105 protein-coding genes, 1 pseudogene and 1 riboswitch (1 of these 107 cut by a window edge) are annotated in these 113259 nt (G+C 65.9%); of the genes and pseudogenes, 47 read left to right on the top strand and 59 right to left on the bottom strand.

From position 1 onward, the window contains the following. Positions 1–264: the 5' portion of a flagellar basal body-associated protein FliL gene (gene fliL / locus AB7F10_RS02980; RefSeq protein WP_428557760.1), read on the bottom strand. It extends 261 nt beyond the left edge of the window; 264 of the gene's 525 nt are visible here — the first part of the coding sequence; it begins with the start codon at positions 262–264; its stop codon lies off the left edge, out of view. Between the two features lie 361 nt (positions 265–625). Between fliL and flgF the strand changes: the two genes are divergently transcribed. The 4 genes and pseudogenes from flgF to flgH form a co-directional block, all read left to right on the top strand. Continuing rightward, positions 626–1402, top strand: coding sequence for a flagellar basal-body rod protein FlgF (gene flgF, locus AB7F10_RS02975; RefSeq protein ID WP_428557761.1), 777 nt, complete (start codon positions 626–628; stop codon positions 1400–1402). Positions 1403–1428: 26 nt separating this feature from the next. Then, entirely contained in the window at positions 1429–2217 is a 789-nt protein-coding gene (gene flgG, locus AB7F10_RS02970) for a flagellar basal-body rod protein FlgG (RefSeq protein WP_428557762.1), read from the top strand. 9 nt (positions 2218–2226) lie between these two features. Next, positions 2227–3267 carry a flagellar basal body P-ring formation chaperone FlgA gene (gene flgA, locus AB7F10_RS02965; RefSeq protein WP_428557763.1) on the top strand — a complete coding sequence of 347 codons (1041 nt, stop codon included), beginning with the start codon at positions 2227–2229 and terminating at the stop codon, positions 3265–3267. 65 nt (positions 3268–3332) lie between these two features. Beyond that, positions 3333–4025: pseudogene (flgH, locus tag AB7F10_RS02960) on the top strand (flagellar basal body L-ring protein FlgH); the annotation flags it as partial. 346 nt (positions 4026–4371) lie between these two features. On the opposite strand, the gene dksA reads toward flgH, so the two are convergent. After that, positions 4372–4824 carry an RNA polymerase-binding protein DksA gene (gene dksA, locus AB7F10_RS02955; protein ID WP_428557764.1) on the bottom strand — a complete coding sequence of 151 codons (453 nt, stop codon included), beginning with the start codon at positions 4822–4824 and terminating at the stop codon, positions 4372–4374. A 185-nt stretch (positions 4825–5009) separates the two neighbouring features. Continuing rightward, positions 5010–5420 (bottom strand): flagellar assembly protein FliX, encoded by a 411-nt coding sequence (locus AB7F10_RS02950; protein ID WP_428557765.1) that lies wholly within the window; start codon positions 5418–5420, stop codon positions 5010–5012. Between the two features lie 298 nt (positions 5421–5718). On the opposite strand from AB7F10_RS02950, the gene AB7F10_RS02945 reads away from it, so the two are divergent. The 7 genes from AB7F10_RS02945 to flaF all read left to right on the top strand — a co-directional run bounded on the left by AB7F10_RS02945 (position 5719) and on the right by flaF (position 12295). After that, on the top strand, positions 5719–6792 hold the full coding sequence (locus AB7F10_RS02945; RefSeq protein WP_428558394.1) for a flagellar basal body P-ring protein FlgI: 1074 nt from the start codon (positions 5719–5721) through the stop codon (positions 6790–6792). Between the two features lie 47 nt (positions 6793–6839). Then, on the top strand, positions 6840–7130 hold the full coding sequence (gene flgJ, locus AB7F10_RS02940; RefSeq protein ID WP_428558395.1) for a flagellar assembly peptidoglycan hydrolase FlgJ: 291 nt from the start codon (positions 6840–6842) through the stop codon (positions 7128–7130). Next, a complete protein-coding gene (locus AB7F10_RS02935; protein ID WP_428557766.1) occupies positions 7127–7609 on the top strand; it encodes a hypothetical protein in 483 nt (160 codons plus the stop codon). The genes flgJ and AB7F10_RS02935 overlap by 4 nt, the downstream gene beginning before the upstream one ends. A gap of 531 nt (positions 7610–8140) precedes the next feature. Continuing rightward, positions 8141–9658 (top strand): flagellin, encoded by a 1518-nt coding sequence (locus AB7F10_RS02930; protein ID WP_428557767.1) that lies wholly within the window; start codon positions 8141–8143, stop codon positions 9656–9658. A 256-nt stretch (positions 9659–9914) separates the two neighbouring features. Continuing rightward, positions 9915–11441: a flagellin gene (locus AB7F10_RS02925; protein ID WP_428557768.1), complete on the top strand. Its 1527-nt coding sequence runs from the start codon at positions 9915–9917 to the stop codon at positions 11439–11441. A gap of 109 nt (positions 11442–11550) precedes the next feature. Further along, complete coding sequence (gene flbT, locus AB7F10_RS02920; RefSeq protein ID WP_428557769.1) at positions 11551–11985, top strand: flagellar biosynthesis repressor FlbT; 435 nt, start codon at positions 11551–11553, stop codon at positions 11983–11985. Then, the gene (flaF, locus tag AB7F10_RS02915) at positions 11927–12295 is read left to right on the top strand and encodes a flagellar biosynthesis regulator FlaF (protein ID WP_428557770.1); all 369 of its coding nucleotides are present in this window, start codon (positions 11927–11929) and stop codon (positions 12293–12295) included. Before flbT ends, flaF begins: the two co-directional genes overlap by 59 nt. Positions 12296–12366: 71 nt before the next feature. Here flaF and AB7F10_RS02910 read toward each other — a convergent pair whose 3' ends face one another. From AB7F10_RS02910 to AB7F10_RS02900, 3 genes are read right to left on the bottom strand one after another with little or no spacing between them, the layout of a single operon-like run. Next, complete coding sequence (locus AB7F10_RS02910; RefSeq protein WP_428557771.1) at positions 12367–13869, bottom strand: flagellar biosynthesis protein FlgL; 1503 nt, start codon at positions 13867–13869, stop codon at positions 12367–12369. Positions 13870–13878: 9 nt separating this feature from the next. Then, positions 13879–15741 carry a flagellar hook-associated protein FlgK gene (gene flgK / locus AB7F10_RS02905; protein WP_428557772.1) on the bottom strand — a complete coding sequence of 621 codons (1863 nt, stop codon included), beginning with the start codon at positions 15739–15741 and terminating at the stop codon, positions 13879–13881. Between the two features lie 36 nt (positions 15742–15777). Continuing rightward, positions 15778–17820 carry a flagellar hook-basal body complex protein gene (locus tag AB7F10_RS02900; protein WP_428557773.1) on the bottom strand — a complete coding sequence of 681 codons (2043 nt, stop codon included), beginning with the start codon at positions 17818–17820 and terminating at the stop codon, positions 15778–15780. 306 nt (positions 17821–18126) lie between these two features. Here AB7F10_RS02900 and AB7F10_RS02895 point away from each other — a divergent pair, with 306 nt between their 5' ends. Further along, positions 18127–18342: a tautomerase family protein gene (locus tag AB7F10_RS02895; RefSeq protein ID WP_428557774.1), complete on the top strand. Its 216-nt coding sequence runs from the start codon at positions 18127–18129 to the stop codon at positions 18340–18342. A gap of 16 nt (positions 18343–18358) precedes the next feature. Here the strand turns inward: AB7F10_RS02895 and msrB are convergent, their stop codons facing one another. After that, a complete protein-coding gene (msrB, locus tag AB7F10_RS02890) occupies positions 18359–18781 on the bottom strand; it encodes a peptide-methionine (R)-S-oxide reductase MsrB (protein ID WP_428558396.1) in 423 nt (140 codons plus the stop codon). A gap of 97 nt (positions 18782–18878) precedes the next feature. After that, complete coding sequence (gene msrA, locus AB7F10_RS02885) at positions 18879–19478, bottom strand: peptide-methionine (S)-S-oxide reductase MsrA (protein WP_428557775.1); 600 nt, start codon at positions 19476–19478, stop codon at positions 18879–18881. Positions 19479–19659: 181 nt separating this feature from the next. On the opposite strand from msrA, the gene AB7F10_RS02880 reads away from it, so the two are divergent. Beyond that, entirely contained in the window at positions 19660–20505 is an 846-nt protein-coding gene (locus tag AB7F10_RS02880; protein WP_428557776.1) for an AAA family ATPase, read from the top strand. On the opposite strand, the gene AB7F10_RS02875 is transcribed toward AB7F10_RS02880, so the two are convergent. Further along, entirely contained in the window at positions 20506–21237 is a 732-nt protein-coding gene (locus tag AB7F10_RS02875) for a DUF4410 domain-containing protein (RefSeq protein ID WP_428557777.1), read from the bottom strand. A 109-nt stretch (positions 21238–21346) separates the two neighbouring features. Next, positions 21347–22729: an NAD(P)/FAD-dependent oxidoreductase gene (locus AB7F10_RS02870; protein WP_428557778.1), complete on the bottom strand. Its 1383-nt coding sequence runs from the start codon at positions 22727–22729 to the stop codon at positions 21347–21349. A 149-nt stretch (positions 22730–22878) separates the two neighbouring features. On the opposite strand from AB7F10_RS02870, the gene AB7F10_RS02865 reads away from it, so the two are divergent. Continuing rightward, positions 22879–23403 carry a SixA phosphatase family protein gene (locus AB7F10_RS02865; RefSeq protein WP_428557779.1) on the top strand — a complete coding sequence of 175 codons (525 nt, stop codon included), beginning with the start codon at positions 22879–22881 and terminating at the stop codon, positions 23401–23403. 80 nt (positions 23404–23483) lie between these two features. Beyond that, the gene (locus AB7F10_RS02860) at positions 23484–23921 is read left to right on the top strand and encodes a universal stress protein (protein WP_428557780.1); all 438 of its coding nucleotides are present in this window, start codon (positions 23484–23486) and stop codon (positions 23919–23921) included. A 79-nt stretch (positions 23922–24000) separates the two neighbouring features. Here AB7F10_RS02860 and AB7F10_RS02855 read toward each other — a convergent pair whose 3' ends face one another. The 3 genes from AB7F10_RS02855 to AB7F10_RS02845 form a co-directional block, all read right to left on the bottom strand. Then, positions 24001–24264, bottom strand: coding sequence for a hypothetical protein (locus AB7F10_RS02855; protein ID WP_428557781.1), 264 nt, complete (start codon positions 24262–24264; stop codon positions 24001–24003). 283 nt (positions 24265–24547) lie between these two features. Beyond that, positions 24548–26323: a glucan ABC transporter ATP-binding protein/ permease gene (locus tag AB7F10_RS02850; protein WP_428557782.1), complete on the bottom strand. Its 1776-nt coding sequence runs from the start codon at positions 26321–26323 to the stop codon at positions 24548–24550. A 36-nt stretch (positions 26324–26359) separates the two neighbouring features. Continuing rightward, entirely contained in the window at positions 26360–26944 is a 585-nt protein-coding gene (locus tag AB7F10_RS02845) for a hypothetical protein (RefSeq protein WP_428557783.1), read from the bottom strand. A 131-nt stretch (positions 26945–27075) separates the two neighbouring features. Here AB7F10_RS02845 and AB7F10_RS02840 point away from each other — a divergent pair, with 131 nt between their 5' ends. From AB7F10_RS02840 to AB7F10_RS02830, 3 genes are all read left to right on the top strand, one after another. Beyond that, a complete protein-coding gene (locus AB7F10_RS02840; protein WP_428557784.1) occupies positions 27076–28560 on the top strand; it encodes a hypothetical protein in 1485 nt (494 codons plus the stop codon). Positions 28561–28632: 72 nt separating this feature from the next. Beyond that, positions 28633–28878 carry a hypothetical protein gene (locus AB7F10_RS02835; RefSeq protein ID WP_428557785.1) on the top strand — a complete coding sequence of 82 codons (246 nt, stop codon included), beginning with the start codon at positions 28633–28635 and terminating at the stop codon, positions 28876–28878. A gap of 64 nt (positions 28879–28942) precedes the next feature. Then, positions 28943–29695: a methyltransferase domain-containing protein gene (locus AB7F10_RS02830; protein WP_428557786.1), complete on the top strand. Its 753-nt coding sequence runs from the start codon at positions 28943–28945 to the stop codon at positions 29693–29695. Between the two features lie 103 nt (positions 29696–29798). Here AB7F10_RS02830 and AB7F10_RS02825 read toward each other — a convergent pair whose 3' ends face one another. Beyond that, entirely contained in the window at positions 29799–30227 is a 429-nt protein-coding gene (locus AB7F10_RS02825; protein WP_428557787.1) for a hypothetical protein, read from the bottom strand. Between the two features lie 313 nt (positions 30228–30540). On the opposite strand from AB7F10_RS02825, the gene AB7F10_RS02820 reads away from it, so the two are divergent. Next, entirely contained in the window at positions 30541–31953 is a 1413-nt protein-coding gene (locus AB7F10_RS02820) for a hypothetical protein (protein WP_428557788.1), read from the top strand. 498 nt (positions 31954–32451) lie between these two features. Continuing rightward, a complete protein-coding gene (locus AB7F10_RS02815) occupies positions 32452–32712 on the top strand; it encodes a hypothetical protein (RefSeq protein WP_428557789.1) in 261 nt (86 codons plus the stop codon). Positions 32713–33002: 290 nt separating this feature from the next. Here the strand turns inward: AB7F10_RS02815 and AB7F10_RS02810 are convergent, their stop codons facing one another. Continuing rightward, positions 33003–33683 carry a hypothetical protein gene (locus tag AB7F10_RS02810; protein WP_428557790.1) on the bottom strand — a complete coding sequence of 227 codons (681 nt, stop codon included), beginning with the start codon at positions 33681–33683 and terminating at the stop codon, positions 33003–33005. Beyond that, positions 33680–34852 (bottom strand): vWA domain-containing protein, encoded by a 1173-nt coding sequence (locus AB7F10_RS02805; RefSeq protein ID WP_428557791.1) that lies wholly within the window; start codon positions 34850–34852, stop codon positions 33680–33682. The genes AB7F10_RS02810 and AB7F10_RS02805 overlap by 4 nt, the downstream gene beginning before the upstream one ends. 149 nt (positions 34853–35001) lie before the next feature. Between AB7F10_RS02805 and AB7F10_RS02800 the strand changes: the two genes are divergently transcribed. Then, a complete protein-coding gene (locus tag AB7F10_RS02800) occupies positions 35002–37347 on the top strand; it encodes an acyl-CoA dehydrogenase (protein WP_428557792.1) in 2346 nt (781 codons plus the stop codon). A gap of 67 nt (positions 37348–37414) precedes the next feature. Here the strand turns inward: AB7F10_RS02800 and AB7F10_RS02795 are convergent, their stop codons facing one another. Continuing rightward, entirely contained in the window at positions 37415–39586 is a 2172-nt protein-coding gene (locus AB7F10_RS02795; protein WP_428557793.1) for a TonB-dependent siderophore receptor, read from the bottom strand. Positions 39587–40105: 519 nt separating this feature from the next. Here AB7F10_RS02795 and AB7F10_RS02790 point away from each other — a divergent pair. The 4 genes from AB7F10_RS02790 (at position 40106) to AB7F10_RS02775 (ending at position 44990) form a co-directional block, all read left to right on the top strand. Continuing rightward, a complete protein-coding gene (locus AB7F10_RS02790) occupies positions 40106–41311 on the top strand; it encodes a GNAT family N-acetyltransferase (RefSeq protein ID WP_428557794.1) in 1206 nt (401 codons plus the stop codon). A gap of 91 nt (positions 41312–41402) precedes the next feature. After that, entirely contained in the window at positions 41403–42731 is a 1329-nt protein-coding gene (locus AB7F10_RS02785) for a hypothetical protein (protein ID WP_428557795.1), read from the top strand. An 85-nt stretch (positions 42732–42816) separates the two neighbouring features. Next, positions 42817–44220 (top strand): hypothetical protein, encoded by a 1404-nt coding sequence (locus AB7F10_RS02780; protein ID WP_428557796.1) that lies wholly within the window; start codon positions 42817–42819, stop codon positions 44218–44220. A gap of 44 nt (positions 44221–44264) precedes the next feature. Beyond that, a complete protein-coding gene (locus AB7F10_RS02775; protein WP_428557797.1) occupies positions 44265–44990 on the top strand; it encodes an ABC transporter substrate-binding protein in 726 nt (241 codons plus the stop codon). Between the two features lie 53 nt (positions 44991–45043). Here the strand turns inward: AB7F10_RS02775 and AB7F10_RS02770 are convergent, their stop codons facing one another. From AB7F10_RS02770 to AB7F10_RS02755, 4 genes are all read right to left on the bottom strand, one after another. Beyond that, on the bottom strand, positions 45044–46279 hold the full coding sequence (locus AB7F10_RS02770) for an FAD-dependent oxidoreductase (RefSeq protein ID WP_428557798.1): 1236 nt from the start codon (positions 46277–46279) through the stop codon (positions 45044–45046). 35 nt (positions 46280–46314) lie between these two features. Further along, positions 46315–47343 (bottom strand): NAD(P)/FAD-dependent oxidoreductase, encoded by a 1029-nt coding sequence (locus tag AB7F10_RS02765; RefSeq protein ID WP_428557799.1) that lies wholly within the window; start codon positions 47341–47343, stop codon positions 46315–46317. 131 nt (positions 47344–47474) lie between these two features. Beyond that, positions 47475–47795 carry a 2Fe-2S iron-sulfur cluster-binding protein gene (locus AB7F10_RS02760; RefSeq protein WP_428557800.1) on the bottom strand — a complete coding sequence of 107 codons (321 nt, stop codon included), beginning with the start codon at positions 47793–47795 and terminating at the stop codon, positions 47475–47477. A gap of 170 nt (positions 47796–47965) precedes the next feature. Continuing rightward, a complete protein-coding gene (locus AB7F10_RS02755; protein ID WP_428557801.1) occupies positions 47966–48346 on the bottom strand; it encodes an Hpt domain-containing protein in 381 nt (126 codons plus the stop codon). 409 nt (positions 48347–48755) lie between these two features. On the opposite strand from AB7F10_RS02755, the gene AB7F10_RS02750 reads away from it, so the two are divergent. Next, positions 48756–52907 carry a hypothetical protein gene (locus AB7F10_RS02750; RefSeq protein WP_428557802.1) on the top strand — a complete coding sequence of 1384 codons (4152 nt, stop codon included), beginning with the start codon at positions 48756–48758 and terminating at the stop codon, positions 52905–52907. A 129-nt stretch (positions 52908–53036) separates the two neighbouring features. Here the strand turns inward: AB7F10_RS02750 and AB7F10_RS02745 are convergent, their stop codons facing one another. From AB7F10_RS02745 to AB7F10_RS02735, 3 genes are read right to left on the bottom strand one after another with little or no spacing between them, the layout of a single operon-like run. Continuing rightward, positions 53037–53942: an MlaD family protein gene (locus AB7F10_RS02745; protein ID WP_428557803.1), complete on the bottom strand. Its 906-nt coding sequence runs from the start codon at positions 53940–53942 to the stop codon at positions 53037–53039. Positions 53943–53955: 13 nt separating this feature from the next. Next, entirely contained in the window at positions 53956–54786 is an 831-nt protein-coding gene (locus AB7F10_RS02740; protein ID WP_428557804.1) for an ABC transporter ATP-binding protein, read from the bottom strand. 3 nt (positions 54787–54789) lie between these two features. Further along, complete coding sequence (locus AB7F10_RS02735) at positions 54790–55926, bottom strand: ABC transporter permease (protein WP_428557805.1); 1137 nt, start codon at positions 55924–55926, stop codon at positions 54790–54792. An 89-nt stretch (positions 55927–56015) separates the two neighbouring features. On the opposite strand from AB7F10_RS02735, the gene dgcA reads away from it, so the two are divergent. Together dgcA and AB7F10_RS02725 are read left to right on the top strand one after the other, a co-directional pair. Then, positions 56016–57023 (top strand): N-acetyl-D-Glu racemase DgcA, encoded by a 1008-nt coding sequence (gene dgcA, locus AB7F10_RS02730; protein WP_428557806.1) that lies wholly within the window; start codon positions 56016–56018, stop codon positions 57021–57023. Between the two features lie 212 nt (positions 57024–57235). After that, a complete protein-coding gene (locus AB7F10_RS02725; RefSeq protein WP_428557807.1) occupies positions 57236–57712 on the top strand; it encodes a hypothetical protein in 477 nt (158 codons plus the stop codon). On the opposite strand, the gene AB7F10_RS02720 is transcribed toward AB7F10_RS02725, so the two are convergent. Continuing rightward, entirely contained in the window at positions 57644–58822 is a 1179-nt protein-coding gene (locus AB7F10_RS02720) for an MFS transporter (protein ID WP_428557808.1), read from the bottom strand. The two genes, AB7F10_RS02725 and AB7F10_RS02720, sit on opposite strands and share 69 nt — an antisense overlap. A 67-nt stretch (positions 58823–58889) precedes the next feature. Between AB7F10_RS02720 and AB7F10_RS02715 the strand changes: the two genes are divergently transcribed. Then, complete coding sequence (locus AB7F10_RS02715) at positions 58890–59888, top strand: hypothetical protein (RefSeq protein ID WP_428557809.1); 999 nt, start codon at positions 58890–58892, stop codon at positions 59886–59888. Positions 59889–59995: 107 nt separating this feature from the next. Here AB7F10_RS02715 and AB7F10_RS02710 read toward each other — a convergent pair whose 3' ends face one another. The 4 genes from AB7F10_RS02710 to AB7F10_RS02695 form a co-directional block, all read right to left on the bottom strand. Further along, complete coding sequence (locus AB7F10_RS02710; RefSeq protein ID WP_428557810.1) at positions 59996–60979, bottom strand: threonine ammonia-lyase; 984 nt, start codon at positions 60977–60979, stop codon at positions 59996–59998. A gap of 147 nt (positions 60980–61126) precedes the next feature. Then, positions 61127–62200, bottom strand: coding sequence for a glycosyltransferase family 4 protein (locus AB7F10_RS02705; protein ID WP_428557811.1), 1074 nt, complete (start codon positions 62198–62200; stop codon positions 61127–61129). Beyond that, positions 62197–62991, bottom strand: a complete 795-nt coding sequence (locus AB7F10_RS02700; protein WP_428557812.1) for a UDP-2,3-diacylglucosamine diphosphatase — start codon at positions 62989–62991, stop codon at positions 62197–62199. The genes AB7F10_RS02705 and AB7F10_RS02700 overlap by 4 nt, the downstream gene beginning before the upstream one ends. A gap of 72 nt (positions 62992–63063) precedes the next feature. Continuing rightward, on the bottom strand, positions 63064–63684 hold the full coding sequence (locus AB7F10_RS02695) for a class I SAM-dependent methyltransferase (RefSeq protein ID WP_428558397.1): 621 nt from the start codon (positions 63682–63684) through the stop codon (positions 63064–63066). A 248-nt stretch (positions 63685–63932) separates the two neighbouring features. On the opposite strand from AB7F10_RS02695, the gene AB7F10_RS02690 reads away from it, so the two are divergent. Continuing rightward, positions 63933–64712, top strand: coding sequence for an SDR family oxidoreductase (locus AB7F10_RS02690; RefSeq protein ID WP_428557813.1), 780 nt, complete (start codon positions 63933–63935; stop codon positions 64710–64712). 195 nt (positions 64713–64907) lie between these two features. Here AB7F10_RS02690 and AB7F10_RS02685 read toward each other — a convergent pair whose 3' ends face one another. The 3 genes from AB7F10_RS02685 to AB7F10_RS02675 form a co-directional block, all read right to left on the bottom strand. After that, complete coding sequence (locus AB7F10_RS02685; RefSeq protein WP_428557814.1) at positions 64908–66137, bottom strand: OmpP1/FadL family transporter; 1230 nt, start codon at positions 66135–66137, stop codon at positions 64908–64910. Positions 66138–66425: 288 nt separating this feature from the next. Further along, a complete protein-coding gene (locus tag AB7F10_RS02680) occupies positions 66426–66710 on the bottom strand; it encodes a PilZ domain-containing protein (protein WP_428557815.1) in 285 nt (94 codons plus the stop codon). A 153-nt stretch (positions 66711–66863) separates the two neighbouring features. Next, positions 66864–67052 (bottom strand): hypothetical protein, encoded by a 189-nt coding sequence (locus AB7F10_RS02675; protein ID WP_428557816.1) that lies wholly within the window; start codon positions 67050–67052, stop codon positions 66864–66866. 278 nt (positions 67053–67330) lie between these two features. Here AB7F10_RS02675 and AB7F10_RS02670 point away from each other — a divergent pair, with 278 nt between their 5' ends. Together AB7F10_RS02670 and AB7F10_RS02665 are read left to right on the top strand one after the other, a co-directional pair. Beyond that, positions 67331–68266 carry an IS1595 family transposase gene (locus tag AB7F10_RS02670; RefSeq protein ID WP_428557817.1) on the top strand — a complete coding sequence of 312 codons (936 nt, stop codon included), beginning with the start codon at positions 67331–67333 and terminating at the stop codon, positions 68264–68266. 320 nt (positions 68267–68586) lie between these two features. Beyond that, positions 68587–68910, top strand: a complete 324-nt coding sequence (locus AB7F10_RS02665) for a hypothetical protein (RefSeq protein WP_428557818.1) — start codon at positions 68587–68589, stop codon at positions 68908–68910. Between the two features lie 103 nt (positions 68911–69013). Here AB7F10_RS02665 and AB7F10_RS02660 read toward each other — a convergent pair whose 3' ends face one another. Beyond that, the gene (locus AB7F10_RS02660) at positions 69014–69187 is read right to left on the bottom strand and encodes a hypothetical protein (RefSeq protein WP_428557819.1); all 174 of its coding nucleotides are present in this window, start codon (positions 69185–69187) and stop codon (positions 69014–69016) included. 12 nt (positions 69188–69199) lie between these two features. Here AB7F10_RS02660 and AB7F10_RS02655 point away from each other — a divergent pair, with 12 nt between their 5' ends. Then, positions 69200–69499 carry a hypothetical protein gene (locus tag AB7F10_RS02655; RefSeq protein WP_428557820.1) on the top strand — a complete coding sequence of 100 codons (300 nt, stop codon included), beginning with the start codon at positions 69200–69202 and terminating at the stop codon, positions 69497–69499. A gap of 1304 nt (positions 69500–70803) precedes the next feature. Continuing rightward, the gene (locus tag AB7F10_RS02650; protein WP_428557821.1) at positions 70804–71655 is read left to right on the top strand and encodes a fumarylacetoacetate hydrolase family protein; all 852 of its coding nucleotides are present in this window, start codon (positions 70804–70806) and stop codon (positions 71653–71655) included. Between the two features lie 81 nt (positions 71656–71736). Here AB7F10_RS02650 and AB7F10_RS02645 read toward each other — a convergent pair whose 3' ends face one another. The 5 genes from AB7F10_RS02645 to thiM all read right to left on the bottom strand — a co-directional run bounded on the left by AB7F10_RS02645 (position 71737) and on the right by thiM (position 75993). Next, positions 71737–72405 (bottom strand): outer membrane protein, encoded by a 669-nt coding sequence (locus AB7F10_RS02645; protein WP_428557822.1) that lies wholly within the window; start codon positions 72403–72405, stop codon positions 71737–71739. Positions 72406–72661: 256 nt separating this feature from the next. Then, the gene (locus AB7F10_RS02640; RefSeq protein ID WP_428557823.1) at positions 72662–73738 is read right to left on the bottom strand and encodes a TRAP transporter substrate-binding protein; all 1077 of its coding nucleotides are present in this window, start codon (positions 73736–73738) and stop codon (positions 72662–72664) included. 7 nt (positions 73739–73745) lie between these two features. Beyond that, entirely contained in the window at positions 73746–74543 is a 798-nt protein-coding gene (gene thiD, locus AB7F10_RS02635; RefSeq protein ID WP_428557824.1) for a bifunctional hydroxymethylpyrimidine kinase/phosphomethylpyrimidine kinase, read from the bottom strand. Next, entirely contained in the window at positions 74540–75202 is a 663-nt protein-coding gene (thiE, locus tag AB7F10_RS02630; RefSeq protein WP_428557825.1) for a thiamine phosphate synthase, read from the bottom strand. The genes thiD and thiE overlap by 4 nt, the downstream gene beginning before the upstream one ends. Next, complete coding sequence (gene thiM / locus AB7F10_RS02625) at positions 75199–75993, bottom strand: hydroxyethylthiazole kinase (RefSeq protein ID WP_428557826.1); 795 nt, start codon at positions 75991–75993, stop codon at positions 75199–75201. Before thiM ends, thiE begins: the two co-directional genes overlap by 4 nt. After that, positions 75983–76090: riboswitch (TPP riboswitch) on the bottom strand. It overlaps the preceding gene by 11 nt. 157 nt (positions 76091–76247) lie before the next feature. On the opposite strand from thiM, the gene AB7F10_RS02620 reads away from it, so the two are divergent. Then, positions 76248–76490, top strand: coding sequence for an Lrp/AsnC ligand binding domain-containing protein (locus tag AB7F10_RS02620; protein ID WP_428557827.1), 243 nt, complete (start codon positions 76248–76250; stop codon positions 76488–76490). A gap of 55 nt (positions 76491–76545) precedes the next feature. On the opposite strand, the gene AB7F10_RS02615 is transcribed toward AB7F10_RS02620, so the two are convergent. The 12 genes from AB7F10_RS02615 to rfaD all read right to left on the bottom strand — a co-directional run bounded on the left by AB7F10_RS02615 (position 76546) and on the right by rfaD (position 92878). After that, complete coding sequence (locus tag AB7F10_RS02615; protein ID WP_428557828.1) at positions 76546–77481, bottom strand: DMT family transporter; 936 nt, start codon at positions 77479–77481, stop codon at positions 76546–76548. Positions 77482–77560: 79 nt separating this feature from the next. Further along, positions 77561–78481, bottom strand: a complete 921-nt coding sequence (locus tag AB7F10_RS02610) for a c-type cytochrome (RefSeq protein WP_428557829.1) — start codon at positions 78479–78481, stop codon at positions 77561–77563. Positions 78482–78614: 133 nt separating this feature from the next. Then, positions 78615–79058, bottom strand: coding sequence for a c-type cytochrome (locus tag AB7F10_RS02605; RefSeq protein WP_428557830.1), 444 nt, complete (start codon positions 79056–79058; stop codon positions 78615–78617). A gap of 142 nt (positions 79059–79200) precedes the next feature. Beyond that, complete coding sequence (locus AB7F10_RS02600) at positions 79201–81501, bottom strand: xanthine dehydrogenase family protein molybdopterin-binding subunit (RefSeq protein WP_428557831.1); 2301 nt, start codon at positions 81499–81501, stop codon at positions 79201–79203. A gap of 26 nt (positions 81502–81527) precedes the next feature. After that, the gene (locus tag AB7F10_RS02595; RefSeq protein WP_428557832.1) at positions 81528–84686 is read right to left on the bottom strand and encodes an efflux RND transporter permease subunit; all 3159 of its coding nucleotides are present in this window, start codon (positions 84684–84686) and stop codon (positions 81528–81530) included. Positions 84687–84697: 11 nt separating this feature from the next. Then, positions 84698–85918 (bottom strand): efflux RND transporter periplasmic adaptor subunit, encoded by a 1221-nt coding sequence (locus AB7F10_RS02590; protein WP_428587092.1) that lies wholly within the window; start codon positions 85916–85918, stop codon positions 84698–84700. Positions 85919–86032: 114 nt separating this feature from the next. After that, on the bottom strand, positions 86033–87586 hold the full coding sequence (gene murJ, locus AB7F10_RS02585; RefSeq protein ID WP_428557834.1) for a murein biosynthesis integral membrane protein MurJ: 1554 nt from the start codon (positions 87584–87586) through the stop codon (positions 86033–86035). A 100-nt stretch (positions 87587–87686) separates the two neighbouring features. Continuing rightward, on the bottom strand, positions 87687–88676 hold the full coding sequence (locus AB7F10_RS02580; protein WP_428557835.1) for a Gfo/Idh/MocA family oxidoreductase: 990 nt from the start codon (positions 88674–88676) through the stop codon (positions 87687–87689). Positions 88677–88816: 140 nt separating this feature from the next. After that, the gene (locus AB7F10_RS02575) at positions 88817–89641 is read right to left on the bottom strand and encodes a glycosyltransferase family 2 protein (RefSeq protein ID WP_428557836.1); all 825 of its coding nucleotides are present in this window, start codon (positions 89639–89641) and stop codon (positions 88817–88819) included. Then, positions 89634–90395 (bottom strand): glycosyltransferase family 2 protein, encoded by a 762-nt coding sequence (locus AB7F10_RS02570; RefSeq protein ID WP_428557837.1) that lies wholly within the window; start codon positions 90393–90395, stop codon positions 89634–89636. The genes AB7F10_RS02575 and AB7F10_RS02570 overlap by 8 nt, the downstream gene beginning before the upstream one ends. Before the next feature lie 14 nt (positions 90396–90409). Beyond that, on the bottom strand, positions 90410–91879 hold the full coding sequence (gene rfaE1, locus AB7F10_RS02565) for a D-glycero-beta-D-manno-heptose-7-phosphate kinase (protein WP_428557838.1): 1470 nt from the start codon (positions 91877–91879) through the stop codon (positions 90410–90412). 3 nt (positions 91880–91882) lie between these two features. Further along, positions 91883–92878, bottom strand: a complete 996-nt coding sequence (gene rfaD / locus AB7F10_RS02560; RefSeq protein ID WP_428557839.1) for an ADP-glyceromanno-heptose 6-epimerase — start codon at positions 92876–92878, stop codon at positions 91883–91885. 202 nt (positions 92879–93080) lie between these two features. Here rfaD and waaF point away from each other — a divergent pair, with 202 nt between their 5' ends. Then, positions 93081–94103 carry a lipopolysaccharide heptosyltransferase II gene (waaF, locus tag AB7F10_RS02555; protein ID WP_428557840.1) on the top strand — a complete coding sequence of 341 codons (1023 nt, stop codon included), beginning with the start codon at positions 93081–93083 and terminating at the stop codon, positions 94101–94103. On the opposite strand, the gene waaC is transcribed toward waaF, so the two are convergent. Further along, positions 94100–95068, bottom strand: a complete 969-nt coding sequence (gene waaC / locus AB7F10_RS02550; protein ID WP_428557841.1) for a lipopolysaccharide heptosyltransferase I — start codon at positions 95066–95068, stop codon at positions 94100–94102. The two genes, waaF and waaC, sit on opposite strands and share 4 nt — an antisense overlap. A gap of 126 nt (positions 95069–95194) precedes the next feature. Here waaC and galE point away from each other — a divergent pair, with 126 nt between their 5' ends. The 4 genes from galE to AB7F10_RS02530 all read left to right on the top strand — a co-directional run bounded on the left by galE (position 95195) and on the right by AB7F10_RS02530 (position 99407). Continuing rightward, the gene (gene galE / locus AB7F10_RS02545) at positions 95195–96187 is read left to right on the top strand and encodes a UDP-glucose 4-epimerase GalE (RefSeq protein ID WP_428557842.1); all 993 of its coding nucleotides are present in this window, start codon (positions 95195–95197) and stop codon (positions 96185–96187) included. A gap of 204 nt (positions 96188–96391) precedes the next feature. Next, entirely contained in the window at positions 96392–98200 is a 1809-nt protein-coding gene (locus AB7F10_RS02540; protein WP_428557843.1) for an ABC transporter ATP-binding protein, read from the top strand. Positions 98201–98315: 115 nt separating this feature from the next. After that, on the top strand, positions 98316–99014 hold the full coding sequence (locus AB7F10_RS02535) for a fumarylacetoacetate hydrolase family protein (RefSeq protein WP_428557844.1): 699 nt from the start codon (positions 98316–98318) through the stop codon (positions 99012–99014). Positions 99015–99188: 174 nt separating this feature from the next. After that, positions 99189–99407, top strand: a complete 219-nt coding sequence (locus tag AB7F10_RS02530; RefSeq protein ID WP_428557845.1) for a hypothetical protein — start codon at positions 99189–99191, stop codon at positions 99405–99407. Between the two features lie 109 nt (positions 99408–99516). Here AB7F10_RS02530 and AB7F10_RS02525 read toward each other — a convergent pair whose 3' ends face one another. The 5 genes from AB7F10_RS02525 to AB7F10_RS02505 all read right to left on the bottom strand — a co-directional run bounded on the left by AB7F10_RS02525 (position 99517) and on the right by AB7F10_RS02505 (position 104138). Continuing rightward, entirely contained in the window at positions 99517–100221 is a 705-nt protein-coding gene (locus tag AB7F10_RS02525; protein ID WP_428557846.1) for an ABC transporter ATP-binding protein, read from the bottom strand. Next, positions 100221–100961: an ABC transporter ATP-binding protein gene (locus AB7F10_RS02520; protein WP_428558399.1), complete on the bottom strand. Its 741-nt coding sequence runs from the start codon at positions 100959–100961 to the stop codon at positions 100221–100223. The genes AB7F10_RS02525 and AB7F10_RS02520 overlap by 1 nt, the downstream gene beginning before the upstream one ends. Beyond that, on the bottom strand, positions 100961–101962 hold the full coding sequence (locus tag AB7F10_RS02515) for a branched-chain amino acid ABC transporter permease (protein WP_428557847.1): 1002 nt from the start codon (positions 101960–101962) through the stop codon (positions 100961–100963). The genes AB7F10_RS02520 and AB7F10_RS02515 overlap by 1 nt, the downstream gene beginning before the upstream one ends. After that, positions 101959–102831 carry a branched-chain amino acid ABC transporter permease gene (locus AB7F10_RS02510; RefSeq protein WP_428557848.1) on the bottom strand — a complete coding sequence of 291 codons (873 nt, stop codon included), beginning with the start codon at positions 102829–102831 and terminating at the stop codon, positions 101959–101961. Before AB7F10_RS02510 ends, AB7F10_RS02515 begins: the two co-directional genes overlap by 4 nt. A gap of 77 nt (positions 102832–102908) precedes the next feature. Continuing rightward, positions 102909–104138: an ABC transporter substrate-binding protein gene (locus AB7F10_RS02505; RefSeq protein ID WP_428557849.1), complete on the bottom strand. Its 1230-nt coding sequence runs from the start codon at positions 104136–104138 to the stop codon at positions 102909–102911. Between the two features lie 263 nt (positions 104139–104401). Between AB7F10_RS02505 and AB7F10_RS02500 the strand changes: the two genes are divergently transcribed. Next, complete coding sequence (locus AB7F10_RS02500; RefSeq protein WP_428557850.1) at positions 104402–104920, top strand: MarR family winged helix-turn-helix transcriptional regulator; 519 nt, start codon at positions 104402–104404, stop codon at positions 104918–104920. Here the strand turns inward: AB7F10_RS02500 and AB7F10_RS02495 are convergent. Both AB7F10_RS02495 and AB7F10_RS02490 read right to left on the bottom strand, forming a co-directional pair. Next, positions 104917–106212, bottom strand: a complete 1296-nt coding sequence (locus AB7F10_RS02495) for an amidase (protein ID WP_428557851.1) — start codon at positions 106210–106212, stop codon at positions 104917–104919. The two genes, AB7F10_RS02500 and AB7F10_RS02495, sit on opposite strands and share 4 nt — an antisense overlap. A gap of 102 nt (positions 106213–106314) precedes the next feature. Next, positions 106315–106605 (bottom strand): GIY-YIG nuclease family protein, encoded by a 291-nt coding sequence (locus AB7F10_RS02490; RefSeq protein ID WP_428557852.1) that lies wholly within the window; start codon positions 106603–106605, stop codon positions 106315–106317. 436 nt (positions 106606–107041) lie between these two features. On the opposite strand from AB7F10_RS02490, the gene AB7F10_RS02485 reads away from it, so the two are divergent. From AB7F10_RS02485 to AB7F10_RS02460, 6 genes are all read left to right on the top strand, one after another. Next, positions 107042–107764 carry a PIG-L deacetylase family protein gene (locus AB7F10_RS02485; RefSeq protein ID WP_428557853.1) on the top strand — a complete coding sequence of 241 codons (723 nt, stop codon included), beginning with the start codon at positions 107042–107044 and terminating at the stop codon, positions 107762–107764. Then, positions 107761–108384 carry a glutathione S-transferase family protein gene (locus tag AB7F10_RS02480; RefSeq protein ID WP_428557854.1) on the top strand — a complete coding sequence of 208 codons (624 nt, stop codon included), beginning with the start codon at positions 107761–107763 and terminating at the stop codon, positions 108382–108384. The genes AB7F10_RS02485 and AB7F10_RS02480 overlap by 4 nt, the downstream gene beginning before the upstream one ends. Before the next feature lie 33 nt (positions 108385–108417). Continuing rightward, positions 108418–109110, top strand: a complete 693-nt coding sequence (locus AB7F10_RS02475) for a 4-carboxy-4-hydroxy-2-oxoadipate aldolase/oxaloacetate decarboxylase (RefSeq protein WP_428557855.1) — start codon at positions 108418–108420, stop codon at positions 109108–109110. Continuing rightward, positions 109107–109766, top strand: coding sequence for a DUF938 domain-containing protein (locus AB7F10_RS02470; RefSeq protein ID WP_428557856.1), 660 nt, complete (start codon positions 109107–109109; stop codon positions 109764–109766). The genes AB7F10_RS02475 and AB7F10_RS02470 overlap by 4 nt, the downstream gene beginning before the upstream one ends. A gap of 31 nt (positions 109767–109797) precedes the next feature. Continuing rightward, complete coding sequence (locus tag AB7F10_RS02465) at positions 109798–110679, top strand: phosphate ABC transporter substrate-binding protein (RefSeq protein ID WP_428557857.1); 882 nt, start codon at positions 109798–109800, stop codon at positions 110677–110679. A gap of 104 nt (positions 110680–110783) precedes the next feature. Further along, positions 110784–111749, top strand: a complete 966-nt coding sequence (locus tag AB7F10_RS02460; protein ID WP_428557858.1) for a catechol 2,3-dioxygenase — start codon at positions 110784–110786, stop codon at positions 111747–111749. A gap of 5 nt (positions 111750–111754) precedes the next feature. Here AB7F10_RS02460 and AB7F10_RS02455 read toward each other — a convergent pair whose 3' ends face one another. Next, positions 111755–113230, bottom strand: coding sequence for a glycosyltransferase family 39 protein (locus AB7F10_RS02455; protein ID WP_428557859.1), 1476 nt, complete (start codon positions 113228–113230; stop codon positions 111755–111757). Between the last annotated feature and the right edge of the window lie 29 nt (positions 113231–113259).

Raw genomic sequence — 113259 nt, 5'->3', positions numbered from 1 at the left:
GTTGGAGAGATTGACCAGCACGTCGGGCATGTCGACGAACACCGCCGGCTTCTTCTTCTCCGCCGCGGCTTGCTCCTGCTTCTTGTGCGCGGCGAAATGCTTGTAGGCGCCGAAACCGCCGCCGCCGACCACCAGCAGTGCGCCAGCCGCCATGATGATGAGTTTCTTTGAGAACCGGCCTGCCGGCTTCGCGGCCCCCGCCTCGCCGTCCTCGGCGTCCTTGGTTGCGGCGGCAGCGTCAGCCTTCTTCGGTTTTGAAGCCATGTCGATCCAGTCCCAGTCAGCGCGATCACCCCGCCCGCAGCGCAGAAAATTGCGCCGGATGCGTGCCCGCGTCCCCGGAACCAAAGGTAGGTCCGTATGGTTAACGGAACCTTGCCAGCGGGCGTTCACCGGGAAAGTTTTGCCGGGTGACCTGCCACAAAGGCGTATTTTGCCGATCCGAAACCGCTCCGGCTTTAATCTAAGTATCTGATAATTCTATAGTTTACAGTTTGGCACGCCCCCTGCACTTCCTGTCGTGAGCCAAGGCTTGGGAGAGCCAAAGCTCGCGAAGACCAAGACGACTGCGGCCACGATCCGCGCCTCGGGAGGGCAAGGATCGCAAGCCGGATTGGGGAGCAGGATGGAGAACGCCTATCTCGTTGGGCTGTCACGTCAGGTCGCGCTCGCGCGCGAACTCGATGTCGTCGCCAACAACATCGCGAACCTCAACACCTCGGGCTACAAGGCCAACGGGGCGATCTTCGAGGAATTCATTAGCCAGACCGCGCGCGGCGACGGTGCCTCGCGCGGCGACACCCGCGTCAGTTTCGTGCGCGACCGCGCCACCTGGATCGATCTGAGCCAGGGGCCGATGGAACGCACCGGCAACCCGCTCGACGTCGCGCTCGACAAGCGCGGCTTCCTCGCGGTGCAGACGCCGCGCGGCGAGCGCTTCACGCGCAACGGCGGCTTCCAGATCAACGCCCAGGGCCAGCTCGTCACCACCGAAGGCTTCCAGGTGCTCGGCGAAGCCGGACCGATCACGTTCCAGCCCGGCGACAAGGACATCTCGATCAGCCGCGAAGGCCTCATCACGGTTCGCGAAGGCAACGAGGCGCGCACCGAGTCCCAGCGCGGCAAGCTGCGGGTCGTCGACTTCGACAATCCCGGCCGTCTGCAGAAGGACGGCAACGGCACCTTCCTTGCGCCGCAGGGCGTCACGCCGATCACGCCGGAGCCCGACAAGCGCGCCGCGGTGCTGCAGGGCGTCATCGAGAAATCCAACGTGCGCGGCGTCGTCGAGATGACGCGCATGATCGAAGTCACGCGCACCTACACGCAGGTCGCGACCATCCTTCAGCAGCAGGCCGACATGCGCCGCTCGGCGATCGAGAAGCTCGCCGAAGTGCCGGCGTAACGACAGAGTGATCGGGAGACAGGTTCATGCGAGCGTTACACACCGCAGCGACCGGGATGATGGCCCAGGAACTCAATGTTCAGGTCATCTCCAACAACATCGCGAACATGCGCACGACCGGCTACAAGCGCCAACGCGCGGAGTTCCAGGATCTCCTGTACGAGCACGTCAGCCGCGTCGGCACGCAGACCTCCGAACAGGGTAACCAGCTTCCGGCCGGCATCGAGCTTGGCTCCGGCGTCAAGACCGTCGGCACCCCGCGCATCATGACGCAGGGCACGCTGCTGCAGACCGGCAAGGATTACGACGTCGCGATCCGCGGAGAAGGCTTCTTCAAGGTGCTGCTGCCGGACGGCCGTACCGCCTATACGCGCGACGGTTCGTTCGAGCTCGACTCGCAGGGCCGCCTCGTGACCGCGCAGGGCAATGTCGTGCAGCCCGGCATCACCATCCCGCAGGGCTCGACCGGCGTGACGATCAACGCGCAGGGCCAGGTCTCGGCAACGCCGGTCGGCACCACGACGCCGACGACGCTCGGGCAGATTCAGCTCTCGCAGTTCATCAACAAGGCCGGCCTGCAGGGTATCGGCGACAACCTCTATCTGGAAACGCCGGCCTCCGGCGCGCCGACCGACGGCACGCCCAACACCGACGGCTTCGGCAATCTCCAGCAGGGCAATCTCGAACAGGCCAATGTCGAAGCGGTCAGCGAAATCTCCGATCTGATCGCAGCGCAGCGCGCCTATGAAATGAACGCCAAGGTGATCGGCGCCGCCGATCAGATGCTGCAAGCCACTTCCAACCTGATGCGCTGAGGACGAACCATGATCCGCACCCTCGCCCGCGTCCTTGCGTTGCTTGCCACGATGACGGCACCCGCCGCCGCGCAGACGCTCGCCGCGCTGTCGGCGGACCAGCAGCAGCCGCGCCCCGCGCTGCGCAGCGCAGCGATCGTCACCGACGATGTGGTGCGCATCGGCGACCTCATCGACAACGCCGGCATCGTCGCCGACGTGCCGATCTTCCGCGCGCCCGATCCCGGCACCACCGGCCGCGTCTCGGCCGCGCGCGTGATCGAAGCCGTCGAGGCGCACGCCCTGGTCGGCCTCAGCGCCAACGGCATCCGCGAAATCAGCGTGACGCGGCCGGGCCGCCAGATCGCCGTGAACGACATCGAGGCCGGCATCGCCGCGGCGCTCGCCGCGCGTTACGGCCTCGGCAGCGCAAGCGACATCGAGATTCGTTTCGATACCGCGCCGGCCCCTGTCAGCATCGACACCGGCGCGTCCGGCGCCGTCAACGTCGATCAGCTCGCCTATCTCGCCCGCTCCGGCCGCTTCGAAGCCATCGTCGAGGTCTCCGGCAACGACAGCCGCCGGATGCGGCTCTCCGGCACCGCGCTCGCGACGGTCGAGGTCGTCACCGTCAGCCGCTCGCTATCGCGCGGCGCCGTGGTGCGCGCATCCGACATCGCCATCGAGCGCCGCCCGCGTGCGCAGGTGACGCCCGACATGGTCACCGATGCCGCCCAGGCGATCGGACGCGCCGCGCGCAACACCGTGAGCGCCGGCGGGCCGCTGCGCAGCGGCGATCTCACCAAGCCGCACCTCGTCGATCGCAACGCATTCGTCACGCTGGTCTATGAAGTGCCGGGCATCACGCTGACGATGCGCGGCAAGGCCAACGAAGCGGGCAGCGAAGGCGATGTCGTCGAAGTGCTCAATATCCAGTCGAAACGCGTCGTGCACGGCGTCGTCACCGGCCAGGGCCGCGTCGTGGTGTCCGCGATCAACGCCCCGGCGGTCGTCGCCAGCAACGCCGGACAGTCGTCCAAATCCAACAGCGCGGCCGTCCGCGCGCAGTGAAAGCAAAGTCCATGCTCGTGAGCAAAGTGGTGAGTCGCGCTGTCACGTTGTCGGTTGCGGCGGTTCTGTTGAGCAACTGCTCGGCGCTCGATCGGTTGAAGGGCATCGGCGAACAGCCGAAACTGTCGGCGGTCGACAACCCGGTGGCGCGCCCCGGCTACAAGCCGGTGCAACTGCCGATGCCGGCGGCGCAGCCCGCCTCCTACAATCCGAACTCGCTGTGGCGGAACGGCTCGCGCGCCTTCTTCAAGGATCAGCGCGCCCATCAGGTCGGCGACATTCTGACGGTGAAGGTCAACATCACCGACAAGGCGATCATCGCCAACGAAACCCAGCGCAGCCGGACCAACAAGGAAGATTCGGGCGTCGACAACTTCTTCGGAAAGAGCAAGCTGCCGATCACCAATTCGGCGCTGCCGACGCGGCTGTTCACGGCGGACTCGACCGCCTCGAGCGACGGCAAGGGCTCGGTGAACCGCCAGGAAGCGCTGCTCACCAACGTCGCCGCCGTCGTCACGCAGGTGCTGCCGAACGGCAACCTCGTCGTGGAGGGCAAGCAGGAAATCCGCGTCAACTTCGAGGTGCGCGAACTGATCGTCGCCGGCGTGGTGCGGCCGGAAGACATCGAGAGCGACAACACCATCGAGTCGACCAAGATCGCGCAGGCCCGCATCGCCTACGGCGGCCGCGGCCAGATCACCGACGTCCAGCAGCCGCGCTACGGCCAGCAGGTGATGGACATTCTGTTGCCCTTCTGACCACGGACCGAACGGGCATGATCCCGAAAAGTGGATACCGGTTTTCGGACAAGATCATGCCCCACGAAATAATTGACATAAGCATGCGCCAGATCTTCCCCGCGTAGCTTATCGGGCTCCCACGCCGTCCAGCGTAGCGCGCACGCGACGACGGCGACACGACGCGGCCTCCGGTGTGCTCCCCCACACGGAGGCCGCGCTTCGTTTTTACCAAAGCGTTTCCAAGCGAAGTGGGAACCGGTTCGCGTGAAGAAAACGCGTCAAAACAAAAACGAGAACCTCTAGAACGCAAACGGCCTCCGGCGGGACACCGGAGGCCGTTTTCAGTTTCAGAATTCGCTGTCGCTCAATCGTCGCGATAGACGCGCTCGCGCCGCTCATGACGCTCCTGGGCCTCGACCGACAGCGTCGCGATCGGACGCGCCTCGAGACGCTTGAGCGAGATCGGCTCGCCGGTCTCCTCGCAATAACCGTAGGAGCCGTCTTCGATCCGGGTCAGCGCCTCGTCGATCTTGGCGATCAGCTTGCGCTGGCGGTCGCGGGCGCGCAGTTCGATCGCCCGGTCGGTTTCCGAAGAGGCCCGGTCGGCGAGATCCGGGTGATTTTGGTTTTCCTCTTGCAGGTGGGCCAGGGTCTCCTTGGCCTCCTTGAGGATTTCTTCCTTCCAGGCGAGCAGCTTGACGCGGAAATACTCCCGCTGCCGCTCGTTCATAAAGGGCTCTTTGTCCGTCGGCCGGTACGGCTTGGTCTTTTCGACCTTGATTGTATTAGCCTTCCCCGGCTTGGTCTTTGCCAGCATCTACCTACCACTCCCGTCTGGAATACGCAGAACGCGAATAGCCCTCCCACAGGCCGCAGGCTTATATACGTGCGGCGGGCCGCCGACAATAGGTCAGTGGCCGCTGTAATTCGCAATTTATGACGGTTTTGTAAGCAGTTACCGGTATCCCGGCGCTCCGGGCCTATTGCCGCGAAGCGGCCGCGCTAGCGGACGCCCGCCTTGGCGAGTTCCACCGCGACTCTCAGGTCGATTTCGGCCAGCACCCCGTCCAGCCCGGCATCGCCCGAGTCGGCCTTGAGCCCTTCCGAGGCCGCCTTGAGCCGGCCGATCACCGAGGCGTCGAGGCTGCCGTCCAGCACCCCGACCTTGAGCGCGTCGAGCACGTCGAGCGCGTGGCGTCCACGGCCGACCGCCCGTTTCTTGCGTTCGGTCGGATCCTCGACCCCTTGCAGCGCGATCAGCGCATCGAGGCTGGTCACGGCGCGCAGGCTGCTCGCCGCCGCGGCGCTGCGCGGCGTTTCCTGTTCGGCGACGGAGAACGTTCCCGACGATGCGCGGCGTGGCGCAGCCGTCGACGAGGCACGCGCCGTCGCGTTCGTTCCGTTGATGCGCATCGCTTCAGCTCCCCACCGGGTTCGGTCGCCCCCGGCTCCCGTAGGCAGCCTGCGCCGGTATGGTTAATGGCGGGTAAAAAAGGCGCCGGCAGGCCGGCAATAATTGCCGCGGGCAGCCAAAGCTGCCGGGCCGCGCAGCGCCTTCCGCACGCGGTCGTTTCCGAAAACGCACGCGGTCGCAACGGCTTGGCGCATCCGCTGCGACTGGCACGACATTCGCAAGACACGCGCTGTAGTCCGCTAGTCATTGGGGAGAATGATGACGAGGACATTGAAGGCCGTGTATCTCGCGGCGGTCATGATCCTGCTTGCCGCGACGCCGTCGGGAGCGACGTCGCGCATCAAGGATTTGGCCAATGTCGAAGGCGTGCGCCAGAACCAGTTGATCGGCTACGGTCTCGTGGTCGGCCTCAACGGCACCGGCGATACGCTCAACAATATTCCCTTCACCAAGCAGTCTCTGCAGGCGATGCTGGAACGCCTCGGCGTCAACATCCGCGGCCAGACGCTGCGCACCGGCAACGTCGCCGCCGTGATGGTGACGGCCAACCTGCCGGCCTTCGGCACGCAGGGCACCCGCATCGACATCACCGTCTCCGCCCTCGGCGACGCCAAGAGCCTGCAGGGCGGCACGCTGCTGGTCACGCCGCTGTTGGGCGCCGACGGCAACGTCTACGCGGTCGGCCAGGGCTCGATCGCGATCGGCGGCTTCCAGGCCGAGGGCGACGCCGCCAAGATCACCCGCGGCGTGCCGACGGTCGGGCGCATCGCCAACGGCGCGCTGATCGAGCGCGAGATCGACTTCGCGCTCAACCGGCAGAGCCAGCTCCGCATGGCGCTGCGCAATCCGGACTTCACCACCGCCAAGCGCGTCGCGGCGGCGATCAACGACTTCATCGGCGCGCCGACCGCCGAGCCGCTCGATCCCTCGACCGTGCAGATCAGGATCCCGCAGCAGTACCAGGGCAACGTGGTGGCGCTGCTGACCGAGATCGAGCAGTTGCAGGTCGAGCCCGACCAGCCAGCCAAGATCGTGATCGACGAACGCTCCGGCATCATCGTGCTCGGCCGCGACGTCCGCGTGTCGATGGTCGCGGTCGCGCAGGGCAACCTCACCGTCACCATTTCGGAAACGCCGCAGGTCAGCCAGCCGCTGCCGTTCTCGCGCGGCGGGCAAACCACCGTCGTGCCACGCACCCGCATCGGCGTGCAGGAGGACGGCAAGAAGCTCGCCGTCGTCAAGGACGGCGTGTCGCTGCAGCAGCTGGTCGATGGGCTCAACGCACTCGGCATCGGCCCGCGCGACATGATCGCGATCCTGCAGGCGATCAAGGCCTCGGGCGCGATCCAGGCCGACATCGAGGTGATGTGATGGCCGCCGACATGATGCTCCCCGCCGCCGGCCGCAACGCCGCCGACATGCTGCAGGCCAACCGCATCGCCGGCGCGACCAAGAAAGTCTCGTCCGGCATACACGCCAAGGCGAAGGCCGCGTCGGAGGATTTCGAGGCGGTGTTCCTCAACACCATGTTCCAGCAGATGTTCGCCGGTCTCGAGGGCGAAGGCCCGTTCGGCGGCAAGGGCGCGACCGGCGTGTGGCGCTCGTTCCTGACCGACCAGTATTCGCGGACTTTCGCCAAGGCCGGCGGCGTCGGCATCGGCAACGAGGTCTACCGCGCGCTCCTCGAACAGCAGGGTCTTCGCTCATGACAGCAGCCTCGAACACGCAGGCCGCCGGCGACGGCTTCAAGACCCCGCAGGAGGCGGCCAATCTCATCGAGCAGTTCGGCCGCATCATGGATTCGCTGGTCGAGACGGTCGAACGCGAAACCGCGCTGGTCCGCGAGGGCAAACTGAGCGAGGCCGGCACGCTCGAGGCGGTCAAGGCCGAGCTGTCGCGCGAGTACCAGGCCGGCACTGCCTGGTTCAAGCGCAATAACGGCTATCTCAAATCCAACCTGCCGGCCCTGCTCAAGGCGCTGCACAGGCGCCACGACGAATTCCGCGCGGTGCTCCAGATCAACCTCACGGTGCTCGCCACCGCGCAGGCGGTGTCGGAAAGCATCATCCGCGGCGTGTCCGGCGAGATGGCGCGCAAGCAGTCGCCGCAGACCTACGGCGCGTCCGGCAAGGCCAACACGCCGGGGCCGCGCGCAAGCCAGCCGATCTCGGTCAGCCGCTCGCTTTAAGCATCGTCGCAGCCGCGGCGCCCGCGCCACCGCGTCTCGCGGCGGACGCACCGCCGCGCGGCAAACATCGCCGCGACAATTTTCACAAAATCGGCGGAAGCCCGCCAAGGCGCCGCCAACCGCGTTCTTTTACGCGCCGTTACGAGACGGCTCGCTAGGCTTGCCGCGCTCGAACGGCATCACGAAACCAGAAAGGTCTCGTATCATGACGTGGAAACCGACGACGACCGCCGCGACGCGGCACGCTGCGCGGTTCTTTGCATGCGGCGCCGGCAGCGCGCCCGCCCCGCTCTTCACGCAACGACAATGTCGCTCGCAAGCGGTCCGCGCTTCGTTAACGCGCGATGAATTTTCACGGCTAACAGACCGTTAACGGCATGCCGAAAAGTCGCCGACAACTTTCCGCTAATCATCATGTCGCGGGAAAGCCGGTAGTAACCCATTAACCATGATTTTTTACCGGCCATTACGTGCTGCTCGGTTACTTGTCGCGCGCCAGTACGGCACTAAACCAGAAAGGTTAGATCTAACATGTCTTCCAATATCACTCTCTCGGCCGGCGTTCGGCAGAACCTCCTCTCGCTCCAGGACGCTGCCAGCCTGATCGGCGAGACTCAGAACCGCCTCGCCACCGGCAAGAAGGTGAACTCGGCGCTCGACAATCCGGGCAACTTCTTCACCTCCCAGTCCCTGCAGAACCGCGCCAGCGACCTCAACGGCCTGCTCGACGCGATCGGCCAGGCTCAGCAGACGCTGAAGGCTGCCGACCAGGGCATCACCTCGATCACCAAGCTGGTCGAATCCGCCAAGTCCATCGCCAAGCAGGCCCAGCAGGCTCCCGCCGCCGGCTCGACGACGTACAGCGCGATCACCGCCTCGGGCGATCCCACCAACGAAACGCTCGGCACCGTGACCGGTGCGGGCCTCGGCGCCACGCTCGGCGTGGGTAACGGTGGCAACCTCGTCATCAGCAGCGGCGGCACCGACTACACCGTCGCGCTCGCTGACGGCGATGACATCTCGACCATCGTCACCAAGATCAACGCCGTGACCGGCGCCGGTGGCGCCAACGTTGTGACGGCTTCCGATGACGGTTCGGGTCAGCTGAAGCTCGATGCGGTCACTGCCGACGTCGACTTCACTGTCAACGCTTCGTCGGATGACGTGACGACCACCGCCCTCGGCCTGACCGAAGGTGCTGCGCACAACTCGACCAGCCTGCTCGACAGCATCGGCTCTTCCGGCCAGACGCTGACGATCCAGGTGAACGGTGGCGCCAACCAGGTGATCACGTTCGGCACCGGCGCGGGTGAAGTCTCCACGCTCGCCGAATTGAACACCAAGCTCGGCACCATCTCGGGCCTGTCCTCGGCGTCGGCCTCGAACTCGGCGATCTCGCTCGCCGTTGCGTCGACCTCGTCGCAGAACAGCATCAAGCTGACGACCTCGAACGCGGGCCTGCAGACGGCCCTCGGCCTCGGCTCCTATTCCAGCACCTCGGGTGTCACCACCCAGGGCACGGCGACTGTCGGCACGCCCGACGCGACCCGTACTTCGCTGGAAGCGGACTACAACAACATCATCTCGCAGATCGACACCCTGGCTGGCGATGCCTCCTATAACGGCAAGAACCTGCTCAGCGGCGACGACCTGAAGGTGGTGTTCAACGAGACCGGCACCAGCTCGCTGACCATCTCGGGCGTCAGCTTCAACTCCGCTGGTCTCGGCCTCTCCGCCGTCAGCTCGGGCACGTTCCAGAACAACACCAACGTCGATGGTGTCATCGGCCAGCTCGACACCGCGCTGACCAGCCTGCGTACCCAGGCTTCGAAGTTCGGTTCGAGCCTGACCACGGTGCAGACCCGTCAGGACTTCACCAAGAACCTGATCACCACGCTGCAGACCGGTGCGGACAGCCTCGTGCTCGCCGACACCAACCTGGAAGGTGCGAACCTTCTGGCCCTGCAGACCCGCCAGAGCCTGTCCTCGACGGCTCTGTCGCTGTCGGCCCAGGCCGACCGTGCGGTGCTCCGTCTGTTCGGCGGCTAATCCTAAGCCACAGATCGAAAACGGAAACGGCGGGGGAAACCCCGCCGTTTTCTTTTTGGCCGCCGCCTTTGAGCGGCCGCAGCGCCATCGCGCGCTGCATTCCGAATCCAGCCCGCACGTTTACGCTTCCTTAAGCCATTTTTAACCGTCCATTAGGGTTAACCAATCATGATCGCGGCACGGTTTGCGTGCGCGTCGCGTCGTGTCGATCCGTGCCGCTTGGCCGTCAGCCAAAAAAATCAAAGGATGAATTGTCATGAGCGATATCGTGCTCTCCGCCGGCGTTCGCCAGAATCTCCTGGCGCTGCAGCAGACCGCCGACTTGATGAGCCTCACCCAGAACCGGCTGGCGACCGGCAAGCGGGTGAACTCGGCGCTCGACAATCCCACCAACTTCTTCACGTCGCAGGGCCTGCACGCCCGCTCGAACGACCTGAACGGCCTGCTCGACTCGATCGTCCAGGCCCAGCAGACGCTGAACCTCACCGACCAGGGCATCACCTCGCTGACCAAGCTGGTCGACTCGGCAAAGTCGATCGCCAAGCAGGCCATGCAGGCCCCGCCCCCCGGCTCGACGACCTACAACGCCTTTACCGTCGCCGGCGCGGCGCCGACCGCCGAGACGCTCGGCACCGTCACCGGCGCCGGTCTCGGCGCCACGCTCGGCGTCGGTAACGGCGGCAACCTCGTTATCACCGCCAACGGCACCAACTACACGGTTGCGCTCGCCGACGGCGACGACATCTCGACCATCGTCAGCAAGATCAACGCCGTGACCGGCGCCGCCGGCGCCAATGTGGTCACCGCCTCCGACAACGGCTCGGGCCAGCTCAAGCTCGACGCCATCACCGCGGACGTCGACTTCTCGGTTAATGCCCTGACCGACGACGTCACCAGCACCGCGCTCGGCCTAGCCGAAGGCGTCGCGCATAACTCGACCAGCCTGCTCGACAACCTCATCGCCAACGGCGGCGCGTCGGGCGACACGCTCACCGTCAAGATCAACGGCGGCGCGAACCAGGTCATCACCTTCGGCACCGGCCCTGGCCAGATCTCGACGCTCGCCGAACTCAACACGACAATCAGCAACTTCACCGGCCTCGGCGCCGGCTCCGGCGCCAACGGCTCGGCGCTGACCTTCAACGTCTCCTCCGCGGCGTCGCAGAACAGCCTGCTGCTGACCTCCTCGACCGCGGGCCTCACCACCACGCTCGGCCTCGGCGGCCTGACCGGCATCACCACGCAGGGCACCGCCACCATCGGCGCGCCGGACTTCACCCGCACCTCGCTCGAAAAGGACTTCAACAACGTGTTGAGCCAGATCGACGCGCTGGCCGGCGACTCGTCCTACAACGGCATCAACCTGCTGATGGGCGACCAGTTGAAGATCGTCTTCAACGAGACCGGCACCAGCTCGCTGACCGTGCAGGGCGTGACCTTTGACTCCACCGGCCTCGGCCTCTCGACCGTCACGACCGGCACCTTCCAGAACAACGCCAATATCGACGCGGTGCTCGCCGGCGTCGACAACGCGCTGAAGACGCTGCGCACCCAGGCCTCGGCCTTCGGCGCGAACCTGAACACCGTGCAGACCCGTCAGGACTTCACCAAGGGCCTGATCCAGACGCTCGAGACCGGCGCCGACGCGCTGGTGCTCGCCGACACCAACGAAGAGGGCGCGAACCTCCTGGCCCTGCAAACCCGCCAGAGCCTGTCCTCGACGGCGCTGTCGCTGTCGGCGCAGAACGACCAGGCTGTGCTGCGCCTGTTCGGCGGCGGCTGATCCCGCCCGACAATCCGGAAACGGCAAGACGGCGGGGCAAAACCCCGCCGTTTAACGTTTCATTAAGCACGCGGTGAACACCATGCCGCACGAGTCGCAGGAGGCACCGATGGCACTCAAGGTCGAACTGAAGCCCGGCGAAAAGGTCGTGATCGGCGAATGCGTCATCACCAACGGCGATCAGCGCGCGCGGTTCCTGATCGAAGGCAGCTCACCGATCCTGCGCGAAAAAGACATCATGACGGCGAACCTCGCCGATACGCCGGCCAAGCGCATCTATCTCGCGGTGCAATACATGTACACCTCGCGCGATCCGGCGGCCTTCCACGACGACTACTTCGCGCTGATCAAGGATCTGGTGCAGGCCGCGCCCAGCGCCTGGCCGCTGGTTGAAAGCATCAACAACCTTATCTTAACAGGCGAAATGTATAAGGCGCTCAAGCAGGCCGCGAAGCTGATGGCCTACGAAAAGGATCTTCTCGATAATGCAAAGCGCGACGCAGGCGTACGGCAAAGTCGCCAGCCAGACCTTAAATCCGCGTGATCTCGAAGCTCACCTGCTGTTGAAGGCGGCTTCCCGTCTGCAAGCCATTCGCGAATCCTGGGACGCCAAAAAGGGCGACCTGGACGACGCGCTGCACTATAACCGCAAGCTCTGGTCGATCTTCATGTCGTCGGTGAGCGACCCGCAGAACCCGCTGCCGAAGCCGGTTCGCGAGAACGTCGCCAATCTCGGCCTGTTCGTCTTCAAGCAGACCTTCTCGGCGATGTTCGAGCGCAATCCGGACCAGCTCCGTCCGCTCATCAACATCAACCGCGAACTGGCCGCCGGCCTGCGCGGACAAGCCGCTTAAGACCGGCCGTCAATCCGAAACGGCAACGCCGCGACCGCCGTCGCGGCGTTTCTCATTGCCGGAAACGGTTCTTACCGCAGGTAATTGATCAGGCTGGTCTGGTAGAGCATCGCCGTCGTCTGCAACGATGCGCTGAGCCGCGTCTGCAAGGCGAGGATCTGCGCGCCGACTTCCTCGTTCGACACGCCTTTGACCTGATCGAGGAAGTCCGACAGCGTCGCGCTGAGTTGCTGATGCCGGTCCTTGGCGCCCTTGATCGAGTTCTGCGCCGCGGCCAGCTCCGCCTGAATGTTCTCGACCTTCTGCGTGCCGGCCGGCACGTCGAGATTGGGCTGCAGGCGCGCATTGAGCGCTTGGCTGCGTTCCTGGCCGTCCGGATCGATCGGCGAGAAGGTCGTGGCGGCAAGCGTCGCGACGTTTTGAATGAGCCAGGAAATGCCTTGTTCGTTGGCGCGGGTGCCGTAGCTCACCACCAGCGCGCTGTCGACGCGCGCGACCGCCGAGGATCGCGCCGGATCGGCCGACACTTCGCCGGTGTACCAGACGACCGTATTCGCCGAGGTGCCGGCAATCTGCCCCGTCGCCGTATTGAACGGCGGGCCGTCCACCCGCAGCGGCGGGTTGTTGACGTCGGCGGCGAAGAATTCGCTCGAGGCCTTGATGGCGGAGGCCGCCATCAGCGAGGTGTTGGCGAGCTTGGCCGTTGCCGTGCTCAGCTTGGCCTGCATGTTCGCCGCGGTCAGGTCGGAGGTCGCGCCGATGGTGAATTCGTTCGGTCCCGGCGTCGCCGAGTCGGTCGCGGTCAGCGTGACGCTCTCGTTGCTGCCGTCCGGCAGCGTGTAGCTGAACGTCACGGTGTCGCCGACATTCGGATTGGTGGCGCCGAGATCGACCGACATCGACGGCGGCGCGCCGGCGGGCGGCGACGTCGTCGCGGTGGCGATCGTGGTCGAAACCGAGCTGAGCTTGAAGCCGAACGGCGAGGCATCCTGCTGGACCTGAACGCCGGTCGTGCCGAGCGGGGTGATCGCCAGCCGGCCGAGACCGCCGACGCCGAGATCGGCCTGGCCGCGCTCGGAAATGAGCTGTTTCAGGCCGGCACGGGGGCCGTCGCCATTGAGCACATGGTCGAGCGTTTCGACCGACGGCTTTTCGCTGTCGCGGCCGGAAAAGACGTACTGGTCGCCGACCTGCGTATTCAGCAGCCCGAGCAGCTCGCCGAGGTTGGAGGCGGCCGTCTTCTGCAGCGTGGTCTGTCCGCCGGTATCGGGATCGAACGGCGCGCCGGTGGTCGCTGTCTTGATCTCGTGGCCGATATCGGACACGCGGCCGAGCGTGGTCTGGACGATGTTGAGGCGGGTCGAGATCTGCTTGATCGCCTCGTCGAAACCGCCGATCGACTGCAGCTGGGCGTTGAGCGACACCGCAAGGCCGCGATCGACGCCGAGGCCCGAATAGGTGGTCGATTTCTGGCCGGTCGCCAGTTGGCGCTGCAGGTCGTCGAGCCGCGACCGCGTATCGAGCAGCGTCTGAATGCCGGGCAGAACGTATGAACCGACGGTGCTAATGGCCACGATTGATCCTCACAACACCTGCATCAGTTCCTGATACATCTCGCGAACCGTCGTCATGATCCGCGCATTGGCGCCATAGGCGTTCTGCAAATTGAGCAGGTTCGCCATTTCCTGATCGACGCTGACGCCCGAGACGTCCTTGAAGCGCTGGGCCAGCGAGTTGTAGACGACCTGCTGGCCCTGATTGATGCTGTCCGCGTTCTGCGCGGCCTGACCCTGCTGACTCAGGACCTGGCGCAGATAGGATGTGATCTTGCCATCGAACGGCGCCGCCGCGGTTCCGATGCCGGTATCCGGCGAGAACGCATGCGAGGCCGTCATCAACTGCTCGTAGATGAAGTTCGGCCGCGTCGGGTCGCCGGAGGACGTCGTGGCGCTCATCGCGACGAGCTTCGAGGGATCGGCAAGCAGCGACAGGTTGACCGAGATGCGTCCGGCAAAGCCGACGATCTGCGAGCCGCTTTCGGTGATCTCGCCGGTATAGGGCTTCGAGGCGTCGTCGAAGAACGGCAGTTCCGGGCCGCCGCCCGACAGCGAGCCGGCCGTGCGGGTCGCCGTCGCGCCGTTGACCGCGATGGTGCCGATCGTGCCGTTGTCGAGGATGCGCAGCGCCGTGCCGGTGTCGGAGAAGCTGAGCTTGCCGGAGTAGATGGCGTTGAGCTGGTTGGCGATGCCGGCGGTGCCGCCGGAGAAATCGAGGCCGATCACCTCGTCATTGGGATCGACCGTGGCGCTGGCGGGAAGCGGCAGCGCCTTGGGGTCGTCGACGCGCACCACCGAGACGTTATGGACCTTGCCGGTCAGCACGTCGGTATAGCTGAACTGGAAACTGTTGCCGTCCTGCAGGTTCGAAATATCGAGGTCGACGCCGGCCTGCGGCGGCGACGAGACGGTGCTGCCGGTCGTGGTCACGCTCGATAGGCTGTCCGCCAGCGCCGCGGCGAAAGCGTCGAGCTGGGTCTGTGCCTCGACCAGCACGTTGTCGCGCATGTCGAGATAGGCGGCCATCTGGCCGGACCGGATGCCCTTGTTGGCGATCAGGTCGTAGGAGGCGCCCGTCGGCAGGATCAGCTTGAGCGCGCCGACATTGCTTTTCGTCGGGTCGGAATTGTACAGCGCGTTCGGCGTGACCGTGCCCTGCTCGTTGAACGAGAATTGCGCGGCCTGGGTGCCGACGATCTGCACGCCGGAGCCGGTGAACACCGACACCTGGTTGCGGTCGCCCTCGATGACGCGAATGTCGAGAATCTGCGACAGCTGGGTGATGTAATAGTCGCGCTGGTCGGCGAGCGTCGCCGCGGTCGCATCGGCCGACCCGCCGGTCGCAAGCTGCCGGTTGATCGAAGCGATCTGCGTCAATGCGTTGTTCGCGGTCGCCGTCACGTCCGCCAGGCCCCGCTCGGCGTCGCTGCGCAGCGCCTGGATCTGGTCGGTCATGCCGTTGAGCTGGCTGGTCAGGATCTGCGCCGCGCTCAGCACCGCGGTGCGGCTGGAGAAGTCCGACGGATTGGCGCTCAACGCCTGCAACGAGTTGGTGAAGCTGTTGAAGACCGACTCAAGCGAGGTGTCGGAGCTTGGATCGCCGTAGATCTGCTGGAGCTGCGTGTAGAACCGCGCGCGCAGCTCCGAAAAGGATGCGCCGGAGGTTTCGGTCTGCAACTGCCGCTGGATGTACTGGTCCAGTTCGCGGGTCACCGCGTCGACCCGCACGCTGACGCCGGTGCCGCCGGCCGCGGTCGTCACCTGCGACAGCGTCTTGCGGACGTAACCCGGCGTCTGCGCGTTCGCGACGTTCGCCGCGACGAGCGACATCCCGGCCTGCGTGGTGCGCAGTCCCGAGATGGCCGTGGCGAGCGCTTGCGAGAGACCCATAAGCCGACTTCACTTTCGCCGGCGGCGTTGCCGCCGCTACCGGATGACGTTCAGAAGGTCCTGGACCATCTGGTTGCTGGTGGTGATGACGCGGGTGTTCGAGGAATAGGCCTGCTGCGTCACGATCAGCTTGGTGAACTCGTCCGCAATGTCGGTGTTCGACCCTTCGAGCGAACTCGCCACGATATTGCCGGCGCCGCCGAGGATCGCCGGGCCGGACTCGTCCGTCACCTCGAAGGCGCCGCCGTCGACGCGCTTCAGGTTGTTCGCGCCGTTGAAGTTGGCGATGGTGATCTCGGCGAGGTCGAGCGAGCGGCCATTCGAATAGGAACCGACGAGGCGGCCCTTGTCGCTCACCGACACGCTCTGCAGCGAGCCGGCCGGGAAGCCGTTTTGCTGGATCTGGTTGACCTTGGCGTTGCCGTTCGGATCGGCGAACTGGGTCAGGCCGCCGGCGCCGAACACCATGTTCAGCGAGCCGAGCGAAATGCCGTCGATGTTCACGTTCGACAGCGACAGACTGGTAATGACCGGATTGAGCTGCTTGTCGGGGCCGAAGGTGAAGTCGGTGCCGACGTTGCGCCAGGCCGGATCGCTGCCGGTGGCGAGCGAGTCCACCTGATAGAACAGGTTCCAGGTGTCCTTGTGGGTGCCGCCGAGCGAGGCGCTGTCGGTCTTGGCCCAGCGCAGCTGGATGTCGACCGGCGAGCCGGACACGTCATAGGCCGTCACCGCGCCGCCGCCGATCGACTCGGCCAGGAAGGCCGTCAGGTCGTCGGCGATCACCGCCTGGTTCGACGGCAGGCCCGACAGCGTATGCACGCCGAAATTGGCGATCTGATTGGTGGTCGTCGCCGTGCCGCCGAGCACGATCTCGTCGGAGGCGCTCGAAGCCTTGATGGTGATGTTGCCCTGCGCGTCGACGGTGTTGCCGGTGGTGTTGGCAAGGCCGGACAGCGCGACCTGCAGGTCGGCGAGCGTCGCCACCTCGCCCGGCATGCCGCCGGTGCCGAAGGTGATGGTCTGCACCGGATTGGCGCCGACCGTCACTTCGAGGGTCTGGCCCTGCGCGATCGCGCCCTGCGTCAGCAGGTTCACCGGCAGGAAGGTGTTGTTGCCGACGCCGAAGCCGATCAGGTCGGGCGACGTGCCGCTGACGGTGACGGTGTCGAGATAGTTCGTCGAAACGAATTTCAGCTTGCCGGTCGGATCGAGCGAACCGGTGACGGCGGCCGTGCCGCCCGCGATGGTGGTCAGAAGATCGCTGATGTCTTCACCGGCGGCCACCGTGTGCGTGGTGGTGTTGGTGCCGTCGCCGACCGTGATGGTGTCGCCGATATTGTAGCCGAGCGAGGCGAGCGTCGTGCCGGCGGTCAGGCCGGTGACGGTGCCGAGCGCGGTGGCATGCGCGTCGGTCTGCAGGCTCGCGCCGTAGCCGGCGATCTGCGCCGCGGTCGGCGGCACCGCCAGCGGGTTGGAAATGAAGTCCGCCGCCTTGATCAGTTCGCTGCCGGGAATGTCGGTGTCGTGCGAGGGCGTCAGCGGATAGAGCGCGAGGTTGGCGCGGTAGCTCACCTGCGTGGTCGCCTGCGCCGGCAGGAAGTCGTTCTGGAATTTGAGCAGCTCGGGCACGCTGCCGGTCAGGTTGCCGGTGGTCGCATCGATCGGGATGCCCATCAGGTAGTAGCCGGCGCCGTTGACGAGATAGCCGTCCTTGTTCGGCTGGAAGTCGCCGCGGCGGGTGTAGAGGTTGATGCCGTCGAACACCGGGCGGCCGTCGGTGAAGCTCGAAGGCTTCTGGATGACGAAGAAGCCGTCGCCGTTGATCGCCATGAAGGTGCTGATCGAGGACGCCTGGATGTCGCCCTGCACCGTGTTGGTGGCGCGCGAGTTGGCGACCACGTTGCCGCCGAGCTGCTTGGAGGGCACCTGATCCGGGATCAGATCCTGGAAGCTGGTGTCGACGCGCTTGTAACCGGTCGTCTGCGAATTCGCGATGTTGCCGGATACGTTCTCGAGAGCGAAAGACTGCGCACGCAGGCCGCCGACGGCGGTATTCAGTGCACCGAAAATACCCATAACCTGATCTCCACTGCGCAACGCGCGAGCCCTGGGACGGGCGGCGCGCGGACAATCCCGCGACAGCGGATTGGCAATCCCCATGCCAGTTAAAAACTATAATAAAATCAATATCTTATGGATACGCCTCGGCGGTCCGCCCCGGCCGTTTCTGCCGCGGCCGGAAATTCTTGCCGGGTGCCCGGCATGATCCCGAAAAGTGGAAACCGGTTTTCGGACAAGATCATGCCGTTCGGAAAATCGTCGTCTTGTGGCCTGCCCCGGCGGCTGGCACATCGTCGTCACGCGCAACGAAAGGAAGAGGCAATGCCCTACGTCAACATCAAGATCACCCGCGAAGGCGCGACGCCGGCGCAGAAGGCCGAGCTGATCCGCGGCGTCACCGATCTCCTGGTGAAGGTGCTGAACAAGAATCCCGCCACCACCGTCGTCGTCATCGACGAGGTCGCGATGGAGGACTGGGGCATCGGCGGCATGCCGGTGACCGAATATCGCAAGCAGGCCGCCGCGCGGAAAACCTGAGCTGCCCGCGCCGCGCTCAGGCGGCGGGCGCCACCTTGAACGTCAGCGCCAGCCCGTTCATGCAATAGCGCAGGCCGGTCGGCTTCGGGCCGTCCTCGAACACATGGCCCAGATGGCCGATGCAGCGCGAACAGTGCACCTCGGTGCGCGTCATGAAGAACGAGCGGTCGGTCTGGGTGCCGACCGCGCCCTCGCGCGGCTTGTAGAAGCTCGGCCAGCCGGTGCCGCTCTCGAATTTCGTCTCGGATGAGAACAGCGGCTGCGCGCAGCCGGCGCAGGCGAAGGTGCCCTTGCGCTTTTCTCCGTTGAGCGGACTGGAGCCGGCGCGTTCGGTGCCGTGCTTTCGCAGCACGTAATACTGGTCCGCCGTCAGCCGCTTCTTCCACTCGGCGTCGCTCAGTCTGGTGAATTCATTGTCCACGGCCGTTGCGGTCGTCATGGCTGTCTCCGATGAGCCGGCGGTTGCCTTGCGGTATCCGATGGCGATCGCGGCGAGCGCCGCGCCTCCTATCAGCACATCACGGCGTGCGATCATCTCAGCTGTCTCCCTTGTGCGCGCCCCAGATGCTCTGCACCCGCTGATCGCGGCCGCAGCTCCAGCGATAGAATTTATATTTGGCCGGATTCTTCTTGTAGAAATCCTGGTGATACTCCTCCGCCGGATAGAACGCGGCGGCCTTGTCGATCTCGGTATAGATCGTCGTCTTCAATTCCTTTGCGGCGCGCGCCTTCCACGTCTCGGCGATCTTGCGCTCGTTGTCGTTCGCCACAAAGATCGCGCTGCGATACTGGCTGCCGTGGTCGCAGAACTGCTGGTCCTTCACCGTCGGATCGATGTGATGGAACAGGTAGCCGACCAGCGTGTCGTAGGAGACCTTCGCGGGATCGTAGACGATCTTGACCGCTTCGGTGTGGCCCGTGCCGCCGGCCGAGACCTGGTTGTAGGTCGGATTGGCGACCGTGCCGCCGGTATAGCCGGAGGTCGTCGAGATCACGCCCGGCAGCTTGTCGAAGTCGGCTTCGACGCACCAGAAACAGCCGCCGGCGAAAATGGCGGTGGCGCGCTCGGCGGCGTTCGCGGGCGAGGCGACGCCAATGGCAAGCGCGAGACAAAGTCCGGCAAAAAGGGTCCGCATGCGCTCCTCCCAAAGCCTCCGCGTCATGCGCGAAAAATGCCTCTGAAACGGGCGTTTCTCAAGGCAGCGGACATCACATTCGCCTCACGCCGCTATCACATCGGTGCGAGGGATCACAGCATCGGACAGCCTTGCTCCCTCCTCCAGCGCCCCCTAGTGTCCGGCCAAACACGAGGTTTTCATGCGTTTTGAAGGCACCAAGGCCTACGTCGCGACCGAGGATCTGACGGTCGCCGTCAATGCCGCGATCACGCTGGAGCGTCCCCTGCTGGTGAAGGGCGAGCCGGGCACCGGCAAGACCGTGCTCGCGGTCGAGATCGCCAAGGCGATCGGCGCGCCGCTGCTCGAATGGCACGTCAAATCGACCACCAAGGCGCAACAGGGCCTCTACGAATACGACGCGGTGTCACGCCTGCGCGACAGCCAGCTCGGCGACGAGCGGGTGAAGGACATCCGCAACTACATCCGGCGCGGCAAGCTGTGGGATGCTTTCGTCGCCAACGAGCGCCCTGTCCTCCTGATCGACGAGATCGACAAGGCCGACATCGAGTTCCCCAACGACCTGTTGCAGGAACTCGATCGCATGGAGTTCTTCGTTTACGAGACCGGCGAGACGGTCACCGCCAAGCGCCGCCCCATCGTCGTCATCACCTCGAACAACGAGAAGGAGCTGCCGGACGCCTTCCTGCGCCGCTGCTTCTTCCACTACATTCGCTTCCCCGACCAGGAGACGATGCGCGCGATCATCGACGTGCACTTCCCCGGCATCAAACAGCGCCTCGTCGGCGAGGCGTTGCGGCTGTTCTACGAGATCCGCGACGTGCCCGGCCTCAAGAAGAAGCCCTCGACCTCCGAGCTGCTCGACTGGCTGAAACTGTTGATGGTCGAGGACATCGGCGAGGAGCTGTTGCGCGAGCGCGATCCCAAGAAGCTGATCCCGCCGCTGCACGGCGCGCTCCTGAAGAACGAGCAGGACGTGCATCTGTTCGAGCGTCTCGCCTTCATGGCGCGAAGAGACGGGCGCTGATTACGCCGGCTTCGTAATCCAGCCCTGTTGCTGCGCGTACTCGATCACCTTGTCGGCGATGGCGTCGCCGAGGTTCTTTGCCAGCGCCTCGACATCGGCGCGCAATTTTTCCGAGACCGCGCCGCCCGCGGCGCTCCCCACCGCTACAGCCGCACCGCGACCCGCTGTCAGCGGAGCGGTGGCCACTGCGCCCGGCCGGCGGCCGCTGTCCGCCTCGGCGCGGAAGGTCAGCAGCTTGTGGCGGCCGGCGCTGTCGGCCATCGACACCAGGACGTCGGCGGACACCTCGCTCTTGCCGGCGCCGAAACCGATCACCTTGCGTTTCATGCGATTGCCTTCGTTGATCTCGGCCACCGTGCCGTCGATCAGCAGGATCCGACCGTCGGCCCGCTGCATCGTGCTGATGCCGCTGGTCGCCGGCAGGCCGGCGCGCGTCAGCCGCTCGATCACGCGCTGCGTCAGCACCGCGCTGACCTCGGAGGTCAGCCGCTGGCGCGCCATCGCGGCGTCCTCGTCCTTCATGCGCCGGCGCAGCTTGGCCGCGACACTGGCGTCGAGCGCGACCGCGCCCGGCGGCACCACGATGGCGCCGACCACCACGCTGTCGGGCTTGCCGCCGCCGCTGTCGAAGACGTTCATCGAGCTGACTTTGGCCGAGCTGCACGCCGCCAGCGCCAGCGTGGCGAGCACCGCCACCGTCAAACGAAATTGTGTGATCGCGATTTTGCGCATCGCCCCTACCCGCCAAGCCTCAGCCACCCGCGGCGACCATAAAGCGTCGTCGCGCGAAATGAAACCGCGCGTTGCAGCGGCAAAATGACGGATCGTTTTCGCCGATATGTCAGCTCGGCGGATTGGCCGTCTCGGCGCGCGGCGCGGCGGCCTCCGCCTTGCGCGCCTTGCGCCGCCGCGAGCGCTCGCGGGCACGCGCCAGCGCTTCCTGCGCCAGCGCCTTCTGCTTGCGCCCGAGATAGAGCGCCTTGGCGACATAGCGCCCGGCCTTGCCGCCGGCCCACACCAGTTCGTAGGGCGCGAACAGCCGCCAGGTGTCGTCGCTCTCGACGATGCCCCGCGCGAGCAGTTCGCCCGCCATCGCCGTGTTGTTGATGCCGTGCCCCGAAAATCCGCTCGCCACCCACAGGCCCGGCTGGATTTCGCCGATCTGCGGCATGCGATGCAGCGTGCGGCCGAACGTGCCGGACCACAGATGCGCGGCCTTGACCGGCGGAAGCTGCGGAAAGACGCGCCGCACGCTCGCCTCGAGCGACTTTGCGAATGTGCGCGGCTCGCGTTCGGTGAGCGTGACATGGCCCGACCACATCAGACGCTGGCCGTCCGGCGTGTCGCCATCGACGATGCGATAGTGATTGTCGGCGCGGTCGGTGTCGCTCACCGCGCCGCGATAGCGCACCGTCTCCGACAGGCCGGGGATCGGCTCCGTCACCATCACATAAGTATTGAGCGGAATGAGCGTCGCGCCGAGCCGCGGCATCAGCGTGTCGAGATGCACGTTGCCGGCGAGCACAACATGGGCGGCGCGCACCGTCGCCGCCGGCGTCTGCACCCGCTTGCGCACGCCGGCCGGGTCGATGGCGACCGCCGGCGTGTCCTCGAAGATGCGTGCGCCCGCTTTTTCCGCCGAGGCCGCGAGCCCCAGCGCATAATTCAGCGGGTGGATATGGAACGCGCGCGGGAAATGCGCGGCGCTGAAATAGTAATCGCTCGGCAGCGTTTCGCGCACCCGCTCGACCGGCCAGAACTCGACCTCGGCGCCGAGCCAACGCAGCCGCTCGACTTCCGCCGCGGTCTGCCGGCCGGGGTCGGATTTCGACACGTGCAGCCAGCCGTCGACCGGATCGACGCCGGGCATCGCTTCCTCGGCGATGGCCGCGCGCACATAGTCGACGCCGCCTTTCGACAATTGCCAGAGCTGCTTGGCATGATCGAGGCCGATGCGCTCGATGATGTCGTCGATGCCTTCGGAAAATCCCGGCAGGACGAAACCGGTGTTGCGCCCCGAGGCCGCCCAGCCGACCTGCGCGCCTTCGAGCACCACCACCGACCAGCCGCGCCGCGCCACCTCGCGCGCCAGCGTCAGCCCGGCGAAGCCCGCCCCCACCACGCAAACATCGGCGTCGAGTTCGAAGGTCAGCCGCGGCCGTTCCGGCGCCGCAACCTGCGTCGTCTGGTACCAGGACAAAGAGCCGTCACCTTGGTCGGCCATAAGGGTCGAAACCTGTGCAACACCTGCGACCGTGCAGCGCCTCTGCGCGCTCGATCTTCATGCTAGACTGATGGCCCGGCCGGCGCGACGCCGCAACCGGAATTGTGACTGGAAAAGCCGCCGGCAGGACAGACGGATCGACCGGAACCATGCGCCGCCTCATCCTGTTCCGCCACGCCAAGACCGAACGGGCCGCGCCCGGCCAGGCCGATCTCGACCGCGAACTGACCGACCGCGGCCGCGGCGACGCCGCCACGATGGGCGCCTATATCGCGAGCCACGGACTGGCGCCGAGCCATGTCCTCGTCTCGCCGGCGCGGCGGACGCGGCAGACCTGGGACATCATGGCGCCGCGCATCGCGCCGCCGCCGCGCACCGCGATCGACGAGCGCATCTACGATGCAAGCCCCGAGCGCCTGTTCCGGCTGGTCGAAACCGCCGATCCCGACGCCGCGAGCCTGCTGATCGTCGGGCATAACCCCGGCCTGCACGAACTCGCGGTCGCCCTCACAGCGACCGGCGACATCGACGCGCGAGAACAGCTGCAGGAGAAATTCCCGACCTCGGCGTTGGCCGTGCTCGATTTCGCCTTCAAGGACTGGCGCGATCTGCATCCGCAGAGCGCGCGGCTCGACCGTTTCATCAGTCCGCGCTTGCTCGCCGGCACCGTCTGACCGACAATCGCAGGCACGTCCGCTCGCGGGCGTGTGTCGCGCCACGACACCGTTGAGATTGAAAGCCACAGGGGGCAATCATGTATCAGCGCATTCTGGTTCCGGTCGACCTGTCCGACACCAACCTGGCGAAACCCGCGATCGATACTGCGCTGGCGCTGGTGCGCATTTCGGGCGGGTCGATCCGCATCGTCAACGTGCTGGCGCTGACGCCGGTGATGCTCGCCGAATATGTCCCGCCGGATTTCGACGTCCAGCAGCGCAAGGCCGCTGAAGACGCGGTCGCGACCATCGTGCGTGAGAGCGGGCTCGACGCCTCCCGTGTGTCCGGCATCGTCCGCCAGGGCGGCATCTATCACGAAGTGCTGGAGGAAGCCGACGGCTTCAACGCCGACCTCATCGTCATGAGTTCGCACCGCCCCGCGATGCGCACCTATTTCCTCGGCTCGAATGCCGGCCATGTGGTGCGTTACGCCAAATGCTCGGTGCTGGTGGTGCGCGGCACGGATTCGCAATAACGGCGTCCACCTCGCTTCCCGATAAAAAAGAGGCCGCCGGGGAGGAACGGCGGCCTCTTTCGTCAGGCGTTCCGGAAAATCAGAACGCACGCTCGACGCTGTTGCGGTCGTAGCCTTCGTTCACGGGGGCCAGCGCGAAAGCGTCGGCCGCGCGATGAGCGCGAACCTGCGCATGCTGCGCGCCGTGCGCGACGGGGCGCGCATCCGGCGTGAACAGGTAGGTGTTGCGCTCCAGCTGCGTCAGGGCCTCCGGCGCGGTGTTGTCGATGGCCGAAGCGGCGAAGGCCGGGGCGGCCGACAGCGCGAGCACCGAGGCGACGGCGAGCTTGGTGAGGATCTTCATTGTCGTAACTCCGTTCTTGTTCGCAAGGATCAATTGCCTTGCGTGAGGCAAGACATGGCGCTGCCCTCGCCCGATCTCAATCCACGATCCGGTGAGCGAAGCTCGCGCCGGAGTCACGGATTCGTCATTGCACGTCGGTGATCCACCGAACCATGCCGCGCGTCGCGGATTCGAGGATGGAATTGTTTCGTCGCACGCGGCGAACGGAAAATATTTTCGCCGGCACGACTCGTCGCCTACGACTTTAGTTTTGGCATGCAAAGTGCGTAACGCAGCACTCACATTATCGCACGGCGGTATCCGCCTGCTCCGGCGCGAGATATTGCGCACGCGCCAGCGCCGCAAAGCTGCCGTTGCGCGCGACCAGCGCGTCGAAACTTCCGCTCTCGACGATTCGCCCGCCGTCGAACATCACGATGAGGTCGGCCTTGCGCACCGTCGCCAGCCGGTGCGCGATGACGAAGGTGGTGCGGTCCTTCATCACCTCGTCGAGCGCGACGAGCAGCTTCTGCTCGGTCGCGGCGTCGAGCGCGCTGGTCGCCTCGTCGAGAATGAGGATCGGCGGGTTCTTCAACAGCGCCCGCGCGATGGACAGCCGTTGCCGCTCGCCGCCGGACAGCATGCGGCCGCGCTCGCCGACGCGCGCCGCAAAGCCGCCGGGCGTTCGCTCGATGAAATCGAGCGCCTGCGCACGGCGCGCGGCGACACGCATCTCCTCCTCGGTCGCGTCCGGCTTGCCGACCCGCAGATTGTCGGCAATCGAGCGGTTGAACAGCAGCCCTTCCTGGAACACCACCCCGATATTCCGCCGCAGCGAGGTCAGCGTCAGGTCGCGAATATCGCGGCCGTCGATGGTCACCGCGCCGTCATGGGGATCGAAGGCGCGGTAGAGAAGCGCGAGCGCCGTCGACTTCCCCGCCCCGGTCGCCCCGACCAGCGCCACCGTCTGCCCCGGCTGCGCGGCAAAGCTCACCTCCGTCAGCGCCGGCCGCTTGCCGTCATAGGAGAACGACACGTCGCGGAACGCGACCTCGCCGCGCACGTCACGCGCTACCACCGCGTCCGGCCGGTCGCGCACCGCCGGCACGGTGTCGAGCACGGCAAAGAATTCCTGCAGCCGCGGCGCCTCGGAGAACACGCGATTGACGAAGCCCACCATGTCCTGCAGCCGCTGGATCAGCATGCTGGCGAAGCCCATGAAGGTAATGATCTCGCCGATCGTCGCCTGCCCGCGGAAGTTCAGCCACGCGCCGAGCATGATGATCGCCAGCAGCGTGATCGTGGTCGCCGAGCGCGTCAGCACCGATACCACCGCCCACCACGACAGCACCGGGATCTGCGCCGACAACAGGCTGTCGATCACGCGCTTGAGCCCCGCCACCTCCTGCTCGATGCGCGCGAAGGAATGCACCAGCGCGATGTTGCCGAGCGTGTCGGAGGCGCGCTCGGCGAGCGCGGAATAATGCTCCTCGACCTGCTGCTGCAGGTGTTCGGTCTTGCGCAACACGAAAGCGGTGAGCCCCGCGAACACCACGCACAGCGCGATCAGCAGGAGCGCGAGCCGCCAGTTCATCACGAGCGACAACGGCAGCAGCACGAAGAAGGACACGAAGGCGGCGAGGTGATCGCGGAAGAAGCCGACCCACAATCCCCACAGCGAGTCCGTTCCCTGCAGCATGATCTTCATCAGCCGCCCGGAATGCACGTCGCCGTGATAGGCGAGCGGCAATTCCAGCAGATGCTCGAAATAGCCGGACAGCACCCGATGGCGTTCGAGATGCGCGAGACGGTCCGCGTAGAGCGCGACCACGGTGCCGCACAGGATGTTGAACAAGCCGAAGCCCGCCCAATAGACGAGCAGCGGCGCGAACCTCGCGAATCCTTCCGCCTCACCCGCGCCCTGCGTTGCGGTCAATGCGTCGACGACGCGGCCGAACAGCACCGGCTCGGCGAATTGCGAGGCCGCGAGCGCGAGATTGGCGAGCGCGAGGCACCACGCCATGCGCGCTTGGGGGCCGAGCGTCGCCAGCACGCGCAAATAAAGCCGGACGAGAGACATCGGTTGCACCGGAGCGGTGTTGAGGGCGCGCCGATCTTATCGGGGAAGCAGATCGTCCGGCAGGGCGTCGGGCCGGTAGGTTTTCGGACGATTCCGGCGCAGGTAATTGCCGCCGTGCCACAGGAACAGCGCGAGGAACGCGCCGATGAAGGCCGCGCCGCCCCAGGCCGCGAGTTGCAGCGCGCGCACCGTCAGCACCGCAAGACCCAGCGCCATTCCCGCGAACACGACAAAGCCGGGCCAGTAGCGCAGCGGATGCATGCCGGTCTCGAACGACACCGACGCTCCGCTTGCCGCGATCCGCCGGTGCAGTTCGCGGATGAAATCCACATAGGGTTTGCTGAGCCGCTCCTGCTCGACCATGCTCTTCCAGGAGGTCGAGGCGACGGTGAGCCGCGTGCCGTCGCCCAGCCAGGCCTCGGTGACGAAGCGGTAGTTCTGCATCGTCACCGGCCGGTATGACATCCGTACCCGCCTGATGTCATGAAACGCCGCGCGCCCGGACCGGCGGCCGATGTCCCAAAATAGAGCATCGCCGGTCAGCCGGAATTGCCAGGGCGCGCCAAGTAACGAGGGCCGGTAGGTATAGGTCAGGTCGCCGGTGGTTTGGGTGTCGCTCATAAAGCGGAATTAACCATATTGAAGAGCCGTCAGCGCCCCGCGCGCGGCCGGCGTTGTTCCAATTCACAATCATTTATAATATCTTAACGAACCGATCCCGGTGCATGTGGCGTGGTGCAGGAGTAAGCCGAATGAGCAAGTTTTCCGACCTTTTCGGCCGCAAAGGCGGCGAGGCCGGGCCGTCCGGGCACGCCAACGGCAATCACACCAACGGAAACCGCGATCACCTGACGCTGGATAACTTCTCCGACGTCGGCTCACGGATCGGCGAAGCCAACGAGTCGCTGCGCAACCTGCTCTCCGACACCGGCCGCAAGATCAGCGAGCTGGACGATCTGAAGTTCGCCTTCGACAAGATCGTCGAGCCGTTCAATCAGGCGCTGCGCGCGCTCGAGCAGGAAAAGTCGCAGAACCTCTCGCTGTCGGAAATGCTGGGCGAGAGCCGCTCCGCCTACGACTCGCTGCGCACCGAATTCTACCAGATCGAACGCAAGGCGACGCAGTTCGAGTCCGAGACCGAGCGCCTGCGCGAAGATCTCGAACTGTCGCGCGAAAACGTGCGCGGCCTCGAAAGCAACCGCACCGAACTGTCCAACGAAATCTCGACGCAGCATGCGCAGATCGCCGAGCTTGAGCGTCAGCTCGCGCAGGAGACCTCGCAGCGCCGCACGCTCTCCGAAAACAAGCGCACGCTGACCGACCAGCTCGACGCCGCCGAGAAGCGCATCATCGAACTCGAGGGCGAGCTTGCCGCCTCGCGCGAGCGCGTCACGCTGCTCGAGGACGAGAAGCGTTCGCTGCAGAGCGCGGTCGACCAGGCGCTCAACGAAACCGCCCGCCTCACCCGCCGCCTCACCGAGTCCGAGAACACGCTGACCGCGACCCGCGCCCAGCTCGGCAAGGTCGAGTCGAGCTTCGCGGAAGCCTATGCCGAACGCGGCCGGCTCGCCGCCGCGCTCGACGAGGCCAAGGACCAGCACCAGAGCGAGCGCAACAGCCTGAACATGCGGCTCGATGCGCTGTCGTCGCGCGCCTCCACCGCCGAGAAGCTGCTCGCCGAGGCGCGGCAGAACCTGATCGCCCGCACCGAGGAAGTGCGCGCCTTCGACCGCAAGTCTGTCGAGTCGACCATCGCCCGCAACAACGCCGAGAAGCGTCTCGCCCAGATCGAGGCGAGCCACGAGGCCCGCGAGCGCCAGATCAAGGAGCACGAGCAGGCGCGCGCGGCGCTGACCGAACGCGCCAACTCGCAGACCAAGACGCTGAAGGCGCGCGAAACCGCGCTCGCCCGCGCCGAGGAAAAGATCCAGCAGTTGACTGAGCGCGTCGGTCATCTCGAGGCCGACATCCAGGTCAGCCGCACCAACATCGAAAAGCGCGTCGAGGACCTGAACGCCTCGCTGCAGCGCGAGCGCATGGAACGCGCGGTGGTCGAAGGCGCGCTCGAAGCCGCCCGCAAGGACAATTCGCGGCTGCAGAGCGAGGTCGCTTCGCTGCGCTCGACGCTCCGCCGCGGCATCCCGCTCGACGATCCGCCGGCCTCGACCGACGCCGCGCCGGAGCCGCGCGCGGCCCGCCGCGGCAAGGCGGCCGAAAGCGAGACGGCGAAGCCGTAGGCTTGTGAGTTAAGCGCGCGCCACGCGCGCGCGTTCGGACAAGAGCGCGCCGGCCACGACGCGCGTGTGGGAATGCGCATCGCGATCCTCATCGCCGCCCTGTTCGGCCTGCTCATCGCAGCCGGCTGGTTTGTCGTCAGCACCTGGGTCCATCTCGGCGAAGGCCCGATGCCGACCTTCCTCCTCGTCGCGCTCGGCGCCGGCGTCGGCTTTTCGCTGCTGATCGGCTGCGGCCTGATGGCGCTGACCTTCTATTCGAGCCGGCACGGCTATGACGACGAGGCCGGCAAGCAGCGCGAGACACGCGACGACAACTGAGCCTCGGCTCTGGCCCTGAGCGCTGTTCTGTGATCGATTGCGCCGCAATCAGGGACAGCACGTCATGACCAAAACCCTCGTCCAGCAGGAATTCGGCCGGACCGCCGCGACCTATCTCACCTCGAAGCCGCATGCGCAGGGCAAGAGTCTCGAGAGGCTCGTTGAACTGACGAAGCCGCAGCCCGGCTGGAGCGTGCTCGACGTCGCCACCGGCGGCGGCCACGTCGCCTATACGTTTGCGCCGCATGTCGCGCGCGTCTGGGCGACCGACATCACCGACGAAATGCTGTCGCTGGTGCGCGAGGAAGCGGCGAAACGCGGCCTCGCCAATGTCCGCACCGCCTACGCCAAGGCGGAGGCCCTGCCCTTCGAGGACGCGAGCTTCGATCTCGTCACCTGCCGCATCGCGCCGCACCACTTCGACTCGATCGCGCAGTTTCTCGACGAGGTACGCCGCGTGCTGAAACCCGGCGGCACTTTTGCGCTGGTCGATAACGTGGTGCCGGCAGGCTCCGTCGGCGACTACATCAACGCCTTCGAACGCTTCCGCGATCCGAGCCACCTGCGCGCCTGGGATATGCAGGAATGGCGCGACGCGCTCAAGGCGCACGGGCTTGCCGTGGCGCATGAGGAAACGCTCGACAAGAAGATGGATTTCAAGTCATGGGCGGCGCGCCACGACAGCACCATGCAGGCGCTGCTCCGCGCGATGCTCGTGCAGGTGACGCCCGCCGTCGCCGCCGCGCTGAAGCCCGAAGTCACCGACACGAACGGGGTGTTCTGGCTGGTCGAGGGCCTGTTCGTCGCGAGGGCATGATCCCCGAAGGCGCACGCTGCGCGGCGCCTGCGAGACGCGACCGTTAAAACGAAAAACGGCGCCGGATGTCTCCGGCGCCGTTCTCGCAAGCGATGACTTGCGCTTATTTCTTCTTGTGACGGCGATGTTTCCGATGGGTCGCCTTCTCGTCCGGCAACCATTGCGGGTTGGCGTCGTAGGCGGCATTGACCAGCCAGCCGCCGACGATCGGCACGATGCACGAGCCGACCAGCACATGCGCTTCGCGATAGGTCAGCGGCGCCTTCTTCAGCGCGGTCGCGACGATCGGCGACAGCGCGACGCAGCCCGCGGTGGTCGCGCCCCAGGCGCCCCACTTGTACGAATTGGTGTGCTTGTGCCAGCTCCAGTCGAGGATCGACCAGTACGTCACCGTCGACACGACGCCCGCGCCGATCGCGGTCGCGACGACGGGCTTGCTCACTCTCTTGTGACGCCAATGCGCGTCGGCGGACTGCGACGTCAACACGAACACCGCAACGGCGGCAGCCAGCATCGCAACAAAACGTTTCATCGAGAAAACCTCCCGGTGGAATCAAAATCGAAGAGCGTCATGGTTGTGCGGCGGCGGCCTTGCGAAGTCGAGAAACCGGCGGATGAGCCGCGCGGTTATTCACAGCCGCGATGAGACGCGAAAAGCGCGCCGCGGGCGCCGTCCGTTAAGGAAAAAGTAAACAGATAAGATATTGATAATATTGAAAAAAACATGCGACGCCTGCCGCCGTTAACCCTTCATTAACCATCCGGAATCAGGTTGGGGATAAGGTGATTTTGTAGGTGATTCGGCGTCGCTACGGCCGGGCGGATCGGCGCACAGAGGACCTGCGATGAGCAAATTTGGGGGGCTTCTCGCCCGCACGCCGGCGGCGAACAAGCCGGGCAAAGCGGCCGAGACCGACACACCGCTCGACATCGATGAAGAACTGTTCGCTTCGCTCGGCGCCCAGATCGGCGGCGAGAACGAGGCGCTGCGCAATCTGCTGCTGAACGCCAGCACCAAACTATCCGAACTCGATCTCATCAAGGACGCGGTCGGCAAGCTGGTCGACCCGGTCAACAAGGCGCTGCGCGACTTCGAGAGCGAGAAGAGCGAGAAGGCCGGTCTGCAGACCATTCTCGCCAACACCCGCGCCGCCTACGCCAAGCTCAAGAGCGAAACCTCCGAGATCGAGCGCAAGGCCGCGGGCTTCGAGCGCGACTGCTCCGAGCTTCGCCAGGAGCTGATCGCCGCGCAGCATCAGGCGAGCATGCTCGAAACCGCGAAGGCGGAACTCGTCACCGAGATCGCCGCGCAGCAGGCCAAGATTGCCGAACTCGGCGCCGATCTGCAGCAGGAAACCGCGCAGGCCAAGACCGCGCGCGAGGAAGCGCACCGGCTCGACCAGCGACTGACCGGCGCCGACAAGCGCATCATCGCGCTCGAAACCGACGTCAACAACACCCGCCAGCGCCTCGTGCTGTCGGAAGACGAGCGACACAATCTGCAGACCTCGCTCGACAAGTCGGTGGCGGAAGCCGCCCGGCTGTCGCGCCGGCTCGCGGAAGCCGAGAACACCGTCAACGCGCTGCAGGGCCGCCTGCGCCACACCGAAGGCAGCCTCGCGGAAGCCAACACCGAGCGCGCGCGGCTCGCCACGATGGTCGACGAGCTGAAGGAGCGCCACGCCGCGGAACTGACGACGCAGCAGCTGCGCTTCGACGCCATGCAGTCCCGCGCGGCCTCCGCCGACAAGCTGCTCGGCGAGGCGCGCGACCAGCTTGCCCAGCGCTCCGAGGAGATCCGCCAGTACGACCGCCGCTACGGCGAGCTGACGCAGGCCTACGAGCAGATGTCGGCGCGGCTCACCGAGACGGAAGCCGAGCGCCAGCAGCGCGACGCCGACGTCGATGATCTCGAGCGCACCCGCACCACGCTGATCGAGCGCTCGAGCGCGCTCGCCAAGGCTTTCACCGCCAAGGAAACCGCGCTCGGCCGCGCCGAGGAGACGATCGGCAACCTCAACGAACGGGTCGCCTATCTCGAAGCGCAGGCGCAGGCGCGCAGCACCGACATCGAGCAGCAGCTCGAGGAAATGGCCGCGGCCCTGCGCCGCGAGAAGCTGGAGCGTTCCGTGGTCGAAGGCGCGCTGGAGACCGCGCGCAAGGACTTCGCCCGGCTGATGCGCGAGGTGCTGTCGCTGCAGCGCCAGCGCGGCGCCGAGGAGCCCGCTCCTGCCCTGCGCTCCGCCAACGCCGCCTGATTGCCCTCGGACGGAAGACGACCAAACCGCCGGGCCAAAAGCCCGGCGGTTTTCTTTTTGTCCGCTCGATCGCTCGATTATTCGGCGGCGTCGCTCTCTTGCCGGTCGGCGAGCTGCGTCGACACCTCTTCGCACGTCCCGCAGCTATAGGTGCAGATATCGATCGCCGGATCCGTCGGGTGCGGTTCGATACCCACCAAACGACTGCGACCGCTGCAGGAAGGGCATGTCGCGGACATCAATGAACTGAGGGATAGTTGCTGCATCAATACAGTCTAGGACTCCAGAATACAGGCGCAAATAAATAAGCTGAACTCTGCAATCTATTTTGCCGCAGCGATTTTTATTCATTTTTACTCTTCGAATTACTTTGAATAACTTGCGCCTCAGGTGTTAAGATCACTCATTGAGTTTTTTGAGTAAGTGACCTAGATTAAGGAACCGACTGAATGTTGGGGCGTTCTCTGCGCTATCCGGGCGAGTTCGGGGTGGCTTCGCATGCAGGACAGAATCGAGCGGTTGCAGATCATGCTGTCAGGCGAAGAACTGGCGGCGTTGGATGATTTTCGCTTCAAGCAGCGCATGCCAAGCCGGGCTGCCGCAGTTCGCGAGCTGCTCAAGCGCGGCCTCGCGGCGGAAGGTTACACCGACTTCGCGCCGCAGGGGTCCAAGTCATCGGACTACGGCGTGACCGGCGACGGTCCGATGGCGCGCGACGATGGCGACGGCTCGACCCCCGACGGCGCGGCCAATCCCTGATCGCGCGTCGCCTCACCACCGCATCCGAAAAGCAAGAAGGGCCGTCCTCGCGGACAGCCCTTCCATTGTCAGGCCGTGGCCCGGTGACGCGGGCGTTGCCCGCGTGGCGTGCGCTAGAGGCAACCCTCTTGAGAGGCGAGGATCCAGCTCACGGATGCCGGCGACCGCGGCGATAGACAATGAGACACTGGATCACCTCCTTTCTGTTGTTACGGACAAGACTGAGCATATAGGCAGGCGCAGGAGATTCGGAAGGGCGGCTTTGGGATTTCGTTTAGTAACTTCGCCTGTCAGGCAAGCGTTTTGTCCGCGCGCCGACACGCGCTAGGAGCGGTCAAAACGTGCAAAAACAAGTTCCATTTTCCCAAAACGTGGACATCGCACCCATTGACTAAGTTTAGCAATGCCGCGCGCCTCTCATGCAGCTTTGCGAGAAGAATTTTGAAAGCGGCATCCTCATCCGCTGCATTAGATAGGAAAAACGACGCATTTGAATTTGGATAGATAACTAAATGTCGGATTTCTTTGTTAGGGGCGAATATGCTCTTTTCTGATTTCCGCTCAATTGCCTCGATTACGTCATTGGCCCAAGGATGACCCGGATTCCCGAGGCCACCAGAAAATCTCCCGCCCAGACCGCCTATAAGAATCGAGTTTTGATCACTTCTCTCAAACTCAGTCATCTCCCTTTGATCGTCAGGATGCGTTGCTTCCGTGATCTCAATTAGAGTTGACGAGCCGTCATAGGACAAAACGAAATCGGGAAGCGGCTCTAGCCCTTTTTCAATAGAGAAAGGAGGCTCAACTATCTTCTCTCTAATTGCCTCCTTCAAAAAGCGGCGGACGACATACCATTCTTTTTGCTCTTTAGTTCTTTTGTTTGAACCAGTTCGTGGACCAACCTTCAGCCCTAAATCACCAAACACATCATCAAAACTCTCAAAATCTGAAATCTTTAGCCGCACCTTCACCTCACCAGCTCCCGCATCGCCCTGTCCAGCCCGTCCAGCGTCAGCGGATACATCCGCCCGCCCATCAGCTGCCGCATCATGCCGATCGACTGGGTGTAGGCCCACTCCTTCTCCGGCACCGGGTTGAGCCAGACGCAGGCCGGATAGGTGCGCGTCACGCGGTCGATCCACACCTGCCCCGCTTCCTCGTTGTAGTGCTCGACCGAGCCGCCGTTCACCGCGATCTCGTAGGGCGACATCGACGCATCGCCGACGAACACCACCTTGTAGTCGTGCGGATACTTGTGCAGCACGTCCCAGGTCGGCGTCGTCTGCTGGAAGCGGCGGCTGTTCTCCTTCCACACCCGCTCATAGAGGCAGTTGTGGAAGTAGAAATGCTCCATGTGCTTGAACTCGGAGCGCGCGGCGGAGAACAGTTCCTCGGTCGCCTTGATGTGCCAGTCCATCGAGCCGCCGATGTCGAAGAACAACAGCACCTTCACCGCATTATGCCGCTCGGGCCGCATCAGGATGTCGAGATAGCCCTTGTGCGCGGTGCCCTTGATTGTGCCGTCGAGATCGAGTTCGTCCGGCGCGCCGGTGCGCGCGAACTTGCGCAGGCGGCGCAACGCCACCTTGATGTTGCGCGTGCCCAGTTCGACCTCGTCGTCGAGATCCTTGAACTCGCGCTTGTCCCAGACCTTCACCGCGCGGCGATGCGTGCTCTCGCCGCCAATGCGGACGCCTTCCGGATTGTAGCCGGCGTTACCAAAGGGAGATGTGCCGCCGGTGCCGATCCATTTCGAACCGCCCTGATGGCGGCCCTTCTGCTCGGCGAGCCGCTGCTTCAGCGTTTCCATCAGCTTGTCGAGACCGCCGAGCGCCTGGATCTGCTGCTTTTCTTCCTCGGTCAGATATTTCTCGGCGAGCTTCTTCAGCCACTCGGCCGGGATTTCCGCCTCGATGCCTTCGGAGACAAGCTCCAGCCCCTTGAAGACGTGGCCGAACACCCGGTCGAACTTGTCGAGGTTGCGCTCGTCCTTCACCAGCGCGGCGCGCGACAGGTAATAGAAGTCCTCCACCCGCCGCGAGGCGAGGTCCTTGTCCATCGCCTCCATGAGGGTGAGATATTCGCGCAGCGTCACGGGAACGCCGGCGGCCTTCAACTCATGGAAAAACGTGACGAACATGACAGCCGGAACGTCTCAGCGGCGTTTTGCCCGCTGGCCTTGCATGAATGTGATAGCCGCCAACTTGGCAGGTTCACGGCAAACTTGCCATAGTCAGCCGTCGATTCACGGCGGCGCTTCTTTGACGCCCGTTCCGGGAGGACATCGAGATGGCGCAATCCTGGCGCCGCGACACGCTGACCCGCCCGATCTTCCGCTGGGCGCGCACCGTGTTGCCGGACATCTCCGAAACCGAACGCGAGGCGCTGGAAGCCGGCGACGTCTGGTGGGACGCCGAATTGTTCGCCGGCAACCCGGACTGGTACCGCCTGCGCGCGACGCCGCAGGCGAAGCTCTCCGCCGAGGAACAGGCCTTCCTCGCCGGCCCGGTCGAAGAGCTGTGCGCCATGCTCGACGACTGGCGCATCAACTGGGAACTGGGCGACCTGCCGAGCGAAGCCTGGGCCTTCATCAAGCGCCACAAGTTCTTCGGCATGATCATCCCGAAGGAGCACGGCGGCCTCGGCTTTTCCGCCACCGCGCATTCGGAGGTCGTGCGCAAGGTCTCGACCCGCTCGATCGCCGGCGCGGTCACCATCATGGTGCCGAACTCGCTGGGCCCCGGCGAACTGCTGATGCAGTTCGGCACCGACGCGCAGCGCGCCACCTGGCTGCCGCGGCTGGCCGACGGCCGCGAGGTGCCCTGCTTCAGCCTCACCTCGCCGGAAGCCGGCTCCGACGCCGCCTCGATGATCGACAACGGCGTGGTGATCCGCCAGAGCGATGGTCAACTCGGCATCCGCCTCAACTGGCGCAAGCGCTACATCACGCTCGGACCCGTCGCGACCGTGATGGGCCTTGCCTTCAAGCTGCGCGACCCCGATCGCCTGCTCGGCGGCGAAGAAGACCTCGGCATCACCGTCGCGCTGGTGCCGACCGACTTGCCCGGCATCAAAATCGGCCGGCGTCACCTGCCGTCCCATCAGGTATTCCAGAACGGCCCCAACGAGGGCCACGACGTCGTGATCCCGGTCGACAACATCATTGGCGGCGCGGCGCAGGCCGGCAAAGGCTGGCGCATGCTGATGAGCGCGCTCGCCGCGGGCCGCGGCATCTCGCTGCCCTCGCTCTCGGCGGCCGGCGCTGCCTTCGCGCTGCGCACCACCAGCGCCTATGCGCGGGTGCGTTACCAGTTCAACGTGCCGATCGGAAAATTCGAGGGCGTGCAGCGCCGCCTCGCCCGTCAGGCCGGCACCGCCTACATCCTCGATGCCGGGCGGCGGCTGACCTGCGCCGGCCTCGACGAAGGCCGCAAGCTCGCCGTCATCTCCGCCATCATGAAGGCGCACGCCACCGACCGCATGCGCGAGGTCGTCACCGACGCGATGGACGTCCACGCCGGCAAGGGCGTGATCGACGGCCCGCACAACTATCTCGGCAATCTCTACCGCGCCATTCCGGTCGGCATCACCGTCGAAGGCGCGAACATCCTGACGCAGAACCTCATCATCTTCGGTCAGGGCGCGATCCGCTGCCATCCCTTCCTGCTGCGCGAGATGATGGCGCTGCAGGACGAGGACACCGAGCGCGGCCTCACCGCCTTCGACGAAGCGTTCTGGGGCCATGTCTGGCACAGCGTGAAGACGCTCGGCCGCGCGCTGCTGCGGAGCTGGAGCTTCGGCTGGCTGTCGCCGGCGCCCGCCGGCGCGGGCCGCGCCACCAAATATTATCGCCAGCTCGGCCGCTACGCGGCGGGCTTCGCGCTCACCGCCGATCTCGCGCTGCTCACCCTCGGCGGCGCGCTGAAACGCAAGGAACTGTTGTCGGCGCGGCTCGGCGGCATCCTCTCGGAGCTTTTTCTGTTGTCGGCGGCGCTCAAGCGTTACGAGGACGAAGGGCGTCAGGAGAGCGATCGCGCCGTACTGTCGTGGTGCATGGCCGACGGCTTCGCCACCATCGAGCGCCGCTTCATGGAGGTGTTCTCCAATCTGCCGAACCGTCCGGTCGCCTGGCTGCTGAACGTCATCGTGCAACCGCTCGGGCCGCAGCGCCGCGGCCCGTCCGACCGGCTGACGATCGCCTTGGCCGAACAGATGATGGCGCCGTCGCCGTTGCGCGACCGGCTGACCGCCGACATCGACCTCGGCGCGGAGGGCGTCGCCCTGCTCGAACGCGCCTTCACGCTGACGGTCGAGGCCGAACCGCTGCGGCAGAAGCTCCGCCGCGACGGCATCCGCGACTGGCGCGAGGCGGCCAAATCCGGCGCGCTGTCGGAGGCCGAGGTGGCGCAACTCACGGCGCTCGAGCACGCCGTTGCGAAAGTGATCGCGGTCGACGACTTCGCCGCCGACGCCTTTGCCCGCCCGGCTGGCTCGCCGTCCGAAACGCCGGCGAAGCCGAAAACGCCGGCGAAACCGCGCGCGACAGCCGAGGCGGCCTCCGTGCGGCCCGCCGGCACAAAACGCAGCAAGCCGGATGGCGCCGTCAAACGCGCGCCGAAGCCGCCCGCCTCCTGATCTGAAAACATCGACCCCGGCCGCGAGGCGGCCGGGGCCTTTTCCGTCGTCGTCGCTCGCGCGACCGCTACGGCTTCGCCGCTTCCGTTTTGCCCGCCCCGAACTTGTAGGTGAGCTGCGCAAGAACCGTGCGGCCGGTGCCGTAGAAGCAGTCGCCGCGGGCGAGACAGGCGGTGAAATACTGCTTGTCGCCAAGATTGGTGCCGTTGACCTGAAAGCGCCACTCGGCGTTTTCCCAGGCGAACATCGCATCGTACAGCGTGTAGCCCGGCGTCTGGATGGTGTCGGTGCCGTCCCACACCGCGCCGATGTAACGCACGCCCGCGCCGGCCGAGAAACCGCGCAAGCCCGCTACCGCGAAGCGATATTTCGCCCACAGCGAGGCCTGGTTCTGCGGCACGGTCTCGATACGGCTTCCGGCGTTGTCGCCCTCGAGCACCTTGGCATCGAGATAGGTATAGGCGGCGATGACGTCGAGATTGTCGAACAGCGTCGCCAGCACCTCGAGTTCGGCGCCACGGATGCGCGCCTTGCCGGTCTGCACCGAGCCGACGCCGTTCGGATTGGTCGCCAGCCGGTTTTCCTGCGTGATGTCGAACACCGCCCCGTTGATGACGAGATTCTTCGACTGGCTGAACTTGAAGCCGGCCTCGTACTGCTCGCCGCGCACCGGCTTGCAGAGCCCATTGGCGCTGTCGACGCAGGCGCTGTTGCCGTACACCGCCGTGCCGAACTGCGGCGTGAACGACTGCGCGTAGGAGACGTAAGGCGACAGGCCAAACGGCAGTTCGTACATCAGCCCGGCGCGCCAGGTCAGCGCCTTGTCGGTTTGTATCGGCTGCCCCTCGATCGCGCTCGAGGCGCGGTCGTAGCGCAGGCCGTAAGTGCCGATCAGCGCGCCCCAGCGCACCTGGTCCTGCGCATAGACGCCGGCCTGCTTCTGGACGAGATCGGGCGTCACGAACATCGGCGGCGGCACGATCGGATTATAGACCGGCGCGTAGAGGTCGAACGGCGTCGCATCGACGTAACCGCCCGCCGCGCCGGTTTCCGACATGCGGCGGTAGTCGAAACCGACGAGGATCTTGTGCGCCAGCGGCCCGGTGTTGAACTTCAGTTCCGCATTGCTGTCCGAGGTGAGGGTCTTGCGATGCGTATCCCACCAGTCGACGTAACGCGAGACGGTGCGCTGCGCCGGGTCAAGATAGGGATTGGCCATGAAGCTGTTCGAGTAGACGCTGTGATAGATGCCGTCCACGCTCTGGTAGCGCATGTTGTGCGACACCTTGAGCACCTCGTTGAAGCGATGCTCGAACAGGCTGGTGATCGATCGCGTCTCGGTCTGGTAGAGGTCGGTCGCCGGGTCGCCGGCGAAACGGTTGATCGGAATGCGCCCGTTCGGATTGGCGAAAATCGTCCCGGAATGCGGCAGGAAGCCCGTCGACGAGCCGGTCTTGTCCTTCTGGTAGGTCGCCATGACCGTCCAGTTGGTCATGTTGGTCGGCCGCCAGCTGATCGACGGCATCACCAGCACCCGGTCGTCCTTCACATAGTCGGTCTGGTAATCGCTGTCGCGGAACACGCCGATCACACGATAGAGCCAATCGCCGTCCGCGGTGATCTTGCCGGTGTGGTCGGTCTGGATCTGCTTGCGGTTGAAGCTGCCGTACTGGACGCCGACCTCGTGGAGATCCTGCGCCTGCGGCCGCTTGCTGACGAGGTTGATCATGCCGCCCGTCGTGGTCGCGCCGTAGAGCACCGAAGCCGGTCCGCGCAGCACCTCGGCGCGCTCCAGCGTGTAGGGCTCGATACGCTGGTAGTTGAACCACGAATTGGTGGTACGCATGCCGTCGAGATAGGTATCGACATCGACGCCGCGGATGGTCGGCCCGTCGACGCGGCTGTCGGGACCGTAGGGATCGGCGAACACGCCCGGCACGTAGCGGAACGCCTGCTGGATCGTCTCGACGCCCTGGTCCTTCATGCGGTCGGCGGTGACGACCGTGATCGACTGCGGAATTTCCTTCAGCGGCGTGTCGGTTTTGGCTCCGGTCGCCGAGCGCGTGGCGACATAGCCGTCGACCGGCCCGGTCGCGCTCTCCGTGTTCGACTGGACTTCGATGGTCCCCAGCTCCACCGGGGTCGACTGCGCAAAGGCGCCTCCGAGCGCAATCACCGGCAGGCAGGCACCGATCAGGATACGGATCACCAACGAAACGCGCAGACCTTCACTCACCATGACAACGCCCCCAGGACCTTCTCGGTCAGAAATTTTTCTTCACCGGACGGACGAATGATCCGCTTGCGGTGTTGGTTCGCTTGTCATCGCCAACGCGCGGAAAAAACCAAAACGGATTTTTGCGCGGTACATTCGCGCGATTCCAAATTCGAATTTTTCAAATGCGATGCGCGCGCGTTTCGGCAATCGGTTGCGCCGCTTGCGATCTGAATTCGGTTTGGAAAAATTCCGCTCTGCGTAAAGCCCCGACAATTTGCCGCACCTCCGTACCGGAGGCGCATGCGCTTACGCACAGCCCGCCGGCCGCCGCGCGCCGAATGCCGATGTCAGGAAGCGCCGGTCTGCCGGGCACGAACGCGGCCGTGCATCGCCATGCCGCGCTCGCCGGGCTGCCGCCGTCACGACCAAAGGTAACGAAAACCTTTAGGCACGGTCCCGGATTGCCGCGTAATTAAGCCGCTTTGTCGCAGCCCCCTGCCTCATAAGATAATGCGTTGTCGAATCAGATGGCGGCGGCCGGTGCCAGCGAGCTTTCCCTTTCCCGACCAGATTCTCGCTGCGCTCGAGGCTGCGCCCGACGCGCTTGCCGGCCTTGCGCGTCTGCTGCGAAAGCCGCAGCCCGGCGCGGCGGATGGCGTCACCGTCTATGCCGGCGACGACGCGGTCGAGCGCACCCGTAGCATCTGGCGCACGCTCGAATTTTCCGGCGCGCGCAGCACCGCGTTCCAGTCGCTCGCGATGGCGGAGGCGACCTGCGAGGCGCATCGCCGCAAGGGCGAGATTCCCCTGATCGTCGTCGTGTCACGGCGCAGCCGGCCGGTGCTGTTGTTTCCCGCCGTGGTCGGCCGCGCGCGCGGCTTGCGCGGCGTGCGCTTTCTGGGCGACCCGCTCATTCAATACGGCGACGTGCTGGCCGCGCCCGACGCGACGCCGGACGACTTCGCCACCGCCTGGCGGGAAATTTCCAGCCCGCGTCACGGCCACTACGTTCACCTGCGCAAGGTGCGCGCCGACGCGGCGCTCGCGCCCTTTCTCGATCGCGCCGCTCATGTCGTCGCGACGCATCGCGCGCCCTATCGCTGCCTTGAAAGCGAAGCCGAGCGGTGCAGCCGCAAGGCCAAGGATCTGCGCCGCCGCCGGCGGCGGCTTGCCGAATACGGCGACGTCGCCTTCCGCATCCTGCGCGGCAACCACGTCGCCGATGCGCTGCACGCCGCACTGTCGCGCAAGCGCGCGTGGCTCGCCGGCCGCGGCCTGTCGAGCGCGGTGGTCGGCGACCCCGACTGGGAGCACAGTCTCTACCGCCTGTCGGCCGAGCCGCGCGGTCCCATTCGTCTCGCCGCCGCCCAGCTCGTGATCGACGGCAAGCCGGCCGCGACCGAGATCGCCATCGAGGACGGCCGCCGCTGGTGCGCCTTCCTCGGCACCACCGATCCCGCCTTCGCGCGCGGCGGCCCCGGCCATGTGCAGATCGACGAGACCGTCGCCTGGTGCGCCGCGCAGGGCTATGCCGAATACGACCTGCTGGCGCCCGCCGACGACTATAAGCGCAGGATCGCCAACAGCGGCGTCGAGGTCCGCGACTATGCGCTGGCGACCTCGCTGCGCGGCAACGCCGCCGTCTCGGCGCTGCGCGCCGCCCCCGCCGTGAAGGAAGGGCTTGCCCGGCTGCCGGTCGGCCCGCGCGCCGCGCTCGGCCGCTGGCTGCGCGCGCTCGCGCATTAGTTCCCCGCGACGGCGGGCTTGACCTCGCCCGCACTCCGGCGTCACTGACGGCGTGATCCGTCCGGCAGCGCCGGACTGCCGGGACGTTCCGATGATCAGCCCCGCTCGCTGGGCGCTCGCCAGCCTGTTTTGCTTTGTCGTTCTCGCGGCGCCTGCGCTGTGGAACGGCTTTCCGCTGCTCCAATGGGACACCGGCGGCTACCTCGCGCGCTGGTACGAAGGCATCCTGGTGCCGAGCCGCGCCGTCGCCTACGGCCTCATTCTCAATGCCGGATCGTGGAGCAATTTCTGGCCGGTCGTCGTTCTGCAATCGGCGCTGACCGTCTGGGTCATCGCGATCGTGCTGCGCGTACACGGCCTCGCCCGGCCGGCGATCCTCGCCGGCGTCATCGCCGTGCTGTCCGTCGTCACCACCCTGCCCTGGCTGACGGCGATCCTGCTGACCGACATCTTCTGCGGCCTCGGCGTGCTCGCACTCTATCTCATCATGATGCGCCGCGACCGTCTGATCCGCGCCGAGCGCACTGCGCTCGGCCTGCTGGTCGCCGTCGCCGCGGCGACCCACAGCGCGACGCTCGCGGTGCTCGGCGGCCTCGTCATCGTCGCCGCATGTGTGTGGCTCGTGCGCCGCGCCGCGATGCCGGCCAACCGCCTGCGCGCCGGTATCTTCGCGGTTCTCCTCGGCGCGGCTTTGGTGCCGCTCACCAACTACGTCGTCGCCGGACGGCTCGCCTGGACGCCGGGCGGCTTCGCGCTGTCGTTCGGCCGCATGTTGCAGGACGGCATCGTCGCGAAATATCTCGACGCGCATTGCCCCGACCCACACCTCACGCTGTGCGCCTACAAGGACGAACTGCCGCGCGACGCCGACCAGTGGTTCTGGGGCTCCGACCTGTTCGACCGGCTCGGCCGCTTCAACGGGCTGGGTCCCAAGATGGCGGCCATCGCGCTCGGCAGCGTGAAGGAGTATCCGCTGCTGCAAGCCAAGGCGGCGCTCACGGCCGCCGGCCGGCAGCTCGTCGACATGCGCAGCGGCGAAGGCGTGCTGGATACAATCTGGCACACTTACGCGATCATCGAGAGATATGTGCCCGCCGCCGTGCCGGCGATGAAGGCCGCGCGCCAGCAGAACGGCGCGACGTTCGGCTTCGAGACGCTGAACCTGCTGCACTGGCCGGTCGGGCTGTTGTCGATGGCGCTGTTGCCGCTGATCGTGTTCGGACTGCGCGGCGAGCGCTTCCGCGAGGCGCGTGAACTCGCCGCCGTGATCGCGCTCACCGTGCTCGGCAACGCCGTCGTTTGCGGCGTGTTCTCCAACCCGCACGACCGCTACGGCGCGCGGGTCGTCTGGCTCGCCGTCTTCGCCATCATCGTCGCCGGCCTTGCGCGGCGCCAGCGGCGCGACATCGCGCCGCGTTAATCGTCAGCGAAACCAAAGTCCCTCTCGCGCGTTATTGCCTGGCGGGCGCCGGCGCGCGAATGCGTTTTTTGGGACGTGGACAGCGATGTCGGACCTGCTGGTTGCAAAGCCTGCCGCGCTTGCGGATCGCGCGTGGCGCATTGAAGGCAAGCGCCTCGCCTGGATTCCGGCGACACTGGGCATCATGCTGGCGCTGATGGGGGCCGCGCTCTGGAACGGCTTCCCGCTCATTTTTCCCGACACCGGCGGTTACTTCACGCGGCCGATCGAAGGCACGCTCGACATGGGGCGCTCGGCGCTCTACGGCCTTTTCCTCTATATCGGCATTCCCTTCGCCTTCTGGCCCGCGGTGCTGGTGCAGTGCGCGCTGACCGCCTGGCTGATCGTTCTCACGCTGCGCGCACACGGTCTCGGCGACCGGCCGGGATTAGCTTTCGGCATCGTGCTGGCGCTGTGCGCGACCACCGGCCTGCCGTGGTTCGCCGGGCAATTGATGCCGGACATCTTCTTTCCCCTCGCGGTGCTGGCGCTTCATCTTCTCGTGTTCCGGCATGAGGCCCTGAACCGGGCGGAACGCACCGGGCTTGTCGCCGTCATCGCCTTCGCGATGGCGTCGCACATGGCCGCGCTCGGCGTCTGCGCCGGCGCGCTGATGGCCCTCGCCTTGCTGCGCCGGATCTGGCCGCGGGCGCTGCCGCCGCTGCGCGCCGGACTTGCCGCGGTGGCGGTTGCGAGCGGCATTGCGCTCGCGCTCCTCTCCAACGCCGCGATCACCGGCAATCTCGCCTTCACGCCCGGCGGCGCGAACTTCCTGTTCGGCCGGCTGATCGAGGACGGCATCGTCGCCCGCTATGTCGAGGACGAATGCCCGGACCCCGCGCTGCGCCTCTGCGCCTACCGCCACGAGCTGCCCGGCAACGCCGACGACTGGCTGTGGGGGCCCGGCACCGCCTTCTATAAACTCGGCGGCGACGAAGGCTTCCGCGACGAGGCGCGCGAGATCATCGCCGACACTTTGACGCTCTATCCGGCGGAACACCTGCTGACCGCGATCGAAGGGACGTTGAAGCAACTCGTGACGTTCAAGACCGAGGTTGCCCCGCCCGCGCACAATGCGCCGGCGATTGCTGCCTTCAAAGAACACACGCCGCAATGGTTCGGCGCGCTGATGGCCGCGCGCCAGCAGAGCAACCCGCCCGACGCCGCCCTGCTCAACCTGATCCACTGGCCGGTCGCGGCCACCTCGCTGCTCGGACTTGTGGCGCTGCTCGCGTTCCGCCGCCGGCTCGGCGTCACGCCTCAGGCCACCGCGCTGATCGCGACGGTGCTGCTGGCGCTTGCCGCCAACGCCGCCGTCTGCGGAATTTTCTCGCACCCGGTCGACCGCTATCAGAGCCGGATGATCATGCTCGCGCCGTTCGCCGTCGCGGTGGTCTGGTGGTCGCGGCGGCGCACCGTTCCGCCTGACAGAACACTTCCCATCGACTGATTTTGGCTTAAGTTGCTCCGCCAATCCTGACGGAGCGAGTCCTCATGTCCCCCGATGACGCCACACTGAAAGACCTCATCCCGACCGGCCGGCTGCGCGCCGCGATCAATCTCGGCAATTCGGTGCTGGCGCAGCAGGACGCCGCGGGCACGCTCGGCGGCGTCACCGTCGATCTGTCGCGCGAGTTGGCGAAGCGCCTCGGTGTCGACGTCGAGTTCAAGACCTATCCCGGCGCCGGCAAGGTGTTCGAGGACGTCAAAAGCAATGTCTGGGACATCGCCTTCGTCGCCATCGAGCCGGTGCGCGCCGCGGAGATCGAGTTCACCGCGGCTTACGTCATCATCGAGGGCACCTACATGGTGCAGCAGGACTCCCCGCTCCGCGAGGTGGCCGATGTCGACAAGCCCGGCATCCGCATCGCGGCCGGTGGCGGCTCGGCCTATGAGCTTTACCTCACCCGCACCATCAAGAACGCGACCATCGTGCGCGCGTCGCAGGGCGGCGGCCGCGCCATGATCGAGCTGTTCCTGAAAGAAAAGCTCGAAGTGGTCGCCGGCGTGCGCCAGCAGCTCGAGGCCTATGCCAAGGATCATCCCGAGATGCGGATCATGGACGGCGCCTTCATGGAGATCCGCCAGGCGATGGGCGTGCCGAAGGGCCGCACCGCCGCCGCGCGCTATCTCGCCGGATTCATCGACGAGATGAAAACTTCCGGCTTCGTCGCCGACGCGCTCACGCGCAGCAAACAGTCGGCGAAGGTGCCCACGTGATCCCGAAAAGTGGGAACCGGTTTTCGGGCAAGATCACGCGGAAAGAATAGAGGCTAACGCGCTTCCGGCGTCCGGATGTGCTCGGTGCGGATGCCGACGCCGACGAGATAGGCCGGCAGGCGGCGCAGCACCGGAAACCAGTTCAAAAGTTTCAGCGGCCACGGCGGCGTCGGCCGTTTGCGGCTCTTCAGGATGCCGCTGATGATCCGGTTCTGGATCACGATCTGTATCCGCTGGATGACGCGCACCGGCAGCAGCCGCCGCTGCTCGATGGCGTGCAGATGCTCCGTCGCCAGCGTGCCGGCGGCAAGCGGACCGGCCAGCTCATTGGCCGCCGCCACCGCGTCCTGAATGGCGAGATTGATGCCGACGCCGCCGATCGGCGACATCGCATGTGCGGCATCGCCGATGCACAAGAGGCCCGGCTTCCACCAGCGCGTCAGCCTGTCGACGCTGACGCTCAGCAGCTTCACCTCGTCCCAGTCGGTGATCTCGCCGATCCGCGCCGACAGGAACGGCGACAGCGCCGCGACCGCGTCGCGGAACGCCGGGAGACCTGCCTCCTTCACCGCGCCGATGCCGCCCTTGCGGATGATGTAGGCGCATTGCCAGTAGTCACCGCGGTTGAGCATCACCATCATGCAGCCGGCCTCGACATGGCCGAAAGTCATGTCGGGATCGCTGTCGCGCCGCGACACGCGGAACCACAACACGTCGATCGGCACGCCGAAATCCTCGACCTGCAACCCCGCCGCCTTGCGCAGCGTCGAATGGCGGCCGTCGGCGCCGATCACCAGTTGCGCGCGAATGGCGAGATCGCCGTCGGGTGTTTTGACACGCACGCCGGCGACGCGGCCGCCATGTTCGATCAGTCCCACCGCTTCAGCGCGCATGCGCAGCTCGAAGCCGCGAAACGTCTTGCCGTAGTCGGCGAGGAAATCGAGAAAGTCCCATTGCGGCATCAGCGCGATGAATTTGCAGCGCGTCGGCACGTGGCCGAAATCGGCGATGGTGACCGAGCTGCCGCCGATCTGCCCGACCAGCTCGCGCACCTTCTGGTGCGGCAGCTTGAGAAAGTCCTCGAGCAAACCAAGCTCGTGCATCAGCTCAAGCGTCGAGGGATGGATAGTGTCGCCGCGGAAGTCGCGCAGAAAGTCCTTGTGCTTTTCCAGCACCACGACGTCGATGCCGGCGCGCGCCAGCAGCACGCCGAGCATCATGCCGGCCGGCCCGCCGCCGGCGATGCAGCAGGTGGTGGTGATCTCTCCGGCGTCCGCTTGCGCGATCATCGCAAGGACAGGTCTAGCGCAATGCGCCGGACTTGTCAGGCCACGCCGAGCTTCTTCTGCAGGTTGGTCGAAGACGTCGTGTACTGGAACACGAATTTCTTTTCGGGGAAGACGTAGGACATCGCCTTGCGCGACATCAGCGCCGCCTCATGGAAGCCGGACAGAATAAGCTTCAGCTTGCCCGGATAGGAATTGATGTCGCCGATGGCGAAGATGCCGGGCACCGAGGTCTCGTAGGCCGACACCTCGACCGGGATCAGGTTCTCGTCGAGGTGAATGCCCCAGTCGGCAATCGGCCCGAGCTTCATGGTGAGGCCGAAGAACGGCAGCATCGCTTCGCACTCGATGCGTTTTGCTTCGCCCTTGTCGGTCTTGACGTTGACCGCGCGCAATTCGCCGTTGTCGCCTTCGAGGCCGGTGGTCTGCCCGACCACGAAGTCGATCTTCCCTTCCTCGGCAAGCGCCTTCATCTTGTTGACGCTGTCGGGCGCGGCGCGGAAATCCGGCCGGCGATGCAGCAGGGTCAGCTTGCCCGCGATCGGCGCGAGGTTGAGCGTCCAATCGAGCGCGCTGTCGCCGCCGCCGGCGATCAGGATCTTCTTGCCGCGGAAGGCGTCCATCTTGCGCACGGCATAGTGCAGCGACTTCGCCTCGTAGGCTTCGATGCCGGCGATCGGCGGGCGCTTGGGCTGGAACGAGCCGCCGCCGGCCGCGATCACGATGATCTTCGTCTCGAACACGCTGCCGCCGCTGGTCGCCACGCGGAACAGCGGCTCGCCGATCTTCTCGATTTTTTCGACCATCTCGTTGAGATGGAATTGCGGGCCGAACGGCTTGATCTGCTCCATCAGCCCGTCGACCAGGCCTTGGGCCGAAATCGCGGGGAAGCCCGGAATGTCGTAGATCGGTTTTTCCGGATAAAGCTCCGCGCACTGGCCGCCGACCTTGTCGAGAATGTCGACGAGGTGCGCCTTGATGTCGAGCAGCCCCAGTTCGAACACGGCGAACAGGCCGACCGGCCCTGCTCCGATAATCAATGCGTCGGTCTTGATCGTCTCGCTCATCTCGATCCCGTTGCTCGCGCCGGTGTGGCCTCGCAGGCTTTGTGTCATTTCACGGGGCGGGTGCGCAAGCGTCCTGCGCCGCGGAACGGCGCGGCCGAATTATTGTGCAGGTGTCGGAAGTTGCGCGGCGCTCAGGCCTGACGCTCCGGCGTCGTCACCACGAGACCGTCGAGTTCGTCGGCGACCTTGATCTGGCACGACAGCCGCGAATTCTCCCGCACGTCGTAGCCGAAATCGAGCATGTCCTCTTCCATCGGCGAGGGCGCGCCGACCTTCTCGCGCCAGGCCTCGTCGATATAGACGTGACAGGTCGCGCAGGCGCAGGCGCCGCCACATTCGGCCTCGATGCCCGGGATATTGTTCCGGATCGCGGTCTCCATCACGGTCGCGCCGTTGTCGGCGTCGACGGTGCGGGCGGTGCCGCCGTGATCGATGAAGGTAATTTTCGGCATCGGCTCGGGGATCGCTGAGGAAGGACGGGGAAAGCCGGCCCGATATAACGGCTCACGCCGCCGCGCGCCAGCCGGAATGGAACGGCTCGAAAGATCGCGCCCCAAAAGACAAGGCCGGGCGCTACCCGGCCGGCCCTCAGATCCGGATCAACGGTCTTTATCAACGGCCTTTAATGAGTGCGCAGCATATCCGCGATCAGCGCGCGGGTGGCGACGATCTCGGCGCCGAGGCGCTCGATGGCGGCACGGAATTCGGCGAGCGTCCCGTCGGCGAGTTCCACCGCTTCCGCGGCCCGCGCGACGTTCCAGGCGCCGACGCCCCTGGCGGAGCCCTTGAGCGTGTGCGCCAGCGTCGACACCGCGGCCGGCGGCATCGCCTGCATCCGCTCCAGCAGCAGTTCGGCCTGCCGCGCAAACAACGACAGGATCTCGCGCTCGAGCGCGGCGTCGCCCAGCGTCATCTGGGCGAGATGCGCGCGGTCGATCAGCGCGTCGGAGGATTCCGGAGTGGGTGCGACGGCAACCGCCGAAGCGGCAACAGCGTAGGTCATCAATGGCCTCCCCAAAGGCTCTGTAAATCGCGGCCTCTTGTCGGGGCCGACTATGGCCGAACGGGGGAAAAAGCCCGGTAAACATCGGGCATTTGATGAAACTTCTGTAACGGAAACCGCCGCGATGGTTATCGCCGGCTCACCGCGGCAGGCCCGCCGCAAATCGCATGGTTAACGAAACCCTGACGAGGCCGCCGAACCTGTTAACGATGATTAAAATTCTCCTTACCGGCTCGGTTTTCATCGAAATGCCAAGCGGATAGGATTGGGGGGCCGGCAGAGGTGCACCCTTTGGTACCTCCCGCCGGCACCTCAGGGGACATTCGAGGGACACCCCACACTCGCGCCGCGGCCCGGATTTCGACCGGGCTGCTGTCACTGTCCGGCGTAATGACAAGGCGATCAGCTGATGGCGAACAATCCGCAGAAGTCCAAAGATGCGACCCAGGATGCCCTCGCGGCAATCGACGAGGCGCTGAACATCCGCGAAGGGGATCGCATCGCACCGGCCGAGGCCGGCCGCCGTTCGGCGGCGGCAAGCGCCGGCACGGACCTGTTCGGGGAGCCGGTCGCCGGCCCACGTGCCGAAGACGCCCTGCTGCGCCGCCCGGCCAATGACGACCGCGCCGCCATCGGCAAAATCCTGCAATCGCTGCAGCGCCGCCCGTCGCGCCTGCCCTGGGCCGTCGCCATTCTCTTCACCCTCGCCTGGATCGGCGGCGCCGCCGCGCTCGGCTACCTGTATCGCGCCGAACTCGGCGTGCTGTTCGGCCATCCGGACATGCGCATTCCGGCGATGATCGCGCTCGGCGCGGCCGCCGTCGTGCCGGTCGTCTTCTTCTTTGTCGTCGCGCAGGTGATCCGCCGCACCCAAGACCTGCGCCTTGCGACCCAGACCATCGCCGAAGTCGCGATGCGCTTCGCCGAGCCGGAAATCGCCGCCCGCGACAGCGTCGTCAGCGTCGGCCAGGCGATCCGCCGCGAGGTCGCGGCGATGGGCGACGGCGTCGAGCGGGCGCTCGCCCGCGCTGCCGAGCTCGAGGCGCTGGTTCACAACGAGGTGTCCGCGCTGGAGCGCGCCTATAACGACAACGAAGTGCGCATCCGCGACCTGTTGACCGAGCTCGCCAACCAGCGCGACACGCTGGTCGATCAGGCCGAGACCGTCCGCAACGCCATCGCCAGCGTCCATCTCGACCTGTCGCACGACATCACTTCGGTCGGCGACATTGTCGCCGAGCGCGTCAACGAAGTGGCGCAACGCATCACCCGCACGCTGACCGAGAAGGGCGAGCACATCACGCTCGCGCTCGGCCATGCCGGCGACTCGATGATCGACGCGCTGGGCGAGCGCGGCTCGACGCTGCTGCAGCGGCTCGAGACCACCAGCGATTCCGCGACCACCGCCATCGCTTCGGCTTCCGAACGCCTGTCCTCCAGCCTCACCTTCAAGACCGAGAACATTCACGACGAATTCTCCGAGCTGTCGGCCCGCCTGCAGCAGATGATGGCGACCCGCCTTGACCAGGTGGCGCAGACCTTCTCGCAGCGCTCGACCGGCGTGATCGAGCAGATGGAACAGCGGTCCCGCCAGATCACCGAAGGCATGGTCGAAACCTCGAGCCGGCTCGCCGACACCATCGGTGCCCGCGCCGAGGAAGTCTCCTCGACGCTGCGCTCGACCGGCGACTCGCTGGTCCTCGACCTGTCGCTGCGCGGCGGCGACGTCGTGTCCAAGATCGAGCAGACCGCCTCGCGCGTCACCGACACCATCGTCGAGCGCGGCAACAAGGTCGCGGCCGACTTCAGCCAGCAGAGCCAGTCGCTGGTCGAGACCATCGACGAGCGCACCCGCTCGGTGTCGGACGCCCTCACCGTCCGTTCCAAGGCGTTCGACGAGCTGTTCGCCCATCACGGCACGGCGCTGACCGAGAAGATTTCGCGGGATTCCTCCGAACTCGGCGACCTCATCATCCGCCACATCGGCGAGTTCGACCGCACGGTGAAGACCTATGGCGGCGAACTGGTCGAAAAGCTCGGCGAGCGCACCGAAGGCGTCTCGACCGCGATGCGCGCCTACATCGACTCGTTCGACCAGCGCGTCACCACCCGCACCGAGGAAGTCAGTGGCAAGCTCGCCGCCCACCTCGACGACTTCGAGACCGGCCTTGACGGCCGCGTCACCAAGCTCGCCGCGACGCTTGCCGAAGGCGGCAAGGAGGTCATCGTCGCGATCGACCAGCGCGTCGGCGACGTCGGCAACATCATCACCAACCGCGGCGACGAGGTCGCCCGGCAGATCGAGACCAAGATCCAGACCATCGACAAGACGCTGGGCGCCCGCGCGACCGAAGTTGCCGACACGCTCGACAACCGCGTCGGCCGCTTCGAGGAACTCCTCGTCGGCCGCGCCGAGACGGTCACCAACCAGATCGAAAGCCGCACCAAGGCGGCGGCCGACGCGCTCAACTCGCGCATGGAGCAGCTCTCGCAGTCGATCAAGAGCAATGCCGGCGAGGCCGAAAAGGCCCTCAGCCAGCTTGCGATGTCGGCCAGCGAGCAGATCCGCAACAGCGCGATCGAAGCGCAGGCGAGCCTGACCGGCGCGAGCAACGAGATCGCCCGCAGCTTCACCGGCAAGGCCGAGGAAATCACCGCCGCCGTCACCAAGCAGACCGGCGACCTGACGACCACCCTCTCCGACCAGACCTCCGGCGTGCTCGCCGCCCTCGAGCAGAAGGGCCAGCAGTTCACCGCCGAGATCACCCGGGCGACCGGGGACGCGGTCAAGTCGATCGAGACCACCGGCCTCAACTTCGCCCGCGCCATGTCGGAGAATTCCGCCGACATCGCCCGCCAGATCAACACCGCCGGCGAGAACGCCACCGGCGTCATCAACAAGACGCTGGCCGAGCTGCAGGACAAGGGCGTCGGCGCCATCGAGCAGTCGCGCGACACCGCGCACAAGACGGTCACCGACCTGCTCGAGACGCACAACATGCTGCGCTCCGACTCGGTCACGATGTTCGAGCGGCTGCGCGAGGCGAACCTGATGCTGCAGGAGGTGCTGTCCGGCGCCCACGAGAACATGGGGGCGCTGGAAAACACCATGATGCTGCGGGTGTCGGAATTCGTCTCCGCGATGAACCGCGTCAACGAGACCACCGGCGCCGCCGGCGAGCGCGTCGAGCAAAACATCGGCGCGTTCCGCGACGCCACCGGCCAGGTGCTGGCCGATCTCGGCCAGCTCGCCGAGCAGTTCGACATCCGCGGCCGCGATCTCGCCCGCGCCGCGCAGATGATCGAAGCCAGCAACCAGCGCACCGACGAGTCGGTCAATCAGCGCCGGCTCGAGCTTGAATCGCTCATCAACACGCTCGACATCCGCACCGAGGATCTCGGAAGCCGCCTCACCCGCTTCTCGTCGCTGCTCGACGAGGCGCTGGAGACCGCGGCGAACCGCGCCCGCGAGGTCGCCCGCGTCGCCGCCGATTCAAGCTCGGTCGCCTCGAGCGCGATCTCCGATCAGCTCGAGAACCTGCGCGCCGCCGCCGAAGAGGAACGCGACCGCACCGCCGGCTCGATGCGCGTGCTTTACGAGCAGTCGATTGCCGACAGCCAGTCGATGTTCAACGACGCCGCCGAGCGCTTTGCCGACGTCGTACACGGCATGAAGCAGATGTCGTCCGAGATCCAGCGCGAGCTGGAACAGACCCGCGAGCAGCTCCGCCGCGGCATTCTCGAAATGCCGCAGGAGGCCTCCGAAAGCGCGGCGCAGATGCGCCGCGTGCTGGTCGACCAGATCGAGGCGCTGGCGGAACTCAACCGCATCGTCGCCAAGCACGGCCGCGCTGCCGACGCCGTCGAGCCGACGCGCCGCGCTCAGGAGCCCGCGCTCGCCGTGGTCGGCGGCCGCGAACCGGCGCGCGAAACCATGCGCGAGACGCCCCGCGAGTCTACTCGTGAGATGTCTCGCGAGGTTCCCCCGCCGCCGCGCCCGCCGCGCAACGAGGCGCCGTCGCGCTTCGACTTCGGCGGATCGCCGCAGCAGGCCCCGCGCCGTGGCGAGCCGCCGGCGTCGCCCGCCGCCAACAACCAGACCCGCGGCTGGCTGACCGAACTCCTCAACCGCGCCTCGCGCGAGGAACAGGACGTGCCGACATTGCGCGACACCGCGCGGGATGCCGACAACGGCCGCGACGAGCGCACCCAGCGCCACGCCATCGAGTCGCTCGACTCGCTGTCGGTCGACATCGCCCGCATGATCGACCACGACGCGGCGTCCGACCTGTGGGACCGCTACAAGCGCGGCGAGCGCAATGTCTTCACCCGGCGTCTCTATACGCTGCAGGGCCAGAAGGCATTCGACGAGATCCAGCGCAAGTACCGCGCCGACCGCGAGTTCCGCCAGACGGTGGACCGCTACGTCGCCGAGTTCGAGCGTCTGCTGGAAGAAGTCTCGCGCGACGACCGCGGCCAGATGGTGACGCGCACCTACCTCACCTCGGAAACCGGCAAGGTCTACACCATGCTGGCGCACGCGGCGGGCCGCTTCGGCTGATCCGCCTGTCGAGCAACCGATAAAAACGGCGGCCGTCACGGCCGCCGTTTTGTTTTCTCAGACGTCATTGCCCGCTTTCGCGGATGATGACACCAGAAGGCTCTGGTTAAGCCCTTACCGTTAGCGCCACTACCGCTTGTTGCCGCTGCCGCCGAACAGCAGCCGGCTCGGGTTCTGGTCGATGTTGCGCGCCGCCCGCTCGATGGTGTTGAGCGTCTGGCGGAATTCGCGGCCGATGCTGTCGATCTGCCGCGTGCCCGTCGCCGTCAGCTTGTTGATGCCCTCGGTGATCGACTCGGTGCGCTTGTCGAGATTGGCGGACAGATCGCGCAGCGAGCGGATCGTCTCGGCGACGTCGCCGGTCTTGCCGTCGGGACCGCCGGTCAGCGTCTCGAGGTTCGACACGATGTGGTCGATCTTCTCGCTGTTCTTCCTCATCACCGCCGAGAACTCCTGGATGTTCTTCAGCGTCTCGTCGATCTGCACCGAGTTCTTGGAGAGCGAGCCGGAGAAGCTTTCCAGGTTCTTCAGCGTGTTGTTGAACGGGCCGCGGTTCTCCGAGATGAACTCGTCGATCCGCTGCAGCACGTCGCGGGCGCCCTGCGTCACGTCCCGCGTCATGCCCTGCGAGCCGCTGAGCGTCGCCGGATCGGCCTTGGTGCCGGCCAGCGGCGCCTTGTCGGCGCTGCCGCCGGACAGGCCGATCGCGGCGATGCCGGTCAGCCCCTGGAATTCGATGGCGACGCGGGTATCGGGGCGGATCGCCACCGACTTGTCGACCGAGATATAGGCGACCACCTGCCTGGGCTGCTCCGGGTTGAGCCGCAGGTCGTTGACCTCGCCGACCCGGATGCCGTTGAACAGCACCGATGCGCCGGTGCGCAGGCCCGACACCGAATTCTCGAACACCACGCGGTAATAGTTGCGCTCGCCGCCGGTGCCGGTGTTCTGGAACCAGAACACGAAGCCGAACACGGCGGCGATGATCGCCAGCACGAAGACGCCGATCAGGACGTAGTTTGCTTTGGTTTCCATCGGACGCTCCGTCTCATCGCCCCGGCGCTAAAGCGCCGGCCATTTGCCCTGACGCCGCCGCGCCGACCGCGCGCGCGCGTTTGCCGTGGAAATACGCCTTCAGCCAGGGATGTTGTGAGGCGAGCATGACGTCCATCGTTCCTGCGGCAATCACCTTGCCGTCCGCCAGCACGGCGATCCGATCGCAGACGGTGTGCAGGCTGTCGAGGTCATGAGTTACCATGAAAACGGTCAGTCCCAAAGTGCGCTGCAGGGTGGCGATCAGCTCGTCGAAATCGCCGGCGCCGATCGGATCGAGGCCGGAGGTCGGTTCGTCGAGAAACAGAATGTCGGGGTCGAGCGCAAGCGCGCGCGCCAGCGCCACGCGCTTGATCATGCCGCCGGACAGTTCCGACGGGAACTTGTGACGGACGGAAGGGTCGAGCCCCACCATTTCGAGCTTGGCGACCGCGATCTCGTCCATCAATTGCTGCGACAGCTTCAGATATTCCCGCATCGGGAACTGGATGTTCTCGGCGACCGTCAGCGAGGAAAACAGCGCGCCGTGCTGGAACAGCACGCCCCAGCGCCGCTCGACCGCGCGGCGCTCGGCCTCGCTCGCCTTCGACAGTTCGACGCCGAGCACGGTGATCTCGCCGCCGCGCCGCGGAAGAAGTCCGATGATGGTGCGCATCAGCACCGACTTGCCGGCGCCGGACGCGCCGACAAAGCCGAGGATCTCGCCGCGATAGACGTCGAGGTCGAGATGATCGAGCACATTAGTCGCGCCGAAGCCGACCACGAGGTCGCGCACGCCGATAATGACGTCTCCCTGCGTGCCGTTGCTTTTGCCGTTCGTCGCCATCGCCTACATCCCGATCGAGGCGAAGAAGATGGCGAACAGGCCATCGACCACGATGACGAGGAAGATCGACTCCACCACCGAGGCGGTGGTCTGCATGCCGAGCGACTCGGCGCTGCCCTTGACATTGAGGCCGGCGACCGAGGCGACGATGCCGATGATCAGCGCCATGAACGGCGCCTTGATCATGCCGACCTTGAAATGGTCGAGCGTGATCGCCTCCTTCAGCCGGCTGAGGAAAATGTCGGGATCGATGCCGCCATAGAGCCAGCAGACGAGGCCGCCGCCGTAAAGCGCGGCCATCGAGCCGATGAAGGTGAGGATCGGCATCGCGATGATGAGCGCCAGCACCCGCGGCAGGATCAGCACCTCGACCGGGTCGAAGCCCATCGTCCGCAGCGCGTCCACCTCCTCGCGCATCTTCATCGAGCCGATCTCGGCGGTGTAGGCGCTTCCCGAACGCCCCGCCACCATGATGGCGACGATCAGCACGCCGATCTCGCGCAGCACCAGGATGCCGACCATGTCGACGACGTAGATGTCGGCGCCGAACTTGCGGAAATGGAAAATGCCCTGCTGCGCGATGATCGCGCCGATCAGGAAGGTAATGAGCAGGATGATCGGCACCGCCCGCCAGCACACATGGTCGAGATGATGGATCAGCGAGGTGAAGCGGAACCGGGCCGGCTTCGCCCCGACGCGCAGCAGCGTGGTGGCGAGCGCGCCGAGCATGTCGAGGATCGCGATGAACGCGCCGCCGGCGGTCGCGACGCTGCGGCCGATCGCCGACAGCCCCCCGGCGGCGAGCGTTGCCCGCGGCGGCGGCGGCGCCTCGTTCTGGCCCGCGCCGTGCACCTCGTCGATCAGGGTCTGGAAGTTCGGGGCAAGGCCGGTCACCTGCGTCACCGCCCCGCGGTCGCGCCAGCTGCGCACCAGCCGCTCCAGCAGCCAGGCGCCGAAGGTGTCGAGCCGCTTGACGCCGCTCATGTCGATGTCGACGCGCGTGACATCCTCCGCGCCCCGTCCGGTGGCGACGATGTCCTTTTCCAGCCGATTGGCCGCGAGCGCGGTCCATTCGCCAGCGCCCGCCAAAGCCAGCCGCGTCCCGTCGGCTGTGCTTTTCAGCAGAATCTCGTCGCTCACACTGTGCTCCGGTCTTGAGCGCAGCCACCCGTCCAATCCATAATTGGCCCACCCCGGCGATGCTGTCGAGGGTCCGGCAGCCGGAAAATATGGTTAACGATCAACCCCTTGTGTTGTCGGCCAGCGTCGAACACTGGCCGATCGCCGGCACATTCACGATCAGCCGGGGCGCCAAGACGGAAGCGGCGGTCGTCGTCGTGGAACTCGTCCAAGAGTCCGTTCAAGGGTCTTTCCGCGGCCGCGGCGAGTGCGTGCCTTATGCGCGCTATGGCGAAACCGTCGAGGCAGTTGTGGCAACGCTCGACGCCGCCAAAAGTTCCCTCAAGCGCGGTCTCGACCGTACCGCCCTGCAACGCGCGATGCCGCCCGGCGCGGCGCGCAACGCGCTCGACTGCGCCTTCTGGGATCTCGAGGCCAAGCGCGCGGGCCGTCCCGTCCATGCGCTTGCCGGCCTGCCGGCGCCCGCGCCGCGCATCACCGCTTACACGCTGTCGCTCGACACGCCGGACAAGATGGCTGAGGCCGCCGCCCGCTCCGCCGCGCGCAAACTCCTGAAGGTGAAGCTCGGCGGCGACGGCGATGTCGCACGCATCGCGGCGGTGCGCGCCGCCGCGCCGCAGTCGGACCTGATCGTCGACGCCAACGAAGGCTGGACCGCCGCCAATCTCGAAGCGAACCTCGCGGCCTGCGCCGCCGCGCGCGTGTCGCTGGTCGAGCAGCCATTGCCGGCCGGCCGGGATGACATGCTCGCGACCATCGCGCGGCCGCTTCCGGTCTGCGCCGACGAGAGCGTTCACGACCGCGCCTCGCTTGGCGCGCTTGCCGGCAAATACGACGCGGTCAACATCAAGCTCGACAAGACCGGCGGCCTCACCGAAGCGCTGGCGATGGTCGCGGAAGCCGAACGGCTCGGCCTGCAGATCATGGCGGGCTGCATGGTCGCGACCTCGCTCGCCATGGCGCCGGCGATGCTGGTCGCGCAGCGCGCGCGATTCGTCGACCTCGACGGTCCGCTGCTGCTCGCGCGCGATCGCGCCAACGGACTCCAATACCGCGACAGCCAAATCTTCCCCCCAACGCCCGCTTTGTGGGGTTGATCGTTCGGGCCTGTCCCGAATTGGCACGAAACACCGCTGTCTTTCCGGCTCATAAATTAAGGCGGGTTAATTTTTTTGGTTAACAAATGGTTACCGTCTGACCTAGACTGAGTCGCGATAAGGGCCGTGACAGACGGCCCGGGGGCTGAGGGGTCTCTGACGTGACGGGGCTGCGGGCGTTTCTGGCAGGCGCAATGCTGTTGGCGTGCGGAGTGACATCCGCGTCCGCCACCATGCTCATCTCGGAAGATCGTGGCGGCCAGATCGGCGCCTATCTTCAGACCTTCACCAATGTGCGCGACACCGGCGAGCGCGTCGTCATCGACGGCAACTGCCTGTCCGCCTGCACCATCCTGCTCGGCGTCGTGCCGCGCGACCGCATCTGCGCGACGCCGCGCGCGCGGCTCGGCTTCCACGCCGCGTGGATGCCGGATGAAAGCGGCCGTCCGGTGACGAGCCCGCTCGGCACGCAGGCCTTGTGGAACATCTATCCCGCGCATGTGCGCCGGCTCATCAACCGGCACGGCGGCCTCACCCGCAAGATGATCTATATCGAGGGCCGCGAACTGGCGCAGCTGGTGCCGACCTGCGGCACGCCGACCCGCGCCGCGACCCGCGATTCACGCCGCCGGTTCGGCAGCAAGGCGCTTCGCGATGCACGCGCAAGCGCAGCCAACAACCGCCGCTAGCGCCATCGCCGCGTAGGCGGCGTTTCCGAACGACGCAAACAGCACGCCGGCCAGTCCGGTCGCACCCGCCATCGCCAATCCAAGCGCGATGGCGAAATAGCCTTGCGCGGTCGCGCCCTGCCCCGGCGGCGCATGGCGCGCGACGAAGGCGAGCGAGCCGAGATGCACCGCGCCGAACGACAGGCCGTGCATCAGTTGCAGCACCGGCAGCGTCGCGACCGGCGGATCGAACGCCATCGCGAGCCAGCGCAGCGCGGCGCCGGCCGCGCCGAGCGCGAGCAGCCGCAACGGCGTCAGCGCGCGCGGCAACCGCTCCTGGCATGCGAACAGCGCGATCTCCGCGATGACGCCGAGCGCCCACAGCGCCGCGACCGCCGCGCCGTCGAGACCGGCCTGCGTCCAGGCGAGTGCCGAAAAGCCGTAATAGACCGCGTGGCTCGCCTGCGCGAGCGCCGCGGCCGCCGCGACCAGCAGGAACACCTTGTCGCGCAACAGGCCCCGGCGCGGCGGCGGCGGCTGCGCGTGAGCCGCCGGAGCGCTCGCAAAGCTCATTGGCTCCAGCGCAACCGCCGTGAGCGCAATCAACAGCGACGCGCCGACCAGGAGCCAGATCAGCCGCTCATGCGGAATGAGATCGATCGCCGCGCCGGCCGCGAAAGTGCCGGCGATGAAAGCGAGCGAACCCCACAGCCGCACCGGCCCGTAGGCGCGGCCGCGCGCGGCGAGCCCGCGCAGCGCGTAGGTTTCGGTGAGCGGCATGATCGGCGTGTAGAGGAACGAGGCGAGCGCGAACGCGACCCCGATCGCCAGCGCGCCTTCGGCGAAGCCGAGCAGCACATAGCCGGCGACGGTCGCGACGGCGGCCGCCGCCAGCACCGCCTTCACCGCGTCGCCACGGTCCGCGATCCGTGTCGCCAGCGGCACGGCCGCCACCCGCACCACCATCGGCAGCGCCAGCACGAGGCCGATCGCGCGCTCGTCCAGCCCCTTGGCGGCCAGCCACACCGGGAAGAACGGCAGTTGCACGCCGCCCAGCGTGAAGATCGCGGCGTAAAGCAGCGCGAGCCGCGTGATGAAACCCGGTCGGAGCGGAGCAGCAGTGCTTGTCACAGGCCTGTCGGGGGTGCTGGCCGAATCAGTTGCGTCCTTTGATAGACTGCCGGCGACCGGATTGCCTATGGCCACAGACCCTCTCGTCCGCAGCGACCTTTCCGCCGAGCCCACCGAGGCCGAATATCGCGCGTTTTGCGACACGGTGATGGCGACCGGCCGCGGCCGCTGGTTCCTCGCCGAACACGCGCGCCGCCATCGCAAGGCGACGACGCAGGACGCGCTCGACACGCTGTCGCGGATTGAAACCCGGCTGCGGATCGCGCGCGATCCTGCGACCGCTCATGTGTTCGAGGAACTGCGCTCGCTCGCCGCCACCATCCATCACGCCCGGCTCGACATCGGCTGGTCGGACAGCGAGTTCTCGAAGGGCGCGAAGGTGATGGCGCTGCTCGAACTGCTCGAGGGCCGCATCGCCGGCTTGCTCGACGACACCGCCCGCGATGGCGCGACCGCGCCCGAAGACAAGGCCGAGCCGCGCGTGCAACTGACGGTGATCGCGGCCAATCCGCTGCCGCCCCGTCCGCGGCCCGAACTGCCGGCGATCGACTTTACCGCCGAGGCGACCGTGGTGGCGCTGCCGCAACCGGCCGCCGCCGTCGAGTTCCGCAACGAGCGGACCGATATCGACACTGCGCACATTGAAATTGCGCTCTCAGCCGAGCCGGCGGCTTCGACGCTCGCCTTTCCGGCGGTCGCGATGTTCCAGCCGTTCGAGATCGACAAGGACGAGCGGACCGAAGCCGCCGCGCCGGTCGATTTCACGCCCGAGCCGTTCGACGCCGAGGCGATTGCGCCGGAGGTTTTTGACGCGCCCGTCGCGGAAGCCATCCTCGAAGCCGCGGCGGTCGAAGCCGTTCTCGAAACGGTCGTCGAGGCAGCGACGGCCGTTGAGGCTGTTGCGGAGACGCCGGGCGACATCGAACTGTTCGCAGCACCGGTTGTCGCCGAACAACCGGCGGCAACGCCACCTGCCGTTGTCCGGCGTCAGCTGCCGCCCGGCTACGATCCGATGACGCCGGTGCGCGCCTTGAGCGCCGACGAACGCATCGCGCTGGTGAGCTGACTTGTTGGCAGTCATCGCCCGCGAAGGCGGGCGATCCAGTAAACACCGAATTTCACGAGTGTACTGGATGCCCCGCCTGCGCGGGGCATGACAGAGGAGTTTAATCGCTACGCTGCGATCAATCTGTCGAACAGCGCGGCATCGACGTTGCCGCCGGACAAGACCGCGACCACGACCCTGCCCGCAACCGGCACCTTGCCGGCGAGCAGCGCCGCAAGCCCGATGGCCCCGCCCGGCTCGACCACCAGCTTCAATTCGCGGAACGCGAAGCCGACCGCGCGGGCGACCTCCGCGTCGCTCGCCGCCACGCCCTCGCCGATCAGCGCGCGCGTGATCGGAAAAGTCAGCTCGCCCGGCGTCGGCGACATCAGCGCGTCGCAGATCGTGCCGGACAGCTTCGCGTTGGTTTCGCGATGGCCGCTGGCGAAGGAGCGCGCCATGTCGTCGAAGCCTTCCGGCTCCGCGGTGTAGAACTTCACCTGCGGCAGCCGCGCCTTGACGGCGAGCGAGATGCCGGCGGCAAGCCCGCCGCCCGAAGCGCCGATCACCACCACGTCGGGTTTCAGGCCCTGCGCGGCAAGATCCTCGACGATCTCGCGGCCAATGGTGCCCTGCCCCGCGATGATGAGCGGATCGTCATAGGGCGGCACCAGCGTCGCGCCGCGTTCGGCGGCGATGCCCTGCGCGATCGCCATGCGGTCTTCCCTGTCGCGGTCGTAGAGCACGACCTGCGCGCCGAGCGCGGCGGTGCGCTCGCGCTTGGCCGCCGGCGCGTCGCGCGGCATCACGATGGTCGCCGGCAGGCCGAGCAACTGCGCCGCGGCGGCGACGCCCTGCGCATGATTGCCCGACGAGAACGCCACCACGCCCGCCGCGCGGCGGTCCGCCGCGATCGAGGACATCTTGTTGTAGGCGCCGCGGAACTTGAACGAACCGGTACGCTGCAGGGTCTCCGCCTTCAGGAACACCCGCGCGCCGATGGCGGCGTCCAGCACCGGCGAGTTGATCAGGGGCGTGCGGATCGCGATACCGCTGAGCCGCGACGCAGCGGCATCGACATCGGCGGCGGTCGGCGGCTTCAACTGAGACATGCCGAGAATCGTAGGCTCGCTCGACAGGCCGAGCAAGTTCCACACCCGTCATGCCCGGCCTTGTGCCGGGCATCCACGTCTAACTTGGCATAAAACGCAGGAAAGTCGTGGATGGCCGGGACAAGCCCGGCCATGACGAACGAAAACCTACGCCGCGGCCCGCGCCTCCCGCCGCCGCGCCCGGCGGCCCAGCGCCGGGTTCACCGCCTGCGTGACGTGACCGAGCAGCGCGCGCGTGCTCGCCTGCCAGGTCATCGTCAGCGCGAAATCGCGGGCCGCCTGCTTCGACAGCGTGAGCGCCTTCAGGCAGGCCGCGCGCAGATCTTCGTCAAGCGCGCCGACCGCGGCCGGGTCGCTCGCCAGCCCCAGCACGTCGCGCGGCGCCGGCGCCGGAAAAGCCGCGACCGGCAGGCCGCTCGCCAGCGCCTCCAGCAGCACGAGGCCGAAGGTGTCGGTGCGGCTCGGAAACACGAAGACGTCGCTGCCGGCATAGATGCGCGCCAGCGCCTCGCCATGCTGCGCGCCGAGGAACACCGCGCCGGGAAATGTCTTCTCGAGCTCCGCGCGCGCCGGCCCGTCGCCGACCACGAGCTTCGTGCCCGGCAGGTCGAGCGCGAGAAACGCCTCGACGTTCTTTTCGACCGCGAGTCGGCCGACGGTGAGAAACACCGGCCGCGCAAATCCGAGATCGCCCGCCTTCTCCGGGGAAAACAGCGCCGCATCGACCCCGCGCTGCCACAGCTTCACGGTCTTGAAGCCGCGCGTCTCGAGTTCGGCGAGAAGCGTCGGCGTCGCCGCCATGGTGGCCGCCGCAGGTCCGTGGAACCAGCGCAGCAGCGACCAGACGGCACGTTCCGTCCAGCGCGCCGGCAGCGGCAGCCGCTCGGCGAGATAGTCCGGAAACCGCGTGTGGAAGCTCGAGGTGAACGGCAGCCGCCGCGCGATGCAGAGGCCGCGCATCGCGAGCCCGACCGGCCCTTCGGTCGCGATATGGATCGCATCGGGCGCAAAGGCGTCCACCGCGCGCGCCACCAGGCGCCGCGTCGCCAGCGCGAGGCGGATTTCCGGATAGCCCAGCATCGGCATGCCGGCGAACATCGCCGGCGTGACGAAATGAACCGTGTTGCCGAGCGCCGTAGCCTCGCGCGCGGTCTGCTTCAGCGTGCGCACCACGCCGTTGACCTGCGGATTCCAGGCGTCGGTCGCGATCAGAAGCTTCATGCCGCTTCCACCCGCGCCGGCGCTGCCGGCGCGCGGTCGTGGCCGGGCCGCGCCCAGTTGATGATCGCGAAGACGCCGTCGTGGCCTTCCGCCACCGCCGTGCAGCTTTCCACCCAGTCGCCGCAGTTGACGTAGCGCAGGCCGAAATCGTCGTGGATCGCGGCATGGTGAATATGGCCGCAGACCACCCCTTGCGCGTCGTGGCGCTTGGCTTCCGCGGCGAGCGCCTTCTCGAAGGCGCCGATATAGTTCACCGCGTTCTTCACCTTCAGCTTCGCCCACTGCGACAACGACCAGTACGGCGCGCCGAAGATGCGCCGCAGCGCGTTGAACACGCGGTTCGCCGCGATCGCGAATTCGTAGGCCTTGTCGCCCAGGAGCGCGAGCCAGCGCGCCTGCGTCACCACCATGTCGAAGATGTCGCCATGCACGACCAGATAGCGCCGCCCGTCGGCGCCCTCATGGATCGCGGTTTCGGCGACCTCGATGCCGCCGAAATGCGTGCCGTAATAGCCGCGCAGGAATTCGTCGTGATTGCCGGGGATGTAGACGATGCGCGCGCCCTTGCGGCCCTGCCGCAGCAGCTTTTGCACCACGTCGTTATGCGCCTGCGGCCAGTACCACGACGAGCGCAGCGCCCAGCCGTCCACGATATCGCCGACGAGGTAGATCGTGTCGGCCTCATGGTATCGCAGGAAGTCGAGCAGCTTGTCGGCCTGGCAGCCGCGCGTGCCGAGATGCACGTCGGAGATGAAGAGCGCACGAAACCGTTTCGGGACGACTTCCGTCACGAAACGCTGCCCTGTCCGGTCATTGCCATCTGGATCGGCACCTAGCATGCGCGCATTGCAGTTTTATGACAGTCACGCCGCGGCGGTCCGGCGGAACCGCACCAGCGTGTAGACGCCGAACGGCGGGATCTTCCTCCGCTCGATCAGCTCGACGCCGGAGTGCGCTTGCGCCCAGGCCGCGAGCCGCGCGAAGGGAAACTCCGGCCGCAGGCCGAGACGCCGCGCCCGCGCCGCCGTCCAGCGCTCGACCGCGGCGGCAAGCCCGCGCTCCGAGTAAAGATGATTGACGAGGATGATCTGCCCGCCCGGCCGCACCACCCGCGCGCATTCGGTGAGCACCTGCTCCGGGTTCTCCACCAGCGTGATGACGAACTGCGCGACCACGCAGTCGAACGACGCATCGGCGTAGCCAAGCGCGCCGGCGTCCATCACGGCGAGGCCCTTGACGAAGGGATAGCGGCCCGACGCCGCCCGCTCGCGCGCCCGCGCGATCATAGGCTCGGAAATATCGATGCCGGTGATCTCGGTGCTCGCGTCGTAGTCGTCGAACGACAGCCCGGTGCCGACGCCGATCTCGAGAATACGTCCGCCGACGTCGCGCGCCGCAGCGGCGGCCGCGCGCCGCCCGTTCAGGAACACCGGTCCGCACAGCGCGTCGTAGACCGGCGCCCAGCGCTGATAGGCGCGCTCCATCACCTGGGCGTCGGGATCGGCGAAGGACGGCGGAACATGGGCGGGCGACGGATCGTGCGGCTGGAGGGTCATGGGCATTAGGTCATGGCCTTGGCTTCCGGCGGGCGGAGAATCGTTTCAGTGGCGTCGCCGTCCCGCCTACCAGCCGTTTGCGACGGTCAGGCGACAGCCGGTCCTCGAAGCCTTGACGCTTCCGCGGGCGCACCCGACACTCGCGCCACAACAAGAAACGCGAAGGACTCTCCGCAATGGATCTTGGAATTGCCGGCCGCAAGGCCATCGTTTGCGCCTCGAGCCGCGGGCTCGGCAAGGCCTGCGCCCGCGCGCTCGCCGAAGCCGGCTGCGAGGTCATCGTCAATGGCCGCGACCCGAAGAAGACCGAGGCGACCGCGATCGAGATCGCAAACCTCACCAAGACGAAAGTGGCCCCCGTCGTCGCCGACGTGTCGACCCCCGAAGGTCAGGCCAAGCTGCTCGCCGCCTGCCCGCAGCCCGACATTCTCATCAACAACAACGCCGGCCCGCCGTTTCGCGACTTCCGCGAACTGTCGCGCCAGCAGATGATCGACGGCGTCATCGCCAACATGATCGTCGCGATCGAGCTGATCCAGAAGGTGATCGATCCGATGAAGCAGCGCCGCTTCGGCCGCATCGTCAACATCACCTCGGCCGCGGTGAAGGCGCCGCTCGCCGGCCTCGATCTGTCCTCCGGCGCGCGTTCGGGGCTGACCGCCTTCCTCGCCGGCGTCTCCCGCACCGTCGCGGACAGGAATGTCACCATCAACCAGCTGCTGCCCGGCGCCTTCGACACCGACCGGCTGCGCGCCAACCTGAGCAAGACCGCCGAAACGTCGGGCAAGAACATCACCGAGATCGCCGCCGGCCGCATCGCCAGCATCCCGGCCAAGCGCTTCGGCGATCCCAAGGAATTCGGCGAGGCCTGCGCGTTTCTCTGCTCGGCGCAGGCGAGCTACATCACCGGGCAAAATCTGCTGATCGACGGCGGCGCCTTCCCCGGCACGTTCTAGGAGCGCGGCCTCGCTTTGTGAACGCACGAATTCCCTCGGGCGGCTGCACAATCTCCTCCGTCATGCCCCGCGAAGGCGGGGCATCCAGTAATCTCCGTCGACGTCCGTGTTTACTGGATCGCCCGCCGGAGCCTGTCATCGGGCCGCGCTTGCGCGGGCCCGTTGGCGGGCGATGACAACGGTGGATTCTTGCCGTTACCAGATCGGCCCGCCCCACTGATAGCGCACGGCGAGCGAGACAATGTGGCTGCTGCTGTCGGCCGTCCCGGTATAGGCGCCGGCGGCGGCCGAGAACCACGGATTGCCCGATGCCGCCGTGATCGTGATCGGCGTCGCGGCGACGTCGATATAGGTGTAGGCGAGATCGACGACGAGGCCGGGGAACTGCGGCGGCCGGTAGCTCGAGCCGATCGAGTACCAGTAACGGTCGCTGTCCGGCAGCCGTGGCGTGCGCACGCTTTCCGGAATGGGCGTCGACTCATAAGCAAAGCCCGCGCGCAGCGTGAGGTCGCTCCGCAGCGCACATTCGGCGCCGATCGAAACCATGAAGCTGTCGCGATAGTTGAACGGCAGCAGGATGGCGGCGCCGGTCGGCCCGAGCGCCGCGGCGCCATTCGCCTGCGTCACCGCCACGCCGCCGATCCGGCTCCAGTTCGTCCATTCGACGCCCGCCATCACCGTCGCGCGCTCGCCGACCCGCTGGCGCAGGCCGACCGTCATGACGTCCGGCAGTTTCACCGTCGCCTTGATGCCGCCGTTGGTCGCGAGGCCGATGCCGCCGGTCATGTCGCCCTTGAGATCCTGGTCGATCGCCGAGCGATAGCCGATGCCGATCTGCGTGCCGCGGAACGGCGTGAAGGTCGCGCCCGCCGTGAAGCCGAAACCCCAGCCGGTGCCTTCGAGCCTCAGGTTCGACACCGCCGCGCCCTGAAAATTCTCGAACCGGATATCCATGTATTGAATTTGCAGCCCCAGCCCAACGCTGAGCCAGTCCGTCACTTTCATCGCGGCGACCGGATTGAAGTTGTAGGACTTCATCTCGGAGTCCTGCGCATAGGCCGCGCCCGCCCAGGTCTTCGGAAACTTTGCCGCGACGCCGTAGGCGCCGTTGGTGCCCCAGCCGATCCAGAACCGGTCGTTGAGCTGCCAGGACGAATAGCCGGACGGCACCAGCGCGTTCTTGGCGGTGTTGCTGTCGGACGCCGTCAGCGCGCCGCCGCCGCCGACGCCGCCTTGCGACGTCTTGCTGATGATGCCGGAAAAGCCGTTCTCCATGCTCTTGCCGGACTGCTGCGTGATCGTCGCCGGATTCCAGAACATCGACGACAGCGCGCCGCCGGCCGCGACCCCGGCATAGGATGCGCCCTGCCCGGCCACGCTCTGCTCGTGGACGGCAAAGGCGCCGGCCCATGCGTCTGGCAGCACCGCGGCTGACGCGGTCAGGATTGTCAGGACAAAAACCGGGACACGCTTCGGCAGTCGATGGACACGTTGTCCTGCAGACCGACCCGCACGCCGACGCAACATTGCCACCCCCAACCTCGCGGGCGGCGCCTTCTTGTCGGTGCGCCTGCCACCATCCGGGCGGCAGCTTCAACCAAATGCGCCCCGGTGACAATTGGGGCGCCGCACTTCGAGGATGGCCGAAAACCGATTTTCCTCCGGTGTTGCCGGCGAGTGCCGCCGGCAATGCGTGTCCGGCAGCCGGCGGCGTCAGCCGGGGAATTCGACGCCGAGGCGCTTTGGCTCGCGCCATACCACCCGGCAGTCGTACCGGGCGTGTTCGCTGTCGATCAGCAGCACGAATGTGTCCGGCACGCCGATGCTCGATTCTACCTCCAGGCAGGCGCCGAGCGGCGACAGGTTGCGCACGCGGCAATCGAACCGCGCGCCGGAGTTGAAGGCGATGCTGCCGCCCTTCAGGGTGCGGTGCCGGCGAATGCGCCGGCGCTCGACCTGTCCTTGCACGACGGTCTTGTCGTCCTCGACAACGGTCATGGGTTCCCTCCCTCTCAAGGAACGCTATGTCTCGCGGGCGTCTCGGCCGCGTCCGCCCGCAATGCGAATGCGGGCGGATATTGTTGGGAGGGATCATCGCAGCGATGGTTTATCCGGCCGTGAAAATGCCGCGCAAAAACGGGCCGGTTACATTCACGGTTCGATAACCGTGGGACCTTCCGGCGCGTCGATGTCGCGCGGGAAATGCACGCTGCAATCGCTGCATTTGAAGATGTCGACCAGCCTGTCGGCGGTGCGCGTGCGGCTTTCGACAAGGCTCATCGCGCGGCCGCACAGCGGACAGTGCGGACTCTGAGGCGCGGGCAATCGAATATCGGTCATGAAATTCGCCTCCTTCTTGGTGGAGCAGGCGCACATCGCTTCGGACGCGAGATGTGAGGGTTGGCCGCAAGCGAAACGCCTGCGTTGGGGGTATGCTGGGTTAACGCCAGAACGCCGCGTTGGTCCCATCACGAGCCGTTACATCGCGCGGCAAACGTGACCGCGCGCCGGGAACCGTCATGGTTTCGGCACAGTTCGGAATAGGATTTATTTCCCAATTATCCGGTTGACACCACAAGCCCCATATGCTGTATTTGCAGCAACAAAGGGCTTTGGACATGGACACCTTCTCAGCACCCCACTTCCGCGACGATCAGGCCGCTAGGGCCTATCTCGAAGGTGTTCTGTGGCCGGAAGGTCCGGTTTGCCCGCACTGTGGCGTTATCAATCACGCTTACGCGACCAAGCGCCCCGGCGTGTTCCGCTGCGCTGAGTCAAAGTGCCGCAAGGATTTCACCGTCACCATGCGGACCGTCATGGAGCGCAGCAAAATCCCGCTGCACAAGTGGCTCCAAGCCTTCCACATGATGTGCGCCAGCAAGAAAGGCGTATCGGCTCACCAAATCCATCGCACCCTCGGCATCGGCTACGAGGCCGCATGGTTCATGTGCCACCGAATTCGTGAAGCGATGCGCGACGGGGGCCTTAGCCCGCTTGGTGGCGAGGGCCAGATCGTTGAAGCCGACGAAACCTATTTCGGCAAAGTGGACAAGGCGAACCGCCGCACCAAGACGACCAGCGGTCGCCCGTTCACTAAAGGTGGCCGTGCATCGAATAACCGCCCGATTGTCTCGCTGGTCGAGCGCGGCGGTAACGTGCGCTCATTCCATGTCGCGGTTGCCGACGCTGAGAACGTCGCCAACATCGTCAACGAAAACATCATGCGCGAAAGCCGGTTGCACACTGACGAGTCGCGCCTTTACACCAAGGTCGGCGCTAATTTCGCGAAGCACGAAACCGTCAATCACAGCGGGAAAGAATACGCCCGTGGCGATGTGACTACCAACACGGTCGAGGGCTACTTCTCAATTTTCAAACGCGGTATGCGCGGCGTCTACCAGCACTGCGGCGAAAAACATTTGCACCGCTATCTCGCGGAATACGATTTCCGTTTCAATCACCGGATCAAGCTTGGCTTCAACGATGGCGACCGTGCGACACTTGCCGTGAAGGGTGCGGCTGGCAAGCGTCTCACGTATCGGGGGCCTCACTAAGCCCGTATTCAAGCATGTCGCGCGGCGCTTCCTGCGTTGGCGCAAAAAGCATCCAATCAAGCGCAAGGTAAAGCGAATCTGGGTCCGGTGAATTACCGGGGGCGATCATGATTCGTTCTTGCCGAATCTCGCGAATCCCGTGAGCATTACCGGGACCGATTCGAGAAAAGCCGCCGGACAGGTGGTGCTGTCCAGCGGCCCTCGAATTTCTCCGCGTGGTAGCGAGCCGTTCGCGGAGCAGGTTGTGTAGCGAATTGGATTGAATCCGACTCGATTGCTTGGGTCAAGCGGCTCGCACTTCAACTATGGAGTGCGCCATCATGGCCAACTCAAACTACTGCGTAACTTTTCGAATTGCCGACAAAACTGTCGGCGGCCGCTCTTATGCCGAAAGATATAAAGCGCTGATCGACGCAATGCGCGCTGAAGGCATGGGATACTGGGAAGAAACCACGTCGTTTTTCATGGTGGAATCCCCACACAACACAACGGCAATTACTACTCACGGCGCAAAAAGTCTTAGTGCGGCCGATGATTTGCTGGTTGTGTTCGACCCAACAGACATGTCTGCATCCTACTTCGGCGCGCTAAAGCACGTTGAGGTGCTGCGGTCATTTTTCCCGAAACTGAAAAAGGTCGGATGAACATCAATCGGAATACATAATAGACGCGCGGCTTTCATGACCGCCCAACAACGGAGTTTTTTCCATTTAGTCATTGCGTAGGCTCCGAAAATCGGAAGCCCGACTATTTGCCGGGCTTCTTCTTTGCTTTGCTTTTCTTGGCGACCTTGCCAAGGTTTCGTTTAGGCGAGATGTCGCTCATCGCCTTGTGACCTGTAACGCGTGCGCCGCGTAGTGCGGCCTCCATACGGCGCTTGGTTTCGTTGTCACTAAAATTGTCATCTGACTTTTTCGCCATCGGGGAGCTTTCATGACGGGCAAAGGAACACGCCGCAGACAACTTAGAATTATATCACAAATTCAACTGTCTCACGAAGAGGCTGCAGCACTAAGCGATGTGTTTTCCGACCTGTCACAACATGCCATTGTTACAGGCATTCTCGGCGGCGTTCTCGTAGAACACCAGTTGGATGCGTTATTGCGAGATAAATTTAAGCGCCGCGATGATGCAACTTGGGAGCAGTTGGTCGGTGAGAACGGCCCCCTACGTTCTTTTCATACAAAGATTATTGCCGGTCATGCTTTTGGAATTTATGACGACACGTTTTGAGATGATCTAAATATCGTAAGGATCATCCGAAACGCTTTCGCCCATTCAAGACAAATACTCGATTTTGACAACAAACTAATCGGCGATGAACTTGCCATCGCGGTTCACATACACAAAGCAATCAAAAAATCATTCTTTGCCAAACGGTCAAAGGTTGCGTCGCAGTCTGCTTATGTAACGCTCTGTTACAACCTAACTTTAAAATTGCTTCAGAAAAGAAATCGGGCCGTTAGCGCCGCTACGCGGCGTCTGCGTAAGAAGCAGCTGGAGTCGTCGCCTATTCTGAATGCCCTTCTGGCCGGGACAAATCCTCCGCAATCACGTCGAGTATTGAATTCACTATTGTCTGAGGCCGGTCAAAACGCCGATCCCAGGACTCCACCTCCCGGTGGAGTTCTTGGCGGGCTGACTCGCTTAGTGCCAGTGGAGTCCGGCAAGAGGGACAAATGAATTTGGGCGCGCCAGCCTCGGCACGCTCAACATAGGTTTCCTCGGCTTCAACAATACAACATTTAGTCATTGTGGTGTCAACCGGATAATTGGGATTTATTTCCTTGACAGACCGGGCCGGCTTTTCTACCCTCGTTCCATCCCGCCCCGTCTCACGGGGGCGTCTCATGAGCGTCACGAGGCGCGGGGCGGATCCGGAACGCGCGGCCGGAGATCAGGCCGCGCAGACCGGAGCCGGTGCGGAGCGTTTCCGCGGCCGGTTGGCGGTGGCCCGGTCGCATCGTGACGCACGATGCGGTCAGGCAGGCGGAAGCCGCACGATCCCCATCCGGCGGGCGGCCGGAACAGCGGCGCGTACAACGGACCCGCGCCGGGGCTTGTGCGAGCGACGCCTTCGAAACACCGCGCGCGGGACGCCGGATGCTTCCGGCGACTGCGGTGACGTCGCCTGTGTGTTCAAACTCAAACACACACAGGGCCGTGGACGCGGTGAAACGTCCGGCGTTCCGCGCGCCCCGTGTTCAAGGGGCGGAAGGAACAGGATCGGGACTGCGGCGTACCCGGCGCCGGATAAGAATACGGGTGAACTCGCATGTCCGCCTCTCCCCCTCATGGTGAGGAGCCCGCCGAAGCGCCAGCGCAGGCGGGCGTCTCGAACCATGAGGCCACGGGGGCCATCCTTCGAGACGCATCGCCTGGCGGCGATGCTCCTCAGGATGAGGCGGAATACGCAGCGGACACGATGCCAAACGGCTCTGGGCAGCCCCCTCCACTTGCCCTTGGCCCCTGCGCCGTCGCATGATCGGCCGATCGCTTCACCCACAATGCAGAATGTTTCGGGGAGAGACCGTAAAATGAAACTCGTCCGCTATGGACCGCTTGGCAAGGAGAAGCCCGGCATCATCGACGCCGACGGCAAGATCCGCGACCTGTCGAAAATCGTGCCGGATCTCGCCGGCGAGGGACTGTCGCCGGCAAGCCTCGCCAAGATCCGCAAGGCCAACATCAAGCGCCTCAAGGTCGTCCCCGGCAAGCCGCGGCTCGGCGCCTGCGTCGGCAAGGTCGGCCACTTCATCGCCGTCGGCCTCAACTATGCCGACCACGCGGCGGAAGCCGGCATGGCGATCCCGAAGGAGCCGATCCTCTTCACCAAGGCGCCCTCCTCGATCTGCGGCCCGAACGACAACACCATCATCCCCAAGGGCTCGACCAAGATGGACTACGAGGTCGAGCTGGCGATTGTGATCGGCTCGCCGGCGCTCAACCTCACCAAAGAGAACGCGATGCGCGCCGTTGCCGGCTATTGCATCAACAACGACGTCTCCGAGCGCGACTTCCAGATCAACCATGAGCCGACCTGGATGAAGGGCAAGGGCGCGCCGACCTTCGGGCCGCTCGGTCCCTGGCTCGTCACCAAGGACGAGATCAAGGATCCGCAGAACCTGAACATGTGGCTCGACGTCAACGGACAGAAGCGCCAGCGCGGCAACACCAAGACGATGATCTTCGGCGTCGCCCATATCGTCTGGTACTGCTCGCAGTTCTTCAAGCTCGAGCCCGGCGACGTCATCGTCACCGGCACGCCGCCGGGCGTCGCGCTCGGCATGAAGCCGACGCCGCAGTTCCTCAATGCCGGCGACGTGGTGACGCTCGGCATCGACGGCCTCGGCGAGCAGCGCCAGAAGCTCGTCGCACCGAAGAAGTAATTCGGCCGGTTCACGCCGGCGCAAAACAAAACCCCGGGCACGAGGCCCGGGGTTTCTTATGTCTTCGTTCGCGTCGTGCGATCAGAAGCGGTAGTTGATGCCCGCGCGCACGATATGGCTCTTGAACGAAACGTCGTTCGGGGTGCCCGCGCCGCAGGGCGCGCCGCAGTCGAACTTGCCGAGATCGGCGTAGAGATACTCGGCCTTGACGCTCCAGTTGTTCCACATCGCGTATTCGAGGCCGGCGCCGACGGTCCAGCCGAAACGGGTCTCGCTGGTCGAGCCGGTCAGGCTGTTCTCGGCCTTGACGCTGCCATAGGCCGCGCCGCCGGTGATGTAGGGCAGCCAGCGATCCCAGCCGCCGTAGCCGATGCGGCCGCGGGTGGTGCCGAGCCAGGTGTTCTTGGTCGAGCAGGTGGCGAGACCGCAGGCGGTGTCGTCCTTCATGTCCGACCACATCAGATCGGTCTCGAGGCCCCACACCCAGGTGCCGGTCTGGAAGTTGTAGCCGGCGGTCACGCCGCCGAGAAAACCTTTCGGATCGAGGCTGATGGCCGAGGCGCTCCAGTCGGAGCTGCCGAAGCCGTAGCCGGCGTTCAGACCGACATAGAAACCGGTCCAGCTGAAGTAGGCCGGCGCGACATAAGCCGGCGCTTTGTAGGCGGGCGGCAGATCGGCGGCGCTGGCGGAGAGCGGAGCGGCGGCGACGAAGAGCGTGGCGATGCCGCGGCGGATCAACTTGGCAATCATTGAGCAACCCTTTCACACTGCGATGAACACGACGCCGAAGGCCGGTGACAGACCACACGGCGTGCAATCGAATTCGCGGCACGGGCCTCGCCCATGCGTGGTGGAAGGTGCCTTGGTTTGGTAAATCGGCGGTTAACCATGTCGATTAACCAGCTAAATCCCGGATAAGACAGTTTTTTCGAAAACGACTGTTTCCGAAAAGACACAGCGGGGACCGGGAGCGTTTTCCGGCGCGGGCCTCGAGCCCGGAACGGCCCTACCCGCGCGCGCCGAGCACCGCCTCGATCGAGATTTCGGACCACGTCGCCGTCGTGTCGCGGAACGCCAGATACGAGTCGTGGACCTTGCGGCTCACCGCATCGCGGCCCGCGACATCGGCGAGCACATCGACGCCGTGCTTGCGCGCATCCGCAACGAGATCGCGCGGGAACGCGCTGAGCTTGACGCGATGACGCGACGTCATCAGCGCGAGCGCCTCGGCATTGAGCCGTTCCATTTCGGAGAGCGCGTAATTCGCCTCGGTCGCGCAGGCATGTGCGACGATCGCCTGCAGGTCCTTGCCGAGCGCGGCCCAGGACTTGCGCGACACGATGCATTCGCCGGTGCCGTTCGGCTTGTTGAAGCCGGGATAGTAGTAGAACGGCGCGACACGATAGAGGCCGAGCGCGATGTCCGATCCGGGTCCGACAAATTCGACGCCGTCGATCACGCCGGACTGCAGGCTGTTGAGGATTTCGGCCGGCGGCGTGGTCTGCGGCGTCGCGCCCATGCGGCGATAGATTTCCCCGCCAAGGCCGAGCGAGCGCAACTTCAAGCCGCGCAGATCGGCGGCGCTTTTCAGTTCGTTGCGGAACCAGCCACCCATGCAGACGCCGGTATTGCCGGCCATGAACGGCTTCACGCCGAACGGCGCATAGAGTTCGTCCCAGAGCGCCTGCCCGCCCCCGGCATCGACCCAGGCGACGTGCTCGCCCGGCGTCAACCCGAACGGCACGGTGGTGAAGAAGGCCGCGGCCGGCATCTTGCCCTGCCAGTAGAACGCCGCGGTGTGCCCGCAATCGGCGACGCCGTTGCCGACGGCGTCGAGCACTTCGAAGGCGGGCACCAGTTCGCCGGCCGCATGCACGGAAATATCGAGCCGGCCGTTCGACAGGCTGCGGATGCGCTCGGCCACGCGCTCGGCCGACATGCCCGGCCCCGGCAGGCGCTTCGGCCACGAGGTCGCCATGCGCCACTTGATCGTTTGCGCCCGTGCAATCGACGGCATCGCCAGCGTGCCGGCAAGCCCGGCGGCTCCCGCTCCGATCGCGTTGCGGCGCGTGATCTTGGTCATGATGTCCTCACCAGTATGCGTGGAAATGATGCAGCGGCCCGTGGCCATGGCCGACCGGCACGCGGTCGGCGGCGGCAATCGCCGCGGTGACGTAGGTCTTGGCGCCGCGCACGGCGTCCGGCAGCGTCTCGCCCTTGGCGAGCCCGGCGGCAATGGCGGACGACAATGTGCAGCCGGTGCCGTGGGTGTTTTTCGTCGCGATGCGTTGCGCTGGCAGGCGCACGATCTCCCATTCGCCGATCAGGAGATCGGTCGCTTCCGGGCCGTCGCCATGTCCGCCTTTGACCAGGACGCGGCGCGGCCCGAGCGTCAGAATGTGGCGCGCCTGCAATTCCATCTCGCCCTCGTTGCGGGCGAGCGTCGCACCCGACAGCGCGGCGGCTTCGTGCAGGTTCGGCGTCACCACGGCGGCCAGCGGAATGAGATCCTTGCGCAGCGCATCGACCGCATCGGCGGCAAGCAGCCGGTCGCCGGAGGTCGCGACCATCACCGGATCGACCACGATATTGCGCGCCTTGTGGCGCTCGAGCGCGGCAGCAACCGCGCGAATGATCGGCGCGGTCGACAGCATGCCGATCTTGACCGCGCCGACCGCGAAGTCGCCGAACACGGCGTCGATCTGCGCCACGACGAAGTCCGGCGGCACATTGTGAATGCCGGTGACGCCCTTGGTGTTCTGCGCGGTCAAGGCCGCAATCGCCGATGTGCCGTAGACGCCGAGCGCGGCGAAGGTTTTCAGATCCGCCTGGATGCCGGCGCCGCCGCCGGAATCCGAACCCGCGATGGTGAGCGCGATCGGCGTCATCGCGCGCCTCGCTTTGCCAGCGCGGCATCGATCACGCCGCGCAGAGACTTCGCGGCGGCGGCGGGGTCGGTGGCGCGCGACAGCGCGGAGATCACCGAGACGCCGTCGGCGCCGGCCGCAACCACATCCCCCGCATTGCCGGCGTCGATCCCGGCAATCGCGGCGACCAGCATGTGCGGCGCGCGCTTGCGGATCGCGGCGAGAATGGTCCGAAAGCCGTCGAGCCCGACCGGCGGATCGGGATTGTTCTTCGAGATCGTCGTAAACACGCCGCCGATCGCGACATAGTCGAGCATCTCGAGCGGCGCGGCATCGGCCTGCCTCACGCTCTTGATGCTGAGGCCGACGATCGCCTTCGGCCCGAGCAGACGCCGCACATCGGCGGCCTCCATGTCGTCCCAGCCGACATGAACGCCTTCCGCGCCGCAGGCAAGTGCGACATCGACGCGGTCGTTGATGAGCAGAAAAATCCTGCGCGGCGACAGCACTGCGTGCAGCGCGCGGGCACGCGCGATCATCTCGCGCGTCGTCCCGTGCTTGTCGCGCAGCTGCACCAGCGTGGTATCCGGCGCGATCAGTTCCGCGAGCCGCGGCAGGTCATGCCCGCCGGCGTTGTCGGGATCGAGCAGCGCATAAAGACGCAGATCGACGGCGTTCATTGGACGCGCGCGTGGCTGGCGATGGCAGCGGCGTCGAGCGTGCTGATCGCGTCGACATAGGCTGCGGGAAAGGTCCCCGGCCCCTGCGCATGGCGCGCGCCGATCTCGCCGGCGATGCCGCCGATCAGGACGGCGGACAGCGCCGCTTTCCACGGATCGGGTTCGACCGCGATGCAGGCCGCGACCAGCGCCGAGTTGGCGCAGCCGACCGCGGTGACTTTCGCCATCCACGGGTGGCCGTTCGACACCGAGGCCTGCCGCGTTGCGTCGGCGACCACGTCGGTCGCACCGGTCAGCGCGACCACGGTGCCGCGCTGGCGTGCATATTGCGCGACGTTGCGCGGCGTCGGATCGGCGCCGGAAATCGCGCGGAACTCCGCCGCGTTGAGGCGCAAAGCGCGGTTGCCGCGCTCGATCAGGTCGTGCGCCAGTTCGGCGCGGAACGGCACGCGGTCGATGAAGACGGGATCGAGCACCCATGGAATGTTCTCGGCCACCGCGGCCTCGACTGCGGTATCGATGGCCACGCGGCGCTCGCGGTCGAGCGTGCCGATATTGACGAGCAACGCGCCGGACATCGCGACGAAAGCGCCGACCTCCTCCGGCGAGGCCGTCATCGCCGGAACCGCGCCGGCAGCGAGCAGCACGTTCGCGGTGAAAGCCTGCGCCACCGTGTTGGTGATGCAGTGAACGCGCGGCGCCTTCGCCCGCAAGGCTTCGAGCGTTGCTGCCGCGATGCCCGCGAGTTCGGCTGCGCCGGACGACGCACCAGATTGGCTGGGAGACTGCATCTCTCATCCCTCCGCCGGCATGACCCGGATCAGGTTCGTTGGGTTGGCCCGAATGGCCTCTCAGCCCGGCACCGGCCGGACACCCCACGAGATTGCAAGCTGGAAACTAATACCCGGCGCGGAATGCCGCAAGGTGGCCGGACCGGCGCAGCCGCGCGGCCCGCGAAACGGCGCCAACCGCTTGCCAGCGCGGCGCGATTTTGCTGGATTGCGCCATGCGCCGGGCCTGCCTGCCCGCGGCGCGGAGGGTCGCGATGGTTCCGTTCTTTGTCCAGATCAAGTGCCACCTCGGCAAGTGCTACCAGGTCGCCAACAAGCTGGCGGAGGCGGAGATTGCCTCGGAGATCTACTCGACCGCCGGCGACTTCGACCTGCTGGTGAAGTTCTACGTCGACGAGACGACGGACATCGGCCACTTCGTCCAGGAGAAGGTCCAGCCGATCGCAGGCATCCAGGACACCCGCACCATCGTCACCTTCAAGGCATTTCAGGGCTAACGCATCGCCCCGAAAAGTGCGCGCCGGTTTCCGGTAAAGGCGACGCGCAGGGATATCAGGTTCGCGCCGGCGGGCTCTCGACCTCGCGACGGCGCTGCAGGCCGAGTTGCCGTTCGCGCCAGATCACGAACAGGCCCGCGGCGGCGACGATCGCCGAGCCGATATAGACCGTGCCGGTCGGGATTTCACCGAACACGTAATAGCCGAGGATGATCGCCCAGATCATCGTCGAGTAATCGAACGGCGCGACGACCGAGGCCGCCGCATGGCGATAGCTTTCGGTCAGGAAAATATGCGCGAGGCCGCCGAGCATGCCGAGCGAGACCAGCCCCATGAGTTCGAGCCAGGTCGGCGTGTACCAGTCGAACGGCAGCGTCGCCGCGCCGGCGATCGCGCAGATCAACGAGAAATAGAACACGATCGACGGTGTCGTCTCGCTCTGCGTCAACCTCCGGGTCTGGATCACCGTGCCGGCGTTGCAGAACACCGCGATCACCGCGAAGATCGCACCGGCCGAGGCCACGAGGCCGGCCTCCTTGCCGCCGAATTCCAGATGCGGAACCAGCATCACGATGACGCCGACGAAGCCGACCGCCACCGCCGACCAGCGATAAATGCGGACCCGCTCCTTCAGGATGAGCGCCGCCAGCGCTACGGTGATCAGCGGCGAGGCGAATGAAATCGCGGTGGCGTCGGCGAGCGGCAGGCGCACCAGCGAGGAAAAGTTGGTGTACATGCCGCAGACGCTGAGACTGCCGCGGCCGATATGGCCGAGCGGCCGTCGCGTCGTCACCGCGGCGAGGATTTCGCCCCGCCAGGCGTAGATCGCGATCACCGGCACGATCGCAAAGGCGCTGCGGAAAAACACGATCTGCCCGACCGGCGTGACCTCGCCGGTCAGCCGGACCAGCGCCGACATCGCCGCAAACAGCAGCGCCGAGATAAGCTTGAAAACGATGCCCTTGAGCGGATTGGTGCTGGCCGGGGTCATGTCTGTCACGGACCGATCAATACACCGGTCAGCGATTCCCGCCAGCCGGAACCCGGCCGGCGGGGCAATGAAACCCGCTCTAGTTTCCGCTCTGCTTGCGCCGCACGCCCTCGACCGGCGCAAGCGACTTGATGTAGGTCGCCATCGCCTCGCGGTCCTCCTTGGACAATTGCGAGGTGTTCTTGATCACAGGCGTCATCGAGCCGCCCACGCTGTCGCCCTCCGGCGTCAGGCCGTCCGACAACACGCTTGCGATGTCGCTCACCGACCAGCTCTTCAGCCGCGCCTGGGTAATATTGGGGATGAAGCCCTTGCCTTCCGGATTAGGCCCGCCGGAAAAGCGTTTGCCGGCCTCGATGCCGCCGAGCGCATTGCGCGGGCTGTGACATTCTGCGCAATGGCCGGGACCGTTGACCAGATAGGCGCCGCGGTTCCATTGCGCGGACTGGCTGCCGTCCGGCGTAAACGGCTTGCCGTCGAGGAACAGGAACTTCCAGCCGCCGAGCAGCCGGCGGATGCTGAAGGGAAACGGCAGTTCGTGATCGCGCACCTTGCCGGCCACAGCGGGAAGAGTCTTGAGATAGGCGAACAGGTCTCGCAGATCGTTGAGCGCGATGCGCTGGTAGGACGTATAGGGAAACGCCGGATAATAATGCTCCCCGCTCGGCGAGGTGCCCTTCACCATTGCGGTGACGAACTGCACCTCGGTCCAGGCGCCGATGCCGTCTTTCTGATCGGACGAAATGTTGGGAACATGGAAGGTGCCGAACGGCGAATGCAGGGCGAGACCGCCGCCGAGCCTGGTGCGGTCGTCCTGTTTGGGCACCGCATGACATGACGCGCAGCCGCCGGCGTTGAACATCGTCTTGCCGTTGTCGAGATTGGGCGTGTGAGGCCCGAGCGCGCTCGCCGATACCGTCGCCGGAATGGTCACGAGCCAGAACACGATGACGCCGACAAAGACGGCCGCGATCGCGAGCAGGAACAGTTTACGAAGCATCCGGGGAACTCCGGTCCTGTTGGCGCGGCAATAATCCTAAGCGGGCCGGCCGATTCCGCAAAGCGAAGGGCGGCATCTCCTGCGAGACGCCGCCCGACGACAATAAAATACTGACATTCCCCGCAAAAAGCGGTCAGCTCTTCTTGATGCGATAGGTCTGGTGGCAGGCGCCACAATCCTTGGTCACCGCGGTGAAGGCTGCCTTGAAGCTGTCGAGGTCCTTCGTCGCCGCTTCCGCGGCCTTGGCGTCGGCCGCAAGCTTCTGGAAGCCGGCCTTGAAGCCCGCCATGTCTTCCCAGATTTTCGGCGCCGCGGTGGTGTCGCCGCCGGTCTTGCTGTTCTCCGGGAACAGCGTCGGCATTTTCACCGCCGCGTCCTGGTAGACGGCAAACGTATGCTTCGCCTTGGCGAGATCGAACGGCGCCTCACCCTTAACCATCTGGGCGGCATCGCGGGTCGCAGCCCCGACGCCTTTCATGGTGGCCTTGCGGGTCGTAATCGGATCCTGCTGGGCGATGACGCTGGTGGCGCACAGAGCCGCAACCGCGGCAGCCGCGGCCATCAAAGACAATTTCATAGGGACTCCCCTGTTTGGCGTGACGAGGTGCAAAGAGGCCAACACCTGGAATCATTCTATATTCCACGGCCATGTCAGTCGTCAGACGGGAAATTTCACAAATAAGTGAAGGGACTTAAGGCTGAGAGGCGCCGCCGGCGGATCAGGCCAACCGACTGCCTTTTGCGGCCGCGATCGCGGCCCAGACCCGTTGCGGGGTCGCCGGCATGTCAATGTGACGCACCCCGCAATTGCGCCACAGCGCGTCGAGGATCGCGTTGATGACGGCCGGACACGAGCCGATGGCGCCCGCCTCTCCGGCGCCTTTGACGCCGAGCGGATTGGTCTTGCAGGGGACGTTGATGGTCTCGAACTGGAAGCCCGGCGCGTTGAGCGCGCGCGGCAGCGCGTAGTCCATCAGGCTCGCGCTCATCAACTGGCCGGAGGCCGCGTCGAACACCGTCTCCTCCATCAACGCCTGGCCGATGCCTTGCACGCTGCCGCCATGCACCTGGCCTTCGAGCATGATGGGGTTGAGCGTCATGCCGAAGTCGTCGACGATCGCGTAGCCGACGATCTCGATCGCGCCGGTGTCGGGATCGATCTCGACTTCCGCGATGTGGGTGCCGTTCGGAAAGGTCGGCTGCTCCGGCGTCCAGGTGTCGTCGGCGGTGCGTTCTTCCTTGGTCGCCTTCTTCGCGACATCCGCGAAGCTGATCTGCCGGTCGGTGCCGGCGATGCGCACGGTGCCGGCGTCGATTTCGAGATCGCCGGCCGAGGCTTCGAGCGCGTCGGCGGCGAGTTTCTTGATCCGGTCGGCAAGCTTCCTGGTCGCGCCTTCCAGCGAGGCGCCGCCGCAGGGGATCGAGCTTGACCCGCCGGTGCCGCCGCCGGTCGCCACGCGATCCGTGTCGCCCTGGTGCATGCGCACGCGCTCGGGCGGCAGACCGAGTTGCTCGGCGACGATCTGCGCATAGGCCGTATCGTGACCCTGTCCGGTGCTCTGCGAACCGATCAGCAGGTTGACGCCGCCGTCGGTGTCGAGCGTCAGCGTCGCTGTCTCCGGGCCCATATTGCCGCAGGCTTCGATATAGGTCGCGATGCCGATGCCACGCAGCTTGCCGCGGCGCTTGGCCTCGACCGCGCGCTTCTTGAAGCCGTCCCAGCCGATCATTTCCTGCGCGCGGGCGAGATGCGCAGCGAAATTGCCGGTGTCGTAAATCTTGCCCGTCGCGGTCCTATAGGGCATCGCCTTCGGCTTGATGAAGTTGCGGCGGCGCACGACGTCCTGCGCGACATCGAGTTGGCGCGCCGCCTCGTCGACGACACGCTCGATCAGATAGGACGCCTCGGGCCGCCCCGCGCCGCGATAGGCGTCGACCGGCACGGTATTGGTGAAAACGCCGCGCAGCCGCACATGGCAGACCGGAATGTCGTACACACCGGGGGCCATGCCGACGCCGAGCCACGGTATGTAAGGCGCATAGGCCGACAGATAGGCGCCCATGTCGGCCAGAGTGTCGATCTCGAGCGCGGTGAAGCGGCCCTTGTCGTCGATGGCGAGCCGCGCCGTGCTGATGTTGTCGCGGCCGTGGCTGCACGACAGGAAATGCTCGCTGCGTTCGCCGATCCAGCGTACCGGGCGGCGCAGCTTCTCAGCGGCAACCGCGGTCAGCGCATATTCGCGATAGGGGAAGAGCTTTGTGCCGAAGCCGCCGCCGACATCCGGCGTCACGACCCGCATCTTGTCCTGCGGGATCTTCAGCACATTGTCGCACATGATCTCGCGGATGATGTGGCTGCCCTGGCTGCCGAGCGTCAGCGTGTACCGTTCGCCGTCATATTCGGCGACCACGCCGCGCGTCTCCATGTAGTTGGTGACGAGCCGCTGATTGACTATGGTGACTTCAGCCGTGCGCGCAGCGCTTTTGAACGCGGCACGGGTTGCCTCGGCGTCGCCCTCCTCGGCATGCAGAACCAGATTGCCGGGATGGCTCGGCCAGATCTGCGGCGCGCCCTTGGCGAGCGCGGCCTCCGCGCCGACCACATGGGGCAGCGGCTGCCAGTCGATGACAATGGCTTCGGCGCCATCCCGCGCGGCTTCGAGCGTGTCGGCGACAACGAAGGCCACCGCATCGCCGACATAGCGCACGGTGTCGGTGGCGAGGATCGGATAGGCCGGCACCGAAATCTCCGGCGTCGAGGGAATGACGCCGGGGCACGGCAGCGGGCCGAGATGGGGAATGTCGGCCGCAGTCAGCACCAGGCGGACGCCGGGTTTCGCCCGCGCGGCGGCGAGATCTACGAGACGGAACCGGGCATGGGCATGCGGCGAGCGCAGCACCACGGCCTGCAGCGGCTTGTCCGCCGCAACGTCGGCGACGTAGCGGCCGGCGCCGCGCAGGAGGCGGTCGTCTTCCTTGCGGGTCATCGGCTGGCCGATGCCGAATTTCGGGACTGCCATCCTCGTTCTCCGCTGTTACCGGCCGATTATTCCGCAGGCTGCTCGGCGCTGCAGCGGCGCGAGGCGCGCAACGCGATCCAGCGGCAAACCACGTAGAACACCGGCGTGAAGATCAGGCCGAAGGCGGTGACGCCGATCATGCCGGAGAACACCGCGGTGCCGAGCACCTGGCGCAATTCGGCTCCCGCGCCGACCGCCCACACCAGCGGCGACACGCCGAAGATGAAGGCGAGCGAAGTCATCAGGATCGGCCGGAAGCGCAGCCGCGCGGCCTCGATGGCCGCGGCGAAGCGGTCCTTGCCGCCCTCCTCGATCTGGCTCGCAAATTCGACGATCAGAATCGCGTTCTTGGCGGCAAGGCCGATCAGCACGATGAAGCCGACCTGCGTCAGGATGTTGTTGTCCTGCCCGCGCAGCACCACGCCGACAATCGAGGCGACGAGACACATCGGCACGATCAGAATGACCGCGAGCGGCAGCGTCAGGCTCTCGAACTGTGCCGCGAGCACGAGGAACACGAAGACGACCGCCAGCACGAAGGCGAAGATCGCGGTATTGCCGGCGCGCAATTGCTGGAACGCGAGCGTCGTCCATTCATAGGAGAAGCCGTCCGGCAGCACCCGCTGGGCGAGTTGCTGCATGATCTCGATAGCCTGACCTTGCGAATAGCCGGGCGCCGCGCTGCCGTCGACCTCGGCTGCGGGATAGAGATTGTAGCGCGGCACGCGGTAGGGACCGGACACGTCGCGCACCGTCGTAAAGGCGCCGAGCGGAACGGTCTCGCCATCCTTGTTGCGAACGCGGATTTTCAGAACGTCTTCGGGGCTCTTGCGGAACTGGCCGTCGGCCTGCGCGACGACACGGAATGTGCGGCCGAACAGATTGAAGTCGTTGACATAGGCCGATCCGAGATAGATCTGCAGCGCCGAAAAGACATCCGGCACATTGATGCCGAGCAACTGCGCCTTGGTGCGGTCGATGTCGAGATAGAGCTGCGGCGTCGAGTTCTCGAACAGCGAATAGACTTGCTGGAGGCCCGTCGTCTGCGCCGCCGCTCCCATCATCGCATAGGTCGCCTGCTGCAACGCCGCCGGCCCGCGCCCGGCGCGGTCCTCGATCATCATGCGGAAACCGCCGGCGTTGCCGACGCCGCGCACCGGCGGCGGCGGCACCACCACGATCAGCGCCTCGTCGATCGCCGCGAACTTGCCGAACAGATTGCGCTGGATCGCGGAGGCCGTCAGGTTGGGATTGCCGGCCCGTTCCTCGAACGGCGACAGCACAAGAAACACCGCGCCGGCGTTCGGCGCGTTGGTGAAGGTCGCTCCGGAAAAGCCGACAATGTTAACGGCGCCGGCAACGCCGGGCGTCTTCAGCGCGATCTCGACCACCTTCTTGTTGATCTCGTCGGTGCGGTTGAGCGCCGCGCCCGGCGGCAGCTGAACGACGGTGACGAGATAGCCGGCATCGACCTGCGGGATGAACCCGACAGGCGTCTTGCGGAATTCGTTGAGACCGAATGCGAGCAGGCCCGCATAAAGCAACAGCATGATGATAGCGAAGCGCACCGCTTTGGCTGTGAGCCTGCCATAGCCCTCGGCAAACTTGTCGAAGCCGAAATTGAAAGCGCGGAAGAAGCCGTGAAGGTAGCGCACCAGCCCCCGCTCCTCATGCGCCGCCGCGTGCGGCTTGAGCAGCAGGGCGCATAGCGCCGGCGACAGGGTCAGCGAGGTGATCAGCGAAAAGACCGTCGCGGCGGCAATGGTCAGCGCGAACTGCTTGTAGAACTGGCCGGATATGCCGGTGATGAAGGCCGACGGGATGAACACCGCGCACAGCACCAGCGCGATCGCGACCAGCGCCGTCCCGACCTCGTCCATAGTTTTTCGCGCGGCCTCGCGAGGACTCAAGCCCGCGGCGATATTACGCTCGACGTTCTCGACTACGACAATTGCGTCGTCGACCACGATACCGACCGCCAGCACGAGGCCGAACAGCGACAGCGTGTTCAGCGTGAAGCCGAACATCGACATGACGAAGAAGGTGCCGATCAGCGAGATCGGGATCGCCACCAGCGGGATCACCGCGGCCCGCCAGGTCTGCAGGAACAGCACGATCACGAGCACGACCAGAATAATCGCCTCGCCGATCGTCTCCTGCACGGCATTGACCGACTGCTGGATGAACTGGGTCGGGTCGTAGACGATCCGGTATTCCACGCCGGTCGGAAAATTCTTCGACAACGCCTTCATCGTGTCGCGAATCTTCCCCGCGGTCGCAAGCGCGTTCGAGCCCGGCCGCTGGAACACGGCGATGGCGACCGCCGGATCGAGATTGAGATAGGAGATCGAGTTGTAGTCCTGCGCGGCGAGCTCGACGCGGGCGACGTCCTTCAGGCGCACCACCGCCGTTGCCGTCTGCTTGACGACGATGTTCTGGAACTCCGCCGGATTGGTCAGGCGCCCCTGCGTCTGAACGGCGATCTGGAACGCTCTCGGATCGTTCAGCGGGGGCTGGTTCAGGGTGCCGGAGGCGACCTGCACGTTCTGCCCCTGCAGCGCCGCGACAACGTCGTTGGCGGTCAGCCCCAGCGACTGCAGGCGGTCGGGATCGAGCCAGATCCGCATCGAATAGTCGCGGCTGCCGAACACGATGATCGAGCCGACGCCGTCGACGCGGGTCAGGACGTCCTTGATCTCCAGCGAGGCGTAGTTCGAGACGAACAGCGAGTCCCGCGACTTGTCCGGCGAGAACATGTGCACGATCATCATCAGGTCGGGCGAGCTTTTCGCCACCGTGACGCCGATCGCGCGCACGTCGGCGGGCAATCGCGGCTGCGCGATCGCCACGCGGTTTTGCACCTGCACCTGCGCGATATCGAGATTGGTGCCGATTTCGAACGTCACCGCGATCGAGAACTTGCCGTCGGCCGTCGAATTCGACGACATGTAGAGCATGTTCTCAACGCCGTTGATCTGCTCCTCGATGGGCGCGACCACGGTGGAGGCGACGACGTCGGCGCTGGCGCCCGGATACTGGCCGGTGACATTGATGACCGGCGGCGCGATCTCCGGATATTCGGCGATCGGCAGGCGCACGAAGGACACGGCGCCCAGAATGATGATGACGATCGAGACGACGCAGGCGAAGATCGGCCGGTCGATGAAAAAATGCGATATCCGCATCTGGCCCGCGCCTATTTCTTCGGCGCGGCGCCCGCCGCACCCTTTTCGCCTTGCTTCTGCTGCTCTTGCGCCTTTTGCTCCTGCGTCTTCGGCGTCACTTTCGTGCCCGGCCGCGCCCGCATCAGTCCGCTCACCACAACGCGGTCATCCGCGGCAATGCCGTCCCTGATGACCCGCATGTTATCGCCGATCACCGGGCCAAGCGTCACGAATTTCTGGGTCGCGACATTGTCCTTGTTCACGACGAGCAGATATTTCCGAATCTGCTCGGTACCGACCGCCGCATCCGGCACCAGCAGCGCCTCATAGGGCGCCGAACCCGGCACGCGCACCCGGCCGAACATGCCGGGCGTAAACAGTCCCTTGGGATTGTCCAGCACCGCGCGCCCGCGGATCGTGCCGGTGGTCCGGTCGATGACGTTGTCGATAAAGTCCATGCGTCCTTTATGGGCGAAGTCCTTTTCGTCGATCAGCTTCAACGAGACGGCCGTGCCGCCGCCACGGCTCGCGATATCGTTGCCGTCGCCCTGCTTCGACAGCCGCTCGTAACGCAGGAACGAGGCTTCGTCGAAGGTGAACTCGAAACGGATCGGATCCATCGAGACGATGGTGGCGAGCAGCGTAGTGGTGCTGCCGGCGGCGCCGGTTACGAGATTGCCGGGGCTGACGCGGCGGTCGCCGATGCGGCCGGAGATCGGCGCGCGCAACTCCGAGAATGCAAGATCGAGCTCGGCCTGGCGCACCTGCGCCTCGCCGGCGGCAACCGCGGCTTCGGCGTTACGATACGCCTGCGCGCGCTGCTCGAAGGTCTGGTCCGTGATGGTCTTCTCGCGCACGAGCTGCGAGGCGCGGTCGAAATCCGCCTTGGTGAATTTCAGGTTGGACTTCGCGGTTTCCAGATTGGCGCGCATCTGGTCGAGCGCGTTGCGGAACGGGCGGCGGTCGATGGTGAACAGCAGATCGCCCTGCTTGACGAGTTGACCGTCGGTGAAGTGCACCGACTCCAGATAGCCGGAGACGCGCGCACGCACCTCGACCGAGTCGATCGCGACAAAGCGCCCGACATATTCGTCGTAGTCCGTGACGGTCTGCTTGACCGGCGTGGCGACGATGACCTCCGGCGGCGGCGGCGCGGACGCCTTCTGGCCGTCGCCACACCCGGCGAGAGCGGAGGCGAGTACTGCGACAAGCCCGATGGCCAGCCGGTTTGGACTCACAACAATATTTTTCATCATTCCAATCAGGTTCTTAGATGGCCGGCACACGGGCAAAAGAACTGCCGGACTGACTTAGCTACGACACCCGCCAATGTCCACCGGCGGAAAGCCGCGCCAGTGCGCCTTTTTTCATCGTGTGGGCGGACGGCCACGGCCCAGATTGCGGCTCCAGTTGCGCAGCCGAGCCGGGCCGAACAGCGCGAGCAACGCGCCGCCATAGGCGACGGCACCGGCGGCGATCAAGGCCGCAAGCGCGGCGATGTCATGAAGGCGCACGCCGGCGAGCCAGCCGCTCAGCGGCGCATAAAGTCCCCACAGCACAGCGGCAAGCACAACGGCAGCAGCCAGCAGCCGCCATGCCGCGCCACGCAGCCGCGCGTCGATTTCAAGCAGTCCCGCCCGTCTCGCGAACCACACCACAAGGCCGAGATTGATCCACGCGCCAATCGCGGTCGCGAGCGCAAGACCGACCTGCGCGAGCGGCCCCATCAACGCAAACTTGAATGCAATGTTGACGACCGCCGCGGTAAGCGCGGCCTTCACCGGCGTTGCGGTGTCGCCCCGCGCATAGAACGTCGCCGTCGCAGTGCGGATCAGGACAAACGGCAAAAGACCGATCGCATAGGCCGCAAGCGTCGCACCCGCAGCGTCGGCGTCCGCTGCGGTGAAAGCGCCGCGCATGAACAGGGCCCGCATGATGAGATCGGGCACCGTGACAAAGGCGGCAAGGCACGGCAAGGCGAGCAACAGCGCGAGTTCGACCGCGCGGTTCTGCGCCGCGCTTGCGCCAGCCATGTCGCCGGCGGCAATGCGGCGCGCCATCTCGGGCAGGATCACCGTGCCCACCGCAATGCCGATCACGCCGATCGGCAACTGATTGAGCCGGTCGGCATAATACAGCGCCGACAGCGCGCCGGTTGCAAGGAACGTTGCGATGATGGTGTCGGCGAACAGCGCGAGCTGCACGCCGCCGGAGCCGATCACCGCCGGTCCGAGCGCCTTGAAGAACGCCTTGACGTCGGCATCGAGCGTTGGCCGGCGCAGTCCGGTCAGCGCGCCGGCGCGGCGCGCGTCATAGGCAACGAGCAGCACTTCGAGGACGCCGGCGACCAGCACGCCCCACGCAGCGGCATGCCCAACGGTCGGGAAAAAAGCCGCCAGCGCCAGCGTGACGATCATCGACAGGTTGAGAAAGATCGGCGCAGCCGCCGCCGCCGCGAAACGCTGCAACGCATTGAGGATGCCGCTGAACAGCGTGACGATCGTGACCAGCAGCAGATAGGGAAAGGTGATGCGGGTGAGTTCGACCGCGAGCGGGAAGCGCACCGGATCGCCGTGGAGGCCCGGCGCCAGCACATCGATCACCGTCGGCATGAAGAACAGCGCCAGCGCCAGCAGCACGAGTTGCGTGGCAAGCAGCAGCGTGAAGATGCGGTCGGCGAATTCGCCGGCGCGCGCCGCGCCGCCGCGTTCGCGCAGGGACGCATAGGCCGGCACGAAGGCCGCGTTGAACGCGCCCTCTGCAAAAATGGCGCGGAAGTGATTGGGCAGCCGCAGCGCGACGAAAAAGGCGTCCGCAACGGGACCCGCGCCGAGCACCGCGGCGAGGAAAATGTCGCGGGCAAAGCCGGTGATCCGCGACAACAGCGTAAAGCCGCCGACCGTGAGAATGCGCTCGATCATCGTTGCCCGATTATTGCCGACGCCAGACGCAAAGACCCCTGCCCGGCGAATCCCGCCGACTGTACGCCACCATATCAGCTATGGAGAGACGGCGCGGCGGTCAGCCGGCAACGACACGCGGCTTGCGCACCGGCGGGGCCGCCGGCTTTTGCAGGCAGCGGGTGGCGATTTCGAGGCTGTCGACGCCCTGCTCTCCGGTCACCGCCGGGGCGGCACCGGTCCGCACCGCCTCGAGGAAGGCGGCGAGTTCGGAACGCAGCGGCTCGGCATAGCCGACCGAAAGATGCCGCATCGAATAGCTGCCGTCCGGCTGGAAGCCGAAGCATTCGGTGACCTGCCGGGTCAAGAGGTCGCCCATGATGTATTTCTTGCGCGTCGCCACCGTCACGTTGCGCGCCTTGAACGGCGTCAACCAGTTGGTGTTGATGTGCGCCAGCACGCCCGAGGCGGTGCGGAACTGCAGCAGCGCGATGTCCTCCCGCTCGGCGACGAAGCTCGAGACCTGCGGCTGAACCTCGACGATCTCGGAGTCGGTGAACCACTGGATCAGGTCGATGTCGTGCACGGCGAGGTCGATGACCACGCCGACATTCGACATGCGCGGCGGGAACGGACCGACCCGCGTGATGCCGATGGAGAGAATATCCTCGTTGCGGATCGCGTCCTTGATCGCCTGCACGGCCGGATTGAACCGCTCAACATGGCCGACCATCAGCGTGACGCCGGCGCGTCTGGCCGCGTCGATGATGTCGTGGCCTTCCTCGGTGGTCGAGGCGATCGGCTTTTCCACCAGGACGTGGACGCCGCGCGCGATGCATTCGAGCGCGATCTTGTGATGCAGATGGGTCGGCGCGGCGATCGTCACCGCCTCGACGCCGAAGTCGAGCAACTCGCTGACGCTCGTCACGGCCTTGCAGTCGAGCTGGCGCGCGACATTCTCGGCAACCGCACGGTCTGTGTCGGCGATGCCGATCAGCTTGCCGCCGGCGAGGCCGCTGAAAACGCGCGCGTGATTGCTGCCCATCACGCCGGCGCCGATGACGCCAATACGCAACGGACGTTCCGTGTCCGGTCCTGCCGACTGATTCATGCTGAAACGGTATCCCCTGGCGGTCTGCAGCCGCCCTTCGCTTTCCCTAGCACGGCGGTTCCGGCGGCGCGACCGGACCCTGTGAATGAGGTGAACACGAATTGATTCAATGCGTTACAGGTGGCCGAACGGCGTTCCTGTTAAGACTCTGTCGAAAGCGCCGACAGGCCCTGCCGCGCCCGGATGCGGTCGTTGTGCTTCACCTCCTCGAGCCGGCGCTCGTTGTCGGGAAGCGCGGCGCGGTTGGCTTCCGCATGCCACAGATGAATGACGCCGGTGGCGAAATTGCCGTCCTTGCGCCGTACGCCTGAACGCATCAGGCGAATGAAGAAATCGGAGTCTTCCCGGCCCCAGCCGACGAAGGCGGCGTCGAAGCCGTCGATGCGGTCGAGGTCGGCGCGCCAGACCGCGATGTTGCAGCCACGCGCACCGCGCCAGGCCTTCGCGCGCAGCCGGCGCAGCGGACCGAGCGGCAGACGCAGCAACGCCGACAGGCGATTGATCCCGCCGCGCAGGCGCTCGGAGATCCAGCGCGTGGCCGGCCAGCGTTCTGCGGCCTGACCGTCGCGCAAAATCGCGGCGGTCGCGTCCGCCGACAGCAGAATGCGGTTGCCCGCGACGAACCAGCCGCGTTCGGCAAGCCGGCGATGCGCTGCAACGAAATCCGGCCGCGCCAGACAATCGGCATCGAGAAAAATCAGGTACGCGCCACGCGCGGCAAGGATCGCGCGATTGCGGCATTCGGCGAGACGAAAGCCGTCGTCCTTCTGCCAAACGTGTTCAAGACGCCACGACACTTTTGATTGCCACGCGGCGACGACCTTGGCGGTCGCCGGACCGGAGCCATCGTCACCGACGATGACTTCGAAGTGACGGTCGGTCTGCCCCGCGAGCGAGCGCAGCACGGCATCGAGCGCGTCCTCGCGGTTGTAGGTGGTGACGATGACGGAGATCAACTCAGTCACGGCGCCGGCCCGCCTGCCACGCTTTCATATACTTGTAGTAGGCGCCTTCGGCATTGAGCACCGCGAGCAGGAAACCCTCGCGGCCGTCGAGAAAGCCGGCACGCAGAATGTAGGTCTTGAAGAACGTGAACATGCCGTGGAGGAAGCCCGAGGCAAACGACACGCGGCGGCCGGACTTCACAAGCATCTCGGCATTCGCGGTCGAATAGCGGTCGACGCGCGACAGTGCGGACTCCAGCGTCGTAACGGGGAAATGCGAGAGCGGTTCGGTCAGGCGCGACACCTGCTCCTCGCAGATCACCCGTTCGTGCACGAGATCGTCCGAGATGCGCGCCTTGCCGCGGCGAAACAGCCGCAACACGTAATCCGGATACCAGCCGGAATGCCGCATCGGCCGGCCGAGAAAGGTCGAGAGCCGCGGCATCTCGTAGCCATTGATGTTTCCTTGCGCCGTCGGCTGCGCGACCGCCTTCTTGATTTGTGCGGCGAGTGCCGGCGTCACACGCTCGTCGGCGTCGATCAGCAGCACCCAGTCGCCGGCCGCATGCGAGAGAGCAACCTGCTTCTGTTTTCCGAAGCCTTGCCACGGATGATGATGCACCATCGCGCCGCGCGCCTGCGCAATCGCCACGGTATCGTCATCGCTGCCGCAGTCGACCACGATGCACTCGTCGCAGAACGCGACGCTGTCGAGACAAGCGCCGATATTGGCGGCTTCGTTTTTGGTGATGACGATAGCGCTGAGACGCGGCATGGCGGCCCTCGCCTTCAGCGCGTCTTTGCCCGCGAGCGCGCCACCATGTCGGTGGTGGAGTGCCCGGGCACGAGATCGATCAGCACGACTTCGCCGCCCTCGGCCTCGACGATCTCACGACCGACCACCTGATCCTTGTTGTAATCGCCGCCCTTCACGAGAACGGTGGGACGGATTTTGCGGATCAGGTTTTCCGGCGTGTCCTCCTCGAACACAACGACGAGATCGACCGCCTCGAGCGCGGCGAGCACCTCGGCGCGGGCGTGAACGTCCTGGATCGGCCGTTCCGCGCCCTTCAGCCGCTTCACCGAAGCATCGGCGTTGAGGCCGACCACCAGCCGGTCGCAGGCCGCGCGCGCGCCGGCCAGCACGCGGATATGGCCGGGATGCAGAAGATCGAAGCAGCCATTGGTGAAGCCGACGCGCAGACCCGCGCGCTTCCAGCCTGCGAGCCGCTCGTCGAGCACCGACCAGTCGAACACGATCTTTTCTTCCGGCGCGAGCGAAGCCGCCGGCAGGATGCGCGCGCGCAGTTCGGAGGGCGACAACGTCGCTGTCCCGCGCTTGCCGACCACCACGGCGGCGGCGGCGTTGGCGGCGCGCATCGCCGCCTCGAAATCGGATTTCATCGCCAGCATCGCGGCGAGCACGGCCACCACGGTGTCGCCGGCGCCGGACACGTCGCGCACCCGCACCGGATAGGCCGGCACATGCACCGGCTCACCCTCGCCCACCAGCGTCATGCCGGCTTCGCTGCGCGTCACCAGAACGGCTTTCGCGTTGAGCTGCATGCGCAGGTCGGCGGCGGCAGCGGCGACCGCCTCGTCGCTGTCGGCGGCGCGATGAGTGGCATCGGCCAGCTCCTGTCGGTTCGGCGTGATCAGCGTTGCGCCGCGATAATGCGAATAGTCGCGGCCTTTAGGATCGACGATGACCGGCTTGCCGGCGGCTTGCGCAGCTTCGATGACGGCGCGGACGACCTGCGGCGTCAGCGCGCCCTTGGCATAGTCGGACAGAATGACGGAGCCGGCGCGTTCCAGCGCCTTGGTGGCGCGGGCGATCAGCGCGTCTTCGGTTGTGGTGCTGACGGCGGCAGCCTGTTCCCAGTCGGCACGCAACAGATGCGTCGAATGATGCTCGGAGACGAAGCGCACTTTACGGGTGGTCGGCCGGCCGTTCTCGACCGCGAGATAAGGCTCGATCAGCTGTTCCTCGCCGAGCGAGCGGCGCAGCAGTTCGCCGGCATCGTCATTGCCGACCACGGCGACGAAGATGCAGTGTGCGCCGAGCGCAGCCAGATTGCGCGCCACGTTGCCGGCGCCGCCGATCATCAATTCGCTTCGGTTGACGGCGATAACCGGCGCCGGCGCTTCCGGCGACACCCGCGTCACCTCGCCATAGACGAACTCGTCGAGCATCAGGTCGCCGATGCACAACACCGTCTGCTTGCCGAGCGCCGAGAGCTGTTTTTCGAAATCGAACATGGGTTAGTTGTACTTATCGGCGCGGTCGAGATAGCCGGTGACGTAATCCGCCACGGCGTCCTCGAGCGGCGTGAAGTCGGCATTGTAGCCCGCGCGGCGCAGGTTTGCCGTCTCGGCCTGCGTGAAATACTGATACTGGCCGCGAATGTTCTCCGGCATGTCGACATATTCGATCTTCGGCTCGCGTCCCATCGCACGGAACATCGCCACGATCATGTCGCGGAAGCTGCGCGCCTTGCCGGTGCCGACATTGAAGATTCCGTTGACCGAGGTCGCGTCCATGAGCCAGCGCAGTACGGCAACCGCGTCCTTCACATAGATGAAGTCGCGGCGTTGATCGCCGTCGGCGATTCCCTCGCGGTGCGACTTGAACAGCTTGACCGTCTCGCCCGCCTTGGCGCGCTCGAACACGTTGCACAACACGCTCGCCATCTTGCCCTTGTGATACTCGTTCGGGCCGAACACGTTGAAGAACTTGAGGCCCGCCCAGTGCGGCGGCAACGGCTGGCCCTTGCTGACGCGATCCGACACCAACTGGTCGAACAGGTGCTTGCTGGTGCCGTAGAGATTCATCGGCTTCAGGTGGCGCAGCGCCTCGACCGACCAGTCGTCGTCGAAGCCCTGGGTGCCGTCGCCATAGGTCGCCGCCGACGACGCGTAGATGAAAGGCGTGCGGGTCTGCGTGCACCAGTCGAGGAAGCGCAGCGAGGTGCGGAAATTGTTTTCCATCACGAGGTCGGCGTCGCTCGCGGTGGTATCCGAGATCGCGCCCATATGGATGACGGCTTCGAGCTTGCGGCCTTCGAGCCAGCGCATCACCTCCGCCGGCGGCACCACGTCGGCGATCTGCCGCTTGGCGAGGTTGCGCCACTTGGCGTCATCATCTGCGCCTTTTTGGCCGAGCAGGTCATTGACGACGACATCGGTCGCGCCGGCCTCGTTGAGGCTCGTCACGATATTCGACCCGATAAAGCCCGCCCCGCCGGTGACCAGAAACATGCCCGTCCTCTGCGCCGCCACGCGGCGGCCCGCAGCTTGTGCCCCAGCCGCCGCCAGTGCGCAACGACGCGGCCCCGTCGCCCTTAACGGCCGCTAATTCATTGAGGATACGCCATTATTCGTCGCTTTACAGGACGGGCCAACGCGGGCTAACGCCTTGCAGCCCGGAGGCGCCTCGTCCGCCGGGCCGCGACAGGCCGCAATGACCAACGATCCCGTCCTGATCATTCCCTATATGTGGATCGGCGATTTCGTGCGCTGCCATTCGGTGGTGCGCGTGTTGCGCGCGCAGGAGCCGGAACGGCCGGTGGACGTGCTGTCCACCTCGCTGTGCGCGCCGCTCGCCGACTACATGCCCGGCGTCCGCAAGGCGATCGTCGTCGACCTGCCACGCGGACGGCTGGCGATGGGCATGCAGCGCGAGCTTGCCGCACGCCTGAAAGCCGAAAGCTACGGCCAGACGCTGGTGATGCCTCGCACCTGGAAAGCGGCGCTGGCGCCATGGCTCGCCGGCATCCCGGCGCGCACCGGCTTCGTCGGCGAGATGCGCTTCGGCCTGCTCAACGACGTGCGCTGGGGCGAGAAGAAACTGCCGCGCATGATCGACCAGTGCGCCGCGCTCGCCCTGCCGAAGGACGAAGCGCTGCCGGACAAATGGCCGGTGCCGCAACTCATCGTGCCGGCGGCCGATGCCGCGCAATGGCGCGCACGCAACGGGCTGGGTAGCGGCCCGGCCGTCGCGATGGCCCCTGGCGCGGTCGGCCCGAGCAAACGCTGGCCCGCCTCCTACTACAGCGAGGTGGCGAAGCAGCTCACCGCCAAGGGCATCGCGGTTTGGGTGATCGGCGGGCCGGGCGAAAGAACACTGGCCGACGAGATTGTCGGCGCAGCGGGCGCGCGGGCGCGCAACCTGACCGGCACCGACCTGCGCAACGCTATCCTCGCACTCAAGGCAGCGACTGCGGCGGCGTCGAACGACTCCGGCCTTGTGCACGTCGCCGCCGCGATCGGAACGCCGACCATCGGCATCTTCGGGCCGACCAGCGCCTGGCACTGGGCGCCGCTCAATCCGCTCGCCGCCACCATCGAAACGCTGACCTATGTGGATTGCCGGCCCTGCCACAAGCCGGTGTGCCGCGTGCTGCATCACCGCTGCATGCGCGACATCCCGCCGGCGCGGGTGCTGGCGGCCGCCGAACAGGCGCTTGCCGAAGCCACCCGCTAGGGCGCGACGCGGACCAGCGCCTGAGCGACCTCGTCGACGCTCGGCGCGCGTCCCCTGGTTCCGACAATGTCCATCGGACCCGGCCCGACAGGACCGGTGAGTTTCGGCTGGCTGCCGGCAAAGATCGCGACCAGCGGCACGCCGAGCGCAGCGGCAAGGTGCATGATGCCGGTGTCGACCCCGACCACGAAAGACGCACCGGCGATCAGCTTCGCGACGCCGTCGAGCGGCAACCGATCCACCACGCGCGCGCGCGACAAACCCTTTTCGGAAAGACCTTGCGCAATACGCACGGCCCGTTCGCGCTCGTCGTCCCTGCCCCACGGCAGCAGCAGATCGACGTCGTATTTCGCGAACGTATCCTTCAACCCGATCCAGTGTGCGACCGGCCATTCCTTGTCGGCGCGCGCGGTGGCGTGCAGCAGCACCGCGTAAGGCGCTGCGCCTTGCTCGCGTAACGCGCCGCGGTCGAGGCCGTAGTCCGGCGCGCCTTGCAGCACGTATCCGAGCGACAGACCGGTGAGCAGACGGTTGCGCTCGACCGCGTGCAAATCGCGCGAGACGGCGTGCCGAGCGTCGTAGAACATCGAAGCCAGCGGTTCTCGGATGCTGTCACGGTCGTAGCCATGCCGCATGCCATGCGCGAGCCACGTCATCAAGCCGGTGCGGAACAGGCCTTGCGTATCCACCACCAGGTCGTAGCGCCGCGCCTGGATCGTACGGCGGAACGCTGCCATCTCGCGCAGCACCGCCGCGGACATGAGACCTTCGCGCCGCCAGCGCCGCGACGCGACCGGTATCACGTCATCAACCGCCGGATGCAACTGCACCAGCGGCACGCAATCCTCCTCGACCAGCCAGGTCAGGCGGTCGCCCGGCCGCGCGCGCCGCGCGTCGGTCACCGCCGGCATGTGGTGGATAACGTCGCCGAGCGAGGAAGTCTTGATGAAGAGGATATCTGCCATGAGGCCCCGTTTCCGCAGGATATACCCGCCGTTAAGCAGCCTCGCCACAACAATGCCGGTGAAAGCGCCGGATTGGCCCATTTTCAGAGCGCGGCACCGGGTTTAAGAGGGTCTGGGGAGACACGCATGACGATTCTTGTCACCGGCGGGGCCGGCTATATCGGCAGCCACCTCGTTCATGAGCTGGAGGATGCCGGCGAGTCGGTGGTCGTTCTCGACAACCTGTCGACCGGATTCCGCTTCCTCGTTCCGAGCAGCGTGCCGTTCGTCTCCGGCAGCACCGGCGACCGCGACCTCGTCAAGAAGATCGTCGCCGAACACCGCATCGACTCCATCCTGCATTTCGCCGCATCGCTGATCGTGCCGGATTCGCTGCGGGATCCGCTCGGCTACTATCTCAACAACACCACCAACACGGCGCTGCTGCTCGACGCCGCCGTCGACAGCGGCGTGAAGAATTTCATCTTCTCCTCGACGGCCGCGGTCTACGGCAATCCGCAAACGCTGCCAATTTCCGAAGACTCCCCTACGAATCCCATTTCGCCTTACGGTAATTCCAAACTGATGTCGGAGATCGTGCTGCACGACACCGCACGCGCGCACGGGCTGAACTTCGTCGCGCTGCGCTATTTCAATGTCGCCGGCGCCGACCCCAAGCAACGCTCCGGACAGGCGAGCGCCAACGCCACGCATTTGATCAAGGTCGCCTGCGAGACCGCGCTCGGCCGCCGACCTAAAATCGATGTGTTCGGCACTGACTATCCGACGCCGGATGGCACCTGCATCCGCGACTATATTCACGTCACCGATCTCGCCCGCGCCCATATCGCCGCACTCGCCTATCTGCGCCGCGGCGGCGCGAGCGCGACCTTCAATTGCGGCTACGGCCACGGCTATTCGGTGCTCGAAGTGCTGGCGGCGGTGCGGCGCATCAGCGGCAACGAATTCCCAGTGGACTTTGCTGACCGCCGGCCCGGCGATCCGGCAAGCCTGGTCGCCGATGTCAGCCGCATCCAGGCCGAACTCGACTGGCGACCGATGTTCGACGATCTCGAGATCATCATTTCCCACGCGCTGGCGTGGGAACGCCGGCTGATGGCGAACAACGGCGTGCCGTAAGGCCGCCAGGCAACCATAAACAGCCCTGATGGGCTGCAAGGCTTGAAAAATCCACCCCGCACGGGCAGGAAAGCCTGACATCGTCGGCCGCGCGGGCGGCCGCCGGAACGCGCCCAGCCGGCGCTTTGTGGGGCATGCCGGCTGCCGCGATACTTCGACAGACGCCAGACACGCACCTCAAGACGGGCATCCCAAGACGCGCATATGGCCGACCTGCTGCCACATTCGACCGACGAAATTTACGGCATGACGGCCGTTATCAAGCGGCTCGTCACCGAACAGGGCCTGCGGCACTGGAAGAAATATGTCGCGGCCTTCGTCATGATGGCGATCGCCGCCGGCGCCACCGCGCTCAGCGCCTATCTGATCGGACAGGTCGTCAACGCCGCTTACGTCAGCCGCAGCTTCCCGTCGGTGCTGGCGCTCGGCATCGCCTGCGTCGCACTGTTTGCAACCAAGGGCCTTGCGACTTACGGGCAGGCCGTCATTCTCGCGCGGATCGGCAATCGCATCGTTGCCGACAACCAGCGCCGCGTCTTCGCGAAGCTGCTCAACGAAAACCTCGCCTTCTTCTCGGCCCGTCATTCAAGCGAATTCATCGCCAAGCTCACCGCCGGCGCCACCGCCGTGACGCAGATCCTCAACCTGCTGATCACCGCGGTCGGACGCGACCTGCTGTCGCTGATCGGCCTCGTCATCGTGATGGTCTCGCAGGACCCGGTGATGTCGCTGTTCAGCCTGGTGGTCGCGCCGCCCGCCCTGCTCGTGCTGCGCCATCTGGTGCGCCGAATCTTCAAGATCGCGCGCGACCAGTTCCACGGCGGCGTGCAGATCATCGAGACGATGCAGGAAACCGTGCAGGGCATCCGAATCGTCAAGGCGTTCACGCTCGAAGAAACCATGCGCACGCGCTTCGACCGCAACATCGCGGTGGTCGAACAGGAAGCCAACCGCATGGCGCGGGTGTCGAACCGCGCGAGCCCGCTGATGGAGACGCTCGGCGGCATGGCGATCGCCGGCGCCATCGTCTATGGCGGCTATCGCGTCATCGTCACCGGTGCGACGCCGGGCGAGTTCTTCTCCTTCATCACCGCCTTCCTGCTCGCCTATGAGCCGGCCAAGCGCCTCGCCCGCCTGAACATCGAAATGTCGAGCGCCATGGTCGGCGCACGCATCCTGTTCGACATCCTCGATACGCCCGCCAGCGAACCCGACGACGCCCACAAGCCCGCGCTGAAGGTCAGCTCAGGCCATGTCGTGTTCGACAAGGTCGATTTCTCCTACCGCGGCGACTCCGCGACGCTTCAGGCGATGAGTTTCGACGTCGCACCCGGCAAGCTGACCGCCCTGGTCGGGCCGTCCGGCGGCGGCAAGTCCACCGTGTTCAATCTGCTGCTGCGGTTCTACGAGCCCTCCGGCGGCACCGTGATCGTCGATGGCCAGGACATCGCCAAGGTGTCGCGCCATTCGCTGCGGGACCAGATCGCCTATGTCGGCCAGGAGGTATTCCTGTTCCGAGGCACCGTCCGCGAGAACATCGCCTTCGGCAAGATCGGCGCCAGCGAGGACGAGATCGTCGCCGCCGCGAAAGCCGCCTACGCGCACGATTTCATCGCCGCTTTCCCGCAGGGCTACGATACCCCGGTCGGCGAGCACGGCCTGCAGCTGTCCGGCGGACAGCGCCAGCGCATCGCAATCGCCCGTGCGCTGATCCGCAACGCGCCGATCATCCTGCTCGACGAAGCCACCGCGGCGCTCGACTCCGAGTCCGAGCGGCAGGTCCGCGAGGCGATGGAGCATCTCTGCAAGGGCCGTACCACGCTCGCGATCGCCCACCGGCTGCACACGATCTCGCATGCCGACTGCATCCACGTCGTCGAAAACGGCGTGGTGACGGAATCGGGCACGCATGACGAACTGCTGCGGCTCGACCGCCGCTATGCGTCATTCTACCGGCTGCAACTCAAGGACCAGGAAGGCCCGGCGCCGGCGCTCGCCGTTTCGGCGGGCTGAAAGCCGCTGCCGTTGACGGCGCTACGGGCCACCTGATAACCCGGCGCTGCCCTTTCGACGGCCGCCACGGCCGCGCATCGACGCCGAAACCGCTCTCACAACCGGGACTTTTCCCATGACCGATTACGTCATTCCGCCGCCCCCGCAAGCGACCCTCGACGTCGCCGGCTCGTCCAAGAAATTTCCGGTTCGCCGCATCTGGTGCGTCGGGCGCAACTACATCGAGCACATCCGCGAGATGGGACAGGATGAGCGCGCGCCGCCGTTCTTTTTTGCGAAGCCCGCCGACGCCATCGTGCCGGACGGCGGCACGGTGCCCTACCCGTCACTGACGAAAGACATGCATCACGAGGTCGAACTCGTGGTCGCACTCAAGAGCGGCGGCATCAACATCCCGGTCGAGAAGGCGAACGGCTGCATCTACGGCTACGGCGTCGGTGTCGACCTCACCCGCCGCGACCTGCAGATCGCCTCGCGCGAGTTGAAGCGGCCGTGGGAAGTCGGCAAGGCGTTCGACGCCTCCGCGCCGTGCGGACCGCTGAAGCCCGCGGCCGAGATCGGCCATCCGGCCAAGGGCCGCATCACGCTCAAGGTCAACGGTCAGGTCCGTCAGGACGGCGACCTCAACCAGTTGATCTGGAACGTCCCGGAAATCATCTCCAAGCTCTCCGAGATGGTCGCGCTCGAGGCCGGCGACATCATCATGACCGGGACGCCAGCCGGCGTGGCCGCGACGGTCGCCGGCGACAAGCTCGAATGTGAGGTCGAAGGCATCGGCAAGCTCACGGTCACGATCGGCCAGCCGAAAAAGTAGGCATCGCTCACAGCGCAAATCAGTATAGCGTCGCATCTCGCGTTGCGTCGCTGTACGCCGCCGTTGCGTGTTCCGCGCCGTCGCTGCCCGGAACCAGTCCCCGTATCCCTGCGTTAACGAACTTGCAACCACCCGGCCGCACACTGGAGCGTGCCGGACGCAAGGATTTCCGCAATGGGCAGGCCCCTCACGCTTCAGAGCTTTCAACCCACCCCCGACGTCATGGCGGGCGAGGTGATGCAGTTCATGCCGGCCTCCGACGCCGAGGCGCTGAAGCTTCTGCGCGCGCAGTATCCGGACGCGCCGCTGAGCCTGCGCGTCGCGGCGCTCGCCTTCCTGATGAGCAAGAAATCCCGTTCCGAGGTCGCCCGGCTGATGCCGGCGAAGATCTAGAACCTTCCGGCTTTGTTGAAATCAAAGCCGGAACTCTCGCTTTTTGTTTTGTCGCGTTTTCTTCACGCGAACCGGTTTCCACTTCGCTCGAAAACGCTCCGGGCCGCGATCAGAGGCCGAGATAGGCCTGACGGACGCGATCGTCGGCGAGCAACTCGTCGCCCGTGCCGGACAGCGTGATGCGGCCGTTCTCCAGCACATAGGCGCGGCTCGCGAGTTTCAGCGACACCGCGACGTTCTGCTCGACCAGCACGCAGGTGAGCCCCTCGCGGTTCAACTCGTGGATGGTCTTCAGCACTTGTTGAACGATCGCCGGCGCGAGGCCGAGCGACGGCTCGTCGAACATCACCAGATCGGGCGAGGCCATCAGGCAGCGGCCGATGGCGAGCATCTGCTGCTCGCCGCCCGACAGCGTGCCCGCCGCCTGATGCTGGCGCTCCAGCAGCCGCGGGAACATGCGGTAGACGCGCTGAAGCGCCTCGTCGCGCTGCGCGCGGCCGCGCGGCAGCATCGCGCCCATCGCGAGGTTCTCCGCGACCGTCAGCGAGGGGAAAATCTGGCGGCCTTCGGCGACCTGCCCGATGCCGAGGTTGCAGACGCGGTGGCTCGGCCAGCCGGCGATCTCCTCGCCCCGATAGGCGACGCGGCCGGAGGCAGGCTTGTGCATACCGGCGATGGTGCGGATCAGCGAGGTCTTGCCCGCGCCGTTGGCGCCGACGATGGCGATGATCTCGCCCTGCTTGACCTCGAGCGTGACGCCGTCGAGCGCCTGCGCATCGCCGTGAAAGACGCTGAGGTTCTCGACGAGAAGCATCAGACCTCCGTCTCCGCGCCGAGGTAGGATTCGATCACCGCCGGCTCGCGCACCACCGTCTCCGGCGTCCCTTCAGCAATCGCCGCGCCGTGGTGGAGCACGAGAATACGATCCGCCAGCGCCATCACCGCGCGCATGACGTGCTCGATCAGCAGGATGGTGACGCCGTGATCCTTGCAGAGCTTGCGGAACACGCCGACCATGCGATCGGTCTCGGTCGGGCGCAGGCCGGCCATCACCTCGTCGAGCAGCAAAAGCTTGGGCTCGGTCGCGATCGCGCGGGCGACCTCAAGCCGCTTGCGGTCCGGCAACGTCAGCGACGAGGCGCGCTGCAGCCGCTTGTCGTAAAGATCGAGCCGGTCGAGCACCATGTCGACCCATTCGCGCGCCTGCGCCGGCGTGCGCTTGCGCAGCAGCGCGCCGATCATAACGTTGTCCTGCACGCTCAGGGCCGGGAACGGCTTGACGATCTGGAAGGTGCGGCCGACACCGCGCTCGCAGATGATGTTGGGCGCGAGACCGGAGACGTTCCGGCCGTCAAACACGACCTCGCCGCCGTCCGGCGCGAACTCCCCCGCGATCACGTTGAACAGCGTGGTCTTGCCCGCGCCATTCGGGCCGATTACTGCGTAGATCGAGCCCTGCGGCACGTCGAACGAGACCTTGTCGACCGCGACGAGGCCGCGGAAGCGCTTGGTGACGTTCCTGACCGAGAGAAGCGTGTCCGTCGCCTGGTTCATCACTTGCGCCTCGTGATCTTGAGCCACGCGGCAATCCCCGGCCAGAAACCCTCCGGAGCCGCGACCACGACGACCAGCAGCAGCACACCGAAGAACACCTGCTTGGCGCCCGGCACGTCAACACCGACGGTTTCCAGCACCACGCGCAGACCCTCGGCCAGCCACTGCAACAACGCCGCGCCAATGATCGGACCGAACAACGTACCGGCGCCGCCGATGAACGGCGCCAGGATGATCTCGATCGACTGCGAGATGTGGAAGACCTGCTCGGGAAACAGGTTGTTGTTATAGAAGGCGATGAACACGCCGGCCGGCGCAGTCATGGCCGCCGACACCACCACGGCGATCATCTTGCAGCGGAAGGTGTCGATGCCGAGCGCGCGCGCCGCCTGCTCGTCCTCGCGGATCGCCAGCCAGTAATAGCCGAGGCGCGAGCGCAGCAGCGCACGGCAGATCAGGAAGGCCCCGATCACCATCGCAAGGATCAGGTAATAGAACATCTCCGGACCGCCGCGCAGGTTCCAGAGATCGTATTTCGCGTAGCCTGACACCGGCAGGAACAGGCCGGCCGAACCGCCGACCGCGGTGAAGTGGTCGAAGCCGATGCGGGCGAATTCGGCGAAGGCGATGGTCAGGATCGCGAAATAGACGCCAGAGACTCGGAAGCGGAAGGCGAGAAATCCGATAATGGCGCCGCACAGCGCCGCGATCGGGATCGCCGCGACCAGGCCGATCCAGGGGCTCACCTTAAACTGCACGAACAGCCACGCCGCCGCATAGGCGGCAAGCCCGACATAGATGGCATGGCCGAGCGACAACTGGCCGGCAAAGCCCATCATGACGTTCCACGCCTGCCCGGTATAGGCGAAGTAAAGCGTGACGATGAGCACGCTCAGCAGATAGTCGTTGACGATCCACGGCGCCGCCAGCGCAAGCGCCAGAATGACGGCGAGCAGCGCCTGCCCGCGCACGGTAATGTCGTCAAACAGGCGGGAGATCATGCGGTCCTCCGCCCGACGATGCCCTGCGGGCGGAACAGCAGCACCAGCACCAGGATGCCGAAGGCGAACATGCTTTTCGCCGACGGCGAGAACAGCAGCCCGGCCATCGCTTCGGTCAGGCCGATCAGGACGCCGCCGAGCAGCGCGCCCGACATCGAGCCGAGGCCGCCGGTGATGACGATGACGAAGGCCAGAAGCGTATAGGCCGGCCCGAGCGCCGGCGTGACGTCGATGATGATGACCAGCATCGCGCCGGCCGCGCCGACGCAGGCCGCGCCGAGGCCGAAGGTCAGCGCGTAGAGCCGGTTGACGTCGAGCCCGATCACCTGCGCGCCGGTGTAATTGTCGGCGCACGCCCGGATCGCGGTGCCGACCGCGGTGAAGCGGAAGAATGCCACCAGCGCGACCGCGACGACGATGGCCGCCGCGCCGGCATAAAGCTTGGTCGCGTCGATGATGATCGGACCGACCTGATAGCTGTCGAACGAATAGGACGTCTGCACGCTCTGCGCGTCCGGCCCGAAGATGATCAGCAGCACGTTGACGATGATGATCGCGATGGCGACGAGCAGCAGGAACTGGCTGTGCTCGGGCCGCGTGATGAAGCGGTTGATCAGCCGCAACTGCAGGAAATAACCGGCGACGAACAGCACGACGGCGATCGGCGCGAGCATCAACAGCGGATCGAGGCCGAGCTTCGCGAACAGCACGATGGCGATATACATCGCAATCGTCATCATCTCGCCGTGCGCGAAATTGACGACGCGGACGACGCCGAAGATGACCGAAAGGCCAAGCGCCATCAGCCCGTAGACGAGCCCGGTCAGGATGCCGCCAATGGCGACGTTGACATAGATATCGAGTGGCAACGGCTCAACCCATCCGACGAAAAAGACCGGCTCCGGCCGCGGTCAGGCGGCCGGAGCAGTCGCGCGCGAGAAACGGATCAGCCGCGCTTCATCGGCCAAACGGGCTTGGCATTCGCCGCCTCTTTCGGGGCGAGCGTGACGGTATCGCCGTCGCGATTCTGAATCGCCGAGCACTTCAGCTTGTCGTTCTGGCCCTTCTCATTGAACATGATGCCGGGGCCGGGGCTGACGTTGTCGGTGATGTTGGTCTTGCGGATCGCGTCGGCGAGCGCCTTCGGATCGGCCGAACCCGCACGCTTGTAGGCGTCGGCTGCGACCAGCAGGGCCTCGAACGTATAGACGTGGTTGGTGTTGAGGCCGATGCCCTTGTGGGCCTTGGCGAGCGCGTCCTTGAGGAGCTTGGTCGCCTTCTTGTTCGGGTCATACCACGGCACGAAGCTGATCGGACCGTTGGCGTTCTTGCCCAGCGTCTTGAGATACTGGTCTTCGTACCAGCCGGGGCCGATCGAGAGCACCGCCTGCGGCAGCCAGCGCTGCTTGATCATTTCGCGGGTCAGCAGGATGGCGTCGTTGAGACGGCTCACGGCATAAAGCACGTCGGCGCCGGTCGCCTTGGCCTTGGCCACCTCGACCGAGAGGTCGCGCGCGGCCGGATCGTAGGCGATCTTGTCAACGATCTTGTAGGGCATGTCGAACTTCGGGAACATCGCCTCCGTGCCCTTGAGGATCGCGGTGCCGTAGGTGTCGTTGACGTGCAGCATCACCGCGGTCTTCGGCGCGGAGCCGGCGACCTGGAACACTTCCTTCTGGTTAAGGAAGGCGTCGCGCAGGATCATGGGCCCGGTCGGGAAGTTGCGGAACACGAACTTGTAGCCCTGCTCGGTGATCGGCGGCGCGGCCGCGATGTTGATCACGAAGGGAACGCCCTTCTGCTCGGCGACCTGGGCGATCGCGGTCGACTGGCCGGAGTCGAAGGCGCCGACCAGAAGCTGCGCGCCGTCGGCGATCAGCTTTTCGGCGGTGGTGCGGGCGACGTCGACCTTGGTTTCGGTGTCGCCGTTCATGATCTGGAGTTCGGGCAGGCCCATCTGCTTGAGCACGGCCTTGGCGACGTCGACGCCGCGCTGGCAATCCTGGCCGATACCGGCCTGATAGCCGGAGCGCGGCAGCAGCACGCCAACCTTGAGCGGGCCCGCGGCGCGCACGATGTTGAACGGCGCGGTGCCGGCGAGAATGCCTGCGCCGAGGCCGGCGGTGACAGTGCGGCGCGTGACGAGCGACGCGCCAGTGTGCGTTTTCTTGGACATACGATTCCTCCCTCACGACCCTTACGGGCCTTTGTTCCCATCATGCCGGATTTTACCGGCCTTCAACAAGCGCGGACCAACGCGACCAAAGAACAATGCCGCGCGCGCCACGCGAGCGCGCGCGGACACGAACGTGCCGGCGCCCTTCGACGTTGGCATATTGTTGACTCGGACAACAATTTCGTCAACACCTGACGGTGCAAAAGACGCTTGGCAAAAGGCAGGGTCCAAACGCCGCTGCCCATCCGCGCGAGACCGGCCCGATGAGCGAACGCAAATCCACCCGTCCGGCGGCGCGTCCGGCCAAAGCCGGCACGGCCGCTGCGCTGCGGCGCAAAGGGGCCACGGTGCGGCGCGGCAAGCCGGCGGTCGATCTCGGCATCCTCGAGGACCGGCTCGGCTATTTCATCCGCCGCGCCCAGATCTGGGTGTTCCAGGACTTCATCCGCGGGCTGGCCAGCGTCGACCTGTCGCCGGCGCAGTTTTCCGTCGTGGCGGTGATCGGGGCCAATCCCGGCCTGTCACAGTCGGCCCTGTCCGAGACGCTCGGCATCGAGCGGGCGCGGCTTGCCCGCATGCTGCACGAACTCGGCGACCGCGGCCTGACCCAGCGCCTGCCCTCGCCCAAGGACGCCCGCAGCCACGAGCTGCATCTGACCGCGGAAGGCCAGAAAACCCTCGCCCGCGCCAGGACGCTGTCCGAAGAACACGAGCAGCGCCTGACCAAGAAATTCGGCGGCGAGCGCTACAAGGCGATCAAGACGATCCTGCGGGAGTTTTAGGAGAACAGCCGCTCCACCGCCGCGGCGATACGGAACAGCCGCCGGTCGTGGCCGTTGCGCGTCATCAGCATCAGCCCGCACGGCAGGCCGGAGCCGGGGATCGGCAGCGACACCGCGCACAGATCGAAGAAATTGCCGATCGAGGTGTTACGCAACAGCATGGCGTTCTTCTTGCCGAAGGTCTCGGGATCGAGCATCTCCGCGATGGTCGGCGCGGCGATCGCCGTCGCCGGCAAGGCGAGCACGTCGATGTCGGCGAGCCGCGCATCCATCGCGGCAACCAGCGCCGCGCGTTCCTCACGCATCGCGATGTAGTCGGCCGAGGAAATTTTCGCGGCGCGTTCGATGCGCGTGGCGATCATCGGATCGATTCCGTCTTTCGCGCGCGCGATGCGCTCGCGGTGCACGGCATAGCCTTCGGCCGGCACGATGCCGCCGCGCCGGTGCACCGCGTTCATCGCGTCGAGCAGCGGCAGCGTTTCATGGGTGAGCCGCGCGCCGGCTTTCTCCAGCGCGTCGAGCGCCTGCGGAAACCGTTTCCCCACCGTGTCGTCGAGCGCGTCGAGCGGCATTCCCTGCGCGACGCCGATGCGCAGGCCGGCGAGCGGCGCCGGCTCGAGCGTCCAGGCTGCCTCGCCCGCAATCACCGCGTCGGCACGCGCGCAATCGGCAACCGTCATTGCCATCGGTCCGATGGAGTCGTGCGTCTGCGACAGCGGAAACGCGCCCTCGGTGGAAATGCGCTGCTTCGAGGGCTTGTAGCCGACGATGCCGCACAGCGCCGCGGGAATGCGGGTCGAGCCGCCGGTGTCGCTGCCGATGGTGATCTCGCACATGCCGTCGGCGACCGCGACGGCACCGCCCGAGGTCGAGCCGCCGGGAACGCGCGACCGGTCGGCCGGATTGGCCGGCGTGCCGTAATGCGGATTGGCGCCGACGCCGGAGAAAGCGAACTCCGTCATGTTGGTTTTGCCGACGATGACCGCGCCGGCCGCGCGCAGCCGCCGCACCACCGGCGCATCGGCGTGCGCGATCTTGCCCTCCTCCGCCAGCACCTTCGAGCCGGCGCGCGTCACCTCGCCGGCGACGTCGAACAGGTCCTTGATGGTAACAATCGCGCCGTCGAGGGCCCCGAGCGAAATGCCCTGCCGCGCCCGCGCATCCGCTGCGTCCGCGGCTGCGATCGCCTCGTCGCGATAGACGGTGAGACAGGCGCGCGCGCCTTCGCCATAAGGATCGCCGATGGCGGCAAGCGCCTTGTCGAGACGGGAACGTGCGGAGGGTGAGGTCATGGGTTGGTCTTAGAACGTTGTCGGAATATCTCCAAGACAGAGAATAAACCGACAGTGTTCCCCTCACCGTCATGCCCCGCGAAGGCGGGGCATCCAGTAAACTCAGGGGCTCGCAATGCCTGGATAAAGGTCCGACCAGTTCGGGTTGTTCTCTTCAACAAGCCGAATTTTCCATTTTCGGTTCCATTTCTTGAGACGCTTCTCCCGCCGAATAGCGTTTTCAATATCTTCGTATTGCTCGAAATAGATCAGGCGCTTGACGTCATGTTTTTTGGTAAATCCTTCGACCGCAGCTGATTTATGCTCGTATACGCGGCGAACCAGATCGTTTGTCACGCCGATATAGAGCGTGCCGCCAATACCGCTTGAAAGGATGTAGACGTAGTAGGGCATCCCGCAATGCTTGCGTTTACTGGATCGCCCGCCTCCGCGGGCGATGACAACTCAGTTTAGGCGCAGGCGCACGCCTTTGCCCGCATTGTTTGTCCGGCGCCGGGTCGCCGGTCGTGTCCCGAGAATGAGGCTTCGGGAGGCGCCAGGAGCTTGCGAGGCTCCATATGGCGGGGTTCCTTGCGATCGGACCCGCCCGCGTGCTTTGCGAGAGCACGCGCCGGTTTGCGAAACCGGCTGCGCCTCCCGAAGCATCACCCGCCCGCGCACGACGGCGTTCATGAGACGCCGCCGCATCAGCAGACCTAATAGGATTTATTTCCTTTAGCCTGTCCTGTCAAGACTGCCCTGCAGCGGGCGCGCGAAGGCTCAAACTCCGCGACAAAACGCGCTATAGAAGCGCCCACGCAATTTCGGAAACGATCCAGGGACAAGAAGAATGGCAGACCCAAAAACCGGCCTCGTCGTCACCGCCCATCCCGGCGATTTCGTCTGGCGCGCTGGCGGCGCGATCGCGCTGCACGCCAAGGCCGGCTACAAGATGAAGATCGTCTGCCTGTCGTTCGGCGAGCGCGGCGAAAGCCAGTTCGCCTGGAAGGAAAAGGGCGCGACGCTCGAGAGCGTGAAGGCCGGCCGCAAGGACGAAGCGCAGCGCGCCGCCGACCTGTTGGGCGCCGAGATCGAGTTCTTCGACTGCGGTGACTATCCGCTCAAGCTCAACGAACAGCACTTCGACCGCATGGTCGACATCTATCGCGAGACCAACCCGGCCTTCGTGCTGACCCACGCGCTGGAAGATCCCTACAATTTCGATCACCCGAACGCGGCACACTTTGCACAAGAGACCCGCGTGGTCGCGCAGGCGATGGGCCACAAGCCGGGCGCGCAATACAAGTATTCCGCGCCGCCGGTCTATCTGTTCGAGCCGCACCAGCCGGAGCAGTGCAATTTCAAGCCCGACCTGATCCTGAAGATCGACGACGTCTGGGAAACCAAATACAAGGCGTTCCAGATCCTCGCCGCGCAGAAGCACCTCTGGCACTATTATGAGCGCGTCGCGCTCAACCGCGGCATCCAGGGCTCGCGCAACACCGGCATCCCGATGACCTATGGCGAGGCCTATCAGACGCTGTTCCCGCGCGTCGCGATGGAGCTCGGATGACCCTGAAATTCTACTACGCGCCGCACACCTGCTCGCTCGCCTCGCATATCGCGCTGGAAGAAGCCGGCGCCGACTACGAGGCGATCCGCCTAAGCTTCGCCACGGAAGACCAGCGCAAGGCGGATTATCTCGCTGTCAATCCCAAGGCGCGGGTGCCGGCGCTGGTCACGCCGCGCGGCGTGCTGACCGAAACGCCCGCCCTCCTCCTCTACATCGCGCAGAGCAATCCAAAGGCAGGCATCGCGCCGCTCGACGATCCGTTCGCGCTCGCCGAGGCGCAGGCCTTCAACAGCTATCTGTGCTCGACGGTCCACATCGCGCACGCGCACCGCATGCGCTTCTATCGCTGGGCCGACGACCCCGCCGCGCATGAAGCGATGAAGAAGAAAGTGCCGCAGTCGGTCGGCGAGGCCTTCGCGCTGATCGAGAACGGCATGCTGCGCGGCCCCTGGGTGATGGGCGACACCTACTCGATCTGCGACATGTATCTTTTCACGCTGGCGCAGTGGCTCGAAGGCGACGGCGCCGACCTGACCAAGCTGCCGCGGGTGCTCGACCATCGCGCCCGCATGGCGGCGCGGCCGGTGGTGCAGAAAGTCGTCGCCGACGAAACGCGCTGACGGCCGCCACGCAATTTTGACTGGAGAACTCGCATGAAAACCGTCGTCGTCCGCAACATCCAACGCGCCGATGCCAAGGCGATCGCGACCTTCGAGAAGCTCGGCGCCTCGACCGTGCATGAGGCTTACGGCCGCTACGGCCTGATGAAGCCCTATATGCGGCCGATCTGGGCCGGCGCGACGATCGCCGGGCCGGCGGTCACGATCCTCGCGCAGCCGGGCGACAACTGGATGCTCCACGTCGCCATCGAGCAGTGCAAACCCGGCGACGTCGTGGTGCTCGGCTGCACCGCCGACAACACCGACGGCATGATCGGCGACCTGATCGCCACCTCGCTGAAGGCGCGCGGCGTGAAAGGCGTCGTCATCGACGCCGGCTGCCGCGACGTCGCAACGCTCAAGGACATGGGCTTTCCGATCTGGTCGCGCGCGATCTCCTCGAAAGGCACCGTCAAGGCGACGCTCGGCTCGGTCAACATTCCGGTGGTCTGCGCGGGCGTCAATGTCGAGCCCGGCGACGCCGTGGTGGCCGATGACGACGGCGTGGTCGTCATCCCGAAAAAGTATTGCGCCGAGGTCGCGGCCAAAGCGCAGAAGCGCGCCGACGACGAAGGCGCCAAGCGCGAGAAGCTTGCCTCCGGCGTACTTGGCCTCGACATGTACAACATGCGCGAGCCGCTGGCGAAAGCCGGCCTCGTCTATGTCGACAACCCGGACGACGTGTGACGCCGCGCTTCACGCTCGATTTCGGCAGCGGCGCGACGCCGGAAGCCGACGGCCGGCTGCATGCGCCGGCCTTCACGCGCAACCATGAGCCGATCTGGTCCGCGATCGGGCCGTGGCTCGCGCAGCAAAGCGGCGACGTGCTGGAACTCGCCAGCGGCACCGGCGAGCACAGCGCGGCCTATGCGCCGCGCACGCCGCGCCTGACCTGGTGGCCGAGCGACATGGACAATCCCGCGCATTTCGCCAGCATCCGCGCGTGGCGCGACGCGGCCTCCGCAGCCAACTTGCGCGACCCGCAGCGCATCGACCTGATGGATGCGAACTGGGCGATGAGCGGCCCCTCCCTCGCGGCGATGCTCGCGATCAACGTCACGCACATCTCGCCGTGGCCGGCGACGGAAAACCTGATCGCCGGCGCGGGGCGCTGGCTCAAACCCGGCGGGCGGCTGTTCGTCTACGGGCCGTTCATGAAGGACGGCACGCACACCGCGCCGAGCAACGAGCAATTCGACGCGAGCCTGCGCGCCAGCAATGCGGAGTGGGGCGTGCGCGACATCGCGGCGCTCGCCGCGCTCGGCGAAGCCGCCGGCGCGCCGCTGATCGAGACCGCCGCGATGCCGGCCAACAATTTCACTTTGACATTCGAGAAGGCATAATCGCCCGCTTTCGTGTCTCGTGTGAGGATCGATGCCCGACAAGGTCAAACTGTTCACGCTGCTCGGCGACCATCCGGGCGTCATGCCGTTGAAGCGCGGCGAGGTGACGTCCAACCTCGTGGAATTCGTCTATGACGACGTCAAGGTGCCGAATACCGCCTTCAAGGCGCTGGTGCGCGACGGCAAGTATGACTGCGCCGAACTCGCTATCGTGACGTTCCTGCAGGCCAAGGCATTCGGAAAACCCTACGCTCTGCTCCCGGCGACCGTGATGGGCCGCGGGCAGATGCACACGCTGTTCGTCAACGCACAGAAACCTGTGAAGCCGCAGGACTTGAACGGCAAGCGGATCGGCGCTCGTTCCTACACCGTGACGACCGGCGTGTGGGTGCGCGGCATCCTCGCCGACCTCTACGGCGTCGACTCAAACAGCATCACCTGGGTCACCTTCGAGGACCCGCATGTGGCCGAGTACAGGGACCCGCCGAACGTGGTCCGCGCGCCGGCAGGCGCGACGCTGGAAAGCATGCTGGCGGCGGGCGACATCGACGCCGCCGTGCTCGGCAATGTCGATCAGAAACCTCCTTTGGTGCCGATGTTCCCGGATGCAAAAAGCGTCGACCGCGACTGGGCGGCGGCGAACGGCGGCATCCCGATCAATCACATGATGGTGCTGCGGTCGCAGATCATGGCAGAGCGGCCGGACGTCGCCCGCGAGGTCTACCGGATGCTGGCGGAGTCGAAGGCGAAAGCCTTTCCGCAAGCCCCCTCGCCCGATCCGATCCGCTTCGGCATCGCGGCCAACCGCGCCTCGCTCGACAAGGTCGCCCGCTTCTGCGCCGCGCAAAAGCTGACGCCGCGCGCCCTCACCGTCGAGGAGATGTTCGCGGAGGCCAGCGCCGCGGGGCTCTGAGCGCTGCGCAGTGGGCAGCTTTGCTGCAAATCAAGGTCGATCCGCCCGGCGGCATCGGATAGTGTCCCCGCAAAATTCCCGTTGAGACGACAAGGTACCCGGTCATGGCAGACGCGCCCGAACCCATCATGGATATCGCCCATCTCGGGCATATCGAAATCTTCACGCCGAAATTCGAGGAGAGCGCGCGCTTCTTCACGGAGATTTACGGTCTCACCAAGAGCGGCGAGAAGGGCGACAGCATCTATCTGCGCGGCTATGACGACTATGAGCGCTATTCGCTCAAGCTCACGGCGGCGAAGACCTCCGGCCTCGGCCACGCCGCCTACCGCTGCCGCTCGCCGCAGGCGCTCGAGCGCCGCGCGGCGGCGCTGAAAGGCTCCGGCTTCGACGTCGGCTGGACCGACGGCGACCTCGGCCACGGCAAGACCTTCGTCTGCAAGGATCCGGACGGCCACGTCATCGAGCTTTATTACGAGACGGAGTGGTACCAGCCGCCGACAGAAGAAAAACCTGCACTGAAAAATCAGGCGCAGCGCTATCCCGGCCACGGCATCAATCCGCGCCGCATCGACCACTGGAACGGCTTGGCGGCCGACATCTCGGCCTGCCGCAAATTCTTCGAGGACTATCTCGGCTTCCGCCTGACCGAACGCATCGTGCTGAACGACGGCAGCGAGGCGGGCATCTGGATGACGGCGACAAACAAGTCCTACGACTTCGCCTATACGCGCGACCACACCGGCACGCCGGGCCGCTTCCATCACGTCACCTACGCGCTGAACTCGCGCGAGGAGATCCTGCTCGCCGCCGACTGGTTCCTCGAGAACGGCGTCTATATCGAGACCGGCCCGCACAAGCACGCCGTGCAGCAGACCTTCTTCCTCTATGTCTGGGAGCCGGGCGGCAACCGCGTCGAACTCGCCAATGCCGGCGCGCGGCTGGTGCTCGCGCCCGACTGGAAGCCGATCACCTGGACCGAGGACGAGCGCAAGAAAGGCCAGGCCTGGGGCCTGAAGACCATCGAGTCCTTCCACACCCACGGCACGCCGCCGGTGGCGCACAAGTAGCGTTCTCAGTTGGCGCCGTTGCGCCGTGGCAGTTCGAACAGCGCGACGTGCCGGCCGAGCCTGACCGTCGAAACCGGCACGTCGGCCGCAAGCCATCTGGCGCGGAAATCCGCTTCGGGCACGGCGGTGCCCTGACCGGAACGGCCATACGCCACCCAGACAGCGCTCTCGCCGGCATAGCGCGCGAGCTCCGCGGGATCGGCAATCGCCTTCACTTTCGACGGATCGAGCCGGAACCACGCGCCGTAACGCCGCAGCACGTAAACCGCCATCGGATCGGGCGTGACGACGATATCGGACGGACCGAGATGCTGCGCGAGATAGCGCGCGGCGAGATCCCAGCGCGGTTTGGTTTCGGAGCGGTAATACGGCGTGAGCGCGGCCACGCCGCCTGCCAGCAGCGCCACCGTCGCGATGGTGAAAGCGCGTCGCGGTAGCGCGGCCAGCCCGACGCCGGCCAGCACGACATAAGGCCCGGTACTCCAACTCAGATAACGCGGAATGAGGATCGGCTGGACCAGCGACACGGCGAGCACGAGAACCGGCAGCGCGATCGCCGCGATGCCGCAGACGGACAGCAGCACGGGCTGTCGCCGAAGCTGCCAGGCGCCAGCCGCGGCGAGGATGAGCACGACCGCGCCGAAGCCGGGCGCGAGAGTCGGCAACAGCTCGAAGCTGACGACGTCGGCGATGCGGAACAGATAGACCGAGGAAAACAACGACCGGAGATGCTGCAGGCTGAACGGCGGCAGCCAGCGCAGGCTTTGGCCGGGATCGCTGCGCAGCAGAAGCATCGCGGCAAGACCGGGGAGCCAGATGACAAGGATGATCGCCTGCCGCCGCAGCCATGCGCGCACGAAGGCCCTATCCGGACGCGGTCGTCGCGTCGCGACCAACAGAACGGCGACGTTCGACGCCACCAGCCAGGCGGTGGCGACGAGATGCAGATAGAGCGCGACGGCCGTGCCGAGCGTATAGGCCATCCAGCCGTTACGCGCCCGCGTGTCGCGATCCGGCGTTGAGTCTGGCGGCGGCAATGAACCCGCGATCCTGACAAGGCCCCACAGCGCGATCAGAATGAAGCAGGACACCACCGCATAGGGCCGTGCCTCCTGGCTGAACTGCACGTCGAATGGCGACAGCGCCATCAGCAGGCCCGCGACGAGACCTGCTCTCGCCGAATGCACCCGCGTGGCGATCATCGCGACCAGCACGACGCAAACTGAACCGAAAAACGCCGACGGCAGCCTCAGCAGCCATGCATCGTCGGCGTGGAAAAGCTTGATCAGCGCAAAATAGGTCGGGAAGTGCCGGTTGCTGAGCGCGTTGACCGTCAGGTCGGCGACTGGGCGGCCGCTGCGCCCCCAGGTGATGATTTCATCGAGCCACAGCGGCTTGTCGTCGAGGCCATACAGCCTGAGAGCAAACGCAAACGCGAAGAGGCCGGCGAGAACGGCGTGTGAGGCGCGGATGCGTGCCATCGGCGAATTCTGCCGTGGCACGCCGCGGC

Origin of the sequence: Pseudolabrys sp. (assembly GCF_050250095.1) — a bacterium.
Lineage (GTDB): Bacteria > Pseudomonadota > Alphaproteobacteria > Rhizobiales > Xanthobacteraceae > Pseudolabrys.
This window is presented reverse-complemented; position numbering and strand designations above follow the sequence as displayed.

Coding starts and splice junctions, on each gene's coding strand:
- flgF (WP_428557761.1), top strand. CDS start 626: ATGGAGAACGCCTATCTCGTTGGGCTGTCACGTCAGGTCGCGCTCGCG.
- flgG (WP_428557762.1), top strand. CDS start 1,429: ATGCGAGCGTTACACACCGCAGCGACCGGGATGATGGCCCAGGAACTC.
- flgA (WP_428557763.1), top strand. CDS start 2,227: ATGATCCGCACCCTCGCCCGCGTCCTTGCGTTGCTTGCCACGATGACG.
- dksA (WP_428557764.1), bottom strand. CDS start 4,824: ATGCTGGCAAAGACCAAGCCGGGGAAGGCTAATACAATCAAGGTCGAA.
- AB7F10_RS02950 (WP_428557765.1), bottom strand. CDS start 5,420: ATGCGCATCAACGGAACGAACGCGACGGCGCGTGCCTCGTCGACGGCT.
- AB7F10_RS02945 (WP_428558394.1), top strand. CDS start 5,719: ATGATCCTGCTTGCCGCGACGCCGTCGGGAGCGACGTCGCGCATCAAG.
- flgJ (WP_428558395.1), top strand. CDS start 6,840: ATGCTGCAGGCCAACCGCATCGCCGGCGCGACCAAGAAAGTCTCGTCC.
- AB7F10_RS02935 (WP_428557766.1), top strand. CDS start 7,127: ATGACAGCAGCCTCGAACACGCAGGCCGCCGGCGACGGCTTCAAGACC.
- AB7F10_RS02930 (WP_428557767.1), top strand. CDS start 8,141: ATGTCTTCCAATATCACTCTCTCGGCCGGCGTTCGGCAGAACCTCCTC.
- AB7F10_RS02925 (WP_428557768.1), top strand. CDS start 9,915: ATGAGCGATATCGTGCTCTCCGCCGGCGTTCGCCAGAATCTCCTGGCG.
- flbT (WP_428557769.1), top strand. CDS start 11,551: ATGGCACTCAAGGTCGAACTGAAGCCCGGCGAAAAGGTCGTGATCGGC.
- flaF (WP_428557770.1), top strand. CDS start 11,927: ATGCAAAGCGCGACGCAGGCGTACGGCAAAGTCGCCAGCCAGACCTTA.
- flgK (WP_428557772.1), bottom strand. CDS start 15,741: ATGGGTCTCTCGCAAGCGCTCGCCACGGCCATCTCGGGACTGCGCACC.
- AB7F10_RS02900 (WP_428557773.1), bottom strand. CDS start 17,820: ATGGGTATTTTCGGTGCACTGAATACCGCCGTCGGCGGCCTGCGTGCG.
- AB7F10_RS02895 (WP_428557774.1), top strand. CDS start 18,127: ATGCCCTACGTCAACATCAAGATCACCCGCGAAGGCGCGACGCCGGCG.
- msrB (WP_428558396.1), bottom strand. CDS start 18,781: ATGACGACCGCAACGGCCGTGGACAATGAATTCACCAGACTGAGCGAC.
- msrA (WP_428557775.1), bottom strand. CDS start 19,478: ATGCGGACCCTTTTTGCCGGACTTTGTCTCGCGCTTGCCATTGGCGTC.
- AB7F10_RS02880 (WP_428557776.1), top strand. CDS start 19,660: ATGCGTTTTGAAGGCACCAAGGCCTACGTCGCGACCGAGGATCTGACG.
- AB7F10_RS02875 (WP_428557777.1), bottom strand. CDS start 21,237: ATGCGCAAAATCGCGATCACACAATTTCGTTTGACGGTGGCGGTGCTC.
- AB7F10_RS02870 (WP_428557778.1), bottom strand. CDS start 22,729: ATGGCCGACCAAGGTGACGGCTCTTTGTCCTGGTACCAGACGACGCAG.
- AB7F10_RS02865 (WP_428557779.1), top strand. CDS start 22,879: ATGCGCCGCCTCATCCTGTTCCGCCACGCCAAGACCGAACGGGCCGCG.
- AB7F10_RS02860 (WP_428557780.1), top strand. CDS start 23,484: ATGTATCAGCGCATTCTGGTTCCGGTCGACCTGTCCGACACCAACCTG.
- AB7F10_RS02855 (WP_428557781.1), bottom strand. CDS start 24,264: ATGAAGATCCTCACCAAGCTCGCCGTCGCCTCGGTGCTCGCGCTGTCG.
- AB7F10_RS02850 (WP_428557782.1), bottom strand. CDS start 26,323: ATGTCTCTCGTCCGGCTTTATTTGCGCGTGCTGGCGACGCTCGGCCCC.
- AB7F10_RS02845 (WP_428557783.1), bottom strand. CDS start 26,944: ATGAGCGACACCCAAACCACCGGCGACCTGACCTATACCTACCGGCCC.
- AB7F10_RS02840 (WP_428557784.1), top strand. CDS start 27,076: ATGAGCAAGTTTTCCGACCTTTTCGGCCGCAAAGGCGGCGAGGCCGGG.
- AB7F10_RS02835 (WP_428557785.1), top strand. CDS start 28,633: ATGCGCATCGCGATCCTCATCGCCGCCCTGTTCGGCCTGCTCATCGCA.
- AB7F10_RS02830 (WP_428557786.1), top strand. CDS start 28,943: ATGACCAAAACCCTCGTCCAGCAGGAATTCGGCCGGACCGCCGCGACC.
- AB7F10_RS02825 (WP_428557787.1), bottom strand. CDS start 30,227: ATGAAACGTTTTGTTGCGATGCTGGCTGCCGCCGTTGCGGTGTTCGTG.
- AB7F10_RS02820 (WP_428557788.1), top strand. CDS start 30,541: ATGAGCAAATTTGGGGGGCTTCTCGCCCGCACGCCGGCGGCGAACAAG.
- AB7F10_RS02815 (WP_428557789.1), top strand. CDS start 32,452: ATGCAGGACAGAATCGAGCGGTTGCAGATCATGCTGTCAGGCGAAGAA.
- AB7F10_RS02805 (WP_428557791.1), bottom strand. CDS start 34,852: ATGTTCGTCACGTTTTTCCATGAGTTGAAGGCCGCCGGCGTTCCCGTG.
- AB7F10_RS02800 (WP_428557792.1), top strand. CDS start 35,002: ATGGCGCAATCCTGGCGCCGCGACACGCTGACCCGCCCGATCTTCCGC.
- AB7F10_RS02795 (WP_428557793.1), bottom strand. CDS start 39,586: ATGGTGAGTGAAGGTCTGCGCGTTTCGTTGGTGATCCGTATCCTGATC.
- AB7F10_RS02785 (WP_428557795.1), top strand. CDS start 41,403: ATGATCAGCCCCGCTCGCTGGGCGCTCGCCAGCCTGTTTTGCTTTGTC.
- AB7F10_RS02780 (WP_428557796.1), top strand. CDS start 42,817: ATGTCGGACCTGCTGGTTGCAAAGCCTGCCGCGCTTGCGGATCGCGCG.
- AB7F10_RS02775 (WP_428557797.1), top strand. CDS start 44,265: ATGTCCCCCGATGACGCCACACTGAAAGACCTCATCCCGACCGGCCGG.
- AB7F10_RS02770 (WP_428557798.1), bottom strand. CDS start 46,279: ATGATCGCGCAAGCGGACGCCGGAGAGATCACCACCACCTGCTGCATC.
- AB7F10_RS02765 (WP_428557799.1), bottom strand. CDS start 47,343: ATGAGCGAGACGATCAAGACCGACGCATTGATTATCGGAGCAGGGCCG.
- AB7F10_RS02760 (WP_428557800.1), bottom strand. CDS start 47,795: ATGCCGAAAATTACCTTCATCGATCACGGCGGCACCGCCCGCACCGTC.
- AB7F10_RS02755 (WP_428557801.1), bottom strand. CDS start 48,346: ATGACCTACGCTGTTGCCGCTTCGGCGGTTGCCGTCGCACCCACTCCG.
- AB7F10_RS02750 (WP_428557802.1), top strand. CDS start 48,756: ATGGCGAACAATCCGCAGAAGTCCAAAGATGCGACCCAGGATGCCCTC.
- AB7F10_RS02745 (WP_428557803.1), bottom strand. CDS start 53,942: ATGGAAACCAAAGCAAACTACGTCCTGATCGGCGTCTTCGTGCTGGCG.
- AB7F10_RS02740 (WP_428557804.1), bottom strand. CDS start 54,786: ATGGCGACGAACGGCAAAAGCAACGGCACGCAGGGAGACGTCATTATC.
- dgcA (WP_428557806.1), top strand. CDS start 56,016: ATGGTTAACGATCAACCCCTTGTGTTGTCGGCCAGCGTCGAACACTGG.
- AB7F10_RS02715 (WP_428557809.1), top strand. CDS start 58,890: ATGGCCACAGACCCTCTCGTCCGCAGCGACCTTTCCGCCGAGCCCACC.
- AB7F10_RS02710 (WP_428557810.1), bottom strand. CDS start 60,979: ATGTCTCAGTTGAAGCCGCCGACCGCCGCCGATGTCGATGCCGCTGCG.
- AB7F10_RS02705 (WP_428557811.1), bottom strand. CDS start 62,200: ATGAAGCTTCTGATCGCGACCGACGCCTGGAATCCGCAGGTCAACGGC.
- AB7F10_RS02695 (WP_428558397.1), bottom strand. CDS start 63,684: ATGGAGCGCGCCTATCAGCGCTGGGCGCCGGTCTACGACGCGCTGTGC.
- AB7F10_RS02690 (WP_428557813.1), top strand. CDS start 63,933: ATGGATCTTGGAATTGCCGGCCGCAAGGCCATCGTTTGCGCCTCGAGC.
- AB7F10_RS02680 (WP_428557815.1), bottom strand. CDS start 66,710: ATGACCGTTGTCGAGGACGACAAGACCGTCGTGCAAGGACAGGTCGAG.
- AB7F10_RS02675 (WP_428557816.1), bottom strand. CDS start 67,052: ATGACCGATATTCGATTGCCCGCGCCTCAGAGTCCGCACTGTCCGCTG.
- AB7F10_RS02670 (WP_428557817.1), top strand. CDS start 67,331: ATGGACACCTTCTCAGCACCCCACTTCCGCGACGATCAGGCCGCTAGG.
- AB7F10_RS02665 (WP_428557818.1), top strand. CDS start 68,587: ATGGCCAACTCAAACTACTGCGTAACTTTTCGAATTGCCGACAAAACT.
- AB7F10_RS02660 (WP_428557819.1), bottom strand. CDS start 69,187: ATGGCGAAAAAGTCAGATGACAATTTTAGTGACAACGAAACCAAGCGC.
- AB7F10_RS02655 (WP_428557820.1), top strand. CDS start 69,200: ATGACGGGCAAAGGAACACGCCGCAGACAACTTAGAATTATATCACAA.
- AB7F10_RS02650 (WP_428557821.1), top strand. CDS start 70,804: ATGAAACTCGTCCGCTATGGACCGCTTGGCAAGGAGAAGCCCGGCATC.
- AB7F10_RS02645 (WP_428557822.1), bottom strand. CDS start 72,405: ATGATTGCCAAGTTGATCCGCCGCGGCATCGCCACGCTCTTCGTCGCC.
- AB7F10_RS02640 (WP_428557823.1), bottom strand. CDS start 73,738: ATGACCAAGATCACGCGCCGCAACGCGATCGGAGCGGGAGCCGCCGGG.
- thiD (WP_428557824.1), bottom strand. CDS start 74,543: ATGACGCCGATCGCGCTCACCATCGCGGGTTCGGATTCCGGCGGCGGC.
- thiE (WP_428557825.1), bottom strand. CDS start 75,202: ATGAACGCCGTCGATCTGCGTCTTTATGCGCTGCTCGATCCCGACAAC.
- thiM (WP_428557826.1), bottom strand. CDS start 75,993: ATGCAGTCTCCCAGCCAATCTGGTGCGTCGTCCGGCGCAGCCGAACTC.
- AB7F10_RS02620 (WP_428557827.1), top strand. CDS start 76,248: ATGGTTCCGTTCTTTGTCCAGATCAAGTGCCACCTCGGCAAGTGCTAC.
- AB7F10_RS02615 (WP_428557828.1), bottom strand. CDS start 77,481: ATGACCCCGGCCAGCACCAATCCGCTCAAGGGCATCGTTTTCAAGCTT.
- AB7F10_RS02610 (WP_428557829.1), bottom strand. CDS start 78,481: ATGCTTCGTAAACTGTTCCTGCTCGCGATCGCGGCCGTCTTTGTCGGC.
- AB7F10_RS02605 (WP_428557830.1), bottom strand. CDS start 79,058: ATGAAATTGTCTTTGATGGCCGCGGCTGCCGCGGTTGCGGCTCTGTGC.
- AB7F10_RS02600 (WP_428557831.1), bottom strand. CDS start 81,501: ATGGCAGTCCCGAAATTCGGCATCGGCCAGCCGATGACCCGCAAGGAA.
- AB7F10_RS02595 (WP_428557832.1), bottom strand. CDS start 84,686: ATGCGGATATCGCATTTTTTCATCGACCGGCCGATCTTCGCCTGCGTC.
- AB7F10_RS02590 (WP_428587092.1), bottom strand. CDS start 85,918: ATGAAAAATATTGTTGTGAGTCCAAACCGGCTGGCCATCGGGCTTGTC.
- murJ (WP_428557834.1), bottom strand. CDS start 87,586: ATGATCGAGCGCATTCTCACGGTCGGCGGCTTTACGCTGTTGTCGCGG.
- AB7F10_RS02580 (WP_428557835.1), bottom strand. CDS start 88,676: ATGAATCAGTCGGCAGGACCGGACACGGAACGTCCGTTGCGTATTGGC.
- AB7F10_RS02570 (WP_428557837.1), bottom strand. CDS start 90,395: ATGCCGCGTCTCAGCGCTATCGTCATCACCAAAAACGAAGCCGCCAAT.
- rfaE1 (WP_428557838.1), bottom strand. CDS start 91,879: ATGTTCGATTTCGAAAAACAGCTCTCGGCGCTCGGCAAGCAGACGGTG.
- rfaD (WP_428557839.1), bottom strand. CDS start 92,878: ATGTTTCTGGTCACCGGCGGGGCGGGCTTTATCGGGTCGAATATCGTG.
- waaF (WP_428557840.1), top strand. CDS start 93,081: ATGACCAACGATCCCGTCCTGATCATTCCCTATATGTGGATCGGCGAT.
- waaC (WP_428557841.1), bottom strand. CDS start 95,068: ATGGCAGATATCCTCTTCATCAAGACTTCCTCGCTCGGCGACGTTATC.
- galE (WP_428557842.1), top strand. CDS start 95,195: ATGACGATTCTTGTCACCGGCGGGGCCGGCTATATCGGCAGCCACCTC.
- AB7F10_RS02540 (WP_428557843.1), top strand. CDS start 96,392: ATGGCCGACCTGCTGCCACATTCGACCGACGAAATTTACGGCATGACG.
- AB7F10_RS02535 (WP_428557844.1), top strand. CDS start 98,316: ATGACCGATTACGTCATTCCGCCGCCCCCGCAAGCGACCCTCGACGTC.
- AB7F10_RS02530 (WP_428557845.1), top strand. CDS start 99,189: ATGGGCAGGCCCCTCACGCTTCAGAGCTTTCAACCCACCCCCGACGTC.
- AB7F10_RS02525 (WP_428557846.1), bottom strand. CDS start 100,221: ATGCTTCTCGTCGAGAACCTCAGCGTCTTTCACGGCGATGCGCAGGCG.
- AB7F10_RS02520 (WP_428558399.1), bottom strand. CDS start 100,961: ATGAACCAGGCGACGGACACGCTTCTCTCGGTCAGGAACGTCACCAAG.
- AB7F10_RS02515 (WP_428557847.1), bottom strand. CDS start 101,962: ATGATCTCCCGCCTGTTTGACGACATTACCGTGCGCGGGCAGGCGCTG.
- AB7F10_RS02505 (WP_428557849.1), bottom strand. CDS start 104,138: ATGTCCAAGAAAACGCACACTGGCGCGTCGCTCGTCACGCGCCGCACT.
- AB7F10_RS02500 (WP_428557850.1), top strand. CDS start 104,402: ATGAGCGAACGCAAATCCACCCGTCCGGCGGCGCGTCCGGCCAAAGCC.
- AB7F10_RS02495 (WP_428557851.1), bottom strand. CDS start 106,212: ATGACCTCACCCTCCGCACGTTCCCGTCTCGACAAGGCGCTTGCCGCC.
- AB7F10_RS02490 (WP_428557852.1), bottom strand. CDS start 106,605: ATGCCCTACTACGTCTACATCCTTTCAAGCGGTATTGGCGGCACGCTC.
- AB7F10_RS02485 (WP_428557853.1), top strand. CDS start 107,042: ATGGCAGACCCAAAAACCGGCCTCGTCGTCACCGCCCATCCCGGCGAT.
- AB7F10_RS02480 (WP_428557854.1), top strand. CDS start 107,761: ATGACCCTGAAATTCTACTACGCGCCGCACACCTGCTCGCTCGCCTCG.
- AB7F10_RS02475 (WP_428557855.1), top strand. CDS start 108,418: ATGAAAACCGTCGTCGTCCGCAACATCCAACGCGCCGATGCCAAGGCG.
- AB7F10_RS02465 (WP_428557857.1), top strand. CDS start 109,798: ATGCCCGACAAGGTCAAACTGTTCACGCTGCTCGGCGACCATCCGGGC.
- AB7F10_RS02460 (WP_428557858.1), top strand. CDS start 110,784: ATGGCAGACGCGCCCGAACCCATCATGGATATCGCCCATCTCGGGCAT.
- AB7F10_RS02455 (WP_428557859.1), bottom strand. CDS start 113,230: ATGGCACGCATCCGCGCCTCACACGCCGTTCTCGCCGGCCTCTTCGCG.